This window comes from Pseudomonas sp. C321 (assembly GCF_055407105.1).
In genome coordinates, this window is sequence record NZ_JBUZRB010000013.1 from 1 (window position 1) to 90,506 (window position 90,506).

General features: G+C 60.1%; 77 protein-coding genes, 2 pseudogenes and 2 riboswitches. Of the genes and pseudogenes, 36 read left to right on the forward strand and 43 right to left on the reverse strand.

The genetic code is table 11. From position 1 onward, the window contains the following. Positions 1-99: 99 nt before the first annotated feature. Positions 100-945 (forward strand): annotated as a pseudogene (locus ACZRJ6_RS24485) (transporter family protein); the annotation flags it as partial. A gap of 64 nt (positions 946-1,009) precedes the next feature. Here ACZRJ6_RS24485 and ACZRJ6_RS24490 read toward each other — a convergent pair. After that, complete coding sequence (locus ACZRJ6_RS24490; protein WP_463970461.1) at positions 1,010-2,335, reverse strand: sigma-54 dependent transcriptional regulator; 1,326 nt, start codon at positions 2,333-2,335, stop codon at positions 1,010-1,012. 341 nt (positions 2,336-2,676) lie between these two features. Here ACZRJ6_RS24490 and ACZRJ6_RS24495 point away from each other — a divergent pair, with 341 nt between their 5' ends. Further along, positions 2,677-2,943, forward strand: coding sequence for a hypothetical protein (locus ACZRJ6_RS24495; RefSeq protein ID WP_463970462.1), 267 nt, complete (start codon positions 2,677-2,679; stop codon positions 2,941-2,943). A gap of 168 nt (positions 2,944-3,111) precedes the next feature. Here the strand turns inward: ACZRJ6_RS24495 and ACZRJ6_RS24500 are convergent, their stop codons facing one another. The 4 genes from ACZRJ6_RS24500 to gnd all read right to left on the reverse strand — a co-directional run bounded on the left by ACZRJ6_RS24500 (position 3,112) and on the right by gnd (position 8,026). Then, entirely contained in the window at positions 3,112-4,395 is a 1,284-nt protein-coding gene (locus ACZRJ6_RS24500) for a hypothetical protein (RefSeq protein WP_463970463.1), read from the reverse strand. A 285-nt stretch (positions 4,396-4,680) separates the two neighbouring features. Continuing rightward, positions 4,681-5,505 carry an HAD family hydrolase gene (locus ACZRJ6_RS24505; RefSeq protein WP_463970464.1) on the reverse strand — a complete coding sequence of 275 codons (825 nt, stop codon included), beginning with the start codon at positions 5,503-5,505 and terminating at the stop codon, positions 4,681-4,683. Next, the gene (gene zwf, locus ACZRJ6_RS24510; protein ID WP_463970465.1) at positions 5,502-7,025 is read right to left on the reverse strand and encodes a glucose-6-phosphate dehydrogenase; all 1,524 of its coding nucleotides are present in this window, start codon (positions 7,023-7,025) and stop codon (positions 5,502-5,504) included. Before zwf ends, ACZRJ6_RS24505 begins: the two co-directional genes overlap by 4 nt. Then, complete coding sequence (gene gnd / locus ACZRJ6_RS24515; protein ID WP_463970517.1) at positions 7,022-8,026, reverse strand: phosphogluconate dehydrogenase (NAD(+)-dependent, decarboxylating); 1,005 nt, start codon at positions 8,024-8,026, stop codon at positions 7,022-7,024. The genes zwf and gnd overlap by 4 nt, the downstream gene beginning before the upstream one ends. Positions 8,027-8,273: 247 nt before the next feature. Here gnd and ACZRJ6_RS24520 point away from each other — a divergent pair, with 247 nt between their 5' ends. The 4 genes from ACZRJ6_RS24520 (at position 8,274) to ACZRJ6_RS24535 (ending at position 13,131) form a co-directional block, all read left to right on the forward strand. Further along, positions 8,274-8,450 carry a DUF6026 family protein gene (locus ACZRJ6_RS24520; protein ID WP_463970466.1) on the forward strand — a complete coding sequence of 59 codons (177 nt, stop codon included), beginning with the start codon at positions 8,274-8,276 and terminating at the stop codon, positions 8,448-8,450. 167 nt (positions 8,451-8,617) lie between these two features. Then, entirely contained in the window at positions 8,618-10,357 is a 1,740-nt protein-coding gene (locus ACZRJ6_RS24525; protein ID WP_463970467.1) for a phosphoethanolamine transferase CptA, read from the forward strand. A gap of 157 nt (positions 10,358-10,514) precedes the next feature. Then, entirely contained in the window at positions 10,515-12,755 is a 2,241-nt protein-coding gene (locus tag ACZRJ6_RS24530; protein WP_463970468.1) for a TonB-dependent siderophore receptor, read from the forward strand. A gap of 154 nt (positions 12,756-12,909) precedes the next feature. After that, positions 12,910-13,131, forward strand: a complete 222-nt coding sequence (locus ACZRJ6_RS24535) for a hypothetical protein (protein ID WP_463970469.1) — start codon at positions 12,910-12,912, stop codon at positions 13,129-13,131. Between the two features lie 193 nt (positions 13,132-13,324). Here ACZRJ6_RS24535 and ACZRJ6_RS24540 read toward each other — a convergent pair whose 3' ends face one another. The 10 genes from ACZRJ6_RS24540 to ACZRJ6_RS24585 form a co-directional block, all read right to left on the reverse strand. Then, entirely contained in the window at positions 13,325-13,816 is a 492-nt protein-coding gene (locus ACZRJ6_RS24540; RefSeq protein WP_133103241.1) for a GNAT family N-acetyltransferase, read from the reverse strand. Between the two features lie 115 nt (positions 13,817-13,931). Further along, a complete protein-coding gene (gene zapE, locus ACZRJ6_RS24545; RefSeq protein WP_463970470.1) occupies positions 13,932-15,041 on the reverse strand; it encodes a cell division protein ZapE in 1,110 nt (369 codons plus the stop codon). A 43-nt stretch (positions 15,042-15,084) separates the two neighbouring features. Continuing rightward, positions 15,085-15,426 (reverse strand): nuclear transport factor 2 family protein, encoded by a 342-nt coding sequence (locus tag ACZRJ6_RS24550; RefSeq protein ID WP_463970471.1) that lies wholly within the window; start codon positions 15,424-15,426, stop codon positions 15,085-15,087. 52 nt (positions 15,427-15,478) lie between these two features. Beyond that, positions 15,479-16,195 (reverse strand): helix-turn-helix transcriptional regulator, encoded by a 717-nt coding sequence (locus ACZRJ6_RS24555; RefSeq protein WP_463970518.1) that lies wholly within the window; start codon positions 16,193-16,195, stop codon positions 15,479-15,481. A 138-nt stretch (positions 16,196-16,333) separates the two neighbouring features. Next, on the reverse strand, positions 16,334-18,991 hold the full coding sequence (pepN, locus tag ACZRJ6_RS24560; protein ID WP_463970472.1) for an aminopeptidase N: 2,658 nt from the start codon (positions 18,989-18,991) through the stop codon (positions 16,334-16,336). Positions 18,992-19,004: 13 nt separating this feature from the next. After that, a complete protein-coding gene (locus tag ACZRJ6_RS24565; protein WP_463970473.1) occupies positions 19,005-19,835 on the reverse strand; it encodes a DUF2797 domain-containing protein in 831 nt (276 codons plus the stop codon). Next, positions 19,832-20,092: a YeaC family protein gene (locus ACZRJ6_RS24570; RefSeq protein ID WP_463970474.1), complete on the reverse strand. Its 261-nt coding sequence runs from the start codon at positions 20,090-20,092 to the stop codon at positions 19,832-19,834. The genes ACZRJ6_RS24565 and ACZRJ6_RS24570 overlap by 4 nt, the downstream gene beginning before the upstream one ends. Positions 20,093-20,122: 30 nt before the next feature. Beyond that, positions 20,123-20,992: a rhomboid family intramembrane serine protease gene (locus ACZRJ6_RS24575; RefSeq protein ID WP_463970475.1), complete on the reverse strand. Its 870-nt coding sequence runs from the start codon at positions 20,990-20,992 to the stop codon at positions 20,123-20,125. Beyond that, complete coding sequence (locus tag ACZRJ6_RS24580) at positions 20,989-21,963, reverse strand: metallophosphoesterase (RefSeq protein WP_178114542.1); 975 nt, start codon at positions 21,961-21,963, stop codon at positions 20,989-20,991. Before ACZRJ6_RS24580 ends, ACZRJ6_RS24575 begins: the two co-directional genes overlap by 4 nt. Next, positions 21,960-22,850: an NAD(+) kinase gene (locus ACZRJ6_RS24585; RefSeq protein WP_463970476.1), complete on the reverse strand. Its 891-nt coding sequence runs from the start codon at positions 22,848-22,850 to the stop codon at positions 21,960-21,962. Before ACZRJ6_RS24585 ends, ACZRJ6_RS24580 begins: the two co-directional genes overlap by 4 nt. A gap of 143 nt (positions 22,851-22,993) precedes the next feature. On the opposite strand from ACZRJ6_RS24585, the gene ACZRJ6_RS24590 reads away from it, so the two are divergent. Then, complete coding sequence (locus ACZRJ6_RS24590; RefSeq protein WP_463970477.1) at positions 22,994-23,944, forward strand: DUF1853 family protein; 951 nt, start codon at positions 22,994-22,996, stop codon at positions 23,942-23,944. A 76-nt stretch (positions 23,945-24,020) separates the two neighbouring features. On the opposite strand, the gene ACZRJ6_RS24595 is transcribed toward ACZRJ6_RS24590, so the two are convergent. The 4 genes from ACZRJ6_RS24595 to cobW are packed head-to-tail and all read right to left on the reverse strand — an operon-like array spanning position 24,021 to position 30,546. Next, positions 24,021-24,623, reverse strand: a complete 603-nt coding sequence (locus ACZRJ6_RS24595; RefSeq protein WP_463970478.1) for a vWA domain-containing protein — start codon at positions 24,621-24,623, stop codon at positions 24,021-24,023. Between the two features lie 53 nt (positions 24,624-24,676). Further along, the gene (locus ACZRJ6_RS24600; protein ID WP_463970479.1) at positions 24,677-25,681 is read right to left on the reverse strand and encodes an ATP-binding protein; all 1,005 of its coding nucleotides are present in this window, start codon (positions 25,679-25,681) and stop codon (positions 24,677-24,679) included. Between the two features lie 26 nt (positions 25,682-25,707). Further along, complete coding sequence (gene cobN / locus ACZRJ6_RS24605; protein ID WP_463970480.1) at positions 25,708-29,481, reverse strand: cobaltochelatase subunit CobN; 3,774 nt, start codon at positions 29,479-29,481, stop codon at positions 25,708-25,710. A 3-nt stretch (positions 29,482-29,484) separates the two neighbouring features. Beyond that, on the reverse strand, positions 29,485-30,546 hold the full coding sequence (gene cobW, locus ACZRJ6_RS24610; protein WP_463970481.1) for a cobalamin biosynthesis protein CobW: 1,062 nt from the start codon (positions 30,544-30,546) through the stop codon (positions 29,485-29,487). 99 nt (positions 30,547-30,645) lie between these two features. Beyond that, a riboswitch (cobalamin riboswitch) is annotated at positions 30,646-30,847 on the reverse strand. A 42-nt stretch (positions 30,848-30,889) separates the two neighbouring features. Further along, positions 30,890-31,114, forward strand: a riboswitch (cobalamin riboswitch). Positions 31,115-31,210: 96 nt separating this feature from the next. Here cobW and ACZRJ6_RS24615 point away from each other — a divergent pair. From ACZRJ6_RS24615 to ACZRJ6_RS24635, 5 genes and pseudogenes are all read left to right on the forward strand, one after another. Beyond that, positions 31,211-31,399 carry a CbtB domain-containing protein gene (locus tag ACZRJ6_RS24615; protein WP_149414599.1) on the forward strand — a complete coding sequence of 63 codons (189 nt, stop codon included), beginning with the start codon at positions 31,211-31,213 and terminating at the stop codon, positions 31,397-31,399. Between the two features lie 11 nt (positions 31,400-31,410). Next, a complete protein-coding gene (locus ACZRJ6_RS24620; protein ID WP_463970482.1) occupies positions 31,411-32,115 on the forward strand; it encodes a CbtA family protein in 705 nt (234 codons plus the stop codon). Then, positions 32,112-32,525, forward strand: a complete 414-nt coding sequence (locus ACZRJ6_RS24625) for a cobalamin biosynthesis protein (RefSeq protein ID WP_463970483.1) — start codon at positions 32,112-32,114, stop codon at positions 32,523-32,525. The genes ACZRJ6_RS24620 and ACZRJ6_RS24625 overlap by 4 nt, the downstream gene beginning before the upstream one ends. A gap of 83 nt (positions 32,526-32,608) precedes the next feature. Next, positions 32,609-33,355 carry a precorrin-4 C(11)-methyltransferase gene (gene cobM / locus ACZRJ6_RS24630; protein ID WP_463970484.1) on the forward strand — a complete coding sequence of 249 codons (747 nt, stop codon included), beginning with the start codon at positions 32,609-32,611 and terminating at the stop codon, positions 33,353-33,355. Positions 33,356-33,720: 365 nt separating this feature from the next. Continuing rightward, positions 33,721-33,816: pseudogene (locus ACZRJ6_RS24635) on the forward strand (outer membrane lipoprotein carrier protein LolA); the annotation flags it as partial. Positions 33,817-34,137: 321 nt separating this feature from the next. Here the strand turns inward: ACZRJ6_RS24635 and nfuA are convergent. Together nfuA and ACZRJ6_RS24645 are read right to left on the reverse strand one after the other, a co-directional pair. After that, positions 34,138-34,722, reverse strand: a complete 585-nt coding sequence (gene nfuA, locus ACZRJ6_RS24640) for a Fe-S biogenesis protein NfuA (RefSeq protein WP_149415341.1) — start codon at positions 34,720-34,722, stop codon at positions 34,138-34,140. A gap of 93 nt (positions 34,723-34,815) precedes the next feature. Further along, on the reverse strand, positions 34,816-37,107 hold the full coding sequence (locus tag ACZRJ6_RS24645; protein ID WP_463970485.1) for a fatty acid cis/trans isomerase: 2,292 nt from the start codon (positions 37,105-37,107) through the stop codon (positions 34,816-34,818). 164 nt (positions 37,108-37,271) lie between these two features. Between ACZRJ6_RS24645 and metH the strand changes: the two genes are divergently transcribed. Continuing rightward, a complete protein-coding gene (gene metH / locus ACZRJ6_RS24650) occupies positions 37,272-40,982 on the forward strand; it encodes a methionine synthase (protein WP_463970486.1) in 3,711 nt (1,236 codons plus the stop codon). 49 nt (positions 40,983-41,031) lie between these two features. Further along, positions 41,032-41,250, forward strand: coding sequence for a DUF2970 domain-containing protein (locus ACZRJ6_RS24655; RefSeq protein WP_149415001.1), 219 nt, complete (start codon positions 41,032-41,034; stop codon positions 41,248-41,250). A gap of 6 nt (positions 41,251-41,256) precedes the next feature. On the opposite strand, the gene ACZRJ6_RS24660 is transcribed toward ACZRJ6_RS24655, so the two are convergent. Continuing rightward, complete coding sequence (locus ACZRJ6_RS24660; protein ID WP_463970519.1) at positions 41,257-42,336, reverse strand: ABC transporter substrate-binding protein; 1,080 nt, start codon at positions 42,334-42,336, stop codon at positions 41,257-41,259. A gap of 452 nt (positions 42,337-42,788) precedes the next feature. Here ACZRJ6_RS24660 and ACZRJ6_RS24665 point away from each other — a divergent pair, with 452 nt between their 5' ends. The 3 genes from ACZRJ6_RS24665 to poxB all read left to right on the forward strand — a co-directional run bounded on the left by ACZRJ6_RS24665 (position 42,789) and on the right by poxB (position 46,837). Next, on the forward strand, positions 42,789-44,447 hold the full coding sequence (locus ACZRJ6_RS24665) for a nitrite/sulfite reductase (RefSeq protein WP_463970487.1): 1,659 nt from the start codon (positions 42,789-42,791) through the stop codon (positions 44,445-44,447). Then, complete coding sequence (locus ACZRJ6_RS24670; protein WP_133103220.1) at positions 44,431-44,925, forward strand: DUF934 domain-containing protein; 495 nt, start codon at positions 44,431-44,433, stop codon at positions 44,923-44,925. The genes ACZRJ6_RS24665 and ACZRJ6_RS24670 overlap by 17 nt, the downstream gene beginning before the upstream one ends. A gap of 187 nt (positions 44,926-45,112) precedes the next feature. Then, complete coding sequence (gene poxB / locus ACZRJ6_RS24675) at positions 45,113-46,837, forward strand: ubiquinone-dependent pyruvate dehydrogenase (RefSeq protein WP_463970488.1); 1,725 nt, start codon at positions 45,113-45,115, stop codon at positions 46,835-46,837. Between the two features lie 46 nt (positions 46,838-46,883). Here the strand turns inward: poxB and ACZRJ6_RS24680 are convergent, their stop codons facing one another. Then, a complete protein-coding gene (locus ACZRJ6_RS24680; RefSeq protein WP_463970489.1) occupies positions 46,884-47,441 on the reverse strand; it encodes an NADPH-dependent FMN reductase in 558 nt (185 codons plus the stop codon). Between the two features lie 227 nt (positions 47,442-47,668). Here ACZRJ6_RS24680 and ACZRJ6_RS24685 point away from each other — a divergent pair, with 227 nt between their 5' ends. Beyond that, positions 47,669-47,905 carry a hypothetical protein gene (locus ACZRJ6_RS24685; RefSeq protein ID WP_133103217.1) on the forward strand — a complete coding sequence of 79 codons (237 nt, stop codon included), beginning with the start codon at positions 47,669-47,671 and terminating at the stop codon, positions 47,903-47,905. A gap of 206 nt (positions 47,906-48,111) precedes the next feature. Further along, entirely contained in the window at positions 48,112-49,014 is a 903-nt protein-coding gene (locus tag ACZRJ6_RS24690; protein WP_463970490.1) for a LysR substrate-binding domain-containing protein, read from the forward strand. A gap of 10 nt (positions 49,015-49,024) precedes the next feature. Here ACZRJ6_RS24690 and ACZRJ6_RS24695 read toward each other — a convergent pair whose 3' ends face one another. The 5 genes from ACZRJ6_RS24695 to ACZRJ6_RS24715 all read right to left on the reverse strand — a co-directional run bounded on the left by ACZRJ6_RS24695 (position 49,025) and on the right by ACZRJ6_RS24715 (position 54,287). Next, positions 49,025-49,594 (reverse strand): GNAT family N-acetyltransferase, encoded by a 570-nt coding sequence (locus tag ACZRJ6_RS24695; protein ID WP_149415002.1) that lies wholly within the window; start codon positions 49,592-49,594, stop codon positions 49,025-49,027. Between the two features lie 20 nt (positions 49,595-49,614). Further along, positions 49,615-51,870: an Orn/Lys/Arg family decarboxylase gene (locus ACZRJ6_RS24700; protein WP_463970491.1), complete on the reverse strand. Its 2,256-nt coding sequence runs from the start codon at positions 51,868-51,870 to the stop codon at positions 49,615-49,617. A gap of 206 nt (positions 51,871-52,076) precedes the next feature. Then, entirely contained in the window at positions 52,077-52,817 is a 741-nt protein-coding gene (dnaQ, locus tag ACZRJ6_RS24705) for a DNA polymerase III subunit epsilon (protein ID WP_463970520.1), read from the reverse strand. A 156-nt stretch (positions 52,818-52,973) separates the two neighbouring features. Beyond that, positions 52,974-53,426, reverse strand: coding sequence for a ribonuclease HI (rnhA, locus tag ACZRJ6_RS24710; protein ID WP_149414993.1), 453 nt, complete (start codon positions 53,424-53,426; stop codon positions 52,974-52,976). A 102-nt stretch (positions 53,427-53,528) separates the two neighbouring features. Further along, positions 53,529-54,287: a class I SAM-dependent methyltransferase gene (locus tag ACZRJ6_RS24715; RefSeq protein WP_463970492.1), complete on the reverse strand. Its 759-nt coding sequence runs from the start codon at positions 54,285-54,287 to the stop codon at positions 53,529-53,531. A gap of 65 nt (positions 54,288-54,352) precedes the next feature. Here ACZRJ6_RS24715 and gloB point away from each other — a divergent pair, with 65 nt between their 5' ends. The 11 genes from gloB to ACZRJ6_RS24770 all read left to right on the forward strand — a co-directional run bounded on the left by gloB (position 54,353) and on the right by ACZRJ6_RS24770 (position 69,317). After that, the gene (gene gloB, locus ACZRJ6_RS24720) at positions 54,353-55,120 is read left to right on the forward strand and encodes a hydroxyacylglutathione hydrolase (RefSeq protein ID WP_463970493.1); all 768 of its coding nucleotides are present in this window, start codon (positions 54,353-54,355) and stop codon (positions 55,118-55,120) included. Positions 55,121-55,218: 98 nt separating this feature from the next. Beyond that, positions 55,219-56,631: a lytic transglycosylase domain-containing protein gene (locus ACZRJ6_RS24725; protein WP_463970494.1), complete on the forward strand. Its 1,413-nt coding sequence runs from the start codon at positions 55,219-55,221 to the stop codon at positions 56,629-56,631. Positions 56,632-56,823: 192 nt separating this feature from the next. Next, positions 56,824-58,653: an extracellular solute-binding protein gene (locus ACZRJ6_RS24730; RefSeq protein ID WP_463970495.1), complete on the forward strand. Its 1,830-nt coding sequence runs from the start codon at positions 56,824-56,826 to the stop codon at positions 58,651-58,653. After that, positions 58,650-60,488, forward strand: a complete 1,839-nt coding sequence (locus tag ACZRJ6_RS24735) for an extracellular solute-binding protein (RefSeq protein ID WP_463970496.1) — start codon at positions 58,650-58,652, stop codon at positions 60,486-60,488. The genes ACZRJ6_RS24730 and ACZRJ6_RS24735 overlap by 4 nt, the downstream gene beginning before the upstream one ends. Position 60,489: 1 nt before the next feature. After that, complete coding sequence (locus tag ACZRJ6_RS24740; protein ID WP_463970497.1) at positions 60,490-61,563, forward strand: microcin C ABC transporter permease YejB; 1,074 nt, start codon at positions 60,490-60,492, stop codon at positions 61,561-61,563. Between the two features lies 1 nt (position 61,564). After that, complete coding sequence (locus tag ACZRJ6_RS24745) at positions 61,565-62,584, forward strand: ABC transporter permease (protein WP_133103206.1); 1,020 nt, start codon at positions 61,565-61,567, stop codon at positions 62,582-62,584. A gap of 1 nt (position 62,585) precedes the next feature. Beyond that, positions 62,586-64,199 (forward strand): ABC transporter ATP-binding protein, encoded by a 1,614-nt coding sequence (locus tag ACZRJ6_RS24750; RefSeq protein WP_463970498.1) that lies wholly within the window; start codon positions 62,586-62,588, stop codon positions 64,197-64,199. A gap of 131 nt (positions 64,200-64,330) precedes the next feature. Continuing rightward, a complete protein-coding gene (locus ACZRJ6_RS24755) occupies positions 64,331-64,861 on the forward strand; it encodes a sigma-70 family RNA polymerase sigma factor (protein WP_463970499.1) in 531 nt (176 codons plus the stop codon). Beyond that, positions 64,858-65,826: a FecR domain-containing protein gene (locus tag ACZRJ6_RS24760; RefSeq protein WP_463970500.1), complete on the forward strand. Its 969-nt coding sequence runs from the start codon at positions 64,858-64,860 to the stop codon at positions 65,824-65,826. Before ACZRJ6_RS24755 ends, ACZRJ6_RS24760 begins: the two co-directional genes overlap by 4 nt. A 112-nt stretch (positions 65,827-65,938) precedes the next feature. After that, complete coding sequence (locus tag ACZRJ6_RS24765) at positions 65,939-68,407, forward strand: TonB-dependent siderophore receptor (RefSeq protein WP_463970501.1); 2,469 nt, start codon at positions 65,939-65,941, stop codon at positions 68,405-68,407. Between the two features lie 76 nt (positions 68,408-68,483). Beyond that, positions 68,484-69,317 (forward strand): AraC family ligand binding domain-containing protein, encoded by an 834-nt coding sequence (locus tag ACZRJ6_RS24770; protein WP_463970502.1) that lies wholly within the window; start codon positions 68,484-68,486, stop codon positions 69,315-69,317. A 1-nt stretch (position 69,318) separates the two neighbouring features. On the opposite strand, the gene ACZRJ6_RS24775 is transcribed toward ACZRJ6_RS24770, so the two are convergent. Together ACZRJ6_RS24775 and ACZRJ6_RS24780 are read right to left on the reverse strand one after the other, a co-directional pair. Continuing rightward, positions 69,319-69,906, reverse strand: coding sequence for a LysE family translocator (locus ACZRJ6_RS24775; RefSeq protein ID WP_463970503.1), 588 nt, complete (start codon positions 69,904-69,906; stop codon positions 69,319-69,321). A 242-nt stretch (positions 69,907-70,148) separates the two neighbouring features. Continuing rightward, positions 70,149-70,745 (reverse strand): GDP-mannose pyrophosphatase, encoded by a 597-nt coding sequence (locus ACZRJ6_RS24780; protein WP_463970504.1) that lies wholly within the window; start codon positions 70,743-70,745, stop codon positions 70,149-70,151. A 199-nt stretch (positions 70,746-70,944) separates the two neighbouring features. On the opposite strand from ACZRJ6_RS24780, the gene ACZRJ6_RS24785 reads away from it, so the two are divergent. Continuing rightward, positions 70,945-72,087 carry a GGDEF domain-containing protein gene (locus tag ACZRJ6_RS24785; RefSeq protein WP_463970505.1) on the forward strand — a complete coding sequence of 381 codons (1,143 nt, stop codon included), beginning with the start codon at positions 70,945-70,947 and terminating at the stop codon, positions 72,085-72,087. 296 nt (positions 72,088-72,383) lie between these two features. Here ACZRJ6_RS24785 and ACZRJ6_RS24790 read toward each other — a convergent pair whose 3' ends face one another. The 3 genes from ACZRJ6_RS24790 to ACZRJ6_RS24800 all read right to left on the reverse strand — a co-directional run bounded on the left by ACZRJ6_RS24790 (position 72,384) and on the right by ACZRJ6_RS24800 (position 74,336). Beyond that, positions 72,384-73,535, reverse strand: a complete 1,152-nt coding sequence (locus ACZRJ6_RS24790) for an alpha-hydroxy acid oxidase (RefSeq protein WP_463970506.1) — start codon at positions 73,533-73,535, stop codon at positions 72,384-72,386. Between the two features lie 153 nt (positions 73,536-73,688). Beyond that, a complete protein-coding gene (locus tag ACZRJ6_RS24795; RefSeq protein WP_463970507.1) occupies positions 73,689-73,910 on the reverse strand; it encodes a PLD nuclease N-terminal domain-containing protein in 222 nt (73 codons plus the stop codon). Positions 73,911-74,126: 216 nt separating this feature from the next. Further along, on the reverse strand, positions 74,127-74,336 hold the full coding sequence (locus ACZRJ6_RS24800) for a DUF3079 domain-containing protein (protein WP_463970521.1): 210 nt from the start codon (positions 74,334-74,336) through the stop codon (positions 74,127-74,129). A gap of 180 nt (positions 74,337-74,516) precedes the next feature. Between ACZRJ6_RS24800 and ACZRJ6_RS24805 the strand changes: the two genes are divergently transcribed. Genes ACZRJ6_RS24805 through ACZRJ6_RS24820 form a run of 4 tightly spaced genes read left to right on the forward strand, consistent with a single transcriptional unit; the run spans position 74,517 to position 77,592 of the window. Continuing rightward, complete coding sequence (locus tag ACZRJ6_RS24805) at positions 74,517-75,047, forward strand: iron transporter (protein WP_463970508.1); 531 nt, start codon at positions 74,517-74,519, stop codon at positions 75,045-75,047. Continuing rightward, positions 75,048-75,377, forward strand: a complete 330-nt coding sequence (locus tag ACZRJ6_RS24810) for a cupredoxin domain-containing protein (protein WP_149414966.1) — start codon at positions 75,048-75,050, stop codon at positions 75,375-75,377. A gap of 17 nt (positions 75,378-75,394) precedes the next feature. Then, complete coding sequence (locus ACZRJ6_RS24815) at positions 75,395-76,237, forward strand: FTR1 family iron permease (RefSeq protein WP_463970509.1); 843 nt, start codon at positions 75,395-75,397, stop codon at positions 76,235-76,237. Positions 76,238-76,269: 32 nt separating this feature from the next. Then, positions 76,270-77,592 carry a 4Fe-4S binding protein gene (locus ACZRJ6_RS24820; protein WP_463970522.1) on the forward strand — a complete coding sequence of 441 codons (1,323 nt, stop codon included), beginning with the start codon at positions 76,270-76,272 and terminating at the stop codon, positions 77,590-77,592. A gap of 8 nt (positions 77,593-77,600) precedes the next feature. Here ACZRJ6_RS24820 and ACZRJ6_RS24825 read toward each other — a convergent pair whose 3' ends face one another. From ACZRJ6_RS24825 to ACZRJ6_RS24870, 10 genes are read right to left on the reverse strand one after another with little or no spacing between them, the layout of a single operon-like run. Continuing rightward, a complete protein-coding gene (locus ACZRJ6_RS24825) occupies positions 77,601-78,578 on the reverse strand; it encodes a LysR family transcriptional regulator (RefSeq protein WP_463970510.1) in 978 nt (325 codons plus the stop codon). A gap of 50 nt (positions 78,579-78,628) precedes the next feature. Beyond that, positions 78,629-79,564 (reverse strand): peptidylprolyl isomerase, encoded by a 936-nt coding sequence (locus ACZRJ6_RS24830; RefSeq protein WP_463970511.1) that lies wholly within the window; start codon positions 79,562-79,564, stop codon positions 78,629-78,631. Continuing rightward, entirely contained in the window at positions 79,561-80,049 is a 489-nt protein-coding gene (locus ACZRJ6_RS24835) for a YbjN domain-containing protein (protein ID WP_463970512.1), read from the reverse strand. The genes ACZRJ6_RS24830 and ACZRJ6_RS24835 overlap by 4 nt, the downstream gene beginning before the upstream one ends. A 14-nt stretch (positions 80,050-80,063) precedes the next feature. Next, positions 80,064-80,699, reverse strand: a complete 636-nt coding sequence (locus tag ACZRJ6_RS24840) for a DNA repair protein (RefSeq protein WP_463970513.1) — start codon at positions 80,697-80,699, stop codon at positions 80,064-80,066. An 18-nt stretch (positions 80,700-80,717) separates the two neighbouring features. Beyond that, entirely contained in the window at positions 80,718-82,418 is a 1,701-nt protein-coding gene (locus tag ACZRJ6_RS24845; RefSeq protein WP_463970514.1) for a putative porin, read from the reverse strand. 39 nt (positions 82,419-82,457) lie between these two features. Then, positions 82,458-83,162 carry an energy transducer TonB family protein gene (locus ACZRJ6_RS24850; RefSeq protein WP_463970515.1) on the reverse strand — a complete coding sequence of 235 codons (705 nt, stop codon included), beginning with the start codon at positions 83,160-83,162 and terminating at the stop codon, positions 82,458-82,460. Between the two features lie 3 nt (positions 83,163-83,165). After that, positions 83,166-83,591, reverse strand: a complete 426-nt coding sequence (locus ACZRJ6_RS24855; RefSeq protein WP_133103182.1) for an ExbD/TolR family protein — start codon at positions 83,589-83,591, stop codon at positions 83,166-83,168. 11 nt (positions 83,592-83,602) lie between these two features. Further along, on the reverse strand, positions 83,603-85,402 hold the full coding sequence (locus ACZRJ6_RS24860) for a DUF2341 domain-containing protein (RefSeq protein ID WP_463970516.1): 1,800 nt from the start codon (positions 85,400-85,402) through the stop codon (positions 83,603-83,605). Positions 85,403-85,426: 24 nt separating this feature from the next. Further along, a complete protein-coding gene (locus ACZRJ6_RS24865; protein WP_463970523.1) occupies positions 85,427-87,025 on the reverse strand; it encodes a ShlB/FhaC/HecB family hemolysin secretion/activation protein in 1,599 nt (532 codons plus the stop codon). 59 nt (positions 87,026-87,084) lie between these two features. Then, the gene (locus ACZRJ6_RS24870) at positions 87,085-87,687 is read right to left on the reverse strand and encodes a transposase (protein WP_463970524.1); all 603 of its coding nucleotides are present in this window, start codon (positions 87,685-87,687) and stop codon (positions 87,085-87,087) included. A gap of 413 nt (positions 87,688-88,100) precedes the next feature. Between ACZRJ6_RS24870 and ACZRJ6_RS24875 the strand changes: the two genes are divergently transcribed. Then, on the forward strand, positions 88,101-90,506 hold a 2,406-nt coding region (locus tag ACZRJ6_RS24875), incomplete at its 3' end, for a DUF6531 domain-containing protein (protein ID WP_463970525.1).

Genomic DNA, 90,506 nt, shown 5'->3' on the forward strand with positions numbered 1-90,506 from the left:
CCGCCTTGGGCTTTAGAAATTTAACCAATTACATAGCCAGGTGCTTGCTGAAGTCAGGAGGGTTTAGAAATCAGCTACACCCTTAAATGCGAAGAGCCGCTTAACGGCTTCCTGGCACTGGACTCGATCTTTCTCGGCAATATCAACCTGGACCGGATCAAGGCCGATAACTGGACCCTGGACATGACCGGGCGCTACAACCTGGATAATCGCTGGCAGTTCGATGTGAACTTGCCGGTGATATACCGCGAGTCGACGTATCAGTCCGGTGGCGCCAATGGCGGCAGCGGCACGGCAACTTCAGAGGAGTCAGTCAGTCGCGATCCGACTATTGGCGACGTCAACTTCGGGGTCGCCTACAAATTCCTTGATGAAACGCCCAACCTGCCGGACGCCGTGGTTTCACTGCGGATCAAGGCCCCAACAGGCGAGGAGCCATTCGGCATCAAGCTGGTGCGTTCGCCTAATAACGATAACCTGTTTGTGCCAGAAAACCTGCCCACCGGCAACGGCGTCTGGTCGATTACGCCAGGCATCTCCCTGGTCAAGACCTTCGACCCGGCAGTGCTGTTTGGCAGTTTGTCCTACACCCATAACTTCGAAGACTCGTTTGACGACATCAGCTCTACGGTCAACGAAAAAGTCGGTGGCAAGGTACGCCTGGGTGACAGCTTCCAGATAGGCGTGGGTGTCGCTTTTGCGCTGAACGAGAAAATGAGCATGTCGTTCTCGGTCTCGGACCTGATTCAGCGCAAGAGCAAGCTCAAGCCTGACGGCGGCGACTGGCAGTCGGTGGTATCGAGCGATGCCAACGCCGGTTATTTCAACGTCGGCATGACCATTGCGGCCAGTGAAAACCTGACCATCGTGCCCAACCTGGCCATCGGCATGACCGACGATGCGCCGGACTTCACCTTCAGCCTGAAATTCCCGTACTACTTTTGATCAGCCCGCAAAGGGAAAAGCCCCGCCGCGATAAGGGTCGCGACGGGGCTTTTGTTTACCCGCCCTAGCGGATCTGGTGTTTGTGCAGCAACCGGTAGAACGTGGGCCGGGAAACCCCCAGCACGCGGGCTGCGACACTGAGGTTGTCGCTGTGCCGGTTGAGCACATCGCACAGCGCCTGACGTTCGGCGCGGTGCTTGTAATCTTCTAGTGTAGCCATAGGTAGCGCGATTGCATGCTGGCTTTGCAAGCCCAGATCGAGCGCTTCAATCTGCCGCCCTTCAGCCAGCACCAGGCCGCGCCGTACCCGGTTGGCCAGCTCACGTACATTGCCCGGCCAGCCGTGTTTGCCCATGGCTACCAGCGCATCCTCGCTGAAACTGCGGGGGCGGCGGCCGGTTTCCTGGCTATAGAAATGGGCAAAGTGGTTGGCCAGCATCCCGACGTCGCCGTGACGCTCGCGCAAGGGCGCGGTCACTACTTGCAGGACATTGAGCCGGTAATACAAGTCTTCGCGAAAGGTGCCCTTCTCGATTGCCGCTTCCAGGTCGACGTGGGTAGCCGCCAATACCCGTACATCCACTGGAATCGGCTGGCTGCCGCCGACCCGCTCGATGTGTTTCTCCTGGAGAAAACGCAGCAGATTGGCTTGTAGCTCCATTGGCAGGTCGCCAATTTCATCGAGAAACAAGGTGCCGCCATGGGCGGCTTCGATACGACCGACCTTGCGTTGATGAGCGCCGGTAAACGCACCTTTTTCATGCCCAAAGAGTTCGGACTGGATCAGGTGTTCAGGGATAGCCCCGCAGTTGATTGCCACAAATGGCTTGGCATGGCGTTGGGACTGCCGGTGCAGGGTCTTGGCTACCAGTTCCTTGCCGGTGCCGCTGTCGCCACGAATCAGGATCGGCGACTCAGTGGGTGCCAGTTTGGCCAACAGCTTGCGCAGTTCGCGGATCGGGCGGCTGTCTCCCAACAATTCGTGCTCCGGTTCATCGACATGGGCGTTGCCTTTACCGCGCAGCCGCGCCATGCCAAAGGCCCGGCCCAAGGTGACCTGGACCCGGGAAACATCAAACGGCAAGGTGTGGAAGTCGAAAAACCACTCGCAGACAAAGTCACCGACCTTTTGCAGGCGCAACACGTCCTGGCTAAGCACCGCGATCCATTCCGTACCACTGCGACTGATCAACTCCTTGATCGCCTCGGGCTGCTCCAGGTGAAACGGCTGCAGGCGCAGCAGCCCCACGTCACAGGATCGGTCACCGACCGCTTCCAGGGCGCAGCTGTCAACCTCCCATCCAGCCATGCGCAAACCGGGTATTAGCCGGTCGCAGTCACCACAGGGCTCGACCACAAGCAGACGACGCAGGGCAGGTGTAATAACCATGACTATTCCTTGGCGTCAAAATCATTAAGTTATTTAGAAACAACAGTTTGGAAAGGTTGTTGCTAACCCTAGCAAGATCTTGACGCCCCCTTGTATCGTTTCGCTATAAGTTTGCTGCCAAATACTTCCTTGAGCAGCCAATAAATAGAAAAACCCACTAGTTCAAACTTTCAACGAGCTTTCAAAACCGCGATTTACATGACTTTAATCAGGGAAAGTTGAATTTTCTTGCTCTAGCATGTGACCCGTACCCCACCTTCGCGCATCAGTACATGTACTAGCCGAACGGTAAGCCCAACCGACGGCACATCTTTTGATTGGGCATTTAGAGAGAAGACCCCATGAACGCCCCGCTCCGTTTCAACGAAGCACTCTTGATCGCCGGCCACGCCTTTGAACCCTTTCAATGTGTGGCTTGGGCCCCGCAAGACGGCAATGGCGAACTCAGCCTGTCCGTTGTCGACCGCACCAATAACCGCATCGGGCGCAAACAGATCTCTCTCAGCGCATACTCCGATCCCAAGCAACTGGAATCTCTGCTGCTGCAAGCGCGAGCCGAACTTGATAAAAACGGCTACCAGTTACAATCCTGGGCAATGCCGGAGTAACGACTCGCAGAGCCTGGAGTGAGGTCTCATTGATCCTCACTCCAGGCCCTGGTTGATCTAACGATTAACGACCTCGATAAAGAACACCGTTTGCGCTACTTCATAAGAGCTGTTCGTGCAAAGAACATAAATCAGTTGTTCAGGATTGGATGCACGCCTTTTCAACTGTCAGCCGTGGTAGCGCGTCACCACCCCACGAAACGCCCCATCCCGCCCATGACCGGCCAGCAGGATCTTGCCATCTGGTTGAAGAACCAGTGCCGTCGCGGTGTCCAGGCTACGCCCCAGTCGCGTGCGGACCCAACCGCGACCGCTGGCAAAGGTCGGGTCCGGGCTGCCATCTGGCAGATGCCGGGCGACAACAAAATCCGCAGCAAAACCACCGATTGTTGCGCCAGCCATGACCAGCTTGCCATCCCCCTGCTCCGCCACCGCTTGCCATTGGCACGGGCTACCGGCAATCGCCGTCAGTAACGGTTGGCCGTGATTGAATGCCGGATCAGCCTCACCGTCGGCATCGACGGCCAGGGCCATGGCATGGATCGGCTCACGGCTGCTGCCCACGCCATGCAACCGACCGTCACGGCACTGGATGACCTGGCTAAAATGGGCGTTGCGCCCTTGCGCCGAGATTCGTGCGAAGCCCTGCTCGGCAAACGTTTCATCCAGACTGCCATCTGCCCGATAACGGGCCAGTAGCGCCTGCTGGGGAACGTCGATGGAGCCTGCCACAACGATGGCGCCATCCGACTGCAGGTGGACGCTGGACAACCAAGTGCTGAGCAGCAACCGCCGCACCATGACAAAACCACGACCATTGAACGTGGTATCGAGGCGACCATCAGGCTCCAGGCGAATCAGCAGCCCCGTATGATTGGCCAGTTCAAAAGAATGATTGGCTACCAGCAGGATTCGACCGTCAGGTTGCACACACGCCGCGCAAGCCTCGGCGCCGGGAATTCCTGGCGGTAGCCACGTATCGCGAGTACCGCTGGAGAGCCCGCCCGGCAATCGCACCACCTGCTTGCCGGCATCACCAAACCCTGGGTCGAGTTGCCCGTCCGGGTGAAACATCGCCAAGGCCGGTAATAACTGATGGCGACATTCGTAATGCAGCCCAACCAACAGGATTCGCCCATCCGGCAACTGAATCACCTTGTCAGCCATGGCGTCACCCTGGCCTTCAAAACAGTCGACCACCGCGCCCGCCCGACCAAAGCGCTGATCCAGCGAACCCGTGGCGTCAAGCCTGGCCAGCCCCAAGCCCGTCGTGCGGCCCCGGTAGACTTTAGCCGCCACCAGCAGACCGCCGTCCGGACACAACGCCAAGCCGTTGACCTGGCAGGAATCAACCCCATGCATAATCACGGCCGCCGTGCCTGACTCGCCAAAACTCAGGTCAGGCTCGCCCGACGCGCCTGGCCACCAGGCATTTGCGGTATTTGCGAACATACACATCTCTGGGTAAAACAATGGCCGAGCCATACACGTCGGCAAGTGACAGCTGTCACGGCTTATTCAATCAACGCCAAAGGGTTTTCGCAACTGTCAGAACTAACAGCTTTCATGGTTTAGCAGCCAATCCAGTGTCTTTATGGGACGCTTGGTAGTGAGGCAAACAACAATGCCTCAGCACTGGCTAGCGGGGGGAGTTATTAGCGGTGAAGATCGTTCCCGTTTACGCGGGAACGATCAACTGGATCAGGATGACGGCAGCTTATCGCAGGGCGTTGCGCCTCAGCGCGCCGAAAGAATAAACCGCTCGATGGCCTCTGCTGCGCCGTCCTCGATATTGCTGCCCGTGACCACGTTGGCCTGGCGCTTGACCGCCTCTTCGGCCTGCCCCATGGCAATCGACAAGCCGGCCACATGAAACATTGCCGGGTCATTGCCGCCGTCGCCGATGGCCGCCGTCTGCTCCAGGGGAACACCCAGGTGGGCCGCCAACGTCGCCAGCGCCTCACCCTTGTTGGCCTTCATCGCGGTCACGTCGAGGTAGACCGGCTGTGAGCGCGATACCTGGGCCAGTCCTTCAACCTTGGGTTGCAACTGCGCCTCCAGTTCAATCAGCAACTGGGTATTGGTGCTGGCGGCGACGATTTTGTCGATCCGGTCCAGGAACGGCTCAAAACTTTCCACCACCACCGGCGCATACCCCAGGCCATGCTGCTCACGAGGCACCATGGGACCCGTCGGATCACGCAACATCCAGTCGCCATCGGCAAATACCCAGGTTTCCACATCAGGTTGATCGCAGAACAACGCCAACGCGATCAGTGCCGCTTCTGCCGGCAACCAGTGAGCAATCAGGATGCTGCCATCCGGATTGACCAGGGTGCCGCCATTAAACCCCGCCGTGGGCACGTCAACGCCCAAGGCTTCGATCTGCTGCAACATGGCCTTGGGTGGCCGCCCGGTGGCCAGGCTGAAAAACACCCCGGCTTCGCGCAGGGCACGGACCGAGTCAATGGTGCGTTGGCTGAGGCTGTGATCCGGAAGCAACAGGGTGCCGTCCATATCACTCAAGACAAAACGGATGGGATGGATCGCGGCATCACTCATCCGAGGCTGCGCCAGGTCCGGCCATCGCGGGCCAGCAACGCATCGGCCGCCGCCGGGCCATCTTCACCGGCTTTATAGGCTTGAACGCCATCATCTTCCTTCCACGCATCGAGGAAAGGCTGCACCGCACGCCAGCCGTTTTCGATGTTGTCGGCGCGCTGGAACAGGGTTTGATCGCCGGTCAGGCAGTCGTAGATCAAGGTTTCGTAGCCAGTGGATGGCTGCATCTCAAAGAAGTCCTTATAGGCAAAGCCCAGCTCGATGTTGGCCACGTCCAGGGTCGGCCCAGGCTTTTTCGCCAGCAGGTCGAACCACATGCCTTCATTGGGCTGGATCTGGATCTTCAGGTAAGTGGGGTTGAGCTCATCGACTCCGGTGTCGCGAAACTGCGCATAAGGCGCGGGCTTGAAGCAGATGATGATTTCGGTGTCACGGATGCTCATGCGCTTGCCGGTACGCAGGTAAAACGGCACGCCGACCCAGCGCCAGTTGTCGATCATTACCTTGAGGGCTACGAACGTCTCGGTATTGCTGTCAGGGGCAACGTTGGCCTCTTCGCGGTAACCGGGCAATTGCTTGCCGCCGATTTCACCTGCGGTGTACTGGCCGCGCACCGAGTTGGCCCGCGCATCCTCCAGGGACCAAGGGCGCACGGCGCCAATCACCTTGGCCTTCTCGCCACGTACTGCATCGGCGCCGAAGGCAGCCGGCGGTTCCATGGCGATCATTGCCAGCAGTTGGAACAGGTGATTGGGCACCATATCGCGCAAGGTGCCGGTGTGTTCGAAGAAGCTGCCACGGGTTTCCACGCCAACGGTTTCGGCGGCGGTGATTTGTACGTGATCGATGTAATGGTTGTTCCAGAACGCTTCGAACAGCACGTTGGAGAAACGGCTGATGAGGATGTTCTGTACCGTTTCCTTGCCCAGATAATGGTCGATGCGGTAGATCTGCTTTTCACTCATTACCTTGAGCAGGCAGGCGTTTAGCGCTTCGGCGGTGGCAAGGTCAGAGCCGAAAGGTTTTTCGATCACCACGCGACGGAAGGCCTCGGGGGTTTCTTCCAGCAGATTGGCCCGGCCCAGGCGTTGTACCACTTCACTGAAAAAGCGCGGCGCGGTGGCGAGGTAGAACACTGCGTTACCGGTGCCGCTCTCGGCAATTTTCGCCGCCAGGTCGCTGTAAGTACTGTTGTCGAGGAAGTCGCCCTGGACGTAGCTGATGCCCTTGGCCAGTTGGCCCCACAAGGCTGGGTCCAGGGCGTTTTCAGCATTGCCCTTGACCTTGCTGGCGGCCTCGGTGCGAATGAAGTCTTCAAGTTTCTTGGCGAAGTCGGCATCGCTGATGGCGTTGTGATCAACTCCGACAATGCGCAGGCCATCGCCCAGCAAACCGTCGCGGCTAAGGTTGTACAGCGCCGGCATCAGCAAGCGCTTGACCAGGTCGCCATGGGCGCCAAACAGAAACAGGGTGGTGGGTGGAGCGGGTTCGGCCTTGGGTTTCTTGCCGTTGGCAGTCATTTTTTTGAAGTCTCCACATGACCGCCAAAGCCGAAGCGCATGGCCGAGAGCAGTTTGTCACCGTAGGTGCTTTGCTGGCGGGAGCGGAAACGGGCGAACAACGAGTTGGACAGCACCGGGACCGGCACCGACTGCTCCATGGCCGCCTCGATGGTCCAGCGCCCTTCGCCACTGTCGGCGACGGAACCTGAATAGCCGTCGAGTTTGGGGTCAGTGGCCAAGGCGTCGGCCGTGAGGTCCAGCAGCCAGGAGGAGACCACACTGCCGCGACGCCAGACTTCAGCGATGTCAGCCACATTGAGGTCGAAACGCTGCTCTTCAGGCAGGTTCTCCGAGTTTTTGGTCTTGAGGATGTCAAAACCTTCGGCGAACGCCTGCATCATCCCGTATTCGATGCCGTTGTGGATCATCTTGACGAAGTGCCCAGAGCCGGCTGGGCCGGCGTGGATGTAGCCACGCTCGGCACGGTCATCAGTGGCGGTACGGTCCTTGGTGCGTGGGATGTCGCCCAGGCCTGGGGCCATGCTGGCGAAGATCGGGTCCAGGTGTTTGACTGTCTCGGCATCGCCACCAATCATCATGCAATAGCCGCGTTCCAGGCCCCACACGCCGCCGGAGGTGCCGACGTCCACATAATGCAGGCCTTTTTCCGACAGGGTTTTGCCCCGGCGGATGTCATCTTTGTAGAAGGTATTACCGCCGTCGATGATGATATCGCCGGGTTCCATCAGTTCGCTCAGATCCTGGATGGTGGTTTCGGTCGGATCGCCCGCCGGCAGCATCACCCAGACCGCCCGGGGCTTTTGCAGCCCGGCCACCAGGGCCGCCAGGTCAGCAACGCCGGTGGCGCCCTCTTCACTCAAACCTTTGACGAACGCTTCATTGCGGTCGTAGACCACGGTGGTGTGCCCATTGAGCATCAGGCGACGCGCAATATTACCGCCCATGCGGCCTAGTCCAATAATCCCCAGTTGCATGTGCTGATGCTCCTTACTACGAATAATAAATGTGTGGCACAGTTTATCGTGCAATGAGGCTAATGAGGGTTAGTCCAGAGCCATTCACCATAGTTTCATGACAAAAAGTTGCCACTGTTTCACCATCACGGGCAAAAAAGTCACAGAGACAATAAAAAATAAAAAAGTTCCATTGCGTCGAAAAAGAAATCAGAATTGCCCCGACTGTTGCCGAGAGCCTCGACTCAAGCGCTCTGGCACCGCGATACACCGGCTATTTGCGAGGTAAGCAATGAGCACTGCACACATGACGCGTCCGCCACAAACCCTCTATGTCACCATCCGCCGCGATGAGTTACGCCAGTTGAAAGACGAGCGCGACCAGTTGCAACAGGAAGTCATGCGTCTGCGCTCGCACCTGCAAGCCCAGCTCACACAGCCGTCAAACGGGCAAGTCGCGATCTGCTGAACCCCCGTTTTACTGTGCTGTAAGCAATATCACTCAGACAGAACTCACAAAGTTTTCACACCTCCTTCCCGATAATCCCGCGCAATAAAGCCGCACCCCGTACGGGGGGCCGCTGTCGCGCGCCTTCAGTGCGCGACAAATGGAAAAATTATCAGGTGGAGCGCTGGATGGCGATGTTCGAACGCAGCACTAAGTCTGCGAAAGGTTTTGATTGGGCCGGCCTTGGCTGGATGTTCCTGTTTTTTTGGTACTTCTCGGGCATTACCCAACTGCTGATCCAACTGACCGGCACCTCCGGTTTCAGCGGTTTCCGCCAAGCCTTCTTCATGAGCGCGCTGTGGCTGGCGCCCATGTTGCTGTTCCCCAAGCGGACCCGCCTGCTGGCGGCGCTGATTGGCGTGGTGCTGTGGGCCTGTTCCATGGCCAGCCTCGGTTATTTCTTCATTTACCAGCAGGAATTCTCCCAAAGCGTCATCTTCATCATGTTCGAGTCGAACATCTCTGAAGCCGGTGAGTACGCCACCCAATACTTTGCCTGGTGGATTGTGCTGGCCTTTATCGCCCACACCGCCGTTGCGGTCTTCCTTTGGACTCGTGTGCGTGCAGTCTACCTGCCACGAGGCAAGGCGATGCTGGCTGCCAGCGTCATTGTGATCGCCGTTATCGGCTACCCGCTGGTCAGGCAGATCGCCAAGAGCGAAACCATGGAATTGGCCATGGACCGCTTCGAGACCCGCATCGAGCCGGCAGTGCCATGGCAGATGATCGTCGCCTACCGCCGCTACACCGAACAGTTGGACAACATGCAAGGCATGCTGGACAACGTCAGCAAGATCGCGCCCCTGACCAATCTCAAGGACAGCATGGCCGGCCAGCCGTCGACCCTGGTGCTGGTGATCGGCGAGTCCACCAACCGCCAGCGCATGAGCCTGTATGGCTACCCGCGTAGTACCACGCCGGAACTGGACAAGCTGCGTAATCAGCTGGATGTGTTTGACAACGTCATCACTCCGCGCCCGTACACCATCGAAGCGCTGCAACAGGTGCTGACTTTCGCCGACGAAGACAACCCGGACCTGTACCTCAAGACCCCGTCCATCGTCAGCGTCATGAAGCAGGCGGGCTACAAGACCTTCTGGATCACCAACCAGCAGACCATGACCAAGCGCAACACCATGCTCACGACGTTCTCCGAACAGGCCGACGAGCAGGTGTACCTGAATAACAACCGTAACCAGAACGCCCGTCAGTACGACGGCGACGTATTGGAGCCGTTCTCCAAGGCTATGGCCGACACCGCCGAGCGCAAGTTCATCGTCGTGCATCTGCTGGGCACGCACATGAGCTACCAGTACCGCTACCCGCCGACTTTCGACAAGTTCACGGATCGCCAGGGCGTCCCTGACGACATCAGCGATGACCAGTTGCCGACCTACAACAGCTACGACAACGCGGTGTTGTACAACGATTTTGTGGTGTCTAGCCTGATCAAGGATTACGCCAAGACAGATCCCAATGGCTTCCTGCTGTACCTCTCCGATCACGGCGAAGACGTGTTCGACTCTGCGGGTCACAGCACCCTGGGCCGCAACGAAGGTAAGCCGACGGCGCCGATGTACACCATTCCGTTCATGGCATGGGCCTCGCCCAAGTGGCGCAACAACCATGACTGGAACGTCGAAGGCGACCTGCAGCGTCCCTACAGCAGTTCGCAGTTGATCCACACCTGGGCAGACATGGCCGGCTTGAGTTTCGATGAGTTGGACCGCAGCAGGAGCCTGGTCAGCGACAGCTTCAAGCCGCGGCCCTTGATGATTGGCAACCCCTATGAGCGCCAGCAGAAAGCCTTGATCGATTTCAGCCTGATGAAACCCAAGATCGACCCGGCCAAGGTGGTCTTGAAGTAGCACCGACGAACCCGGGGTTCACACGCGCAATGCGGTGAAACCCGGCTCGACGAAACACAAAGATAACAATTATTCTCGTTTGACCCTAAAGATCCCCTGCCCCTTTCGTCTTTGAGCCAATGGCATTTTTTTCATAGACGACAAGGAGTTCGCCGCGATGTTCGCGCCTATTACCCGTTCCATGACCTTGACCCTAGGCCTTTTCAGCGTTGTGCTGAGCCCGGACTTGCTGGCTGAAAACGACGCGAATCAGAAAGTCGACGAGACCGCCAAGGCCCTTGAACTAGCCAGTACCAATATCACCGCTGATAGCCTGGGATCGGATACCGAAGGCACCGGATCCTACACGACCGGAGCCATGAGCACGGCGACACGCCTGAACCTGTCGATCAAGGAAACTCCGCAATCCGTTTCGGTCATCACCCGCCAGCAGATGGATGACTTCAAGCTCGGCACCTTGAGCGAGGTGATGAACCAGACCACAGGCGTGGTGGTACAGCGCAACGACTCCGAACGCTTCAACTTCTATTCACGTGGCTACAGCATTCAGAATTTCCAGATCGACGGGATGCTAAACACCTTCTCTGGATTGAAGTCCGACTCCGACACGGTGATTTATGACCGCATCGAAGTGGTACGCGGTGCCACCGGCCTGACCACGGGCGCAGGCGACCCGTCAGGCACCATCAATATGGTACGAAAACGCCCTACCCGTGAATGGGCGGCCAAGATCGGTGGCAGTGCAGGCAGTTACGATAATTACTACAGCTACGTCGATGTTGGCGGCCCCCTGGGTTTCGATGGTCGCTTACGCGGGCGTACGGTATTGGCCTACCGCGACAGTAAATCCTTCCGCGATCGTTATGCCCTTGAGCGTAAGGTCGGCTACGGCATTCTCGAAGCAGACCTTAGCGAAGATACGGTGCTGGCAGTGGGTTACGACTATCAGGATAAACAAATCGAGGGGGCTACCTGGGGCAGCGTGCCCTATTGGAACTCCTTGGGTGACAAGGCCAATATGCCGCGCTCCAACAATATCACCACGCCCTGGAGCAATTGGCCGCTCACCGACCGCACCCTGTTTGCCACAGTGGATCAACGATTGGCTAACGACTGGCGCCTCAAAGCAGCCTATACACACAGGGAAAGTGAAACCGACGGCAAGGTTTACTACGGCGGTGGCGGCTATCCGAATCCTGACCGAAGCGGAATAAGTGCCTATAGCAGCCATTTCAGCGGCGACGACAAAATGGATGCCGTAGATTTCAACATTGCGGGCGCCTATTCGCTGCTGGGGCGTGAGCATGAGGCCATGATCGGCTATGGCCAGGCCAGGCACCGGGATTCCTCGCCGTACATTATTGAGGGGGACGTGCCGGATAATTACCTGGAGATTCCAGACTGGGCAAATACAGGTGACATTCCTGAGTTTCCCGATGAAACCACCAGCATGGACGCGAACAACAGCAGTACCTATCAAAAAGCCGGCTACTTGGCGACCCGCCTGAGTCTGAGCGATGCTTGGCATGCTGTGCTCGGCAGTCGATATGGCAGTTGGAAAACCAGCAGCTCCAACTATGACTATGAGGACCGACAGTTGGTAAAGGTGCACCCCAGCAGCCAGACCCAGAATGATGTCTGGACGCCATATGCCGGCTTGCTTTACCACATCAACCAGGATTTCACCGCCTACGCGAGTTACACCGATATCTTCAAGCCGCAGACGCAAAAAGACGTGAGCGACAAATACCTGGAGCCTATCGTTGGCAAGAGCTACGAATTGGGACTCAAGGGCAGCCTTTTGAATGATCGACTAACCTTCTCCAGCGCCGTGTTCAGGACTATTCAGGACAACGTGGCTGAAATAGATGACTCCATACCGCTGGGCCCCAATGGTCAGCAGTACTACAAGTCCGGCGGCGTGGGTAACAAGGTACAAGGGTTTGAACTGGAGATCGCAGGCGAAGTCCTGCCCGACTGGAATGTTAAAGCGGGTTACACCTACACCCACTCCGTGAATGGTGAAAAGGAACGCAACAACACGGCGCAACCCCTAAATCTGCTGCGCACCTCCACCACCTATCGTTTGCCAGGTCAGTGGCGGGCGCTCACCGTAGGCGCTGGGGTCAACTGGCAGAGCGACATCTACCGCTACGCCGGCCGTCCCGTTGGGCGCGATGCCGACGGTGACATCATTACCCAGAGCACTGCAATCCGTCAGGAGGCCTACGCTCTGGTCAATCTCATGTCTCGGTATGAGTTCGACAAGCACCTATCGGCGTCACTGAACGTAAATAATTTGTTCGATAAAAAGTACTACAACAATGTCGGTTTCTATAACGGCGTTTATTGGGGTGACCCACGCACCATGACGTTGAGCCTGGACTGGAAGCTTTAATCGCACTTGAGCCCCCTCTATCCGAAGTTAACAAAATCGTTAACTTCGGATTCGCCGACGTTAACTTCCACTTAATACAAGTGCTGCAGAGTACTCCCATGAATCTGATCAAGGACGGAGCGGATACCGATTACTCTTAATGGGAACACACACGATGAAACTTTCGACATTGATGCTTGCCGGCCTGATGGGCCTGACCTCCGTCGCTGCCCTTGCAGAAGGCGGCGGCGAGCGCTCGAAGGAGTTCTACAACAACTTTAGCTTCATCCAGGAACAAACCCACGGTACGACAGAGCAGACCGCCTCCACCGATGCAAAGAGCAAAAAAACCGGTGCGGCCGAGCAGTCTACCGATGCGCAACAACCCAATAGCTGATTTAACCGTACTACCCTGCGCCATTGTGCTCCGATGGTGAAGGTCAACTTGGCGCCCGAAATCGGGCGCTTTTTTTATGTCTGGAAATTACCACTGGCCGATATGACTAACTTTAACGCCTTTCTGACAGCCAACAACTAGACCATACGATTCAAGTGTTAACGCCAAGTTAATCCTGGCTATAGCGCACTCATTAAAGCGCCTTGCTCCAGAACAACATTCGACCGTGGACCGGATCAAAGATATTGTCGTCGAACCCAAACTTGCGATACGCCCCCTGAGCCACTGCATTACCTTCAAGCACCTCCAGGGTGATCTTGCAGCAGCCGCGCTGACGGGCAATTTCCTCGACCTTTTGCAGCATTTTCTGACTCAGGCCCAGACCGCGAAATTTATCCATGACCGCCACGTCATGGACGTTGACCAACGGCCGGCAGGCAAAGGTCGAGAACCCTTCGAAACAGTTCACCAATCCGGCTGGCTCGCCGCCGACAAAGGCCAGGACACTGAAAGCGTGAGGGCGCTTGGCCAACTCGGCCGGCAGTTGCAGCAGTCGATCGGCAGGCAAGCCCTGGCCACCGCCCATGGGGTCTTGCGCGTAGTGGTTGAGCACCAGGCCAATGGCCTCGGCATGCACGGGATTGCTATAGCTTGCTTGCAGCACCAGTATTTCTGCGGCGTCCATTTCCTTCCTCGATAACAGCTTGATGGGGATGACCTCCCCTGGGAAGCCTGATTGTAAACATGGCGCCGGCATTAGATGAAGGAGATTAACGACATCTTCGCGCAGGAGTCTTCTTTCACGGCTGGCCGAAGCGCTGTAGCTGCATCTCTTGCAAACGACTCAAGGTGCGGCGGAACGCAAACTCCAGATACCCTTCGGTGTAGAGCGCTTCCAGCGGCACCTTGGCTTCGATATACAGCGCCACCTTACGGTCATAGCACTCATCCACCAACGCGATAAAGCGACGAACGCTGTCGTCATGCACCGATAACTCGGGCAGTTGGCGATCTCCAGCATCCACACGCAGGGCGCCGTCTTCGGTGCCGCGAGCGATTCGTCCAGGGCGTTTTTGCGCACTCAGGTTAGGCACTTCACCGAGCAAAATGGCCTTGAATCGATCACACAGCAGCATGAAATCCATGGCCGCCAATGGCTGTTCGCACAGGTCGGCGTAACGGCACCACAACACGGTGTCGCTGGACTGCACCACGGCGATCGAACGGTAGCCAACAATAACTGGCTCGTCGCTGGTCTGCTGCCCATTGCTCATGCCTTGAAACAGCTTAACCAGCGCCTGCGGCTGGTCAACCCAGTAACGCTGTACTGCCGTGCCGGGGTGCAGCCGATGGTCTTCGCTACCGTCTACCGCCACCACTTGCATATGCCGCTTGATTGCGTCAATTCCAGGCAGGAAGCGATCACGGTTGAAACCGTCGGCATAGAGTTGGTCTGGCGGTTGATTGGAGGTGCAGACCATCACCACCCCTTCCTCGAACATCACCTGAAACAGCCGGCCAAGGATGATGGCATCGCCGATGTCATTGACGAACAGCTCATCGAAGCACAACACCCGCACATCTCGGCTCAACTCCCTGGCCAAAGCCTGCAAAGGGTCATGGGTGCCGGTCAACTGGAACGAGCGCTGATGCACCCACCCCATGAAATGATGGAAATGCTGGCGCCGCGCCGGCACCCGCAGGCTCTGGTAAAACTGATCCATCAGCCAGGTCTTGCCACGACCGACCGGCCCCCACAGATAAACACCGGTGATGGGCATGCGGCCTTGATGCAAGGCTTCGTGACAGTGTTGCAGGGCTTGCACGGCCTGCCATTGGGCCTTGTCGGGGACAAAGTCGTTTTCATGGAGGGCATGTTGATAAGCAGCGAGTGGCGAGTCGAAAGTCATAAGAGGCATTATGCCATGGCGGCGCCATGCCTCGAAGACCGCACTACAGGGAAATATCCAGCCGCGAGATCTTGCCCTGCTCATTGAGCCGAAACATGTAGCGCAATTGCAATGGGCTACCGGGAAAGCTGCCGGTAATCAGGTTGCTCACCAGCACCTTACCGGTGCGCTGCTGAACATCGAGCACTTCGACCCTGGGCTGGTAACGACGGCCGGTATCTTCCATCCAACGGGCAATGGCGGCGGTGCCAACCTGGTGTCCCCCCTCATCGAATACATTGGCATCATCGGCGAAAAAATGAGGCACAGCTGATGTATCACCGGCATTGGCGGCAGCAATGTAAGCGGCAATCGCCGGGGCCAGTTCAGGGGTAGGCGTGGACATGGTGACAACTCCTTGTTGGTGATTTATGGCCTCATCCTAAAGCAGGCACGTGTCAGTTCTTGTCAGGAGTGAAAGGCGCAGATTCATTCTGTTCCATCAGTTTGCGCCACGCCCGCAACCAGTCGCTGCGACGTCCGGGATAACGCTCCCCCTGCTCGCTGGCGGCGGCGATTCGGTCGGTGCGAAAGGTGCGATAAGCACCACGCAACTCACACCAGGCCACGATCACCCGCGCTTCATTGAGAAATCCCAGGGCCAGGGGCCAGATCAAGCGTTGACTGGGCGCCTGCTTGGCATCTGCGTAATCGATGTACAGCTTGCCCTGGCTACGAATGGCGTTGCGCAACACATTCAATGGCACGCGATTTTCCGGGTACCCATAGCCCGATGGACCCGCCAGCAACGTGGGATTGCGCATGGCTTCCTGGGCAATGGGATCGAGGACAGCTTCGATTTTCGCCAGTGCATTCGCAGCCGCCTGGCTCAGCACCTCATCGCCGCGCTGATCGACATAACGCAAGCCCAACACGATGGCTTCGGTCTCGTCGGCGTTAAGCATCAAGGGCGGCAGGAACAACCCGCTGCGCAGCACATACCCGACGCCGGCCTCACCGAAGATCGGCGCACCCAGCGCGGTCAATTCAGCAATATCGCGGTAAAGCGTGCGCTCGGACACCTCCAACTCCATGGCCAGCACGGCGGCGGTCACCGGGCGTTTTTTGCCCCGCAGGAGTTGTAGCAAGGTCAATAGACGGCTGGTCCGCGACACACTCATCACGCTCGAAGAAAGGGAGACGGCGCAGCTTAGCAAAGAGTCCTGCCAGGAAGTGTCAGTAGCGGGCAGTGGCCCAAGGTGATGGGCTGGGCCGGCCCACTCACCAAAATGGGTCGACCCAGGGGACGAGGGTTACGCCAGGCTTTTGCTGACCACCTCAAACACATCGCTGGACAGTTCGCCGCAAGAACGAATCCGCTCCAGCTCAGCCTTCATCAGCGCCTGACGAGCGCTGTCGTATTTGCGCCAGCGAGTAAGCGGCGCCAATTGCCGGGAGGCGATTTGCGGGTTGAAGGCGTTCAACTGGATCACCATGTCGGCCAGGAAGCGATAGCCTGAGCCGTCGGCCGCATGGAAGTTGATCAGGTTCTGCCCCGCGAACGCGCCCACCAAGGCCCGCACCTTGTTCGGGTTCTTGATATTGAACAATGGGTGCTGCATCAACGCCTTGACACGTTCCAAGCCGCCCGGCAAGCCGCTGCCAGCCTGGACACTGAACCACTGGTCCATGACCAGCGGGTTACTCTTGAAGTCTTCGGCGAATACCGCCAAGGCCTTGGCCTTTTCTTCTTCGAAGGTTGAGTTGACCAGCACCGCCAGTGCCGTCAGGCGTTCGGTCATGTTGTCGCACGCCTCGAACTGTTCAAGGGTCGCCGCCAGCACTTCGGACTTACCGCTGAGCATCAGGTACGACAGTGCGATGTTCTGCAGGGCGCGTCGGGCAAAATGCTCGGCAGCGGCCACGTACGGCGTTTGCTTAGACAGGTCGCGGTTGGCCTGGTAGCGCAGCCACAGGCCTTCGAACAAGTTATCGGCCAATTGCTTGCGAGCAAATTCGCGTGCAGCGTGGATGGCGTCGACATCCGCCACTTCACTGATTTCCGCCAGGTAGGCTTCGCTTGGCAACGACAGCATTTCCGCCACCATAGCCTGATCCAGGCTTTCGTCACTCAATACGCTGCGCAGTGCGGTAATCAGACGCTGATCAAGCACCAGTGTCTTGCCTTGCTGATGTTGACCGATCAGTTCCTGCAACACCTGCACCGACAGTTGCTGGCCGGCGTCCCAGCGATTAAAGCCGTCGCTGTCGTGCTGCATGAGGAACATCAACTGGTCGCGGCTGTAGGGAAAGCTCAGTTTCACCGGTGCCGAGAAACCCCGCAGCAACGAAGGCAATGGCTGTTCGGCGATGCCGACGAAGGTGAAGGTTTGTTCGGCTTGCGTCACAGGCAACACGCGGGACGTACTGCCAGCCGCCGCTTCACCCGCCAGGCGCAAGGCGATATCGGCGCCCTTCCCGTCCAGCAAGCCCAGTTCAACCGGAATCACAAATGGCAGCTTCTCCACCTTGTCCGGGGTTTCAGGGCAGCTTTGACGGAAGGTAAGGCTGTAGGTTTTCGCTGCTGCATCGTAGGTCTCACTGACCGCCAACCGTGGCGTGCCGGCCTGGCTGTACCAGCGCTTGAACTGGGTCAGGTCGGCGCCATTGGCGTCTTCCATGGCCTTGATGAAGTCGTCGCAGGTCACGGCCTGGCCGTCGTGACGATCAAAGTACAGGTTGCTGCCTTTGCGAAAGCCTTCGGCACCGAGCAAGGTGTGGATCATGCCGACCACTTCCGAGCCCTTTTCGTACACAGTCAGGGTGTAGAAGTTGGAAATCTCGATAAAGCTGTCCGGGCGTACGGCATGGGCCATCGGGCCGGCATCTTCGGCAAACTGGTGGGTGCGCAGGTAGGCCACATCCTGGATACGCTTGACGGTGGCCGAGTTCATGTCGGCGGAGAAGCCAGAATCACGGAATACGGTGAAGCCTTCCTTGAGCGAGAGCTGGAACCAGTCGCGACAGGTCACGCGGTTGCCCGACCAGTTGTGGAAATATTCGTGGGCGACGATGGCTTCGACCCGCTGGTGTGCGGCGTCGGTGGCGGTTTCGGCCCGAGCCAGCACGGCGCTGGAGTTGAAGATATTGAGGCCCTTGTTCTCCATGGCGCCCATATTGAAGTCGTTGACCGCAACGATCATGAAGATGTCCAGGTCGTACTCGCGGCCATAGACTTCTTCGTCCCAGCGCATCGACTTTTTCAGGCTGTTCATGGCGTGCTGGCACTTGTCGATGTTTTCCGGCTCGACATAGATGCGCAGGGCTACCGAGCGTTCGCTCATGGTGGTGAAGGTGTCTTCCACGCACCACAGGTCACCGGCCACCAGCGCAAACAGGTAAGCCGGTTTCATGAACGGATCTTCCCAGGTCGCCCAGTGACGGCCTTCTTCGCCGGGGCCTGTGGCAATCGGGTTGCCATTGGAGAGCAATACCGGGTAGCTGTGCTGCTCGGCGATCACCGTGGTGGTGAACTTGCTCATCACGTCCGGGCGGTCGAGGTAATAGGTGATCTTGCGAAAACCTTCAGCTTCGCACTGGGTGCAGAACATGCCGCTGGACTTGTACAGGCCTTCCAGAGCGGTGTTGGTCTCGGGGTGGATCTTGACGCTGGTGTCGAGGGTAAACGTATCGCTGGCCGGGTGCAGGGTCAGGTGGCTGTCGGTCAACTGGTAGTCAGCAGCCGTCAGTTCCTGGTCAGCCAAGGTCACCGACAGCAGCTCAAGTTGCTGGCCGTCCAGCACCAGCGGCGGCAGGCCCGCGCCACGTTCAGGATTGCGGCGCATCACCAGCTGCGCGTGGACCAGGCTGTGGTCCTCGAACAACTCGAAGGTCAGGTGTGTCTCGTCGATCAGGTACTCAGGCGCCTGATAGTCCTTCAGGTAGATCATCTTCGGTTGTTCGGTGCGCATGCGTCGAATCCTTTTACTGATGCACGGCGAGCTGGTAAGCCGTGTATTTACGAATATTGATAACGCCGGTATCGAAGATCAGGTACTGGCCCTTGATCCCCATCAGCGTGCCCTCGGCAATCGGGTTCTTGTCCAGGTTGAAGCTGACAATCTTGGTGGGATACTGCTCCACCGGGTAGCGGATTTCGATAGGCTCGATGTCAGCCACAGGTTGGATGGCTTGTAGGCCAAAGCGTTCCTGCAAGCTCAACAATCCCTCGGCACAGGAAGCAAATAGCTCGTCACGCACCTGTTTGAGGTCCACTGCCGGGGCATCGCCCTTGAGCAGTGCTCGCCAATTGGTCTTGTCTGCCACCTGGCTGCGCAACACGTCTTCGACGAAACCGGATTGCTGACGGGTGGCCACGCGCATGATTGGCAGTGCCTGGCTGGCACCCTGGTCCAGCCAGCGCGTCGGCAGCTGGGTGGCCCGGGTGATGCCGACCTTGACCCCCGACGAGTTGGCCAGGTACACCACGTGGTCGGTCATGCAGAATTTTTCACCCCAGGCCGGATCGCGGCAGGTGCCTGCGTCAAAGTGGCAGCGCTCGGGGCTCATGATGCACAGGTCGCACTGGGCCAGCTTGGTCATGCACGGGTAACAGTAACCCTGGCTGAAACTGGTCTTGGTCTTGCGTCCGCAATGGCTGCAATGGATCGCGCCCAAGTATTCCAGGCGCACGGTAGTACCGATCAACGGATTGACCGGCACCTCGGCATCGCCCAGGCGAAAGGCATATTGAACGGTCGGCGAGCCCAACTGCGCCGACATCTTGCTGACTGCACCACGGCCAATCTCAATCAATGGATGGCATCCGACTTGAACAGGATGTTTTCCACGGTGGTCGACTTCGACTGGCATTCTTGCGGGCCCATGTAGCCAGTGCGCTGGTCTTCCGGCAGGTTTTGCAGCTCCCAGGCGATGACCGCTTGCAGGGACAGTTCACGCTGTTCAGCGGTGAGCTTGCGGCCATCGGACCACTTGCCGATTTCCACGGCGAGCTTGAGGCTCTCGTAGATGTCCGGGGTGATGTTTTCGATCATTTCAGCAAAAGAGGGCATAAGACTCTTCCTTAACTAATTAGGAAATATTCAAAGGGCTTGTTTGCGGCGGCTGTGCAGCCCGCCCAACAAGCCGGTCAGGCAACCGACTACCAACCCGCCAACGTGGGCGGCGTTGGCGATTTCGCCGAAACCGATCATCGAGACCAGGCCCGACAAGCAAAGCAGCAACCACACCAGCATCATCACCAGCACCCCACGGGGTAGGCGATACGCCGGGTTTGGCGAAAGCATTTGATAGATCCAGCAATGCCCCAGCAGGCCATACAGCACGCCGGACAACCCGCCAAACAGGCCGGGACCGCCGAAATAGTACTGAGCGTAGTTGGAGACCAGGCTGAACAACAGGGTCAGGCCCAGCAGATTGATACTGCCCTGGTGCGACTCGATGCGCCGCCCCAGCTCCCAGTACCACATGCCGTTCATGGCCAGGTGGAGGATGCCAAAGTGGATCAGCATCGGCGTCACCAACCGCCACCACTGCCCCGCCGCCAGGCTGTCGGCCAGGGGTGTGAAATACAGATACTCGCCGGCTACATGGAAGTCCAGGAAGGTCAGCCAGCTCATGGCTTGCAGGTTATCGCCAAGCATGGTCACCGCGCCGACGATCAGGCTGAGCAACAAAATCGCTGCGGTCAGCGGGCTATGGCGCAGTTGCTGGAGAAAACCAGGGCGCTTGGCGACTGGCTCTTCTGGAATATCCAGTTGCTGCTGCGGATCACCAGCGGGAAAACGCTGATACAGGGTCCGCACATCCTCGCTGATGGCATCAGGCACCCACAGCACCTGCTCCCCGGCTTCCTCACTGACGCGATGGGGCACTTGCATGCGCTGCAACAGTTTGACGAAACCACCCAAGTCCACGGTCAAGGGCAAGCGCAATACTGCAACGGTACTCATGAAATCACCTCAGGGCGCTCGACATCGACCCAGACAAACTTGTGCGGGTCCAGGCGACTTTCCTGATCCAGCCGATAAGCGACCAATTTTCCGTAGAGCACGGCGCTGTAATCCAGGCAGGCCAGGTTGGGACGGATTGGCGCCGGCTTGCCACTGCGCCAGTAATGGCCGACGAACAGCAATGGCTCGTCGACGCCATAGCGCAGCAGGGAACTCTTTTCAGTGGAAGACAGCGGCGTAGCGGCCACCGGTTCCGGCAGTGCATCGGGCTGGAACACGATATCGCCGTAAGTTTTCGGGTCGTCTTCCCAGAACTTGGTGCGGAAAAACGACCGTGTCAGGCCATCGCCACCGGTCAGCGTCAAGCCGTCCGGCAGGCGCATGTCAGTGCCCCGCAGCAGACGGTCGAAGGCATTGCTGGCGAAACTGCCCGGCACAGCAGCGGCTTGCAGGAAATGCTGGTCAATGCAGCCGTCAGGGAAGTGCGCACGCAGGGGTGCGATAAAACCGTCGTCCCAGCAGGCGTGTACCACGCGAAAGCGCCCGGCATCGACAAACAGCGGCATGTCGTAGAACCAGCCGAGGAAGTCATGCCAGTCTGCCGGGTGCTGTTCAAACTGTTCCAGGGTCTCGTGGATCAGCCGGGCGTGGCGTGGCGTGCGCTCGCGCACAAACTGTTTGCTGCTGCCCGGCGGCGCTGGCGTACTCCAGCCCAGGGCGTTGAACTCATGGTTGCCCATGATGCACAGCGCCTGGCCGGCCTCGGTCATGTCGTGGACGATATGCAGCGCTTCACGGATGCGCGGGCCACGGTCGATAATATCGCCGAGGAACACGGCCATGCGCGACGGGTGGCGCCAGGTGCCGCCCTGTTTGTGGTAACCCAACAGGTCGAGCAAGTGCTCAAGGGTATGAGCGCAACCGTGCACGTCACCAATCAGGTCGTAGCTACGCGCGGGATCGAGCATCAGTCGCCTCCACCCCCCAAGCGGCTGCCCCAGCCCAGCTTGGTCCGGCAGACTTCGTAATAGTTGTGGTCCAGTGGGTGGATCAGCCGCAGTTTCTGCGCCTTCTTGCTGATGGTGATGGTGTCACCGGGGGCGCAGGTAAAATGGTTCTGCCCATCACAGGAGACTTGCGGGTATATCTGCATGTCTTTGGACACCACGATTTTCAGCTCACTGTTGCCATCGACCACGATGGGCCTGCTGGACAACATATGGGGGTACATCGGCACGATCACAATGGCGTCGAGCTTGGGATGCATGATCGGGCCACCCGCCGACAGCGCGTAGGCCGTAGAACCCGTGGGCGTGGCGACGATCAGGCCATCGGCCTTCTGGCTGCAGACAAACTGGCCGTCGATGTACAGTTCGAACTCGATCATCCGCGTCGACTTGCCGGGGTGCAGCACCACATCGTTGAGGGCATCGCCCTGACCGATGGCTTCGCCGTGACGGCGCACTTCGGCCTGCAGCAGGAAGCGGTTTTCCACCAAGTAATGGCCGTCGAGCACCTTGGCCACTTCGACTTCCAGCTCATCGGGGCGAATGTCGGTGAGAAACCCCAGGCTGCCACGGTTGATCCCCAGCACCGGCACGTTATGCCGGGCCAGCGCGCGCGCAGCGCCCAGCAGGCTGCCGTCGCCGCCGACCACGATGACCATGTCGCAGACTTCGCCGAGCATCTTGCGCGAAGAGGTTTGCAGGCCATGGCCCGGCAGAATCTCGGCGATGGTGTCTTCGAGAATCACATGCAGGTGGCGCTCAAGCAGAAACTTCTTCAGCCGGCGGACGGTGTCCAGCACCTGTGTACTGCCCAGGCGACCGATAATGCCGATATTGCGAAATTGCTCCATGGGGCTCCTGCAGGGTTGGGGTCTGGCAAAAAAGAACGATTATGGGCGAAAGGCGGCGTTAGACAAAATCCTTTGTCGCCGCGAGGGCCAGACGACAACGGTTCTCAGCCACGTATGCCTGCGTAAAAGGCTATGCTCGGACCATGACTTTGTTCGCTGATTTACAGAACCTGCCCCGCCAGTTGTGCCACCCCGAGGTACGCGACCTGGCGTGGGTGATACTCGCCCCACCGATGCTGGCGCAAACACCCTGGCCGCAACGCCATCCGCTGGCAGGCAGCGATTGGGTGCAGGCGCCGCACCAGTTGGAACAATGGCTGCGCCAGTTGGACCAGGACAGCAGCGCCTTGCAGCATTGGTTGAACCAGGCCCGAACACGGCGCCTGGGCTTGTATTACGAGCGGTTGTGGCAATTCGCCGTGCAGCACGCGCCGGGAGTGGAACTGCTGGCCGCCAACCTGCCGATCCGCCAAGCCGGGCATACCCTGGGGGAGTTGGACATGTTGCTGCGCGACCGCGATGGCGTGCATCACTTGGAACTGGCTATCAAGCTGTATCTGGGACCTGCGGATGGTGACGGCCGCGATACAGCGCAATGGCTGGGCCCTGGCTGTCACGATCGACTGGATCGCAAGCTGGCCCACCTGGCGCAGCATCAACTGCCGATTTCCGCCCGCCCAGAAAGCCGTGAAGCACTGGCGGCGCTGGGCATCCAGCACTTTGATGCACACTTGTGGTTGGGCGGGTACTTGCTGTATCCGTGGCCTGGCACTGCCCATGCTCCGGCTGGTGCGCATCCGCAGCATTTGAATGGCCGCTGGTTGCATCAGCGGGACTGGCTAAGGTTTGTCGGACAAAGCCCGCCTGGACGCTGGCAGCCTTTGCCCCGCCATGCCTGGCTCGCGCCCGCGCATTACCCGACTGATCAGGTGTGGAATGAAGAGCAGATGCAAGGCTGGCTGGCGCAGCTGGACCCAATAGCGCCGGCGCAACTGCTGGTACGACTGGCTGAAAATAGCGCCGGCGATTGGGAGGAAGCCGAGCGGTTATTTCTGGTGGCAGACCTTTGGCCGAATGTGCCGGGTGCTGGTTGAATGAGATCTGGAGTTGGCCCCGCAGTTGTCGAGCCCCAGCGAGGCTCGACAGCTACGAGGAACAATGAGTCCGCCGTTAAAGGCTATCGATATGCCGATAATCCACATTCAACCCCAGAGCCAGCTCTTTGGCGCGGCCCAGCCTGATCGGCCCCCGCTCGATATCCACCAGCAATCCCGGACAGTCGAGCTGCGCTAATCCCATCACATCCTTAAGTCGCCCATCAGTGATTACCAGCAATCGCTGCTGCTCCGCCGGATAGCGTTTGCGCCGGGCAACCAGCCAGTCTCCGGCCTCGCCAAGTGCCGCCAGCAATGGCGTGCCGCCGCCAGCGCCGAGCTCGTCGAGCCACCGGCTCAGCCCTTTCGCCGCCTTCAACCCCTGCACCTGCCATTTGGGCAACTGACCGCTCACCGTCAGCAACGCCATCCGGGCGCGCTGGCGATAAGCATCATCAAATACCTGCGCCAGCAAGCCCTTGGCGTCGCTCAGCGCTTGATGCCGCCGAGTAGATGCCGACGCATCGACTATCACCAGCCATAACTCATGGGGTGAGCGGTTGCGCAGGCGGTACAGCAAATCCTCGCGGCGTTGCGGTCGCCCGCCGAGCAAGGTACCCGGCCAGTTGATCGAGCCCTGGTTGGCGGTTCGTGCCTGCCCTTGCCTGCCCTTGTCCAATCGACCCGCCTTGGGTCGGGCATCCGCCCCCGCGTCAGGTCGAGGGCGAATGCCTAGGGCTTTTTTGGCCAGGTCGGAACATCCCGCCGAGCCCCGACCGACAATGCGGGCGCAGGCATATCGCCCCACAGCCCTTGGCCCTGGGCAGGCGATGAGTCGGCTGGCTTCGATGATTGACCTGTAGTGGGCGGGCTCGCCGGCAGGGAGTGTTCCTGACGGCGGTGACGCAGGGCGAACTCAGCCACGGCCTCGATATCTTCCACGCTGATAGCGCCAGCCCCACGCCACGCGGCATGGGCTCGAGCGCCACGCAGCCAGACCAGGTCGGCACGCAAACCATCGACCCCAGCGGCAAAGCAACGCTCAGTGATCTCGGCCAATGCCTGGTCATCCAGGGGAATACTTTCCAGCACTGCCCGCGCCTGGGTGCAACGCTCACGCAGCGCCGCCTGTTGATCGGCCCACTGCGCGCAGAACCCTTGGGGATCGCTGTCGAAATCCAAGCGGCGGCGGATGATCTGCCCACGTTCGACAGGCAGGGTTTGCCCACTCAGGGCCACGTTGAGTCCGAAGCGGTCGAGCAACTGCGGGCGCAACTCGCCTTCTTCCGGGTTCATGGTGCCGATCAGCACGAAGCGCGCCGAATGCCGATGGGAAATGCCGTCACGTTCGATCAGGTTGGTGCCGCTGGCGGCCACGTCCAGCAGCAGGTCCACCAGATGATCGGGCAACAGGTTGACTTCATCGACGTAAAGCACGCCGCCGTCGGCCTTGGCCAGCACGCCAGGGGAAAACTGTGCCCGGCCTTCGCCCAGCGCCGCGTCGAGGTCGAGGGTGCCTATCAGCCGTTCTTCGGTGGCGCCCAAGGGCAGCGTGACGAACTGACCGCTGGCCAACAGGTCCGCCAGGCCACGGGCCAAGGTGGACTTGGCCATGCCGCGCGGGCCTTCGATCAGTACGCCGCCGATTTTCGGGTCGATGGCGGTCAGGCACAGGGCCAGCTTGAGGTCATCGGCGCCGACAACGGCGGACAGCGGGAAATGAGGGGTATCAGTCATCGCGAGTTCTCGGTGAGTGCTGTGACTCAGTTGTCTTCTTCTATATCCAACAACAAATTTTCCAATGCCTCGCGGTACGCCCCAGGCTCCTGCCACATACCCCGCTGCTGGGCTTCCAGCATGCGTTCGGTCATGTCGCGCAAGGCGTCGGGATTATGTTGCTGCACGAAAGCACGGGTGTCAGGGTCGAGCAAATAGGCGTCGGCCAACAGTGCGTACTGGTGATCGTCGATCAGTGCGGTGGTGGCGTCAAAGGCAAACAGGTTATCGACCGTTGCCGCCATCTCGAACGCGCCTTTATAGCCATGGCGCTTGACCCCTTCGATCCACTTGGGATTCGCTGCACGGGCGCGGATCACCCGGTTCAGCTCTTCCTTCAAGGTGCGGATTTTCGGCAGGTCCGGCTGGCTGTGGTCGCCATGATAACTGGCGGCCTTGTCGCCACTCAGGGTTTCCACGGCGGCGAGCATGCCACCCTGAAACTGGTAGTAATCGTTGGAATCAAGCAGGTCGTGCTCGCGATTGTCCTGGTTCTGCAACACCGCCTGGACCTGGCTCAGACGCTGGGCGAACTGTTCGCGGGCGGCGGTACCTTCATCGGAGCCGCCATAAGCGTAACCGCCCCAATTGAGGTACACCTCGGCCAAGTCTTCGCGACTCTGCCACAGACGACCGTCGATTGCGCCCTGCACGCCAGCGCCGTAAGCACCCGGCTTGGCCCCGAAGATCCGCCAGCCGGCTTGCTTGGCAGCGGCTTCTTCATCCAGACCGGACAAGCGCAAGGCCTCTCGCTCGCTGCGCACCTTGGCAGCCAGCGGGTTCATATCATCGGGCTCATCCAACGCGGCGACCGCTTGCACCGCAGCATCAAACAACCGGATCAGGTTGGCGAAGGCATCGCGAAAGAACCCCGAGACCCGCAGCGTGACATCAACGCGCGGACGGTCCAGCAGGCTCAACGGCAAGATTTCAAAGTCATCCACCCGCTGACTGCCGGTGGCCCACACAGGGCGCACGCCCATCAGCGCCATGGCCTGGGCGATGTCATCGCCGCCGGTACGCATGGTAGCAGTGCCCCACACCGACAGGCCGAGCTGACGCAGGTGGTCTCCATGGTCTTGCAGGTGCCGTTCAAGAATCAGGCTGGCTGACTGGAAGCCAATGCGCCAGGCGGTGGTGGTCGGCAGGTTGCGCACATCCACCGAGAAAAAATTACGCCCGGTGGGCAGCACGTCCAACCGACCACGGCTGGGCGCTCCGCTGGGACCGGCGGGGACGAAGCGCCCGCTCAGGGCATCCAGCAAGCCGCGCATCTCCGCCGGGCCGCAGGCATCCAGGCGCGGAGCGACGACGATGCGCAGGCTTTCGATCACCGCCTTGACGTCGTGCCAGCCGGGTTCTTCAAGTTGCTCGACCGGCCCTTCAAGCGCCTGCTCAATCAAGCGCGCGGCATACAGTTCCAGGCGCTCACGGGTGTCGCCAGCGGTGCGCCACAATTGTGGATCGATCGTGTGTAATACCTCGGGGCGAGCCCCGGCCCATGGCTCGGCCAGGGCGCAATCCAGCGGATCGAAGCCCAGTTCGAAAGCCTTGGCCAACACCCGCAGCAAACTCGATTGCGGACCACGGCCATCGCCACGGGGAATGCGTAGCAAAGCCAGCAACGTGTCGATGCGCAAGCGGCCAACGGGTGATTCACCGAAGATATGCAAGCCGTCGCGAATCTGCGACTCCTTCAGATCGCACAGGTAAGTATCCAGGCGCGGCAGCCAGATCGCCGCATCGGCGTCGCTGTCGAGGTTTTCGTCCAGTGCCAACTCTTGGTCGATGCGAGTTTCCCGCACCAGCTTGAGGATGTCCTTTTGCAGCTCCCTGGCTCGACGCGGGTCGAGCAGTTGCGCTTCGTAATACTCGTCGGCCAGCAGTTCCAGGTTACGTAATGGGCCGTATGTTTCGGCACGGGTCAGCGGCGGCATCAGGTGATCGATGATCACCGCCTGGGTGCGACGCTTGGCCTGGGCACCCTCGCCCGGATCATTGACGATAAACGGATAGATATTCGGCAGCGGGCCAAGCAATGCATCCGGCCAGCAATTTTCCGAAAGCCCGACGCCTTTACCGGGCAACCACTCCAGATTGCCGTGCTTGCCAACGTGAATCACTGCGTGGGCGCCGTAGGTCTGGCGCAACCAGAAGTAGAACGCCAGGTAACCGTGGGGCGGCACCAGGTCCGGGTCGTGATACACCGCGCTGGCGTCGACCTGATAACCCCGGGCCGGCTGGATACCGATAAACGTCAGGCCCAAGCGCAGGCCGGCGATCATCATGCGGCCGTCGCGGAACATCGGGTCGGTGTGCGGCGAACCCCAGCGTGCGAGCACCGCCTGCCGATTGCTTTCAGGCAGGCGGTTGAACATTGCCTCGTAGTCGTCCAGGCCCAGGCTTTGATGGCAGGGGCGCAGGTCGAGGCTGTCGAGGTCGTTGGTGATACCGCCCAGCAAATCCTGGATCAGTTGCGTACCACTTTGCGCTAACACGTCCGGCAGCGGATAACCTTCAATCTGCAACGCCCGCAGGATATTCAGCGCGGCGGCCGGGGTATCGAGGCCTACGCCATTACCGATGCGGCCATCACGGGTTGGATAATTGGCGAGAATCAGAGCGATGCGTTTTTCAGCATTAGGCACCCGCGCCAGGTCGACCCAGCGCCGCGCCAGGTCAGCGACGAAGTCCATGCGCTCAGGTTGCGCCCGGTAGCACACCACATCCGACTGGCTGCGCTCGCTGCGCCAAGCCAGGTCCTTGAAGCTGATGGGGCGGCTGATGATCCGTCCGTCCAGCTCCGGCAACGCAATGTGCATTGCCAGGTCACGGGGGCCAAGGCCTTGCTCGCTGGCCTGCCAGGCGGGTTCGTTGTCCTGGGCGCAAATGGCCTGGATCACCGGGATATTGCGGCGAAACGGTCGCAAGTGCGGCGCTTCGGGGCTGGATTGGGCGAAACCGGTGGTGTTGAGAATCACCGAAGCCTGCACCTCATCCAGCAAGTCCTCGACCACCGTCAGGCAGCCGGGCTCTTTCAAACTGGCCACAGCCATGGGCAATGGGTTCAACCCCGCTGCCTGCAGGCGCTGGCAGAACACATCGATAAAGCCGGTATTGGCTGCCTGCAAATGGGAGCGGTAGAACAGCACTGCTGCCACGGGAAGATCGGGCTGCCAGTCGGCCTGCCAATCACTCAGGCACGCGTTGGCTTTATGGGGATGATAGATCGCCGTACGCGGCAGGATTTGCGGCTCGGACCAGCCATAGTCGCGCCCCAGATACCCGTTGGCCAGGCAGCGATAGAAATCCAGCGCATTGCCCAGGCCGCCCTGGCGCAGGAAGTGCCAGAGCCGATCGCGCTCTTGCGCGCTGACGGTACTCAGGCCGCTGAGTTCCGGGTCTGGACGGTCGTCACCCGGCACCAAAATCAGTTGCACACCGCGCTCGGCCAACTGCACCAAACGCTCGATACCGTAACGCCAATAACCGATCCCACCATGCAGTGAAATCAGGATGACCTTGGCGTGGCGCAGCACCTCATCGACATACAGGTCGACCGAGGCGTGGTTCTGCACCTGCATCGGGTTGGCCAGGCGCAGGCTCGGGTAATCCTCGGGCAACTGCTGGGCAGCTTCGGCCAGCAGCGCCAGGCTGGAGTCGCCGCTGCACAGGATCACCAGTTCGGCGGGGGTTTGTCCAAGGTCGGCAATGTTGTCATCCGAGACGAAACCGCCGGGCTGGGTCCTGAGCAGGTGCATGGCTTAAACGCTGAGGGCAGCGCGCAATTGCGCTTCGAGCAAGGTGGCGTCCAGTTCCTGGCCGATCAGCACCAGATGTGTGGCGCGCGGCTCATCGGCGCGCCAGGCGCGGTCGAAGTGCTTGTCGAAACGGGTGCCCACGCCCTGGATCAGCAGGCGCATTGGCTTGTTGGGGATTGCGGCGAAGCCCTTGACCCGCAGGATGCCGTGCCGGACCACCAGTTGGGTCAAGGCATCGAGCAGCAGGCTTTCGTCGGCTTGTGGCAGCTCGATGGAAATCGAGTCGAAGGCGTCATGGTCGTGGTCGTCTTCACCTTCGTGATGATGATCGTGATGGCTGTGGCGGCTGTCGATGTGCTCTTCGGAACCGGCACCCAGGCCAATCAACACGTCCAATGGCACGCGACCGCTGCTGGCTTCGATGATCTTCACCGCTGGCGGCAACTCTTCAGCCACTTCCAGGCGCACGCGGGCCAGGTCTTCGGCGCTGATGAGGTCGGATTTGTTGAGGATCACCAGGTCGGCGCTGGCCAGTTGGTCGGCGAACAGCTCGTGCAGCGGCGATTCGTGGTCCAGGTTCGGGTCAAGTTTGCGCTGGGCATCCACCTGATCCGGGAAGGCAGCGAAGGTGCCAGCAGCCACGGCCGGGCTGTCGACCACGGTGATCACCGCGTCAACGGTGCAGGCGCTGCGAATTTCCGGCCATTGGAAGGCCTGGACCAACGGTTTTGGCAGGGCCAGGCCCGAGGTCTCAATGAGAATGTGGTCGAGGTCGCCGCGACGGGCTACCAGCTCGCGCATTACCGGGAAGAACTCTTCCTGGACGGTGCAGCACAGGCAACCGTTGGCCAGTTCATACACGCGGCCGTTGGCTTCTTCTTCGGTGCAACCGATGGAGCACTGCTTGAGAATTTCACCGTCAATGCCCAGCTCGCCGAATTCGTTAACGATCACGGCGATGCGACGGCCCTGAGCGTTGTCGAGCATATGGCGCAACAAGGTGGTTTTACCCGAACCGAGAAAGCCGGTAACGATGGTGACGGGGAGTTTGGCCAGTGTTTTCATCGGATGCCCTTTGGCAAGGTGGCGGGCAGACGGGACGATTGGCCCTGCGGCGGCGCGCAGAAGCCCATTTCGCCACCGGATCACCCCGCCCGGTTGAAAGTTGAGAATCGTAGCGAGGCAGGTCTCCTGGCTTGGGGCTTGCCGGTCTTGCGACTGGCGCTGGCTGCGCCTTCCCGCCTTGTTCAGGCAGTGGCGTGGCAGTCAGATCAACCCTTTACAGTTGCGGGGGCAGCCGCGGCATCAACCGCGTTCCCTTCTTAGCTTCGACCTGGGCCGAAGAACCTCGAAGGCGCAAGGCTACAGGGGCTCGGTCAATTTGACTACCATCCCTCACCCATGCTCTCCTACACATCTTGTTTCGGGTGCCCTTCACAGGGTGAAACGGGAAACCGGTAAATCATGTGCTTGACTCAAGCCATGACCAGTCCGGTGCTGCCCCCGCAACGGTAAGCGAGCGAAGCATCAGATCCACTGTGCCGAGATGGCATGGGAAGGCGATGCTTTTAGGTCGACTCTTTTCAAGAGCCCCCTCGCAAGCCCGGAGACCGGCCCGATCAATCAAATAACAAACCCGCGGTGGGCGGGCGCTGTTCAGAACTCTGCGTGCCTGGCTCGCAGGGTTTTCATGCGCTCGTTTCACCCTGACACTCGAAAGGGACGTGCCATGTCGATCATCAGCAGCACCTCGCATACCGCAAGCAACACCGCCACCTTGAGCCAACGCCTGACCGCGGCCATCGGTGCGTCGATTCTGGGCGCGTGCCTGGTCTATTTCGCCGGTTTCTCCCATATTGAGGCCGTGCACAACGCCGCCCACGATACCCGCCACAGCGCCGCGTTCCCGTGCCACTGAGACCTGCCGACATGATCAAGCGAATTGCCCAAACCGCAGGTTTCACCGGCCTGTTGGCTGCCCTGTTGCTGACCCTGCTGCAAAGCTTCTGGGTCGCGCCGCTGATTCTCCAGGCGGAAACCTTCGAAAACGCCCCCGCGGCTACCCAGATGCATGAGCATGCCAACGGCACCGCTGCCGCTCACAGCCACGACGCCGAGGCCTGGGAGCCGGAAAACGGCTGGCAGCGCGTGCTGTCCACCACGGGCGGCAACCTGGTGGTCGCGGTCGGCTTCGCGCTGATGCTGGCCGGCCTCTACACCTTGCGTGCGCCAACCCGCACCGCTCAAGGCCTGTTGTGGGGCCTGGCGGGTTATGCAACCTTCGTCCTCGCGCCAACCCTTGGCCTGCCACCGGAACTGCCGGGCACTGCTGCGGCTGACCTGGCGCAACGGCAAATCTGGTGGATCGGCACGGCCGGTTCCACTGCCGCCGGTATTGCGTTGATCGTGTTCGGTCGCAACTGGCTGCTGAAAGTGTTGGGCGTGGCAATCCTGGCGGTGCCCCATGTGATTGGCGCGCCGCAACCGGAAGCCCATTCAATGCTGGCTCCTGAAGCGCTGGAAGCGCAGTTCAAGATTGCCTCGCAATTGACCAACGTTGCCTTCTGGCTGGCCCTGGGCCTGATCAGCGCCTGGCTGTTTCGCCGTAACCGTGACGATCAATACTCAGCATGACCACTGACAACACAGCGCCGACCCTGGTGGTCGGCCTGGGTTGCCAGCGTGGCTGCGACACTGACACCCTGCTTGCCCTGTTCAACAAGGCCCTCGACGAGGGCGGCATCGATCGCCAACGCATCACTGCACTGGCCAGTATTGATCTCAAACAGGATGAACCAGGGCTGTTGGCATTGGCCAAGGCCTTGAACCTGCCGCTGCAGTTTTTCAGTGCCGGGCAATTGGCACTGTATGAACCCCGGCTCAGCCACAAGTCGGCTATCGCCTTCGCCCATACCGGCTGCCATGGCGTTGCCGAAAGTGCCGCCCTGGCCTTGGCTGAACACTTGGCCCAGGGGTCGGCGAGGCTGCTGATCACCCGTCAGAAAAACGCCCAGGCCACCTTTGCGTTAGCCAGTTGCGGCTAAAATCTCGATAATCGCCTGCCTTGATCATGAGCAATCTTCATCTGAAGCCTTGCACGCTTGTTTTTTTTGCATAGGAAACCGTCATGACCGTCTTTTTCATCGGCGCAGGCCCCGGCGATCCCGAACTGATTACCGTCAAGGGCCAGCGGCTGATTCGCAGCTGCCCGGTGATCATTTATGCGGGCTCGCTGGTACCGGCCGCCGTGCTGGAAGGTCATCAGGCCGAACAGGTGATCAACAGCGCCGAACTACACCTTGAGCAGATCATCGGTTTGATCAAGGCCGCCCACGAAAACGGCCAGGACGTGGCACGGGTGCATTCCGGCGACCCTAGCTTGTATGGTGCGATTGGCGAGCAGATTCGCTGGCTGCGGGAGCTGGGCATTCCCTTCCAGATCATTCCGGGCGTGACAGCCGTGGCCGCCTGTGCGGCGCTGCTGGAGGCTGAACTGACCCTGCCGGATATCGCCCAGAGCGTGATTCTGACCCGCTATGCCGATAAAACTGCGATGCCGGCGGGAGAGTCATTTAATAGTCTGGCCAGCCACGGTACGACTATGGCGATTCATCTGGGGGTCAATCATCTGGAGAGGATCGTCGCTGAACTGCTGCCTCACTACGGCGCCGACTGCCCGATTGCCGTGGTGCATCGTGCAACCTGGCCAGATCAGGATTGGGTTATTGGTACGTTGGCGGATATTGCCGAAAAGGTAGCGGCCAAGGGGTTCAGGCGGACGGCATTGATTGTGGTGGGCCGGGTGTTGGCCAGTGACGGTTTCAGCGAGTCCTCGCTGTATCGCGCAGGTCATGCGCACTTATATCGGCCTTGAGTATTCCCGGATGCTAATGCAAAACCCTGTGGGTTGGGTACATATCCGTTATTTTAGTCAGGGCGGCTTAGGGTTACGCCCTTACGGCGTGTCACTTTTGAAAAGAGCCCAAAAGTAACCAAAAGGCTCTTGCCCCACCACTTGGCGCCTCGCCTAGGCTCGGCATGCCTTCACTCCGGCATTGCTCCGTGGGCCGCCGCGATGGGCCATCCTTGGCCCAGCGCGGCTAAACCGGCGTCCTGCCGGTTTACCCACGGATCAATGCCTGCGTTCAGCCATCGTGGTTAACGGGGCGCCTTAGATCAAAAGCAAAAGCACGGCGGCCTGGTAGCCGACCTGAGTGGTGAAAAGCAAAAACGTATCCCATGCCCACTGTAGGAGCGAGCTTGCTCGCGATGGTCGTTAACGATGACGCTGGTTTCCTGAGTCACCGCGGCGCCCTCAGGTTCTTCGCGAGCAAGAACTAGGCGTCCCCCTCGCTCCTACAGAAAAGCGGATTGGCGCTGGCTTTGCTCTGCTTTTGATCTGGCTCTTGATCTGCCTGCCCATAAAACCAGAGGCCAATAGGTAGGGCAGGAGCGTTTTGGTTACTTTGCCGCTTTTGCAAAGTGACACGCCGTAAGGGCGTAACCCTAAGTCGCCATTACCGCAGCAACGGATATGTACTCAAACCTGCCCCACACTTAACCCTAATTATTACAAAACCCATATAACCCATTGAATTAAGATCATAAAAAAACGGCGCTCACGGGGCGCCGTTTTTCATGCTCGCAGCGAACACCTTAGTAGTAGGCGTTTTCTTTCTGCGTGTGGTCAGTCACGTCACGTACACCCTTGAGCTCGGGAACCCGCTCAAGCAAGGTGCGCTCGATGCCTTCGCGCAAGGTCACGTCCGCCTGGCCACAGCCCTGGCAACCGCCGCCGAATTTCAACACGGCAATACCGTCATCCACTACGTCGATCAGGCTGACTTGGCCGCCGTGGCTGGCCAACCCAGGGTTGATCTCGGTTTGCAGGTAATAGTTGATACGCTCGTTGACCGGGCTGTCGGCGTTGACGCTCGGCACCTTGGCGTTAGGCGCTTTAATGGTCAACTGGCCGCCCATGCGATCGGTGGCGTAGTCAACCACGGCATCGTCAAGAAAGGCTTCGCTGAAGGCGTCGATGTACGCGGTGAAGCTCTTGAGCCCCAGGGCGGTATCTTCGGGTTTCTCTTCCCCCGGCTTGCAGTAGGCAATGCACGTCTCTGCGTACTGGGTGCCAGGCTGGGTGATAAAGACACGGATACCGATACCTGGAGTGTTCTGCTTGGACAGCAGATCAGCCAGGTAATCGTGGGCGGCGTCAGTAATGGTTATGGCAGTCATGGAAAATCCTCACAGGCTTGCCGGCAGTTTACGCCAATCATTGCGGAGGCACAAAGTCCTAGTATTTTTGTCGGAAAAGAAAACGCGCCGTAATCAAAGGTTTTCATAGCGATTCATGTCCAATACGCCCTCTTCCATCGGCGTGGTTTCACGGATGTACTGCGACAAATCGTGGAAATACAGCCAGAACTGCGGATGACTGCGGCGCACACCCCAGCGGTCGACGATTCTCTCAAACCGCTTGGCGTCCTTGGCGTATTCCATGTCTTCGACGAACTCGGGCACGTCTTCGGCAGCAATATTGAATATGAAGTTCGGATAGCTGCTGAGCACGCCAGGATAAATGGTCAGGGTGTCCAGACCAGGCTGATAGCGATAGGCCTCACCGAGCATGAACGCTACGTTGCTATGGGCGCGATTGCGTAACAGGCTGTAAACCTCGCGCTTGCCGCTACGGGTCTCGATGCGCAACATCGTCGCTTCAGGCAGTTGCTCGATCACCTTGAGGCCCGCCGCAGGTCGGGAGGTCAGGCGACTCAACGCCTGCTCGACGTCTCGCAACGCCGGATCAATTGCGGGCCGCGAACAGTACGCGCCGATGCAGCGGTTGATCGGGTCAGGGCTCGCATTGAGGTCGCCATAACGGGCAAGCAACTGGTTGGCGAAATCGCGCTTGGGGTCCTTCTCATCCAGCTTCAGCCCGCTGGGCTTGTCATTATCGATGGCCTCATAGTCCAGCCACAGCTTGACCTTGCCGCTGTTCTGGTACCAGTCATCGAGAAATCCGTCCCGGGAGTCGGCTGGCATCAAGCGCAGGAAGTTCTGCTCGGCGCCGTTGCGGATCAGGTCGAAATACAGCCGGGTCTGCGCCTGGTGGGAGACATTGCCGAACACGTCAAAGTTGACCGCCAACTGGTAATAGGTCCGCTCCAGCAGCGGATAGTCGAACAACCACATCGTTTGCGGTACTTCGCCGATCAGGCCCTTGTTCACTGACGCGCTGTCGAAATGGCGGAAGATCGACAGCAAGGCATTGTCATTACCTGTCCACAGGCTCGACCAACTCGGCGGCGGCAGATCCGCGTAGCTGTCCCGGCGCAGGGCTTCGTATTCGTTGCGCTTGTCGCGGTAGGCCCGCCACAGGCTCAACACACTGCCCACATCGTCGTTCTGCCCCGGCATCGCCAGCAACGGCGTGGTCTGGCCGCGATAACGGGCGTCGGTGATGTACAGGTCGTGCTCGGGGTCCTGGAACAGGGTCCAGTAGTTGTCGCGGATCACGTCAGTGGCGATTTGCCCACGGCATACCGGCCCGCGAATAAAGGTGCGTACGAAGTATTCGGCGTTATCCAGCATGAACTGGTAGCGCGCCTTGGCCGGGATGGCCTCGAAGGTCTCGAACGGATTGGCCCGGCGTGCAGGACCATAGCCAGGCAGCGCGTGGACCTGCCAGTCGCCGCTGTAGAACAGCGACTTGATCCGGGCCATTTTCTCGGCGCTGAACGGGTACGTGATATGCGTCTTGTGGACGATAACCCCTTGCACCGGCCACAAGCGGTAGTACACCTGGATGCCCGGGTCGTCATTGGGTCTGCGGGTGTTGATCAGGTCAATCGGCTGGCCGCTGGGCGTACGCGAGCGCACCCACTGGAAATAATGCCCCGGCTCGCCGCCCTCTAAATAGATATGGGCAAGGAACAGATGCTCGTAGAGCCAGCGCGCCACCAGGCTTTCCCGCGCACCGGGCTGATTGAGCAGGTTTTCCCACTGCTGCACTTGCAAGGCCTCCTGGGCACTCGGCGCCAGCCCTTGTTCATCGATGGGTGCACCGGAGGCCAACCAGCGTTGCAGGGTCTGGTACTGCTGGTCGGTCAGGCCGGTAACTGCCAGGGGCATGCCTTCCCTGGGGTGGTCGCTGGCATAGGCATCGAACTCCCCCGGCAGCGGGCACATGTTTTCCCGGTTCAGGCCCAGCACAATCTCGGCGGGCAACTTGGCATTGGGCGCCAATGGCGTCTTGTGGCCCAGGTCGAGCATCCGCGCCATCAACGCCGCCTGGCTGCCTTGGGCGTCCAAAACCGAACCGAAGCCCAGCGCCTGCCACTGCGCCTTGCCGAACGCATCGTAAAACAAGCGCGTGGGCTGCGAAGCCTGGCTGCGCTCACCGTCGTAGACCGCAACCTTGCTCGCGCCCCGTGCGGCACCTTCGCCGCTGCCCAGGTTGAGCTGGCAGGCCGAGTCGTAGCAGGCATGGCAGGCCACACACTTCTCGGTGAAAATCGGCTGGATATCACGGGTATAGGAAAGGCTCTGCGCGGGACCTTGGGCCTGTGTGCTGCTGGCGATCAGCGCAAGAACGGCGCTGATGATGAGGCGAAGTGACATGTTTCCGGTCCCGATTCAATGCATACGGTGAAAATCCCGGTGATTCTACCGATCTGCACCCTCACCCAACATGAGCGATATTCATGCAAAAGCCGAACATGCTCTAAAAGCGCACAGGTTTGCTATGATCCACGCCCTCCGTAATGCCTGACCAGAGTAGTCCCATGCCCGATCGTAGCGCTCGTCTGCAAGCCCTTCACCAAGCCCTCAAGGAACGCATCCTGATCCTCGATGGTGGTATGGGCACGATGATCCAGAGCTACAAACTGGAGGAAGAGGACTACCGTGGCAAACGCTTCGCCGATTGGCCAAGCGACATCAAGGGCAATAACGACCTGCTGATCCTCACTCGCCCAGACGTGATCGGCGGGATCGAGAAGGCTTACCTGGATGCCGGCGCCGACATCCTCGAAACCAACACATTCAACGCCACTCAAGTGTCCCAGGCCGACTACGGCATGCAAGGGCTGGCCTATGAATTGAACGTAGAAGGCGCCCGCCTGGCGCGCAAGGTTGCCGACGCGAAAACCCTGGAGACCCCGGACAAGCCGCGCTTTGTCGCCGGCGTGCTCGGCCCGACCAGCCGTACCTGTTCGCTGTCGCCGGACGTCAACAACCCCGGCTACCGCAACGTGACCTTCGATGAATTGGTGGAAAACTACACCGAGGCCACCAAGGGCCTGATCGAAGGCGGTGCGGACATGATCCTCATCGAAACCATCTTCGACACCCTCAACGCCAAGGCCGCGATCTTTGCCGTGCAAGGCGTCTATGAAGAGCTGGGTGTCGAACTGCCGATCATGATTTCCGGGACCATCACCGATGCGTCCGGACGGACTCTGTCGGGCCAGACCACCGAAGCGTTCTGGAACTCCATCTGCCACGCCAAGCCGATTTCCGTCGGACTGAACTGCGCCCTCGGCGCCAGCGAACTGCGGCCGTACCTGGAAGAGTTGTCGAACAAGGCCAGCACCTACGTTTCCGCGCACCCAAACGCCGGTTTACCCAACGAATTCGGTGAATACGACGAACTGCCGGAAGAGACCGCCAAGGTCATCGAGGAGTTCGCCCAGAGCGGTTTCCTCAATATCGTCGGCGGCTGCTGCGGTACCACGCCGGGCCATATCGAAGCCATCGCCAAGGCCGTGGCCGGCTATGCGCCACGTCAGATCCCCGACATCCCCAAGGCCTGCCGCCTGTCGGGCCTGGAACCCTTCACCATTGATCGCAGCTCGTTGTTCGTCAACGTTGGCGAGCGGACCAACATCACCGGTTCCGCGCGCTTCGCAAGGCTGATCCGTGAAGACAACTACACTGAAGCCCTGGAAGTCGCCCTGCAGCAGGTGGAAGCCGGCGCCCAGGTGATCGACATCAACATGGACGAAGGGATGCTCGATTCGAAGAAGGCCATGGTGACCTTCCTCAATCTGATTGCCGGCGAGCCGGACATCTCCCGGGTACCGATCATGATCGACTCCTCCAAGTGGGAAGTGATCGAAGCGGGCCTCAAGTGCATCCAGGGCAAGGGTATCGTCAACTCCATCAGCATGAAGGAAGGCGTGGAGCAGTTCATTTATCACGCCAAACTGTGCAAGCGCTACGGCGCTGCGGTGGTGGTGATGGCCTTCGACGAATCCGGCCAGGCCGACACCGAAGCGCGCAAGAAGGAAATCTGCAAACGCTCCTACGATATCCTGGTCAATGAAGTCGGCTTCCCGCCGGAAGACATTATCTTTGACCCGAACATCTTCGCGGTCGCCACCGGTATCGAAGAGCACAACAACTACGCCGTCGATTTCATCAACGCGTGTGCCTACATCCGTGACGAACTGCCGCATGCGTTGACCTCGGGTGGCGTGTCCAACGTGTCATTCTCATTTCGTGGCAACAACCCGGTGCGTGAGGCGATTCACTCGGTGTTCCTGCTGTATGCGATCCGCAACGGCCTGAGCATGGGCATCGTCAACGCTGGCCAGTTGGAGATCTACGACCAGATCCCGGCCGAACTGCGCGACGCTGTGGAAGACGTGGTGCTCAACCGCACCCCGGAAGGCACCGACGCCCTCCTCGCCATTGCCGACAAGTACAAGGGCGACGGCAGCGTCAAGGAAGCCGAGACTGAAGAGTGGCGTAGCTGGGAAGTCAACAAGCGCCTGGAACACGCCCTGGTCAAGGGCATCACCTCACACATCGTCGAAGACACCGAAGAATCCCGGCAGTCGTTCGCCCGCCCCATTGAAGTGATCGAAGGCCCGCTGATGTCCGGCATGAACATCGTTGGCGACCTGTTTGGTGCCGGCAAAATGTTCCTGCCCCAGGTGGTGAAATCCGCCCGGGTCATGAAGCAGGCCGTGGCCCACTTGATCCCGTTTATCGAGTTGGAAAAAGGCGACAAGCCAGAAGCCAAGGGCAAGATCCTCATGGCGACGGTAAAAGGCGACGTGCATGACATCGGCAAAAACATTGTCGCCGTGGTGCTCGGTTGCAACGGCTATGACATCGTCGACCTTGGCGTGATGGTCCCGGCCGAGAAAATCCTGCAAGTGGCCAAGGAACAGAAGTGCGACATCATCGGCTTGTCCGGCCTGATCACACCGTCCCTGGATGAGATGGTGCACGTCGCCCGCGAGATGCAGCGCCAGGACTTCCACCTGCCGCTGATGATCGGTGGTGCTACCACCTCAAAGGCCCACACGGCGGTGAAGATCGAGCCCAAGTACAGCAATGACGCGGTGATCTACGTCACCGACGCCTCCCGCGCTGTGGGCGTGGCGACGCAGTTGTTGTCCAAGGAGTTGAAAGCCGGTTTCGTCGAGAGAACCCGCCTGGACTACATCGAAGTGCGTGAGCGCACCGCCAACCGCAGCGCCCGCACTGAACGCCTGAGCTACCCGGTGGCCATCGCCAAGAAGCCGCAGTTCGACTGGAGCACTTACACCCCGGTCAAGCCCACATTCACTGGCGCCAAGGTGCTGGACAATATCGACCTGAAAGTGCTGGCCAAGTACATCGACTGGACGCCGTTCTTCATCTCCTGGGACCTGGCCGGCAAATTCCCGCGCATCCTCACTGACGAAGTGGTGGGTGAAGCCGCCACCTCGTTGTACGCCGATGCCCAGGAAATGCTCGCCAAGCTGATCGACGAAAAACTCATCAGCGCCCGCGCCGTGTTTGGCTTTTGGCCGGCCAACCAAGTGCAGGACGATGACCTGGAAGTCTACGGTGATGACGGCAAGCCTCTGGCAAAACTGCACCACTTGCGCCAGCAGATCATCAAGACTGACGGCAAGCCGAACTTCTCCCTCGCCGACTTCGTCGCACCCAAAGACAGCGGCATCACCGACTATGTGGGTGGCTTTATTACCACCGCTGGCATCGGCGCCGAAGAAGTGGCCAAGGCCTACCAGGACGCTGGCGACGACTACAACTCGATCATGGTCAAGGCCCTGGCCGACCGCCTGGCCGAGGCCTGCGCCGAATGGTTGCACCAGCAAGTGCGTAAGGACTACTGGGGCTACGCCAAGGACGAGCAACTGGATAACGATGCGCTGATCAAGGAGCAATACAGCGGCATCCGCCCTGCCCCTGGCTACCCGGCGTGCCCGGATCACACCGAGAAAGGTACCTTGTTCCAGCTGCTCGACCCTCAAGCCCGCGAAATGCAGGCCGGGCGCAGTGGCGTGTTCCTTACCGAGCACTACGCGATGTTCCCGGCGGCAGCGGTCAGCGGTTGGTACTTCGCCCACCCGCAGGCGCAGTACTTTGCCGTGGGCAAGGTCGACAAGGACCAGATCGCCAGCTACACCGCCCGCAAAGGCCAGGACCTGGCTGTGAGCGAGCGCTGGCTGGCGCCGAACCTGGGTTACGACAACTAACGGCGCTGGATTGACTATGCTGTCCATACACACCTTCACCGGGGGATGTATGGACGATCCAGCCAACCACAAACCGCCAACCTTCTGGCAGATGCTCCACAGCGTGATAGCCGCCGCCTTCGGCGTGCAGAGCGGGAAGAATCGCGCCCGCGATTTTACCCACGGCAAACCCAGTCATTTCGTGGTGCTTGGCATCCTGTTCACAGCCATCTTTGCCCTGACGCTGTTTGGCATCGTCAAGCTGGTGTTGCACTTGGCTGGAGTGTGAAAGCGATCAGGGCATGAGCAGTTGCAAGCTGAAAGGGTAACGGTAGGTCGCAGGCTTGCCTTCGGCTGACAGCGCCCGAAAATCCACGTCATAATCCTGATGAGCATTGATCTCTTGAAGGCGTCGGGCCTGTGCGGGGTCAATCAGCTGGAACAACGCCTCTTGGCGTTCCCGCTCGCCATGCAGGCCGATGTCCACACCCCTGGCATCGTCATGCACCAGTACCATCGCCCAACCGCCCAGGGTGAAATGCCCGGCCACCAACGCGCTCAACCGTCCATCAAGAAGCGCTGCAAGCACTGGGCGTGAGCTGTTGACCGCACTGAACAGCACATCCTTGCCCGGCGTGCGGCCGCTGTTCTGCAGGGCGGTCATGGCGCCCAGAGCCATCTCGTCATTGGCCGACCACACCAGCGCGGTCTGCGGATAACGCTTGAACAACAGCGTGGCCTGCTCAAAGGCGCGCAGACGGTTCCATTCGCCGTAAACCAATTGGCGCAGGCGTACTTCGGGATGCTCCCCCAGGGCTCGCTGCAAACCTTGTTCACGCAGCTGTGCGGTGGGAGTGTTCTTGGCGCCGGAGAAGGCCAGCAAATCGAGGGTTTGGCCGGCGGCGACCGGGCCATGGATGCGCATCAGTTCCTTGAGCATCAGGTAACCGCCCTCCTCGTCGTTGGCGACGAGGCTACCGATCCAGTTGGGATATTTACGTGCGTCCAACAGTTGCACCTGGTCAGGCGTCAGGGCGTTATTGACGATCAGCAACTTGACCCCGCTGCCCTGGGACAGGCGCAGGATTTGCGGGGCAATGTACTGCTCATTGACCAGCACCAGGTAGTCTGGGCGCTGGGAGCCTTGTAAAGCTTCGCGGGCCTGCTGGAGGGTGTTTTGCGGATCGCGCTCGGAATAACGCACGCGCAAATCCAGGCCGAGGTCCCTGGCGGCGGCCTGCATGAATTGCGCATAGTTGACCCAGAAGGTTTCGGTCGAGGTTCCAGGGTTGAGAAAAACCACCGACGTTGCATGGGCCATCGCCCAGAACGGCATACTCGCCACCAGCAAACACTTGTAGAGAACCTTCAGCATCATTACCTGAGCCCCGGATAGTTGCCGCCCAGTGTAATGACAATAAGCCGCTCAATCTCGGCTAATCGCCACGGCGGGACACCCCCCGAAGCTCAGGCAACGTCCTTTATTGATGGCTGACCCAGAACACAGCCGTTGAAACCACCAAAATAATCAGAAAGAGAATGGCCCAGGCGTCCACGGAACTGTCGCTTTTGCGGGCTTTAGTCGGATTGCTCATCGCATCGCCTCTTGTCGGTTTTATGGGTGATTGCATTAAGACTCGCCCACAGTAAAGTCCATGATTGCCCCCGTGACAAATGTGGGTAATCCAATAATCAATCTCATTAGTCGATTTGGTTCTTTGCATATGCTTAAACATCACTTTTGCGCATAAACGCAAACTGGTATCGTGCGCCGGCTCCGTTGGAGTGCGCGGCCGTGCGCGCAGATTTGCCGAGAACAGGACCTATATGTACGTATACGACGAATACGATCAGCGCATCATTGAGGACCGCGTCAAGCAGTTCCGTGATCAGACCCGACGCTATCTGGCAGGCGAGCTGAGCGAAGAAGAGTTTCGCCCTCTGCGCTTGCAAAATGGCCTGTATGTTCAGCGCTTTGCGCCGATGCTGCGGGTTGCCGTGCCCTATGGCCAACTCACTTCGCGCCAGACGCGAATGATGGCCAAGATTGCTCGCGACTTCGACAAGGGCTACGCCCACATCAGTACCCGCCAGAACGTGCAGTTCAACTGGCCGGCCCTGGAAGATGTGCCGGACATTCTGGAAGAACTGGCCACCGTGCAAATGCACGCGATCCAGACCAGCGGTAACTGCCTGCGCAACGTCACCACCGACCAGTTCGCCGGCGTTGCAGCCGATGAGGTGATCGACCCCCGCCCATGGTGCGAAATCGTTCGCCAGTGGACCACCTTCCACCCGGAATTCGCCTACCTGCCGCGTAAGTTCAAGATCGCCATCAATGGCTCGACCTCGGACCGCGCGGCGATTGAAGTCCACGACATTGGCCTGGAGCCGGTGTACAACGCCGCCGGTGAGTTGGGCTTCCGTGTGCTGGTGGGTGGTGGCCTCGGTCGTACCCCGGTGGTCGGCGCCTTCATCAACGAGTTCCTGCCGTGGCAAGACCTGTTGAGCTACCTCGACGCCATCCTGCGGGTCTACAACCGCTATGGCCGTCGTGACAACAAGTACAAGGCGCGGATCAAGATCCTGGTCAAGGCCCTGACACCTGAAGTCTTTGCGCAGAAAGTCGACGCCGAGATGGAACACCTGCGCGGCGGCCAGACCACCTTGACCGACGCCGAAGTGCATCGCGTCACCAAGCACTTCGTCGATCCGGACTACAAGGCCCTGAGCAATCTGGACGCCGAGTTGGCCGAACTCGACCAGCAACACCCAGGTTTTGCCCGCTGGCGTGTGCGCAATACCCTGGCCCACAAGAAGCCAGGCTATGTCGCCGTGACCCTATCGCTGAAACCGACCGGCGTAGCGCCAGGCGACATCACTGACAAGCAACTGGACGGCGTCGCCGACCTGGCCGAGCGCTACAGCTTCGGCCAACTGCGCACCTCCCACGAACAGAACATCATCCTGGCAGACGTTGAACAGAGCCAGTTGTTCACCCTGTGGGGCGAGTTGCGCGAACAAGGCTTCGCCACGCCGAACATCGGCCTGCTGACCGACATCATCTGCTGCCCGGGCGGTGACTTCTGCTCCCTGGCCAACGCCAAATCGATCCCGATTGCCGAATCGATCCAGCGCCGTTTCGACGACCTGGACTACCTGTTCGACATCGGCGAGCTGGACCTGAATATCTCTGGCTGCATGAACGCCTGTGGTCACCACCACGTCGGCCACATCGGCATCCTCGGGGTGGACAAGAAAGGCGCAGAATTCTACCAAGTGTCCCTGGGCGGCAGCGCCAGTCGCGATGCGAGCCTGGGCAAGATCCTGGGCCCGTCCTTCGCCCAGGAAGCCATGCCCGAGGTGATCGGCAAGTTGATCGACGTCTACATCGAACAACGCACCGAAGATGAGCGTTTCATCGACACCTACCAGCGCATCGGCATTGACCTGTTCAAGGAGCGTGTCTATGCAGCGAATCATTAAGAACAACGAAGTGGTCGACGAAACCTGGCACTTGCTGCCCAAGGACACGACCTTCGATGGCATTTCCAACTGCGACGACCTGATTGTGCCGCTGGCCCTCTGGCGCGAGCATGCTCACGCCCTCAAGGCCCGCGACGGCGGCCTGGGTGTGTGGCTGGACGCCGATGAAGAAGCCGAAGAGATCGGTGACGACGTGGAGCACTTCCAGGTCATCGCCCTGAACTTCCCGGCCTTTACCGACGGTCGCAACTACTCCAACGCCCGCTTGCTGCGTGACCGTTATGGTTACAAGGGCGAGTTGCGGGCGATTGGCGATGTACTACGCGACCAGCTGTTTTACCTGCGCCGCTGTGGGTTTGATGCCTATGCGTTACGGGCGGACAAAGACCCGTACGAAGCGCTGGAAAGTCTCAAGGACTTCTCGGTGACGTACCAGGCGGCGACGGATGAGCCTTTGCCGTTGTTTCGCCGACGTTAAGCTTTAGCCCTTCACACTAAGCCCTGAACCCCGGATAGCTGGAGTTCAGGGCTTTTTTGTGGGAGCTGAAACGATCGTCACCCGGTGAAACATCTTTCATGTGAGCCAGGCAATGCCACTCAAGGTGAACATTGGCAACCATCGAGTTGTCCCCTATTGATCAGCCCACTGACGATTGGAGTTCTTCATGGCGAAAATCACCCTGGCCCAGCAACTGGCGACCACTCTTGAACAAGCAGGCATCAAACGCATCTGGGGACTGACCGGCGACAGCCTCAATGGCCTCACCGACGCGCTGCGCACCATGGACAGCATCGAGTGGATGCATGTGCGTCACGAGGAAGTTGCCGCCTTTGCCGCCGGTGCAGAAGCCGCGGCCACTGGCGAGCTGACGGTGTGCGCCGGCAGTTGCGGGCCGGGCAACCTGCACTTAATCAATGGTCTATTCGATTGTCACCGCAACCACGTCCCGGTGCTGGCCATTGCCGCACAGATCCCGTCCTCTGAGATCGGCCTGAACTACTTCCAGGAAACCCATCCCCAGGAGTTGTTCAAGGAGTGCAGCCACTTTATTGAACTAGTGACCAACCCCGAACAAATGCCCCATGTGCTGCACCGCGCCATGCGCTCGGCGATCCTCAATCGCGGTGTGGCGGTGGTGGTCATTCCTGGGGATGTGTCGCTGCTGGAAGTCGAAGACACATTCAAGCCCTGGCCCGCGTTGCTGGCGCCACGTACCTTGCCGGCGGAACAGGACCTGCAACGCCTGACCGACATCCTTGAGCAAAGTAAATCCGTCACCCTGCTGTGCGGCAGCGGTTGCGCGGGAGCCCACGATGAAGTGGTGGCCCTGGCCGACGTCCTTGGCGCCCCGGTGGTACACGCGCTGCGAGGCAAGGAGCACGTGGAATGGGACAACCCCTTCGATGTCGGCATGACCGGGTTGATCGGCTTCAGCTCGGGCTATCACGCGATGCTCAACTGCGACACGCTGATCATGCTGGGCACCGATTTTCCCTATCGCCAGTTCTACCCCACCGACGCGAAGATCATCCAGGTCGATCGCAATCCCCAGGCCCTTGGCCGTCGCGCCACGCTGGACCTGGGAATCGCCGCCAATGTAAGCGAAACCATCCAGGCGCTGCTGCCGCGGCTGACCCGCAATGCTGATCGCAGCTTCCTTGAGTCGTCCCTCAAACACTATGAGAAATCCCGGCAGGGCCTGGACGACCTGGCACAGCCATCAAAAGCCAACCGACCGATCCACCCGCAGTACGTCACCCGGCTGCTCAGCGAGTTGGCGGACGACGATGCCATCTTCACCGCCGATGTCGGCTCACCCACCGTGTGGGCGGCGCGTTATCTGAAGATGAATGGCAAGCGCCGGCTGATCGGCTCGTTCAACCACGGCTCGATGGCCAACGCCATGCCCCAGGCCATCGGTGCCCAGGCAGCGTTTCCCGGTCGCCAGGTTATATCGTTGTCGGGAGACGGTGGTTTCAGCATGCTGATGGGCGATTTCATTTCCCTGGCGCAGTTGAACCTGCCCGTGAAGGTCATCGTCTACGACAACGCTTCATTGAGCTTCGTCGCCATGGAGATGAAAGCCGCCGGTTACCTGGACACCGGCACGGAGCTGCAAAACCCGGACTTTGCGGCCATGTCCAATGCCATGGGTATTCTGGGGATTCGCGTGGAGCAATCCGAAGACCTCGAGCCGGCGCTACGCAGCGCCCTGGCTCATGATGGCCCAGTGCTGGTGGATGTGGTGACGGCGACCCAGGAACTGGCCATGCCACCGAGCATTAAGCTGGAGCAGGCCAAGGGCTTCAGCCTGTATATGCTCAAGGCGGTGATGAGTGGACGCGGGGACGAGGTGATTGAGCTGGCGCGGACTAACTGGTTGCGGTAACCGAACACCACCTTGTGGCGAGCGGGCTTGCCCGCTCGCCACAACCTCAACCCTTCTGCTTTTCGACCCACTTTGCGTAGGCATCAATAAACGCTTGCAGGAACGGCTTGGTCTTCTCCGACACTTTCCCCGACTCATCAAACGCATTGCCAGCGCCGCCCAGATAGGCTTCCGGCTGCTGCATGCAGGGCACGTCAAGGAACACCAGAGACTGGCGCAAATGGTGATTGGCGCCAAAACCGCCGATAGCGCCAGGCGACACACTGATCACCGCACCAGGCTTGCCACTCCAAGTACTTTGGCCGTAAGGACGGGAGCCGACGTCGATCGCATTCTTCAGCGCGGCGGGCACAGAGCGGTTGTATTCGGGGGTCACGAACAACACCGCGTCGGATGAGCTCACGTGTTGACGGAAAGTACTGTAGGCTGCGGGCGGTATTGGGCCGTCAATGTCTTCGTTATAGAGCGGCAACTCGCCGATTTCGACAATATTGAGTTTGAGGTTGGCAGGTGCTAACTCGACCAATGCCAGGGCGACCTTACGGTTGATCGACTCTTTTCTCAAGCTGCCAACCAGTACGGCAATCGTGTAGACCTTGCTCATTGGGGTTTCCCGACGTCTGACTAAAGGAGCTTGTAGTTATAGAGCCTTCACGGCCCTATCACCAGCAGGTTCTGACAACTCCCCTGACGTTCATCTTGCACTCGCCCGTGTAAGTAACGTCTGAAAAAGTCAACGAATAGTATTTTTTTTCCATAGGTAAACTACCCCGCTCCTCTACGGTCTACAGAACCGCAAATCGAGTGTTTATCTCCAGAGGCTCTAAACAGATGGCAGCAGTACTTGTCGGACAGTTCCATGCCAGAGACGCGGAAGGTCGCGTTTATTCCGTGCATGAGTTCCAGGAATCCACCCCGCCGCTCGACGGCCTGGCTGGCTCGGCGCCCACCACTACCTACAAGCTGGCCATTGGCGACCGTGTAGAAAAAATGGAAGGCGATGAGTTCCGATTGATCCAGTCGGGCACCATAATCGTCCGCGAATCGCAAACGACCCACGCTTCATAAGACTTGGTTTCAATACAACGTCTCAGAGGCGAACCTGCTCAGTCCTGGCCATTGATGGCGTGGTGACTGGGCCGGGACGGCTCGACTCTCCCCTCCAGTGCTTTTGCATCCATTATTCAAGCCTGTTCGCCGAGCATCACGTACTTATTTCTCGCGTTCCGGTTTCCCCCATTGAATCCCCAATCGGCTGAACATAGACTCCGGGCATGCGCTTACGTCATATCGAAGTGATTCAGGCCATCTTGCAGACCGGACACCTCGGCACGGCCGCCGAATGGTTGCAACTGCCCGTGGCCGATGTTGACGCCGCGCTCAAGGATGCCGAGCAACAATTGGGGTTCATGCTCTTCGCCAGCGTGCGCGGGCGGCTGCAAGCTACCCGTGAAACCTTGGAACTGCAGGCCCACATCGCTCATATCCATGAGGCGCTAGAGCCCCTGCAGCGCCTGGCCAGCAGCCTGAAACACCATCACTCCCCGCCGCTACGCGCCCTCTGCACACCGCCACTGGCCAACCAACTGCTACCACAAAGCATTGCCCTGCTGCGCCGACGGTTCCAGGACACGCCGTGCAACCTGTCGAGCCAGCCAACCCGGGATATCGTCAAAAGCCTGCTGCTACACGAAGCGGACCTGGGCCTGAGCCTGCATGACCCCGAACACCCGCAGATTCACAGCGCCGTGCTGGCCCAGGGCAAGCTGCAACTGCTGGCGCCCCACGGCTGGCTCAAGCCGCGACAGAAGTACATTGCGCTGCAGGAGTTGGCCGGCCAAGCGATGGTCGGCCTGGAAGGGCAAGACCCGCTGAGTCGATTGCTGGACAGCAAGCTGCAGGCACTGCGGCCGCTGCCGGTAATCCAGACGCGGGTGCAGACTTACCAGATGATGCGCAGCATGGTGGAGGTAGGGGAAGGTCTGGCGATTGTCGATCCGTTCACCGCCAGCGGCGCGCGCGAAGCAGGGCTGGATGCCTGCCCGCTGTCACCGCCGATTCTGGTGACGCTGTATGCATTGACGCTAAAAGACAGCGTCGCTTCCCCGGCACTGAATGCCTTGGTGGAAATTGTCACGCAAAAGGCCGAGGGGTTGCTGGCGGGCGCTGTGACTTAACCCGCACAGATCAAACCGCTTCCAGCTCTGACTTGAACAACCGATACCAGAAAATTGCCACTTCCCTGGTCTGCGGATCAATCCCGCGATACCGCAGGTGATCAATCCCGCCCATCACATACCCGCAACGCTCATACAAACGGCACGCGCCAAGATTGTTGTTCTGGGTTTCCAGCATCATTCCCTGCAGGCTTTTCTTGCGGCTCCAGAACTGCGCCACATCCAGCAACGCCTTGGCCACCCCATGGCGACGCGCAGGCAGCACCACTGCCAGCTCATCAACGTGGGCAAAACCGTTCCAATTGGTGCTGACCACTACATGCCCCACAGGGCGGTCATCCAGGTAGGCCATGAACACTGCACTGTCGGCTGCATCGCGGTAGCTGGCGAACTCTTGCGGGTCGATGCCGTAGCACTTGCGGTATGGCAATATCTGCTCAAGCGCCCATTGATCGACACGCTTGCCGATCTCCGGTACGCCATAGGCGCTGACGTCAAAACTGAAATCGTTGCCCCATACGTAGGGTTCAAATCCCTCGTCGGCGACTCGAACACTGAGCCCCGGGTACTTCGGATTCATTACAGCTTGCATAACCATCCTTAACACTTGATGCAATCGACGGTGTAACAACGACCACCGCCGTCGTCTTCGTGTTGCAATCCATGAACATCGGCAACAAAACCGGGAAAGCTGCTATCGAAGGTCCGGGCAAATGCCAGGTAATCAATGATCGAACGAGTCGATTCGGTAAAGCGTTCCCCCGGCATAATCAACGGAATACCCGGTGGATAAGGCACCAGCATCACCGCTGCAACGCGCCCTGGCAAGGCATCGATGGACACGGCCTCGACTTCACCACGGACCAATTGATCGTAGGCATCCGCCGGTTTCATCGCAATCTCCGGCAAAACCGTGTACATCCGCTTGAGGTGTTTGGCCGTTGCGTTGCTGCGATAACAGCTGTGCAACTGATCGCACAGATCTCGCAAACCCATGCCTTGATAACGCGCGCAGCCTGTTTGAAATACGCAAGGCAAGCAGCTTGCAAGGCTGACATTGGCGTCGTAATTACGTTTGAACTCCAGCAATTCGGTCAGCAGGGTACTCCACTTACCCTTGGTGATGCCCATGGAGAACAACACCAGAAACGAATAAAGACCGGTTTTCTCCACCACCAACCCACGCTCCCATAGAAATTTACTGACGACTGCGGCCGGAATTCCGCACTCACCAAGGGCGCCTCCCGCGGTCAGCCCGGGCATTACCAGGGTGACCTTGATCGGGTCCAGCAGCACGTAATCTTCGGTGATATCACCAAAGCCGTGCCAGTCGGCCTGCGGTTGCAATAACCAATCGGCAGTCGCCACGCGGTCAATACCCGCCACCGAAGGTGGCTGCCAGATGGAGAACCACCAGTCTTGTGCGCCGATGTGCTCACGCAGGTTGGCCAGCGCGCGACGAAAGCTCAGGGCTTCGTCAAACATTTCCTGTAACAGAGAACGCCCCGCCGGCCCCTCCATCATTGCCGAGGCGACGTCCAGGGAGGCGATGATGCTGTACTGCGGCGACGTAGAGATATGCATCATGAACGCTTCGTTGAAGCGGTCGCGATCCAGTTGTCGGGCGCCGCCGTCCTGCACATGGATCATCGATGCCTGGCTGAAGGCTGCCAGCAGCTTGTGAGTGGAATGGGTGGTGAACACCAGAGGGCTATCAGCCGTGCGTGAAGTGCCCATGCCGTAGCGGCCGGCAAAGAACTCATGGAAGGCCGCGTAGGCGTACCAGGCTTCGTCGAAGTGCAGCACCTCGACACTGTTGCCCAGTTGCTGCTTGATCAGCTCGGCGTTGTAACACAAGCCGTCGTAGGTGGAGTTGGTGACTACTGCCAGCTTGACCTTTGGCGCCCGGCCTCGGGCGAGCGGGCTGGCGTCGATCTTGGCGCGAATGGATTCAGGACTGAATTCGCTCAAGGGAATGGGCCCGATAATTCCCAGCTCATTACGTTCCGGGCACAGGTACAGAGGGATGGCACCGGTCATGATGATCGAGTGCAGCACCGACTTGTGGCAGTTGCGGTCCACCAGTACCAGGTCATCGCGCGCGACCATGGAGTGCCACACGATCTTGTTGGCGGTCGAGGTGCCATTGATCACGAAGAAGGTGTGATCGGCACCAAAGTTGCGCGCCGCCCGCGCTTCAGCTTCCGCCAGGGGGCCGGTGTGATCCAGCAACGAACCCAACTCCGGCACCGACACGGATAAATCCGAGCGCAGGGTGTTCTCCCCGAAGAACTGATGAAATGCCTGCCCCACAGGGCTCTTGCGATAGGCCACCCCACCGCCGTGACCAGGGGTGTGCCAGGAATAATTGGAGTCAGCCGTGTGTTGCACCAATGCCTTGAAGAACGGCGGCAACAGGCCATCGAGGTAGGTGCGAGCGGCGCGGGCCACCTGGCGAGCCAGGAACGGTACCGTGTCTTCAAACAGGTAGAGAATGCCCCGCAACTGGTTGAGTTCGCTCATGGCCTCAGCGGGGGCATTTTCCAGGGTCACTTGCTCACCCAGGGCGAAGATCGGTAGATGTGGCGCCCGCACTCGCGCCAGGCGAATCAGCTCAACCATGTTTTGCAGCAGATGGGTATTTTCCCCGGCGCCTTCGGCAGCAATCAGCATGCAGGCCAAGCCATGATGGGTCGAGGCCACCAGCCGGCCTTCAGCGTAATCCACCGCAGAGAAGATACTGAAGCCTTCCTGTTCCAGCTCCCGGGCGATGCCCCGGACCCGATCACCGGCGACGGTGTCGGCCTTGATGTCGCGATGCACGATAAGGATGGGGAACTTCAGGTCTTTGTACATGGGAGCTTGGCGTCCTGAGAGCAATGTACTCAGGGTAGAAGCTGGGGGCGGTTGTAGCGAATGAAGAGAGTCAAATGAGGAATTTCAACTGTAGCCCTGGTCGAGCCCCAGCGAGGCTACGTCAGCCTCAGATCAGCCCCCAGCACCAAGTCACCCACACGCAGCCTCGCTAAAGCTTGACCGTGAACAGAGTATCTACGGGAGGGCTATTGTTCGCACAGTTGGGTCCACAGCGCAGGAGCGCCAGCGGATTTCGCAACCGCCTCCAGGCGTGCCGCATGCTCGGCCATGTCCTGCTCGCTGGCACGAATGATTGCGGTGGGCGTGCGATCGGCAGGCAGGCGGCGAATTTGCGAAGACCGATTGCCGGAGCCTTCTGCCGAACCGTTGCCATCCGAGGCATTACCCGCCAGGGACAGGCTGGTCTGCCCGCCGGTCATGGTCAGGTAGACGTCGGCCAGAATCTCGGAGTCGAGCAAGGCGCCGTGCAGCTCACGGCCGGAGTTGTCGACGCCATAGCGCTTGCACAAAGCATCGAGGCTGTTGCGCTGGCCCGGGTGACGTCCACGGGCCATCATCAGGGTGTCGAGGATCGAGCAGTGCCGGGTGATATCGGCGCGGTCCGTCTGGCCCATCAGGGCGAATTCGTTATTGATGAAGCCGACGTCAAACGCCGCGTTATGGATAATCAACTGGGCGCCGTTGATAAATTCAAAGAACTCATCGGCGACTTCGGCAAAATGCGGCTTGCCCACCAGGAATTCGTTGGTAATGCCGTGGACGCCGATTGCGCCCTCGTCACTTTCCCGGTCCGGTTGCAGGTACACGTGGAAGTGGCGGCCGGTGAGGCGGCGTCCCATCAGCTCGACACAACCGATTTCAATGATCCGGTGGCCGTCGGTCACCGGCATGCCGGTGGTTTCGGTATCGAGTACAACAGATCGGATGGCCATCAGGGTTCAGCTCTCAACGGTTCGGTGTATTTCAAGGGGCGGGATATTAGCACGTCATGCCACAGACGGCCCAAGGCCGACATGCAACGGGCAACAGCGATTGCTGCTCTATAAGCCCGCCGCAGCACAGCGACTGTGCACCGCCCGCCTTTAGCTCTGCTTGTAACCCCGCACGTCATCCACACCGCGATTGGCCAACTGATCGGCCCGTTCGTTGCCGGGATGCCCGATGTGCCCGCGAACCCACTTCCAGGTGATGTTGTGGCGATTGCATTGCTCATCGAGCAACTTCCATAGGTCGGCATTTTTCACCGGTTCCTTGGCCGCAGTCTTCCAGCCGCGCTTCTTCCAGTTGACCATCCACTCGTTGATGCCTTTCATGACGTACTGGGAGTCGGTCACCAGCAGCACGTCGCAACGGCGCTTGAGTTCTTCAAGGCCGCGAATGGCACCCATCAGTTCCATGCGGTTGTTGGTGGTGTTGGCTTCGCCGCCCCACAATTCCTTCTCCACGCCCTGGCACACCAGCAAGGCGCCCCAGCCGCCGGGACCAGGATTGCCCTTGCAGGCACCATCGGTGAAGAGTTCTACGCTATCGGTCATTGCATACTTTCCATAAAAGCCGGGGGCCATCAAAGCGGGCTGCCGATAATCGACCAGCAAAACCCGAGGCCGAGAAACTCGACCGAAATACTAAAGAGTGTTTTATTGCTCGCTGGATCGGCGATTGACCTTGGCCATCGGCATCGGCACCAGCTTGCCCATCCGTTCGCGACGGACCTGGCTCACTGGCCGTAGCCCGACCACAATCTTGCGGGCCACCAGCAAATAGAAACCGCCACCGGACAACTGCCAGGCTCCGGCTTTGCGCTCCCATCCTGCCAGGCGGCCCTGCCACTTGGTCGACGCGAGCGGCGGACGATAGCACCCGAAGCGGCGTTTCTCCAGCGCGAAGCCCAGCAGGTTAAGCCAGTCACCCACCCGTGACGGCGAGATGCAGCGGGCCTGGCGCAACCCGTCATGGGCAAACACATGCCGCAGGCCCCACGAGCTCCAGGGATTGATGCCGACGATCAGCAAATGGCCACCAGGACGCACGCTGCTGGCCGCCTCGCGCAGCAACCCATGGGGCGACAGGCAGAAATCCAGGCCATGTTGCAGTACCACCACATCGGCGGCGTGCTCGCTCAACGGCCAGGCCTGCTCCTCGCAGACAATCTCCACCCCCGGCAACGGCGCGCCCAGGCGCACATTGCGCTGTACCTGGGGCGCAACCGGCGGAGGCTGCGCCGAGGGACCGTAGTGCACCAGGTAACCGCCGAAGAACCGCCCCAGCTCGTCTTCGAGCATGCGCCGCTCTTCATCCAGCAAAAATTGCCCGATAGGCCCGGACAGCCATTCACGGGCGGCGCCGATCAGGGCCAGCCACTCGGGATCGGCCTGGGCGAACGCTTTATCAGTCATTGCATTCTCCAACTCACCAAGACGTTCTAAGATGCACCAATGTGTTCAGCTTGGCGAATCAAAGAATGATACAGATCAGTGCCCTGCCCGCCTTCACCGATAACTACATCTGGTTGTTACAGGATCATCGCAGCCATCGCTGCGCGGCAGTCGATCCCGGTGACGCCGCGCCCGTCCTGGGCTGGCTCAAGCAGCATCCGGAGTGGACCCTCAGCGATATCCTGGTCACTCACCATCACCATGATCATGTCGGTGGCGTCGAGCAACTGAAAAGTATTTCAGGCGCAACGGTTTATGGCCCGGCGAATGAACAGATCCCGGCCCGGGACGTCGCCCTGAACGATAATGACCGGATCACCGTGCTGGGTTTGGAGTTCGATGTCTTCGCCGTGCCCGGCCATACCTTGGGGCACATTGCCTTCTATCATCACGGCCTGCTGTTTTGTGGCGACACCCTGTTCGCCGCGGGTTGCGGTCGACTGTTCGAAGGCACCCCCGAGCAGATGCATGTTTCTCTGGAACGTCTGGCTGCCCTACCCGCCGACACCCTGGTCTACTGCACCCACGAGTACACACAAAGCAACCTAAAATTTGCCCAGGCCGTGGAACCGGATAACACCGATATCGCCGAGCGAGTGGAAAAGGTCCGTCAGTTGCGGGCCAACGGCAAGATGACACTGCCTTCGACCCTGGCCCTGGAAAAACTCACGAACCCTTTCCTGCGCACCTCGGAAACATCTGTTAAAGAAAAAGCGGACGAACGGAATGGCCTGAATAACCGGTCCGGGAGCGCGGTTTTTGCTAGCTTGCGGTCTTGGAAAGATACGTTCTAAGAAGACAGGTTCTGGTACGAAATTTCTGAATGGTTGACCGCAACCAAAGCGCTTTCTAGAATCGCCCGACATTTTTGCCCGGAACTAACTTCCAGCCAATGTCGTCACCTATTCGTAAATCCAACCATTCAGACGCATTGACCCGCTTGGCTCAAGCCATTGCGGTGGCTGTCTCCGCGACTCTGGCGGGCTGCCAAACGACTAATTTCGCTGCACAATCCACCGTGCAACCCAAACCCATCCTTGCTGCCAAGATCAAGCAAAAGCCCCTTTGGTTATCAGAGAAACCAAGCCCCCAGGTGCCCCAGGATGTCTGGGAACGTATGCGCCAGGGTTTCCAATTGCAGGACGGGGTGGGCGTCAACCCGCGCATCGAGCAACAGCGCTTGTGGTTTGCCAGCAATCCATCCTTCCTGGAGAACGCCGGCGAACGCGGCAGTCTCTATATTCATTACATCGTCGAACGCCTTGAAGAACGCAATATGCCCCTGGAACTGGCGCTGCTGCCAGTGATTGAAAGCGCCTACAACCCGATGGCCTATTCACGCAGCAATGCGGTCGGCTTGTGGCAGTTCATTCCTTCCACCGGGCGCTACTTCAACCTGCGCCAGACCCGCGCCTATGATGGCCGCCGCGACATCACCGCCTCCACCACCGCCGCCCTGGACTATCTGACACGTCTGCATGACATGTTCAACGGCGACTGGTTGCTGGCCCTGGCAGCCTATAACGCTGGTGAAGGTACGGTCAGCCGGGCCATCGAGCGCAACGAAAAGCTCGGTTTGCCAACGGACTACTGGAACCTGCCACTGCCTCAGGAAACCAAGGACTACGTACCCAAGTTCCTGGCGCTGTCCCAGGTGGTGCTGGCCCCCGAGGCCTACGGCGTCAACCTGAACCCGATCGCCAACACGCCCTATTTCGAAGTGGTCGAAGTCAAGCAAAGCATGGACCTGTCCCGGGTCGCGGCGCTGGCAGAGATTGACGAAGACGAACTGTTCCAGCTCAACCCGGCCCTCAAACAGCGCACGACCCTGGATGGGCCCCAGCATTTGCTGGTGCCGACGTCCAAGGCGCAGTTGCTGGCCAGCAGCCTGTCGGCGATGAATCCCGAGGAGTTGCTGAGCCTGCGACCGAAAAAGCCGGTGTTCGACGAAGTGGAACACAAGGCCATCGCCGGTCGCTCGCGCAGCTACAAGGTCAAGAGCGGTGACAACCTGACGTTCATTGCCAAGGCCAACAAGGTCGATGTCCATGACCTGCAGCGCTGGAACAAGCTAAACGGCCAGAGCCTCAAGGTCGGCCAGACCCTGGTCATGCAAGACACCCGCAAGGTGATGGCCAAGGCCGGCGGCAAGAAACCGGCGCAGTACAAGGTCAAGAAAGGCGACTCGCTGTACATCGTGGCCAAGCGTTTCAACGTTGAGATGCAACATCTCAAGCGTTGGAACCCGCGTACTGGCCTGGCGCTGAAGCCCGGGCAGATGCTGGTGGTTTCCGGACCGCGCTAAGGGTTCGATGGCACTGTAAATCTAATGTAGGAGTTGTCGAGCCCAGCTCGACAGCTCCTACATTGATCTCCACCCCATTCATCACCGAGTTAGCCCGCCCGATCCATCCCACAGCAACTCCCTTTTTCCAGCCGGAACAAGCTGTTACTGTACCGATCATAAAGCCCAAGCCGCCTGGATCGGATCTCTGACTTGAAGCGTTCCCTCCTTCTACTAATAAGTCTGGCCTTGAGCTTTTCCGCGAACGCCACCATTACCGAGAGCCACGGTTATGCGCAGTTCGGCACGCTCAAGTACCCGGCCAAATTCACCCACTTCGACTGGGTAAACCCTGCAGCGCCCAAGGGCGGCACCTTGCGGGTCATGGCCGCGGGCACCTTCGACACCCTCAACCCTTATACCTTCAAGGGTACGAGCCCGGTGTCCACTGCCAATTTCCTGCAATACGGCGTCAACGAGCTTAACGAGCCGCTGATGGTCGGGACCGGCCAATACGCCCCCTCCGGCGATGAACCCACCTCCAGCTACGGCCTGATCGCGCAATCGGTGGAATACAGCGAGGACCGCAGTTGGGTGGTGTTCAACCTGCGCCCGCAAGCCCGTTTCCACGATGGCAAGCCGATCACCGCCTACGACGTAGCGTTCTCCTATCGCACGCTGCTGACCGAAGGCCACCCGCAATACCGCACCAACCTTCAGGAAGTGGCGCGGGTAGACATCCTCAATCGTCATCGCATACGCTTTGTGTTCAAGCGCGCCGGCAATCCGCTGCTGATCCTGCGCCTGGGCGAGTTACCGGTGCTGCCCCAGCACTACTGGAAAAACCGCGACTTCAAGGCCACTACGTTCGAGCCCCCGCTGGGCAGCGGGCCCTATCGGATCGCCAAGGTCCAGCCGGGCCGGCAACTGGTGTTCGAGCGGGTCATGGACTATTGGGGCAAGGACCTGGCGGTCAACCGTGGCTTTTACAACTACAACAAGGTCGAGGTGGAGTTCTACCGCGATAGCGACGTGGCTTTTGAAGCCTTCAAGGCCGGTGAGTTCGATATCTATATCGAGCATCAGGCGAAAAACTGGGCCAACGGCTACAACTTCCCGGCGGTCAATCGTGGCGACGTGATCAAGGCGCAGATTGCCCACCAGATCCCGACCCAGAGCCAAGGTCTGTTCATGAACAGCCGACGCCCGACTTTCAGCCAAACCAAGGTCCGCGAAGCTCTGGGGCTAATGTTCGACTTCGAGTGGACCAATCGCACCCTGTTCAGCGGCGCCTACAAGCGCACGCTCAGCTACTACCCCAACAGCGAATTCTCCGCCACCGGGGTCCCGGTGGGCCATGAATGGCTGATGCTCTCGCCCTATCGCGAGCAACTGCCGGCCAACCTCTTCACCCAGGCCTTCAGTTTGCCCCAGACCGACGGACGCGGCATTCCCCGAGACACCCTGCGTCGCGCCCTGGCGCTACTGGCCGAAGCCGGCTGGAAGCTTTCCGGCCAGCGCCTGCTCAACAGCGAGGGGCAGCCGCTGCGCTTCGAGATACTGCTGGTCAACCCAAACCTGGAACGAATCCTTCAGCCTTATGTGGAGAATCTGACGAGCATCGGGATCGACGCCCGCTTGCGCACCGTTGACCGGGCGCAGTACAAACAACGGCTCGACCAATTCGACTTCGATATGATTCTGATGACCCTCAACCAGACCCTTAGCCCGGGGCTTGAGCAGTGGCAGTATTTCCATTCCAGCCAGGCTGGGATCAAGGGCAGCAAGAATTACGCGGGCATCGCCAGCCCGGTGGTCGACCATCTGCTGGAACAACTGTTGGCCGCGCAGACCCGCGACGAGCAACTGGCAGCGGGCCGAGCCCTGGACAGGGTCCTGCTTTGGCAGCACTACAGTATTCCCAACTGGTACCTCAACTATCATCGCCTGGCGTACCGTAATCGGTTCGCCTTCGTCACCACGCCGCCCTACAGCCTGGGCCTGAGCGCATGGTGGCTGAAAGCTTCGGAGAAAGCCCAATGATACCTTTGCGTACTGTGATTCTTGGTGGCCTGTTGTTCTGTGCTGCGGCCAATGCCGCGCCGAAACATGCCCTGACCCTCTATGACGAACCGCCCAAATACCCCGCCGATTTCAAGCACGTCGACTATGTAAATCCCGACGCGCCCAAGGGCGGCACCTTTCGCGAGTCCAGCATGGGTGGTTTCGACAGCCTCAACCCCTTCATCAACAAGGGCGTAGCGGCGGACAACATCACCCTGATCTACGACACCCTCGCCCAGCAAGGCCTCGACGAGCCCATTACCGAATACGGCCTGATTGCCGGCAAGATCGAAAAAGCCCCCGACAACAGCTGGGTGCGTTTCTACCTGCGGCCCGAAGCACGCTTCAATGATGGCCACCCGGTGCGCGCCGAAGACGTGGTATTCAGCTTCCAGACCTTGATGAAACAAGGCTCGCCGATCTATCGCACCTACTACGCTGACGTCGACGAAGTGGTGGCCGAAGACCCACTGCGGGTGTTGTTCAAGTTCAAGCGCACCAACAACCGCGAACTGCCGCTGATCCTCGGTCAGTTGCCGGTACTGCCCAAGCATTGGTGGGCGACTCGGGACTTTGCCAAGGGCAACCTGGAGGTACCACTGGGCAGCGGGCCGTACAAGGTCGTCGAGGTCAAGCCCGGCCGATCGATTCGCTACGAGCGGGTCAAGGACTACTGGGGCAAGGACCTGCCGATCAACAAGGGGTTGTACAACTTCGATTACCGAGTCACCGACTATTACCGCGACAACACCGTTGCACTGGAAGCACTCAAGGCCGGCCAGTTCGACTACTGGCAGGAAATCAGTGCGAAAAACTGGGCCAACGCCTACAACATTCCAGCCGTCACCCAGGGCCGGCTGATCAAGGAAGAGATCCCCAATGGCAACCCGACCGGGATGCAGGGTTTCGTCTTCAATATTCGCAAACCCATGTTCCAGGATGTGCGCGTACGCAAGGCCATCAGCCTGCTGCTGGACTTTGAATGGAGCAACAAGCAACTGTTCAACGGCGCCTACACCCGCAGCCGCAGTTACTTTGAAAACTCGGACATGGCGGCCATCGGCCTGCCCGGCCCCGAAGAGTTGGCAATTCTTGAACCGCTGCGCGACAAGATCCCGCCCCAGGTATTCACTGAAGCCTTCCAGCCGGCAAAAACCGATGCCAGCGGCATGATCCGCACCCAGCAGCGCGAAGCCTATCAACTGTTGCAAGAGGCCGGCTGGCGTATCGTCGACGACAAGATGGTCGACGCCACCGGCAAGCCGGTGACCATCGAGTTCCTCCTGGCCCAGACCGAGTTCGAGCGCATTTTGTTGCCGTTCAAGCGCAACCTGTCGGACTTGGGGATAGACCTGGTGATTCGTCGGGTCGACGTCTCTCAATACATCAACCGCATCCGCTCCCGTGACTTCGACATGGTGGTGGGCAGCTTCCCGCAATCCTCCTCACCGGGTAACGAGCAGCGTGAGTTCTGGAAATCTTCCAGCGCCGACAATCCGGGCAGCCGTAACTACATCGGCCTGAAAGACCCGGCCATCGACCAGTTGGTGGAAGAGCTGATCGACGCCGACTCGCGCAAAAGCCTGATAGCCCACGCCAAGGCCCTGGACCGGGTGCTGCAGTTCGGCTACTACGTGATCCCCAACTGGCACATCAAGACCTACCGAGTGGCCTACTGGAATCACCTCGGCCACCCGAAGGTCCCTCCGCGCTATGACGTCGGTATCGCCACCTGGTGGATCAAGCCCGATGCCAAACCTGCCGTGGCCCTGGACACAGACCCAACCGCCGATCCGGCGAGCGGAGGCGATTAACATGCTGGCCTATATTTTTCGCCGACTGCTGCTGATTATTCCGACCTTGTTCGGCATCCTGCTGATCAACTTCGTCATCATCCAGGCCGCTCCCGGTGGCCCGGTGGAGCAGATGATCGCCAAGCTCGAAGGCTTTGAAGGCGCCACCAGCCGAATTGCCGGCGGCGGCGCCGAAGTGTCGGTGGCGGGCGCAAGCTACCGTGGTGCCCAGGGTCTGGACCCGGCGCTGGTCAAGGAAATCGAGAAGATGTACGGCTTCGACAAGTCGGCGCCGGAACGCCTGTGGATCATGATCAAGAACTACGCCAGGCTGGATTTCGGCGACAGTTTTTTCCGTGACGCCAAGGTCATCGACCTGATCAAGGAAAAGATGCCGGTGTCCATCTCCCTCGGGCTGTGGAGCACCCTGATCATGTACCTGGTGTCGATCCCGCTGGGGATCGCCAAGGCCACGCGCCATGGCAGCCACTTTGACGTCTGGACCAGTTCGGCGATCATCGTCGGCTATGCGATACCGGCGTTCCTGTTTGCGATCCTGCTGATCGTGGTGTTTGCCGGCGGCAGTTATTTCGACTGGTTTCCCTTGCGAGGACTGACTTCCAATAACTTTGACGAGTTGAGCTGGGGCGCCAAGGTACTCGATTATTTCTGGCACCTGGCGTTGCCCGTCACCGCCCTGGTAATCGGCAACTTCGCCACCATGACCTTGCTGACCAAAAACAGCTTCCTCGACGAGATCAACAAGCAATACGTGGTGACCGCCAAGGCCAAGGGCCTGACCAGCCATCGCGTGCTCTATGGCCATGTGTTTCGCAACGCCATGCTGCTGGTGATCGCCGGTTTTCCTTCGGCGTTTATCGGCATCTTCTTTACCGGCTCGTTGCTGGTGGAAGTGATCTTCTCCCTCGACGGCCTGGGCCTGATGAGTTTTGAAGCGGCGATCAACCGCGACTACCCGGTGGTGTTCGGCACGCTGTTTATCTTCACCTTGCTGGGGCTGGTGGTGAAGCTGATCGGCGACCTCACCTACACCCTGGTGGACCCACGCATCGACTTCGAAAGCCGGGAGCATTGAGATGAATCTATCCCCCCTCAATCGCCGTCGTTTCGAGCGCTTCAAGGCCAACAAGCGTGGCTGGTGGTCGCTGTGGCTGTTCCTGATTTTGTTCGGCGCAAGCCTGGGCGCCGAACTGATCGCCAACGACAAACCGCTGGCGGTGCATTACGACGGCGACTGGTATTTCCCAGCCCTCAAACGCTACCCGGAAACCACCTTCGGCGGCGAATTCCCCCTGGAAGCCAACTACAAAAGTCCGTACATCCGTGAGCTGCTCAAGGCCAAAGACGCCTGGACCCTGTGGGCGCCGATCCCTTATAGCTACCAGAGCATCAACTACGACCTGAAAGTCCCGGCCCCGGCCCCGCCTTCAGCGGACAACCTGCTGGGCACCGACGACCAGGGCCGCGATGTGCTGGCGCGCGTGATTTACGGTTTTCGTATTTCGGTACTGTTTGCCCTGACATTGACGGTACTCAGCTCGATCATCGGCGTGGTGGCCGGCGCGTTGCAGGGTTTCTATGGCGGCTGGGTCGACTTGGTCGGGCAGCGGTTCCTGGAGATCTGGTCGGGCTTGCCGGTGCTGTACCTGCTGATCATCCTCGCCAGTTTCGTGCAACCGAACTTCTGGTGGTTGCTGGGGATCATGCTGCTGTTTTCCTGGATGAGCCTGGTGGACGTGGTGCGCGCCGAGTTCCTGCGTGGGCGCAACCTGGAGTACGTGCGCGCGGCCAGGGCCCTGGGCATGCAGAATGGCGCGATCATGTTCCGCCATATCCTGCCCAACGCCATGGTCTCGACCATGACTTTCATGCCGTTCATTCTGACTGGCGCCATCGGTACCCTGACCGCCCTGGACTTCCTGGGCTTTGGCCTGCCAGCCGGTTCGCCGTCTTTGGGTGAGTTGGTGGCCCAGGGTAAATCCAACCTGCAAGCGCCGTGGCTGGGCATGAGTGCCTTTGCCGTGCTGGCGATCATGTTGAGTTTGCTGGTGTTTATCGGCGAGTCCGCTCGCGATGCCTTCGACCCGAGGAAATGAGATGAATCAGGACAATCTGATCGAAGTCCGCGACCTCTCTGTCGAGTTCGTGGTGGGCGCCAACCACCAGCGCGTGGTCGATGGCGTGAGTTTTGATATCAAGCGCGGCGAAACCCTGGCACTGGTGGGCGAAAGCGGCTCTGGTAAATCGGTGACCGCTCACTCGATCCTGCGCCTGCTGCCCTACCCGCTGGCGCGGCATCCGTCCGGCACTATCCAGTACGCCGGGCAAGACTTACTGACCCTGAAAGAAAAAACCATCCGGAATATTCGCGGCAACCGCATTGCGATGATCTTCCAGGAGCCGATGACCTCGTTGAACCCGCTGCATTCCATCGAGAAGCAGATCAACGAAGTGCTGGGCCTGCACAAGGGCCTGACCGGCAAGGCCGCCACCATACGCACCCTGGAGCTGCTGGAGCTGGTGGGCATCCCCGAGCCCCACAAGCGCCTCAAGGCCTTGCCCCACGAACTGTCCGGCGGTCAGCGCCAGCGGGTGATGATCGCCATGGCCCTGGCCAACGAGCCGGAACTGCTGATCGCCGACGAGCCGACCACCGCCCTCGACGTGACCGTGCAGTTGAAGATCCTGGAGCTGCTCAAGGAGCTGCAGGCACGGTTGGGCATGGCCTTGCTGTTGATCAGCCACGACTTGAACCTGGTGCGGCGCATTGCCCACCGGGTATGCGTGATGCAGCGCGGCTGTATCGTCGAGCAGGCTGATTGCGAAACGCTATTTCAGTCACCGCAGCACCCTTATACCCAGGAACTGCTGGCCGCCGAGCCCAGCGGCTTGCCAGCCACCAATGTCATCGGCCCGCCATTGCTGGAGGTCGATGACCTGAAGGTCTGGTTCCCGATCAAGAAGGGGTTTCTGCGCACTACCGTCGATTACGTCAAGGCGGTAGACGGCATCAACTTCAGCCTGCCCCAGGGCCAAACCCTGGGCATCGTCGGTGAAAGCGGTTCGGGCAAGTCGACACTAGGCCTGGCTATCCTGCGGCTGATCGGTAGCAAGGGCGGTATTCGCTTCGAAGGCCAGCAACTGGATCGCCTCACCCAACAACAGGTGCGACCATTGCGCCGGGAAATGCAGGTGGTGTTCCAGGACCCATTCGGCAGTTTGAGCCCACGCATGTGCGTCAGCGAGATCGTTGGCGAAGGCCTGCGCATTCACAAGATGGGCAGCCCGGCCGAACAGGAGGAAGCGATTATCGCTGCCCTCAAGGAAGTCGGCCTGGACCCGCAAACCCGCCACCGTTACCCCCATGAATTCTCCGGTGGTCAACGCCAGCGCATCGCCATCGCCCGGGCACTGGTGCTCAAGCCAAGGCTGATCCTGCTGGACGAACCGACCTCGGCCCTGGACCGCACGGTGCAGCGCCAGGTGGTAGAACTGCTGCGCAACCTGCAGGCCAAGTACAACCTGACCTACCTGTTCATCAGCCATGACTTGGCGGTGGTCAAGGCCTTGAGTCACCAGTTGATGGTGGTCAAGCATGGGCAAGTGGTGGAACAGGGTGATGCGCAAGCGATCTTCGCCGATCCTAAGCATGCGTATACCCGGCAGTTACTGGAGGCGGCGTTTCTGGTGCCGTGCACAGAGCGCCCCTGAATCTATCCCCCTGTAGCGGCAACGGACTCTGAGGAAATACACCCAAAAGCAAACCAATATCATTTGCACTGTTTTCGCCTCTTTGCTTTAATCGCGACCAATTCCTATTTACACCAAGGCATTTGTGCCGGATGGATATTGTGTCGACCTCGCCTACCTCATTCAGCCTACTCTATGGCACTCACCATTCCTGGCTACTGGGGCTGTTGCGTCGGCGCCTGAGCAACCGTTGGGATGCGGCTGACCTGGCCCACGACACGTTTATCCGCGTGCTCAAGCGCCCACCGGCCGAGGCTGGTGAAATGCGCGAGCGCTCCTATCTGGCCACCATCGCCCGTGGCCTGTGCATTGATCACTGGCGCCGGCGACAGCTGGAACAGGCTTGGCTGCAAAGTCTCGCTGCACGCCCTGAAGCCGTACAGCCATCACCGGAACAACGGGCAATCATCGTCGAGACCCTCTACGAAGTGGACGCGATGCTGGCTCGCCTGCCCCAGAAGGTCCGCGAGGCCTTCCTGCTGGCCCAGTTGCACGCAATGCCCTACAAGCAAATCGGCATTCAGCTCGGGGTATGTGAACGGATGGTGAAAAAGTACCTGGCCCAGGCGCTGCTGCATTGCGCGGTGCTGGAAGCGGAACTGGACGGGATGCTGGTGGAATGAACAGCCCTGGAGAACTCAGCCACGCCAGCCTTGAACAGGCCGCGCAATGGTACGTACGCCTGCAGGATCAGCCGGTGGGCGCGCAGGCACAGCAACACTGGCAGACCTGGCTGGGGCAAAGTCCTGAGCACCAGGCTGCCTGGCGTTATGTGGAGCGTGTCAGCCAACGCTTTGCGCCGCTGGCCGAGGAGTCCCATGGCGCCAGCCGCGCCCTGCGCAGCTCCCGGCGCCAGGCCCTCAAGGCCCTGCTGGTGCTGTGCGCAGGTTCAACGCTGGCCTGGGGCACCTGGCGCAACACCGCCCTGCCCCGGCTGGTGGGCGGCTGGAGTGCAGACTATGCCACCGCCAGCGGTGAAACCCGCGAAACGCTGCTGGTAGATGGCAGCCACGTATGGCTCAACGCATTGAGCGCCCTGGATGTGCGCTTTGATACCGCTCAACGCTTGCTGTACCTGCGCTTTGGCGAAGTGCTGATCGAGACCGCCAAGGATGGGAACCGTCCGTTCCTGGTGGAGACCGAGCAGGGCCGCCTGCGCGCACTAGGCACCCGCTTCAGTGTCTTGCAAGACGGCGACAGCACTGCCCTCAATGTGTTTGAGGGCCGAGTCGAAGTGCGCACCGCCGCCAGCCAGCAGGTGCGAATTATCGAGGCCGGGCAGCAGGTGACATTCACCCGCAACGGATTCAACGCCACCTCGCTAGCGTCCGCCACCCGCGAATCCTGGAGCCGCGACGTGTTGCTGGCGGACAACCTCCCTCTCGGCAAGCTGATCGTCGAGCTCAATCGCTATCGCCCAGGCCATCTGGGTTGCGATCCGGCGGTGGCACAACTGCCGGTGATGGGCTCATTCCCCCTCAAGGACAGCAATCACGCGCTGCACCTACTGCAAGCCGCACTGCCGATTCGCGTGGACATACTCATGCCATGGTGGGTCACGGTCGGGCCAAAAAACCCTTCGGCATAAAAAAGTTTCCGTTATCAGTTCCCTTTTCCAACGCTCGTTCGGTTAACCCAGCAGACGCTTTCGTATTCACCGAACGACTTGATCCAACGCCTGGAAAAAAGGGAAACCCTCCATGTCGCAACCCGCTGCTTTCGCTGTACGTCCGTTGGCGCTGGCCATCACCGCTACCCTGCTCTGCCTGGGCTCGCTCAATGTCCAGTCCGCCGAAGCGCCATCGACCCAAGAAGCCACCCGCAGCTACAACATCGCCGCTGGCTCCCTGGTCAGCGTGTTGAACCGCTTTGCCGAGCAGTCGGGAATTTTCATCGCCGGTCACAACAGCCTGGCCACCGGCAAAACCAGCCCAGGTCTCAGTGGCAGCTACACACCGGCCAGCGGTTTGCAGCGCCTGTTGCAAGGCAGTGGCCTGCAAGCCCTACCCCAGGGCAACAACGGCTACGTGCTGGAACTGGCGCCTGTCAGCACCGGCGCCCTGGAACTGGGCGCTACCACCATCTCCGGCCAGGGCCTGGACGCCACCACCGAAGACAGTCACTCCTACACCACTGGTTCGATGTCTTCGGCCACCGGCTTGCCGCTATCGATCCGCGAGACACCACAATCGGTGACGGTGATTACCCGCCAGCAAATGGACGACCAGGGTTCCAACAGCATCGCCGACACCCTGCGCCGCGCGCCGGGCGTCAGCGTGCAGAACTACGACAGTGAGCGCTGGGAGTTCTCCAGCCGTGGCCTGCCGATCACCAACTTCCAGTACGACGGCGTCAACTCCACCTACGACGGTGTGTATGACTATGGCACCACCAGCACCGACATGGCCGTCTACGATCACCTGGAAATCATCAAGGGTTCTTCGGGCCTGATGACCGGCGCTGGCGACCCATCGGCCACGGTCAACCTGATCCGCAAAAAGCCCACCAAGGAATTCAAGGCCTCGGTGACCGGCACCGTCGGCTCCTGGGACAACTACCGCACCGAAGGCGATATTTCCGGCTCGCTGACCGAATCGGGCAACGTGCGCGGGCGCTTTGTCGGGGTCTATCAGGATCGCTCGTCCTACCTGGACCACTACCAGAACACCAAGGATATCTCCTACGGCATCCTCGAAGCCGACCTGACGCCGGACACCTTGCTGACCTTCGGCATCGACCAGCAGGACACCCGCTCCCGTGGCGCCAGCTGGACCGGGTTCCCGATGTATTTCAGCAACGGCAATCGGACTAATTTCTCCCGGTCCTTCAACCCGGCCGCCGACTGGAGCCGCCGCGACTTCCAGAACCAGACGCTCTTCGCCTCGGTGCAACAAAAACTGGCCAACGACTGGTCGCTGAAAGTCAGCCTGGACCGCAAGCGCAGCCAGCACGACACCCTGCTCGCCTCCGCCAGTGGCGGCAACCCGGACCAGGTCACCGGCGACGGCATGTACATGTTCATGGGCAAGTACAAGGGCGATCAGGTGCAGAACACCCTGGACGTCAACCTCAACGGCCCGTTCAGCCTGTTTGGCCGCGAGCACGAGTTGATCATGGGCTTCATGGCCACCCGCTCGAAACAGGACATTCCGGTCTACGGCTCGATCTACCCGCCAGTGGGTGGCAGCATTTATGACTGGCGCGGCGAATACCTGAAACCGAACATCCCGCGCAGTGGCCAGACCGACATCGTCGAGCGCCAGACCGGTGCCTATCTGGCCACCCGACTGAAGCCCACCGATGACTTGTCGGTGATCCTTGGCACACGGGTCAGCAACTTCAGCAGCAACGACAACACCGATTTCTACGACCCGGCGACTGCCGATAACCGCACCAGTTACAAGCAGACCGGCGTCGTCACCCCGTATGCCGGTATTGTCTACGACCTCAACGACATCTGGTCGGTGTACACCAGCTACACCAAGATCTTCCAGCCACAAAACAGTAAGGACGTCGACCGCAAACTGCTTGACCCAATCGAAGGCGACACCTACGAAGCCGGCCTCAAGGCCGCATTTTTCGACGGTCGTCTGAATGCCAGTTTCGCCGCCTTCCGCATCGAGCAGGACAACGTTGCCCAATACGTCTCCGGCTTTGAAACCGACTCGGTGTATCGCCCGATTGCCGGCGCCACCACCAAGGGTTTCGAAGTGGAACTGGCCGGTGAAGTGCTCGATGGCTGGAATGTCTCGGCCGGCTACACCTACCAGCACACTCGCGATGCCAACAACGACTACGTCTACAGCTCAGTCCTGCAAACCACCACGCCGCAGCAAGTGGTGCGCCTGTTCAACTCCTATCGCCTGCCGGGCGCCCTGGAGAACGTGACGCTGGGCGCCGGCGTGAACTGGCAGAGCGAGTTCTTCGGCAACGTGTTCCAGCCCAATCCCAATGACCCGGTCAACTTCGGTCAATACGAACGTATCACCCAGGACAGCTACTTCCTGGTGGACCTGATGGCGCGCTATCGCTTCAACGAGCATTTGAGCACCACCTTGAACGTCAAGAATGCCTTCGACAAAAAGTACTACACGGGCCTGGGCAACTTTGGCACCGGCTTCTATGGCGAGCCCCGCAGCCTGCAACTGGCGACCAAGTGGGACTTCTGACCTGATGCACGTGGCGATTCAGCGCAAGGCTGTGTAATGTTCCAGGCTCGACCTTGCTCGGGATGGAGCTACGGACATGTCGCTGAACGCCACTGATCAACCTTCGCGGTCGCCGCGCTTCTGGCGCGACGACAGCCTGCCTTTCATCGAGGCCCGGACCATCGCCGATGGTCGCAAGGTCTGCTACACCCGGCATTCCCACGAGCACTTTTCGATTGGCGCAATCATCGCCGGGCAGAGCCTGTATATCCACGGTTCGTCTACTTTCCAGATCAGCGCCGGCACCGTGGTCCTGATGAACCCCGGCGACGTCCACGCCTGCAATCCCATCGACGACCAGCCCTGGTCCTATCACATGCTGTATATCGACACGCCCTGGCTGACCGATCTGCAGCATCAATTGGGGTTCAGCACCGAGCTGGACTTTCGTCAGTTCACCACCACCCACACTCGCGACCCCGTGCTATTTGGCGGTCTGAACGAGCTGTATGAAGTATTGGTGGACGAGCAGGCCGAGCACTTGCACAAGCAGAGCGCGGTGGTGAGTTTTTTCAGTGAGGTGCAGTTACGCCTGAACCCGGCGACAACCGTTGTACGTGAGGTCAACCACAAGCTGGAACGGGCCGCCGAGTACATCCGCGAACATTGCACCGAGGCGCTGAAACTGGAAGACATCTGCCAGGCGGCGCAGCTGTCGCCGTCGTACCTGATCCGGGCGTTCAAACAGTATTACGGCATGACGCCCCATGCGTTCCTGGTTAACCGGCGCATCCAGTTTGCCCGCGCCCAACTGCGCGACGGCCAGTTGATCGCCGACGTGGCACTGGCCGCGGGCTTTGCCGACCAGGCGCATTTCCAACGTGCCTTCAAGCAGCACTTGGCGGCCACGCCAGGGCAGTATCGCGGCTGAGTCAGGCCAGCAGCAGGTACACCACGCTGATCACCAGCAACAGCGCCATCACTCGGTTGAACAGGCGCATGCCACGGGCATTACTCAGGTAACGGCGAAAGAACGTCCCGACGTAGGCCCAGCACGCCACCGATAGATAACAGACCACCAGATACACCGCCGCCAATTGCCAGACCTGCCTGGCCTCTCCCTGAGCGGCGAACAGCCCCATCCCCGCGACACAAGCCAGCCAAGCCTTGGGATTGAGCCATTGCATAATCGCGCCGTAGAGCATTGATGGAGCCGTTGCTGTGGTTTCGGCATCGAGCCGCCCATCGTCCACCGCCAGCTTGTAGGCCATATAGAGCAAGAAGGCGACGCCGGCCCATTGAATGCCCTGAGTCAGCACCGGCCAGCGCACCAACAGCTCATGCAACCCCAGGCCAATCAACACCAGCAGCAAGGTGAATCCAAGGGATGCCCCGGCCACATGCTTCTGGCTCGCGCCAAAACCAAAACGCGCCCCCGAACTCAAGGCCACCACGTTCACCGGCCCCGGTGTAATGGAGGTAGCCAGTGCGAAGGCGGCCATGGACATGATCAAACTCATTGCGCTTACCTTTTGTTTTGTCAGGTGGGTATGACAAACACGATAAAGCGCCTTGCCGATCAGGTATTGAAGAAAATGCCCCTCACTCCCCCATCATCCGCTCCAGGCTATTGCTCAAATGCAGCAACATCGCCGCACGCGCTACCGAACCTGCGGAAATGCCGCGTCACCGTAGGCAAACACACCGGTTATGCCTGATGGATGACTTTTGTGGTGGGGGGCCAAGGCCACTCACCACACCGTTAATCCGCAGACAACGCGGCCTTGAGCAACCGCAACTCCAGGTACTGCAGCAACATGATGGTCTTGCCATCAACGATCTCACCACGTTCCACCATGGCAATGGCCTCTTCAAACCCCAGCTCCAACACCTCGATATCTTCGCCCTCTTCTTCCAGGCCACCGCCATCCCCCACACGGTCACTGGGCTGGTATTGGCCGATAAAGAAATGAATGCGTTCGGTCACCGAGCCTGGGCTCATAAAGGCCGAATAGATCTTTTCCACATGCCCGACCCGGTAGCCGGTTTCTTCCTCTGCTTCCAGGCGAATGCGTTCCTCGGGGCTGGCGTTGTCAAGCAACCCCGCCGCGGATTCGATCAGGTAGCCATCGTGGCCGTTGACGAACGTCGGCATACGGAACTGGCGGATCAACAGCACGGTGCGTTGCAGGGCGTTGTACAGCAGGATGGTTGCGCCGTTGCCACGGTCGTAGACCTCGCGGGTCTGTGCCTGCCAGCTGCCGTCTCGACGACGTAGGTCGAAGCTGTATTTTTTCAGCAGGTACCAGTTGTCCGAGAGGGTTTCTTCAGCAGTGATGCGTACAGAGCTGTTGTCCATGACCAGGCCTTTTTCCCTTGGGATGTGGAGCATGTCGTTGCCGCTCGCGCATCGTCAAGCGGACGATGGCGCAACACCCCGTAGATCCGGCTACAATCGCGCCCCATCTTCATCCCGCTGATGGCTCAAGAGCCAGGCTGCGCCACTTCCTGGCGTCCGTCAGGGGGTATCTCGACAGTGCGTTTGCGGGGTCAAGGACATGATGCTGCACATTCCAACACTGCTGATGGTCTCGGTGTTCATTTTTTGCCTGATGGGTCTGCTGACCGTTCACGCCTGGAGCCGCGTGCGTGAACCAACCCTGGGCTACCTGGGTGTCATGCTGCTGCTCGCCTCCCTGGGCACAGTACTGATCGTAGTGCGCGGCGTGGGCATGGATTTCGTTGCGCTGACCCTGGGTAACATTGTGCTGCTGTTGAGCGCCGCAATGAACTGGACGGCCATGCGCCTGTTTGTCGGGCGCCAACCCTGTGTGCCGGGCATCCTTGGTGGCGCCGGCCTGTGGCTGGTGATGTGCCTGGTGCCGCAGTTCTACAGCTCAATGTCCGCACGGGTCTCCCTGTATTCGATACTGGCGGCCAGCTATGGCGTGCTGTCGGCCCTGGAGCTGTGGCGTCATCGCAAGGCCCTTGAAGTCGCCTACATGCCGGCGCTGGTCCTGACCGTTTGGCACACCTCTTTCTACGGCATGCGTAGCCTCATCGATCGAGGGCTGCCCATCAAGAGCGAGCATGCCTTGATGGGTGAAGGGGTATCGTTTTTTTCCTTCATGCTGTTTGAATCCATGTTGTATGCCATCGGCATTGCCTACGTAACCCTGGCAATGGTCAAGGAGCGGGCCGAACTGCGGTTCAAGGCCGCCGCCTTCAGCGACGTGCTGACGGGAATCGGCAATCGCCGGGCCTTCATGCTCTACGGCGAGCAACTGTTAACCAACAGCCAGCAACGCGCCACCAGCGTGGCGCTGCTGCTCTGTGACCTGGACCACTTCAAGCGTTTGAACGACAGTTTTGGCCATCCCATGGGCGACCAGGCGTTGATTGCCTTCAGCCGAGTGACCCAGTCAGCGTTGCGCAAAAACGACCTGTTCGCCCGCATTGGTGGGGAAGAATTTGCTTGCCTGCTGGCCGACACCGATAAACAAGGCGCCATCCACGTGGCCGAGCGCATTCGCCAGGGGTTTGCCAACCTGGACCTGTTGGCACCGGGATTTCTGAGTGTGAGCATCGGCGTCGTAACGACGACCCCGGTTTGCTACGACCTTTCGCGCCTGCTTTCGCAAGCCGATCAAGCCCTGTATCGGGCCAAGGACCGGGGACGCAACCGCGTCCAGATGGCCTAGGCATCTGTCCTGAACCCGTGTCGTATCGCCAAGCCCTTAATGGCTTGCTGCAAGCGAAGATGCCCGAGCAGGTCGCCGGGCCTGTTCCTACACGCGGCGGCAACGCGACATAAGCTGATCCGGCACCGGTTTTGCCTGCGCGTGTCAAGCGCAAGCCCGCCCTATACGGGCCTGCAACGGCGCCTGATCAAATATTAACCTTACGTCAAATAGCCACCCCCACCGGGCTCGCGCAAGGTTATCCACAGAGATACCCACGGTTTTCGTGGACAACTCTTTTTGCGCTGGAAGCATTTTTATTGGGGGAAAGTGCCCGGCAGCAAAATCTCCCGGTTCACATTGCGAATATCGTTATAGCCGCACAACGCCATTGACACATCCAGCTCCCGCGCAATGATATCCAGGGCCTTGGTGACACCCGCTTCACCCATCGCCCCCAAGCCATACAAATGCGGGCGACCGATCATCGTGCCCTTGGCGCCCAGGGCCATGGCCTTGAGCACGTCCTGGCCGGAACGAATGCCGCCGTCGAGCCACACTTCGATGCGTTCACCCACCGCCTCGACGATGGCCGGCAACTGGCTGATGCTCGACGGCGCGCCATCGAGCTGACGCCCGCCGTGGTTGCTCACCACCAGGGCATCGGCGCCGGAATTCGCCGCCAGCCGAGCATCTTCCACATCGAGAATGCCCTTGATGATCAACTTGCCGCCCCAGCAACGCTTGATCCATTCGACATCGGCCCAGCTCAGGCGTGGGTCGAATTGCTGGGCCGTCCAGGACGACAGGGAACTCATGTCCGCCACGCCCTTGACGTGACCGACGATATTGCCGAAACCGTGGCGCTTGGTGCCGAGCATGCCCATGGCCCAACGAGGCTTGGTCATCATGTTGAGGATATTGGGCAGGGTCAGCTTGGGCGGCGCCGACAGGCCGTTGACCAGGTCCTTGTGGCGTTGCCCGAGGATTTGCAGGTCCAGGGTCAACACCAGCGCATCAACGCCAGCGGCCTTGGCACGCTCAATTAATTGTTCGATAAAGGCGCGGTCGCGCATCACATACAGCTGGAACCAGAACGGCTTGCCGACGTGTTCGGCAATGTCCTCAAGCGAGCAGATGCTCATGGTCGACAAGGTATAACGCAGGCCAAACGCCGCAGCCGCACGGGCGGTGAGGATTTCGCCATCGGCATGCTGCATGCCGGCAAGCCCGGTGGGAGCCAGTGCCACCGGCATGGCCATGTCCTGGCCGATCATGGTGGTGCGTATCGAGCGCTCGTCGATATTGCGTGCCACCCGCTGACGAAATTTGATCTGGGCAAAATCCGTTTCATTGGCACGGTAGGTACTCTCGGTCCACGAGCCAGAGTCGGCGTAGTCATAGAACATTCGCGGTACGCGTTTTTGTGCCAGCTTACGCAAGTCTTCGATCGTAGTGATCAGCGTCATCGATGCCACCTCTCCCTGAACTGAGCCCCGAGAGTAACCGGCTGTGGCGGGCATGGGTATCGCCAATAGTGCCTTCGTCCCCAGCGTGCAATGGTGTCGGTAACGCTCAAGAACACAGGCGCCTCGGCGCCTGTTTGCTTTGCCCATTCCCTGTCAGCTGTTGCTGTGCCCAGGGCCGGACGCCCCTTTGGTCACGACTTTTGGCCCGGTGACTGCCCAGAGAATCAACCCCAGCAGCGGAGCAAATACAATTACCACCACCCATAGCAATCTGGTCTCGGAGCGACTGCCACTGCGCAGTACACAATTGATCGCCCATAACTCCGACAGCACCAATAGCGCCGCCAGAACGATCCAAACGTATTCTATTTGCATGATTCACCTCCTGAGGTCTCAAGGCTTAGGTCAGGCAACGGGCGCGAGGGTTCATTAAAAATTGCAGGCCACGGCTCAGTTCCAACTGAGCAGCGCCTGTTCGGGATCGGCTCCCGGTGGTGACGTTTTGAGGAACTGCCGGGGGGAAGCGGCCGCCCGGCCTTGGCGCAGTCGAAGGACGCTGCCAACACGGGAGGCCAATGTCCAACGCTGTTGTCAGACAGGCTCGGGCACCTTGTCGGAGGCAATCAACGGATCAATCCCCCAGTCGCCATGCAAGTACCAGTCGTCCCCGATCATCTCTGCCGGATGCATGGTGCGGTCGGCGCCATTGCCACAAGCCAGGTCAGTGGTCGCGCAGTAGCGGTCGCAGCCCCAGCAGATACGTTCGGGATGCTTGGGATGCAGGGGAAAGGGCTTGGCCATGACCTGGCTCCACAGTGGCGGGCAGTGAGTCGAGCCTAGCGCCACGATGGTTTCACGACCTTGATCAACGTCAAGAACCGCCAGGTAAATATCCCCTGAAAACTTGACGGGAATCATTATTATTTACAGCGAAAGTTTCTAGACTCGGGTTCACAATTTTTCCCTGTCAGGAAGCACTCCATGCGTATCCCCTTCACGCTGTCACTGGCCCTGCTGTTGTCGACATCCATAGCCTTCGCCAAGGAGTACCCCATTGGCGAACCGCAGATGTGTCCAGGGCTGGAAGTCGGCGCGGTGTACCTGCAACCGATTGAAATGGCGCCCGCAGGCATGATGCGCGCCACCGCCGATTCCGACGTGCACCTGGAAGCCGATATCCGCGCCACCGCCGACAACCAGCAAGGTTTCCAGGAAGGCAGCTTCGTGCCTTACCTGACCGTGTCATTCCGTCTGGAAAAACAAGGCAGCGCCACCCCCATCAGCGGTGACTTCCACGCCATGGTGGCCAATGACGGTCCGCACTACGGCGACAACGTCAAACTGCAAGGTCCTGGCAAGTACAAGCTGACCTTCACCGTCCTGCCGCCCAGTGGTCACGCCTCCCTGGGCCGCCACACCGACAAGGAAACCGGCGTCGCTCCCTGGTTCGAGCGTTGCGAGTTGCACTACGAGTTCGTCTACGCCGGCATCGGCAAAAAAGGCGGTTATTGAATGACCCGCTCCCTGGTTTTGGGCGGCCTGATGCTGGTGGCCGGCAGCACGGCCCTGGCTGCACCGTTGCCCACCTATGAACTGACCCTGCAAGACGGTCACTTCAGCCCGGCGCAACTCAAGGTGCCCGCCGGGGAGCGCTTCAAGATCGTGCTCAAGAACATCGGCCAGGGCCCGGCCGAGTTTGAAAGTACGCCGTTACGGGTGGAAAAGGTGCTGTCGCCGGGAGTGACCACCTTTGTGGTGATCCATCCCCTCAAGCCTGGCGAGTACCCATTCTTCGACGAATTCAATTCACAGTTGCCCGAAGGCAGCATCCTCGCCCAATAACGGCCCTGGAGCGTTTGATGAATCAATCAATGTTTATCGTCTGGCGCGAAAGCGTCGAGGCGTTGCTGGTGATCGGCATCCTCCAGGCCTGGATCAGCCAGCGACCCGACGGCTCGCGCCTGGGCCGCTTCCTGTGGGCGGGCGTGATCCTGGGGCTGCTGTGCTCCGGGCTACTGGCCGGCATGATGCTATGGGCCGGCGACGCCATGAGCGGCGCCAGCGGCGAATGGTTCCAGGCCGGGCTGACCCTGGTCGCCAGCCTGTTGATGGTGCAAATGGTGTTTTGGATGCACCGCCACGGCCCCACTCTCAAGCACACGCTGCTGCGGGACGCCGACCAGCGCTTGGCACGCCAGGGCGGCCTGGGATTGTTGTTACTGGCGCTGTTGGCGGTCAGTCGCGAAGGCAGCGAAACCGTGGTCTTCCTGTTCGGCGCCGGCGCACACTTGCACGGCCCGGCGCTGGGTCTGTTCGCTCTCGGCGGCGTATTGGGGCTGATACTGGCGGGCTTGACGGTGATGCTGTTACGCAGCACCCGTCGTTTCATCTCCTGGTCACGCTTTTTCGCCCTCAGCGAAGCCCTGCTGTTGCTGCTGGGCGCCGCCTTGCTGGTGGCCGCCGCTGAGCGCATTGGCGGGCAATTGCTGGCGATGGACATGCCCGAATGGGTCTACGCAAGCTTCGGTGAAGCCTGGTGGGACAGCAGCGTCCTGCTCAGCGACAGTCATGGTGTCGGCGCCGTACTCGCCGGGTTTGCCGGTTACCGAGCGACACCCAGCGTCGTTACCCTGCTGGTGCTCGCTGGCTACTGGTTACTGGTGGGCTGCGGCCTGCATCAGACCCGTCGAGCGTCATTGTGAATACCCCCTGGTTGCAACGTTTTGGCGACGGCATGCGCCGTCATGCCCGGCTGATTCGCCTCGCACAATGGACAGTGGTGCTGTTCTACGCCGGCCTGCTGTTGCTCCCCACGCTACTGCCTTTGCCCGATAGCCAGGCACGGATACTGGATAACCTGGCGCTGCTGGCGCAATTTCTGTTCTGGGGTATCTGGTGGCCGTTTGTGCTGCTGTCGATAGTGCTGTTTGGGCGCCTGTGGTGCGGCGTGCTCTGTCCGGAAGGATCGCTCAGCGAATGGGCCAGCCACCATGGTCGCGGCCTGCGCATTCCCGGCAGCCTGCGCTGGGGTGGCTGGCCGACGTTAGGGTTTTTCCTGACCACCCTCTATGGCCAGTTGATCAGCGTCTATGACTACGCCCAGGCGGCGTTGCTAATCCTCGGCGGTTCCACGGTCGCGGCGGTGATCGTCGGCTTGCTGTTCGGGCGTGGCAAGCGGGTCTGGTGTCGCTACCTGTGCCCGGTCAGCGGCGTCTTCGCCCTCCTCGCCCGTCTGGCGCCGATGCATTTCCAGGTGGACGAACAACGCTGGAAAGCCAACGATGGCCCACGCCTGCCATTGCCCAATTGCGCCCCCTTGCTGGACATCCGTCGCCTGCAAGGCGCCAGCACTTGCCATGCCTGTGGGCGTTGCAGCGGGCAACGCGGCGCGGTGCGGTTGATCGCTCGCTCGTGTAACGAAGAAATCCTCCAGGCGCCGCACAGGCCAGCATCAGTGTGGGATGCGCGGCTGTTGCTGTTTGGTGTGATCGGCTTGGCGATGGGCGCGTTTCAGTGGACGGTCAGCCCATGGTTTATTGGTCTCAAGCAGTTTCTCGCGCAGTGGCTGGTGGAGCGCGATTGGCTCTGGCCGTTGCAGGACACGGCGCCCTGGTGGCTGCTGACGCATTACCCACAAGCCAATGACAGCTTCAGTTGGCTGGATGGTTTTTGCATTGTGGTTTATCTGGGGGCCTCTTCATTGCTGATCGGCGGTGGGTTGCTGATCCTGCTGCGCCTGGCTGCACGCCTTGCCGGTGATCGCACACTGTATTGGCCTCTGGCGCTGACCCTTACGCCACTCGGTGGTGCGGGGCTGTTTCTGGGGCTGTCGGCGACCACGGTGAAGTTGCTGCGCTACGAAGGGCTATTGCTGGACTGGGTGCAGCCGGCGCGGGGGCTGTTACTGGCCACCGCGATGGGCTGGTGCTTGTGGCTGGGATGGCGGCAACTCAAGGATATTGCCCTGGTGCCGCGCACGGGTGCATGGTTTTGCCTACTGTTGGGCGTCGGGCTGGTCGGGCATGGTTGGTGGTTGCAGTTTTGGGGGTGGAGTTGAACACCCCCTCAATCAAACCACTCCCCCCGCTCCCGAAACGTATTGAGGACCAGCTCAACAATCAACTCCACCTCCTGCAGGTGCTCAACCTGGGCATTGACCGCCATCCACACCTGACGCTGCATACTCTGGGCAAACAACCCCGGCAAGGCCGTCAACCCACGGTCAAAGCAGCTCATATAGCGCGGCAGTAAACCGATGCAGGCGCTGCAACGAATCATCTCCAGCATCAACGGATACGCCTGCACCTGCACCACTCCGGCCAGGCGCTGTTCCACCACACTGTTCCAGGGCCGCAGGGCTTCGATCTGCCGGTCGTGCTGCCATTGCACCAGCATGTAATCGGCCAGATCATCAACGCTGTCCGGTCGCGCCGCCAGCCGCGAGTAGCGCTTGGAGATATGGGGCAGGTAATCCAGGCGAGCCAGGGCTTGCGGTGCTTGTGTGGCAAAACTCGGCCCCGGCTCAGGCGAGTCGATACCTGCCAGCCACAGCACCACGTCGGCCTGTACAGCCTGCAACGACAGCTGACTGTCGATGGAGATAATGTCCAGCCGTACGCTGGCGTTACGCCGCAGCAGCGCGATCAGGTCGCGGCCGATAACGTCGTGCAGGATCGACTCGGCAACCGCCAGGCGAATCAACGGCTGCTCGATCACCGGCAAGCGCCGCTCATGGGCCAGGGCAATCAGCCGCGCCTGCAACTGCTGGCCGTCGCGACTGAGGGCCAGGACGTTGCCCTGGTAGCTGAACAGCGTGCGGCGCATTTGCTCCTCCAACTGCGCCAGCCGTTTACGCAACAGCGTCGCCTTGATATTGAGGCTGCGGGCCGCCTGCATGAAGCAGCCGCAACGGGCGCTGATCAGGAAGTAGCGGGCCACCTCCGGATCGATAGTGGCAGCCACGGCCAGCCAGGTCTCTCGCCCGTCGCCAGGCGCACGGTATGGCGTCATACCTTGGGGTGCAGCGGGTTCTAAATAGGCCATGAGGGACTCCCTGTCTGATGGGTCTGTGCATCCATGCGTGCAGTGGCCGGTTACTCCAGAACCTTGTTCAACGCGGCGCCATCAATGCTCAGGGTGGCGGTGTTGAGCATGCCTTCCAGGTAGGCCTTGGCAATCTGTTCCTGGCGTTGCGCACGCAGTGCCTGAGTCAGGCGTTCGCGTAGTTCATCGAGGCTGGCGGTGCGCGCCGGCTGTTGCCCGGTAAGTTTGAGCACATGAAAGCCCGCCGCACTCTGCACCACGTCCGACACCGCGCCCATTTTCAGGCGCGAGACCGCACCACGCACCTCCGGCACCAGTTGCTGCAACGGTTGTAGACCGGAATCGCCACCGCGCCGGGCGCTGTCGGGGTCCTGGGAATACTGGCTAGCCAAGGCACCAAACTCACCCGGCGCCGACTGGGCACGGCGGCTCAGTTCCTGGGCCTGACGGCGCACCGTTTCGACCATTTGCGGATCATTCACCGCAAGGAAAATCTGACTGACTTGGTACAACGGCGGCGTCACCCACTGCGCCTTGCCGCTGTCATAGGCCTGTTGCAACTCCCCAGCACTTGGGTAATCGGCCGGCACCTGGCTGACCGACAACATGTAGTCGCGAAACACGATCTGCTCGGTGGCGGCGCGGGTTTGCTGCTCCACCTCCGGGCGCTGGCGCCAGCCTTGGGCGTCGGCTTGTTCGAGTACGGCTTTTTGCGCCAAGCGCGAACGAATCCAGGTTTCCAGGGCGCCACGATTGCCGCGCAACTGCTCGCGGGAGTCGGCCGGCAAGGTCGCCAGCAAGGCCTGGAGTTCGGGCAGTGCAACCTGTTGATTGCCCAGCCGCGCCACCGCGGGTCCATCAAGGCTGACAGCAGGCGACGGTTGCTGGGCGGCGACCGGGTCGCTGCCCGGGCGCAGGCTCAAGCCCACCGCCACCACCAGCAGGGCCAGCGCACCGGCGCCGACCACCAGGGTTGGTTTTTTCACAGGGCAGGCGCCTCTTCACGGGTATCCACGGCAGGTGCGTCTTCGGCCTGAGCCTGAAGCTGGGCGGCCTGCTGGCTGTACTCACGCAGGTAGACGATAAACTCCTGCAACAGCCGATCCCACAGCTCCAACTGGCTGCGCAGGTGAGTGGCGCCGACGCCGGCCACTACCACGTCCATTTCCATCAACAAAAACTCGCCCTGCAACGACAGTCGCGCAAATCGCCGTGATGCATTCCACACCTGGGCCAGGCCATCGGGCAACTGGCCCTGAACCCGCAGCGCGCAGCTGTAGGTGAAGTCCACGTAACTGCCCTGCTCTGCCGCCGGGTTGCCGAAGCGCACGGCAAAGCCAATGCCCTGGCTGGCGCTGAGCAACTGCACGATGCCGTTCTGTTCAGTCTGGTTGACCCGATAACCGGCTTCTTGCAGCAACTCGGTCAGGCTCTGGGGGGTGACGCTGGTAATCAATTCGCTCATGGTCATCTCTTCCTTGTTGATCAGTGATTAACGGCTGCCTGGGGGGCATCAAAACGGGTTTTGTACAGATCGTCGCCAAAGCCCTGGGCCATTTCTTCAAACTTGACCCGAGCGCCGCTGGCGAAGGGTTGGCGAATGCTCATCACCTGGGCCACATCGATTTTTTCGTAGGCCGCGAGCAACTGCTGGGCCACGCCGTACATCTGTTGATTCTTGGCTGAACATTGCTGCACTTGTGTGTCACGTTCGGTTAATTGCACGTGCAAGAGCGCCCGCTCGGTCTCTTTGCCACGGGCCATGGCCAGCAATTCTTCGTAGGCTTTCTTGAACTTGCCGGTCTGTTCATTGCTCGCCGTCACCTGAGCCTGGGCTTGGCTGTGCAGGCTTTGTTGCTGGCCGGCCAGTTGTTCGGCGACGCCCCGGGCCTTGTCCAGCTCAGCGGTTAATTGCTTGATTTGCACCTGGGCCTGTTTGGCCTGGTTTTCGGCGGCGATGCGTGCGGCAGCGGCCTGGGCCTGTTCGCTTTGCAGCGTCTGCAACTGCGCGGTGGTGCTGCGCAGTTGGGTGCGCAAGCGTTCCTCCATGCCTTCGGCCGAGGCGCCGCTGGCGGCCAGGCAGCCAAGGACCAACAGCAGCCCGCAAATTCGCGTGTTCATGTGGCTTCTCCCTGCGCGTCAAAAGCGCGTGTTGATTTCCAACTGCATGACGTCGACTTCAAACGGCGCGCCATACACTTCGGAGGCGCTGAGCCAACGGGCACTGGCGTAGATATTCTTGTCGATGCCGTAGTTGCCGCCGATGAAATAACCCTTGGCGTTGGTGCCGCCCAGGTGGAACGAGGAATCGTTAAAGCCGTCCGGCAACGCATCGGGCTGGATGTACTTGTAGCCGGCCAACAGGTTCCAGTCGCCGGCCTTTTTCATCTCCAGCGCGCTGCCCAGGGTGAACTGCACCATCAAGGCATTGGCGCCGCTTTCGAATTCGCCCTTGCTGTTAATGTTGTTGACGATCTCGCCTTCGCTGCGCTTGAGCATCTCGCCCTTGTCGTAGGCCAGGTTGTGGATGAAGTTGGTCTGGCTACGCAGCTTGAGGTCGTCCGGCAACTCGCTGTCCCACACCAGGTTCAGGTCCAGTACATCGAACTTGGAGGCGAGGCCCACGTACTGCGGTTGCGGAGTCCGCCCAGGGGTGGCCGGGTTGGCGTTGATATTGCGCAGCAGGAATACGCTGTTGCCCTTTTGCATGAAGGCCACGCGCGAGCCGTCGGTGTCGCAGCCCGGCGCACCGGCCCACGGCGAGCACGGGCTGGAGCGCTGCCCTTCGATATCGTCGAAGCGGTAGTAGGCCAACGCACCCTTGAGGCTGTTGCTGCGGTTGATCTTCCAGTTGGCGCCAATCTGGCCGCCGAACAGCCATTTATTGTCGCTGTCTTCCTTGTCGAAACCGTTGCTGCTGGCGGTGTCGGAGCTGTATTCCACCGGGAACGCGCCGAGGGTGCCGAACACGCCCCAGTCGTTGTTGAGGCTGTGATTGAAGATTGCTGCCACACCGTCGAAGTTGAGGTCGTTGGAGTACATCATGTCGGTGGAATAGAACGGGTTTGCGATCCGCCCACCCGTCAACGTCAGGTCCTGGGTGGCTTTCCAGGTCAGGTAGCCCTGGTCAAGCCAGATGTCTTTCTTGCCAAAGCCGCCGCCCAGGGTTTGGGTGGTGGAGACCGGGTTGTTGTCGGAGCCCGTGCCGATGCGAATGCCGGCGGTCCATTCCGGCGAGATGATGGCTTTCATGCCTAGGCGAGCGCGCAGGCGGAACAGGTTGTCGCGGTCTTCACGGGTGTTGAGCAGGGGCGGTAGCCGGGTATTGGTGTGTTTGTTGACGTCGTAGGGGCCGCTCTCGTTGAGCTTGGCGTAGTCGACGATTTCATTGCTGTTACTGCCCGAGAAGAACCGCGACTCGTCCCGCAGGCGGATGTCGCCGTCGAAGCTGATGCGCGAGACCCAGTCGGGGAAAGTGTTGGGCTGGGCCCAGTTTTCCTGCTTGGCGGTGGCCATGACCTCGGCCTTGACCTGGTCGCGAATCTGGTCACGCACTGCCGCCGGTACATACTGCACACGCACGTCCCCCGCCGCCGTGGCCGGGCCTGCTGCTGCCGCTGTGGCGGTACTGGCCTGGCGTGCTTGCACTGCCTCGTTTTCGGCCTGGGCAATCAACCCTTCGGCTTGTTCCTGCTTGAGCACACCTTGCTGCACCAGCAGGCGGATCAGGTTGATCGTGGCGTTTTGCGAAGGCGCGGCCGGGGCTGCCGCCGCCTGGCCGACCAGGGTCGCGATAACCATACCGACCGCCAGGGTCAATCGATTCACGTGGGAAATCATCTGCACACAACTCCTGTAGAAACTGCAAAAAGGGTTCGATCAATCCGGGCGCCGGCCCTTGAGGGACAGACGTACCGGCAGGGTCAGCGAGGCCGGCGTGCGCTCCTTGAAGCGCGGCGTGGCACGCAAGGCTGCCAATATCTGGGCGTCGGTCTGGGCATCGCCGCTGGACTTCGCAAGCTCCACGCGGGTGACTTGGCCATCAGCGCTCAACCACAAATCGGCCTGGACCGCGTAGGCCTTCTTGCGCAGCTCCGGGTCTTCACGCAGCAGGCGCTGGAAGACGCCGGCCAGGTACTGCTTGAACGTCCCGGTTCCCAAGCCGCCACCAGAGCCGGCCATGCCGCCGCCCTTGCCTGCGCCGATGTTGAAACCGTCGTTGCCGGCCTGGGCATCACCGTCGATTTGCATCGGGTTGGCCAGGTCATCGGCGGGGCTTGGTGGAGCTTCTTCCTCGGGTTTGACCTCGTCGGGGGTGGGCGTTGGTTCTGGCTCAGGCACCGTTTCTTCCACCTGGGGCTCGGGTTCCTTGGGTTTTTCCGGTGGCGGCGGTGGCGGTGGTGGCAACGGAATAATCATTGGCACCTTGGGCGCTTCACGGCGCACGCCGCTCATGTCATTGGCCCATTGCCAGAGGAACCAGGCCGCCACAGCGGTCAGCAGCAGGCCTGCGCCCCACTTCAGCAGGCGCAACGTCGGCTTGTTCTTCACAGGCATGGGTGGGCTCGGGATCTGTGCGGTCATGGCTCAGCCCTGGCTCGGTTTGCCGGTGACCAGCCCGACCTGGGACAGCTCAAGCCGGCGCAACAAGTCGAGCACCTCGATCACCTTCTGGTACTGCACCAGGGCATCGCCGCGCACGATCACCGGAAAATCCGGGTTCAGCGCCTTCTCGATGCGCAGGCGCTCTTCCAGCTCACCGAGGGTCACCGGGTAGGCGTCGAGGAACACCTGGCCGCCGTCATTCACCGAAATGGCCTTGGTCTTGGCCTCGGACAGCGACACCGAAGCACTGGCCTTGGGCAAGTGGATCTGAATCCCCGAGACCTGGGCGGTGGCGGTGAGGATAAACATCACCAGTACCACCATCAGCACGTCCACCAGGGGCGTGATATTGATGCTGTCGACGGGCGCATCATCGTCATCGTCGTGGGAGGCATTCACGGAAGCCATGCTGGTTCTCCTCAGGCCGATACGGTGACGTGGTGGCCGCGCGTATGCGCCGCTTCACTGGACTGGCTTTCGCCGTGCATCTCCGCCAGGCGAGTGATGAACTCGTCGACAAATACGCGCATGTCGGCGCTGACTTCCTTGTTGCGGGTAATCAGCCGGTTGTAGCCAAACAGCGCCGGAATCGCGACGAACAGGCCCATGGCCGTGGCCAGCAAGGCCGCCGCCATGCCGGGGGCGATGGCGTTGATGTTCACATCGCCGGCCATGGCCGTGCCAAGGAACACCACCATGATCCCCAGCACCGTACCCAGCAGGCCGATATACGGGCCACCGGCGATAGCGTTGGAAAGCGTCGAGAGCTTGGAACTCAGTTGCTGGTTTTCGCGGGTGCGCACGCCATCCATGGAGCAGCGGATGGCCTCGATGGTCGCCGCCGAGACCGACGTGGTGTCGGCGCCCTGGGCACGGCGGGTACGAATTTCCTTGACCGCCACGCGGTACAGGCGCCACAGCGAGGAATAGGTCAACCGCTCGGCCAGCACAGCGTCGTCGTAGTACATTTCCAACCGTGTACCGATCTGCGAAAACTGTTCGCGGAAGATCTCGTTGGCGCTGCTGACCCGGCTAACCATGCGGTTCTTGCGGATCATGATGACCCACGACTGAAACATCATCGCCACCAGCACCAGGATGATCACCCAGGCGTCGACCGGCACGGCGTTGAGCAAGAAACCCAGGCTGCCGAAACCGAAGCCCGACTGCTCTTCATCGACCCCGTAAGCCACCAGTTTCGACTCAGCGCCCTGGGCGCTGGCATCCGCCAGCAACAGGTTGGCCGGACGAGCGACCTTGGACAGGCGCAGTTCATCCATGGCCCCGGCCAATGGCAGGAAGCTGCTGATCGCTTCCGGCAGATCAGCACCGATGGCCAGCTGCGAATTGAACGCCGGCATCGCCATGGCCAGGGTCGCGGTTTCGCGGCCATTGACGTACAGCGTCACCTTGTCGCCCTCGGCCGTCAGTGCCAGGTGCTGCCATTGGCCGGGGTTCAACGGCTGGGTCGAGACCGCGCGCTGACCGTCGATTTCCACGAACGGCATGCCTTGGTTCAAACCCAGCAGCAGGCTGACTGCGCCTTCGCGACGGGCCAGCACCACTTGTTCACCATTGGCCTGGTCCAGACGCAGCCAGGCACTGAAGGTAAACGCGCTGCCGGCGTTGTGTTGCAGCGATGGGCTGGCGGGCAGCAGCAACGGCTGGCCGTTAAACTGCAATGCACGACCGATCACCCCGTCGATGCTGGCGCCGATAGCGTTCAGCGCGGTGTTGCCGTAGACCGTGGTGTCGCGGGGCAGCGTGCCGTTGGCACCGTCAAAATGGTAGAGCGCGGTGTAGTTTGGATCGAACGTCAGTTGACCGTTGGCGGTGGCCGAGGCCTTCTGGTTACCGTAGTACATCCACAGGTCCTGGCGCTGGGCGCCTTCGACCTTGGGCACATCAACCCAGATCAACGCCATGCCCATCAGCGGGTCAAAGCTTTCGATCTGGTGGTTGAACACGGTCTTGTCGTCGGCGCTGACAAAGCGCAGGTCGGCGCCGTCGTCCTTGACCCCGTCGAAGGTGAAGTTGCCGGTGTGCAGACGCACCAACAATGCGGTGCGGCCCAGGGCCTGGTTGATCGCCGCTCCCTGGGGGGTGGTGTCCACCGAAATTTGCTTGCGGTAATGCCAGTCGTCCTGCCACCAGGCATGGGCGGTGGCCGGGAGCGCGAAGCCCAGGCAGATCAACAGGCTCAGAAATAGGCGTTGCATGTGAAGGGATCTCCGTAAAAAGGGTCAGAAAGTCGCCTGCACACTGAAGTGCAGTCGCGAGTCCTGTTTCTGGGTGTTTGGTCCATCGAGCAGCGGATAGCCCCAATCCAGGCTGCCGGACAACCACTTGCTCAAACTGGCGCGGGTGCCCAGGCCGACACTGGCCAGGCTGTATTCATCTTCTTGCTCGGGCAGTGGGTCATGCAGGCGCAAGCGAGCGCCTTCGGCGAAGGCGTAGAAGCGCCACTCCTGCACATAACTGCCGAGAAACTTGGCCAGGGACGGCGTGCGCAGTTCCTGGGATAACAGGTAGCCTTCATCGCCGGTGCGCTCGGCGGCCAAGTACCCGCGTATCGAAGTAGCGCCGCCAGCGGAGTACTGCTCGTTGGATACCAGGGGCCCTGAGGCCAACTGGAAACCGGCCTTGGACGCCGACTGCCAGTCGCCGGTAAAGGTGTAGGTGTAATTCAGGTCGCCCTTGAGCACGGCAAAACTGGGGCTGGCTTTGTCACGTTTGTACTGGAACTCTTCGTCATCGCTGCCGTAGCCGAAAAATGCCCGGGTGCCGACCACCAGGTTCAAACCCAGCCCCAGTTGCGAGTTGTCGCTGTAGCGGTAGCCGTTGTAGCCGAAGGTCAACGGTGCGTACTTGAGTGGGATCTGGTCGCTGCTGGCGCCAAACTTCATCTGCTCATCGAAGTCCTTGAAGTCCACCCCCACCGACAGCGAGTTGGCCCAGTTGCCCGCCGCCGGCAGGTTGTAAATGGCCGACACACCGTAGGAGTGGCCCTTGCCGAGGACGTTGCTGCCGCCGATGGTCGCGATGTTGCTGTCGGACTGATAACCGGAGAACTGCAAGGTCCAGCGCTCGCTCAACGGCGCGCTATAGGAGCCCGACCAGACCTTCGCGTTTTCACTGTCCTGTGGCGCCGTGAAGTAAGTCAGGGAAACGCTGTGGCCCAGTTGCCAGAGGTTGTCGTAACCCAGGGTGGTGACGCTGCGCAGCTTCTCGGTGTCGGCGCTGTAGTCGTTGTTCAGGCCGATACTGGCGTGCCAGGGATTCTGGTCTTCGACTTGCAGGTCGACGTCCATGGTGCCGGGGCGCTGGCCTTCGCGCACCAGCGGCGTGACCTGGCGCCCGGCGCCGCGATTGAGGCCGGCCAACTGGGTTTGCACGCGGGCGAAATTCGGTACGGCCCCTTCCTTGAGCGCGGGAACTTCGTCGCGAATTTCAACGGGCGAATAGTGCTTGGCACCGACCACCCGCACCCGCCCGACGGTGGTCTCGCTGACTTGCAGGTAGACGATGCCGTCATCGACTTTCTGCTCCGGCAGCTCGACAAACACCGACTGGTAGCCGCGTTCCTGGTAGATCTTCTGCAAGGCATCGCGAGCGCCCTCGATATCTCCCAGGGTTTTTTGCGGCCCCAGGAACGGGTACACCGCCTCCTCGATGGCCCGGGCATCGAGCACGGTATTGCCGCGCACGAAGTACTCATTGACGTCCACCAGCCGCACCGGAGCCTGGGGCTCGGCGCCCTCCTCCTCGGCCTGCACCGGCTGCGCCAGTGCTCCCAGCGTCAGCCAGCACAGCGCCAGCGTTGACTTGAACAGATGCTCCACACCGCCCCCTAGATTGCTGAAAATATTCGCCGTCGCTGTCTGCACAGCGTTTGGCCTGCTCAATGGCTGGATGCCTTGGTGTTGATGTGCCGTGCCAGCCAGGTATGCAGCAAGGCGAAGTTCAGCGAGAACTCCGGCATGTGCAGCAAGGCGCCACAGAACACTTCACCGATGATTTTCTGGATCAGCTGCACCGCCTGCGGGTTGTCCAACAGCGTGGCGATGTCGCGTTGCAGGACGTTGATGCCCCAGACTTTCTGGTGGAGGTCCAGGCCGACGAACCAGCGGAACAGCAGGTTGTAGTTGAGCTGTTCGTGCAGTTGCTGGTCGCTGGGGACCGAATACAGCAGTTGCAGCAAAAGGATTTGCAGCACGGTGCGGGGAGCAATCAACAGGCCAGGCTCGGTGTTGAGGGCCTGGAGCAGGTCGCGGTGCTGGTCGAACACCTCGTCGATCTGCGGGCGCAGCAGCACCAGCGAGTGGCCTGCGGGGATGTAGTTGGAGACTTCTTTCAGGGCGCCTTGCCAGTCGTCCTGAGAAACGATCCAAACCCACGGCGCGCCGTAGCGATAGACCGAAACCGGCTTTTTGCGCGCGGCCTCGACGATCTTCGACAGGCGCTGATCGAGCTCTTGCATGCCTACTTTCGAGTAACGTTCCATAGTGCCCATCCCGCCCTGCTCCTGGCTTGCTGCTACCGGCTGAAAAAGCGCCTTGCGGCGGTCTCAAGCGCGTTACATAGGCAAGACGGGGGTGGGGTGGAGCTACCGAACTTTTGTCATAAAAGCTTCATTCGGGGGCGAGCTGGTAGCGGGTCGGGATCTTTTTGTTGGAGTGCATATCCGTTGCTGCGGTAACGGCTACTTGGGGTCCGGAGGTTTGAAACCACGCTGCTTTTTAACGAAACGTCCTACCACGCGGCCAGATAACCTCTACTCCCCGGCCTTGTAAACCTCTGCAAAGTCTCTCGCCTGATCACTCAGCGCGAGGGAACGCCGATGCTTTTTCCAATTGACGCCCTACCCAATGGGCCTGCCTTTTGAATCCCGCCATTGGCTTTATGGTCCTGGCGGCGATGGACTCGAAGACGCGCGACGTCGATTCGGTCCTCAGCGACTTCAGGCAATGCCTTAACACCTATGACGAGTGGGCCGAGAGCTTCTGGAGCTTTTCGGCGCTGGATGTCGACCAGGTGTTCAAGGTGGGGGATGAGGTCGCGCTGGTGACGCCCGTTACCCGCTCTCTCCTTCCCAGCAGCACCGTCGCCATGTGCAAGGCCAGTGGTTCATTGACGCTGGTGCACATGTTCCAAAGTGCTCGCTTTGTGCCGATTGGTAATACGCCGGTGATGCTGCAAATGGTCTCCAGGGACGGTGGACCGCTCGGCGACCCCATCCATAAAACCATCGGCCCCAGCGGCATTCTTGAAGTCACTGAGTGCACCCGTGACCAGCAGTATCGGGTCAGCTTTTATCCCAACGTTTCCAGGGATCACGTCAAGGCGCTGTATGCGTCCTATCAGGCGCAGATCAGCTTGCTGGAAGGCAGCTTGCGCGGTGAGTGGGCGGACACGTTCAAACCGATATGGGAGAGCTACTCCAAGGCCGGTGTTGTCGAGCGTTACACCTCGCTGCAACTGGCGTATGCGCAGGGATTTGGAAACGTGCTTTACGGTCTCTGGGACGGTATTGCGCAATTGTATAAATGGTTGGCAGACGTCAAGCCCAACAGCGAAAAACTGCTGCAGTACCTGTCGCAAACCGAGCTTGAGGCACTGCTGCAACTGAGCAACGAGGCGATTGCCAACGGCCTGCTGATCCTGAGCGATGAGCCGCTGCTGTTCATCTACCTGTCGGCGATGGTCAGTTGGATGCGCATGCTGCCGCCGCATTACATGATTGAGTTGCTGAGCGAAATCACCGCCGAGGTGCTGCTCAATCTGCTGTTGCTGCGGGCCATCGGCGGTATGGGCGTAGCGGTACGCATGGGCACGCAGGTGCTGGGCAAGGTCAAATCCGGCCGTGCGCGGGAGTGGCTGGAACAGATGGCCAGGTTGGGCGGTACGGCCCGGATGGATGAGCATGCCGAGGTGCTTAAGCCGGTATCGCTTAAGAGTCATGCGGTACCGGTCAAGGCCGCGAGTGTGCCGCTGAAGGTAGGCACGGATGAGGTTTCGAATCCGGCACCGATGGTGCGAGAGCCGAAGACGGCACGTACATCGCTGGTGAGGCAGGAGCCTGTCGACGATGTGCCCTCTTCTGCGAAAAACCCTAACGGCGATGCCGCGGCTGGTGCGGACAAGACCGTGACCAATGGTTGCCCGGTGTCGATGGTTACCGGTGAGGAACTGCTGACCCTCACCGATGGCGAGCTGGACGGGCTTCTGCCGTTTGCCTGGACAAGGGTGTATCGCACCAGTGCCGTGGAAGTGGATTGTGGGTTGGGGTTTGGCTGGAGCCATTCGCTGGCCCAGCGGCTTTCTGTGATTGGCGAGTCGGTGGTGTGGACCGATCACGAAAATCGCAGCACGACGTTTGCATTGCCCTCTGTTTCGCGGCCGGCGATCAGCAATAGCCTGGCGGAGGCGGCGATTTATCTGGGTTCTTTGCCTGATGAGTTGGTGCTGGCTCAGGCGTCGCTTTTCTACCACTTCCGCGACGGCGTGCTGACATCGATCAGCGACGCGTATGACAACCGCCTGCGTATCTCCCGCGACTTTTCAGGACGGATTCAACGGCTGGATAACGGCGTCGGGCAGGGGTTGCTGCTGCGCTATGACCGGGACCATATCGTTGCAGTTGACTACCAGGTACAGCGTGCTGAGGAGTATCAGGAGTACGTCTGGGTTACCGAGCAGAACGTTGTTTCCTACCGCTATGACGACGCTTGGCGGCTGATTGAGGCAACTAATGCTGTAGGCGAAAGCGAGCGGTATCGGTACGACGATCAGCAGGTGATCCTGGAGCGGGAACTGGCCGGTGGGGCGAGTTTCTTCTGGGAGTGGGAACGGTCTGGCAAGGCTGCGCGCTGCATCCAGCACTGGGCCAGCTTTTCGCAGATGGACACGTGTTATGCCTGGGACGACAACGGCAGTGTCACCGTCCATAACGCTGATGGCAGTCAGGAAGTGTACGTCCACGACCAGCGCGCGCGGCTGGTGCAGCGGATTGATCCGGACGGCGCTGAGCACTTCAAATCCTACGATGAAAAAGGCCGGCTGACGGTCGAGCAGGACCCGCTCGGGGCGGTGACGGCGTATCAGTACGACGAAGCTGGTCGGATGACTGCGCTGTTTCCAGGGGACGATGAGCCGACATCCTACGAGCATGACAACGGTTTCGTTCGGGTCGTACGCCGTGGTGAAACCGTCTGGAAATACCAGCGTAACGATCAGGGCGATATCACCCGCAAGACTGACCCTGACGGCAATGTCACCGACTACACCTACAACAAACACGGAAAGCTCACCGGCGTCTGGCAT

What these genes read in the sequence shown, in the direction of transcription:
- ACZRJ6_RS24490 (WP_463970461.1), bottom strand. Translation starts at nt 2,335, where the DNA reads ATGGTTATTACACCTGCCCTGCGTCGTCTGCTTGTGGTCGAGCCCTGT.
- ACZRJ6_RS24495 (WP_463970462.1), top strand. Translation starts at nt 2,677, where the DNA reads ATGAACGCCCCGCTCCGTTTCAACGAAGCACTCTTGATCGCCGGCCAC.
- ACZRJ6_RS24500 (WP_463970463.1), bottom strand. Translation starts at nt 4,395, where the DNA reads ATGTTCGCAAATACCGCAAATGCCTGGTGGCCAGGCGCGTCGGGCGAG.
- ACZRJ6_RS24505 (WP_463970464.1), bottom strand. Translation starts at nt 5,505, where the DNA reads ATGAGTGATGCCGCGATCCATCCCATCCGTTTTGTCTTGAGTGATATG.
- zwf (WP_463970465.1), bottom strand. Translation starts at nt 7,025, where the DNA reads ATGACTGCCAACGGCAAGAAACCCAAGGCCGAACCCGCTCCACCCACC.
- ACZRJ6_RS24520 (WP_463970466.1), top strand. Translation starts at nt 8,274, where the DNA reads ATGAGCACTGCACACATGACGCGTCCGCCACAAACCCTCTATGTCACC.
- ACZRJ6_RS24525 (WP_463970467.1), top strand. Translation starts at nt 8,618, where the DNA reads ATGGCGATGTTCGAACGCAGCACTAAGTCTGCGAAAGGTTTTGATTGG.
- ACZRJ6_RS24530 (WP_463970468.1), top strand. Translation starts at nt 10,515, where the DNA reads ATGTTCGCGCCTATTACCCGTTCCATGACCTTGACCCTAGGCCTTTTC.
- ACZRJ6_RS24535 (WP_463970469.1), top strand. Translation starts at nt 12,910, where the DNA reads ATGAAACTTTCGACATTGATGCTTGCCGGCCTGATGGGCCTGACCTCC.
- ACZRJ6_RS24540 (WP_133103241.1), bottom strand. Translation starts at nt 13,816, where the DNA reads ATGGACGCCGCAGAAATACTGGTGCTGCAAGCAAGCTATAGCAATCCC.
- zapE (WP_463970470.1), bottom strand. Translation starts at nt 15,041, where the DNA reads ATGACTTTCGACTCGCCACTCGCTGCTTATCAACATGCCCTCCATGAA.
- ACZRJ6_RS24550 (WP_463970471.1), bottom strand. Translation starts at nt 15,426, where the DNA reads ATGTCCACGCCTACCCCTGAACTGGCCCCGGCGATTGCCGCTTACATT.
- pepN (WP_463970472.1), bottom strand. Translation starts at nt 18,991, where the DNA reads ATGCGCACCGAACAACCGAAGATGATCTACCTGAAGGACTATCAGGCG.
- ACZRJ6_RS24570 (WP_463970474.1), bottom strand. Translation starts at nt 20,092, where the DNA reads ATGCCCTCTTTTGCTGAAATGATCGAAAACATCACCCCGGACATCTAC.
- ACZRJ6_RS24575 (WP_463970475.1), bottom strand. Translation starts at nt 20,992, where the DNA reads ATGAGTACCGTTGCAGTATTGCGCTTGCCCTTGACCGTGGACTTGGGT.
- ACZRJ6_RS24585 (WP_463970476.1), bottom strand. Translation starts at nt 22,850, where the DNA reads ATGGAGCAATTTCGCAATATCGGCATTATCGGTCGCCTGGGCAGTACA.
- ACZRJ6_RS24590 (WP_463970477.1), top strand. Translation starts at nt 22,994, where the DNA reads ATGACTTTGTTCGCTGATTTACAGAACCTGCCCCGCCAGTTGTGCCAC.
- ACZRJ6_RS24600 (WP_463970479.1), bottom strand. Translation starts at nt 25,681, where the DNA reads ATGACTGATACCCCTCATTTCCCGCTGTCCGCCGTTGTCGGCGCCGAT.
- cobN (WP_463970480.1), bottom strand. Translation starts at nt 29,481, where the DNA reads ATGCACCTGCTCAGGACCCAGCCCGGCGGTTTCGTCTCGGATGACAAC.
- cobW (WP_463970481.1), bottom strand. Translation starts at nt 30,546, where the DNA reads ATGAAAACACTGGCCAAACTCCCCGTCACCATCGTTACCGGCTTTCTC.
- ACZRJ6_RS24615 (WP_149414599.1), top strand. Translation starts at nt 31,211, where the DNA reads ATGTCGATCATCAGCAGCACCTCGCATACCGCAAGCAACACCGCCACC.
- ACZRJ6_RS24620 (WP_463970482.1), top strand. Translation starts at nt 31,411, where the DNA reads ATGATCAAGCGAATTGCCCAAACCGCAGGTTTCACCGGCCTGTTGGCT.
- ACZRJ6_RS24625 (WP_463970483.1), top strand. Translation starts at nt 32,112, where the DNA reads ATGACCACTGACAACACAGCGCCGACCCTGGTGGTCGGCCTGGGTTGC.
- cobM (WP_463970484.1), top strand. Translation starts at nt 32,609, where the DNA reads ATGACCGTCTTTTTCATCGGCGCAGGCCCCGGCGATCCCGAACTGATT.
- nfuA (WP_149415341.1), bottom strand. Translation starts at nt 34,722, where the DNA reads ATGACTGCCATAACCATTACTGACGCCGCCCACGATTACCTGGCTGAT.
- ACZRJ6_RS24645 (WP_463970485.1), bottom strand. Translation starts at nt 37,107, where the DNA reads ATGTCACTTCGCCTCATCATCAGCGCCGTTCTTGCGCTGATCGCCAGC.
- metH (WP_463970486.1), top strand. Translation starts at nt 37,272, where the DNA reads ATGCCCGATCGTAGCGCTCGTCTGCAAGCCCTTCACCAAGCCCTCAAG.
- ACZRJ6_RS24655 (WP_149415001.1), top strand. Translation starts at nt 41,032, where the DNA reads ATGGACGATCCAGCCAACCACAAACCGCCAACCTTCTGGCAGATGCTC.
- ACZRJ6_RS24660 (WP_463970519.1), bottom strand. Translation starts at nt 42,336, where the DNA reads ATGCTGAAGGTTCTCTACAAGTGTTTGCTGGTGGCGAGTATGCCGTTC.
- ACZRJ6_RS24665 (WP_463970487.1), top strand. Translation starts at nt 42,789, where the DNA reads ATGTACGTATACGACGAATACGATCAGCGCATCATTGAGGACCGCGTC.
- ACZRJ6_RS24670 (WP_133103220.1), top strand. Translation starts at nt 44,431, where the DNA reads ATGCAGCGAATCATTAAGAACAACGAAGTGGTCGACGAAACCTGGCAC.
- poxB (WP_463970488.1), top strand. Translation starts at nt 45,113, where the DNA reads ATGGCGAAAATCACCCTGGCCCAGCAACTGGCGACCACTCTTGAACAA.
- ACZRJ6_RS24680 (WP_463970489.1), bottom strand. Translation starts at nt 47,441, where the DNA reads ATGAGCAAGGTCTACACGATTGCCGTACTGGTTGGCAGCTTGAGAAAA.
- ACZRJ6_RS24685 (WP_133103217.1), top strand. Translation starts at nt 47,669, where the DNA reads ATGGCAGCAGTACTTGTCGGACAGTTCCATGCCAGAGACGCGGAAGGT.
- ACZRJ6_RS24690 (WP_463970490.1), top strand. Translation starts at nt 48,112, where the DNA reads ATGCGCTTACGTCATATCGAAGTGATTCAGGCCATCTTGCAGACCGGA.
- ACZRJ6_RS24695 (WP_149415002.1), bottom strand. Translation starts at nt 49,594, where the DNA reads ATGAATCCGAAGTACCCGGGGCTCAGTGTTCGAGTCGCCGACGAGGGA.
- ACZRJ6_RS24700 (WP_463970491.1), bottom strand. Translation starts at nt 51,870, where the DNA reads ATGTACAAAGACCTGAAGTTCCCCATCCTTATCGTGCATCGCGACATC.
- rnhA (WP_149414993.1), bottom strand. Translation starts at nt 53,426, where the DNA reads ATGACCGATAGCGTAGAACTCTTCACCGATGGTGCCTGCAAGGGCAAT.
- ACZRJ6_RS24715 (WP_463970492.1), bottom strand. Translation starts at nt 54,287, where the DNA reads ATGACTGATAAAGCGTTCGCCCAGGCCGATCCCGAGTGGCTGGCCCTG.
- gloB (WP_463970493.1), top strand. Translation starts at nt 54,353, where the DNA reads ATGATACAGATCAGTGCCCTGCCCGCCTTCACCGATAACTACATCTGG.
- ACZRJ6_RS24725 (WP_463970494.1), top strand. Translation starts at nt 55,219, where the DNA reads ATGTCGTCACCTATTCGTAAATCCAACCATTCAGACGCATTGACCCGC.
- ACZRJ6_RS24735 (WP_463970496.1), top strand. Translation starts at nt 58,650, where the DNA reads ATGATACCTTTGCGTACTGTGATTCTTGGTGGCCTGTTGTTCTGTGCT.
- ACZRJ6_RS24740 (WP_463970497.1), top strand. Translation starts at nt 60,490, where the DNA reads ATGCTGGCCTATATTTTTCGCCGACTGCTGCTGATTATTCCGACCTTG.
- ACZRJ6_RS24745 (WP_133103206.1), top strand. Translation starts at nt 61,565, where the DNA reads ATGAATCTATCCCCCCTCAATCGCCGTCGTTTCGAGCGCTTCAAGGCC.
- ACZRJ6_RS24750 (WP_463970498.1), top strand. Translation starts at nt 62,586, where the DNA reads ATGAATCAGGACAATCTGATCGAAGTCCGCGACCTCTCTGTCGAGTTC.
- ACZRJ6_RS24755 (WP_463970499.1), top strand. Translation starts at nt 64,331, where the DNA reads ATGGATATTGTGTCGACCTCGCCTACCTCATTCAGCCTACTCTATGGC.
- ACZRJ6_RS24760 (WP_463970500.1), top strand. Translation starts at nt 64,858, where the DNA reads ATGAACAGCCCTGGAGAACTCAGCCACGCCAGCCTTGAACAGGCCGCG.
- ACZRJ6_RS24765 (WP_463970501.1), top strand. Translation starts at nt 65,939, where the DNA reads ATGTCGCAACCCGCTGCTTTCGCTGTACGTCCGTTGGCGCTGGCCATC.
- ACZRJ6_RS24770 (WP_463970502.1), top strand. Translation starts at nt 68,484, where the DNA reads ATGTCGCTGAACGCCACTGATCAACCTTCGCGGTCGCCGCGCTTCTGG.
- ACZRJ6_RS24775 (WP_463970503.1), bottom strand. Translation starts at nt 69,906, where the DNA reads ATGAGTTTGATCATGTCCATGGCCGCCTTCGCACTGGCTACCTCCATT.
- ACZRJ6_RS24780 (WP_463970504.1), bottom strand. Translation starts at nt 70,745, where the DNA reads ATGGACAACAGCTCTGTACGCATCACTGCTGAAGAAACCCTCTCGGAC.
- ACZRJ6_RS24785 (WP_463970505.1), top strand. Translation starts at nt 70,945, where the DNA reads ATGATGCTGCACATTCCAACACTGCTGATGGTCTCGGTGTTCATTTTT.
- ACZRJ6_RS24790 (WP_463970506.1), bottom strand. Translation starts at nt 73,535, where the DNA reads ATGACGCTGATCACTACGATCGAAGACTTGCGTAAGCTGGCACAAAAA.
- ACZRJ6_RS24795 (WP_463970507.1), bottom strand. Translation starts at nt 73,910, where the DNA reads ATGCAAATAGAATACGTTTGGATCGTTCTGGCGGCGCTATTGGTGCTG.
- ACZRJ6_RS24800 (WP_463970521.1), bottom strand. Translation starts at nt 74,336, where the DNA reads ATGGCCAAGCCCTTTCCCCTGCATCCCAAGCATCCCGAACGTATCTGC.
- ACZRJ6_RS24805 (WP_463970508.1), top strand. Translation starts at nt 74,517, where the DNA reads ATGCGTATCCCCTTCACGCTGTCACTGGCCCTGCTGTTGTCGACATCC.
- ACZRJ6_RS24810 (WP_149414966.1), top strand. Translation starts at nt 75,048, where the DNA reads ATGACCCGCTCCCTGGTTTTGGGCGGCCTGATGCTGGTGGCCGGCAGC.
- ACZRJ6_RS24815 (WP_463970509.1), top strand. Translation starts at nt 75,395, where the DNA reads ATGAATCAATCAATGTTTATCGTCTGGCGCGAAAGCGTCGAGGCGTTG.
- ACZRJ6_RS24820 (WP_463970522.1), top strand. Translation starts at nt 76,270, where the DNA reads ATGCGCCGTCATGCCCGGCTGATTCGCCTCGCACAATGGACAGTGGTG.
- ACZRJ6_RS24825 (WP_463970510.1), bottom strand. Translation starts at nt 78,578, where the DNA reads ATGGCCTATTTAGAACCCGCTGCACCCCAAGGTATGACGCCATACCGT.
- ACZRJ6_RS24835 (WP_463970512.1), bottom strand. Translation starts at nt 80,049, where the DNA reads ATGACCATGAGCGAATTGATTACCAGCGTCACCCCCCAGAGCCTGACC.
- ACZRJ6_RS24840 (WP_463970513.1), bottom strand. Translation starts at nt 80,699, where the DNA reads ATGAACACGCGAATTTGCGGGCTGCTGTTGGTCCTTGGCTGCCTGGCC.
- ACZRJ6_RS24845 (WP_463970514.1), bottom strand. Translation starts at nt 82,418, where the DNA reads ATGATTTCCCACGTGAATCGATTGACCCTGGCGGTCGGTATGGTTATC.
- ACZRJ6_RS24850 (WP_463970515.1), bottom strand. Translation starts at nt 83,162, where the DNA reads ATGACCGCACAGATCCCGAGCCCACCCATGCCTGTGAAGAACAAGCCG.
- ACZRJ6_RS24855 (WP_133103182.1), bottom strand. Translation starts at nt 83,591, where the DNA reads ATGGCTTCCGTGAATGCCTCCCACGACGATGACGATGATGCGCCCGTC.
- ACZRJ6_RS24860 (WP_463970516.1), bottom strand. Translation starts at nt 85,402, where the DNA reads ATGCAACGCCTATTTCTGAGCCTGTTGATCTGCCTGGGCTTCGCGCTC.
- ACZRJ6_RS24870 (WP_463970524.1), bottom strand. Translation starts at nt 87,687, where the DNA reads ATGGAACGTTACTCGAAAGTAGGCATGCAAGAGCTCGATCAGCGCCTG.